The sequence below is a fragment of the Catellatospora sp. NPDC049133 genome (genome assembly GCF_040648455.1).
GTDB lineage: Bacteria > Actinomycetota > Actinomycetes > Mycobacteriales > Micromonosporaceae > Catellatospora > Catellatospora aurea.
In genome coordinates this window covers 57,218-167,628 of the sequence record NZ_JBEZDT010000018.1, presented here as the reverse complement: position 1 = coordinate 167,628, position 110,411 = coordinate 57,218, and the positions used below count along the sequence as shown (strand labels likewise).

114 protein-coding genes (2 of these 114 running past the window's edge) are annotated in these 110,411 nt (G+C 72.4%); 66 read left to right on the top strand and 48 right to left on the bottom strand.

From position 1 onward, the window contains the following. Positions 1-124: the 3' portion of a hypothetical protein gene (locus AB0B35_RS21780; RefSeq protein WP_361048307.1), read on the top strand. The gene continues 347 nt to the left of window position 1, outside the view; the window shows 124 of its 471 coding nt (coding positions 348-471); its start codon lies beyond the left edge, outside the window; the stop codon is at positions 122-124. A 67-nt stretch (positions 125-191) separates the two neighbouring features. After that, positions 192-626 carry a DNA-binding protein gene (locus AB0B35_RS21775; RefSeq protein WP_361048305.1) on the top strand — a complete coding sequence of 145 codons (435 nt, stop codon included), beginning with the start codon at positions 192-194 and terminating at the stop codon, positions 624-626. On the opposite strand, the gene AB0B35_RS21770 is transcribed toward AB0B35_RS21775, so the two are convergent. Next, complete coding sequence (locus AB0B35_RS21770; RefSeq protein WP_361048303.1) at positions 623-1,069, bottom strand: hypothetical protein; 447 nt, start codon at positions 1,067-1,069, stop codon at positions 623-625. The genes AB0B35_RS21775 and AB0B35_RS21770 overlap by 4 nt on opposite strands. A gap of 9 nt (positions 1,070-1,078) precedes the next feature. Continuing rightward, positions 1,079-1,552, bottom strand: a complete 474-nt coding sequence (locus AB0B35_RS21765; RefSeq protein ID WP_361048301.1) for a hypothetical protein — start codon at positions 1,550-1,552, stop codon at positions 1,079-1,081. A 404-nt stretch (positions 1,553-1,956) separates the two neighbouring features. Here AB0B35_RS21765 and AB0B35_RS21760 point away from each other — a divergent pair, with 404 nt between their 5' ends. The 6 genes from AB0B35_RS21760 (at position 1,957) to AB0B35_RS21735 (ending at position 9,044) form a co-directional block, all read left to right on the top strand. After that, entirely contained in the window at positions 1,957-5,415 is a 3,459-nt protein-coding gene (locus tag AB0B35_RS21760) for a lamin tail domain-containing protein (RefSeq protein WP_361048299.1), read from the top strand. A gap of 126 nt (positions 5,416-5,541) precedes the next feature. Further along, complete coding sequence (locus AB0B35_RS21755) at positions 5,542-6,135, top strand: hypothetical protein (RefSeq protein ID WP_361048297.1); 594 nt, start codon at positions 5,542-5,544, stop codon at positions 6,133-6,135. A 5-nt stretch (positions 6,136-6,140) separates the two neighbouring features. Next, on the top strand, positions 6,141-6,365 hold the full coding sequence (locus AB0B35_RS21750; protein WP_361048295.1) for a hypothetical protein: 225 nt from the start codon (positions 6,141-6,143) through the stop codon (positions 6,363-6,365). Between the two features lie 64 nt (positions 6,366-6,429). After that, the gene (locus AB0B35_RS21745) at positions 6,430-6,975 is read left to right on the top strand and encodes an RNA polymerase sigma factor (RefSeq protein ID WP_361048293.1); all 546 of its coding nucleotides are present in this window, start codon (positions 6,430-6,432) and stop codon (positions 6,973-6,975) included. Further along, positions 6,972-7,943: a CU044_5270 family protein gene (locus AB0B35_RS21740; RefSeq protein WP_361048291.1), complete on the top strand. Its 972-nt coding sequence runs from the start codon at positions 6,972-6,974 to the stop codon at positions 7,941-7,943. Before AB0B35_RS21745 ends, AB0B35_RS21740 begins: the two co-directional genes overlap by 4 nt. A 216-nt stretch (positions 7,944-8,159) precedes the next feature. Further along, positions 8,160-9,044 (top strand): hypothetical protein, encoded by an 885-nt coding sequence (locus AB0B35_RS21735; protein ID WP_361048289.1) that lies wholly within the window; start codon positions 8,160-8,162, stop codon positions 9,042-9,044. Positions 9,045-9,047: 3 nt separating this feature from the next. On the opposite strand, the gene AB0B35_RS21730 is transcribed toward AB0B35_RS21735, so the two are convergent. From AB0B35_RS21730 to AB0B35_RS21710, 5 genes are all read right to left on the bottom strand, one after another. After that, a complete protein-coding gene (locus AB0B35_RS21730) occupies positions 9,048-9,569 on the bottom strand; it encodes a hypothetical protein (protein WP_361048287.1) in 522 nt (173 codons plus the stop codon). 70 nt (positions 9,570-9,639) lie between these two features. Then, complete coding sequence (locus AB0B35_RS21725) at positions 9,640-10,308, bottom strand: lysophospholipid acyltransferase family protein (protein WP_361048285.1); 669 nt, start codon at positions 10,306-10,308, stop codon at positions 9,640-9,642. Positions 10,309-10,322: 14 nt separating this feature from the next. Beyond that, positions 10,323-10,898, bottom strand: a complete 576-nt coding sequence (locus AB0B35_RS21720) for a TetR/AcrR family transcriptional regulator (RefSeq protein ID WP_361048283.1) — start codon at positions 10,896-10,898, stop codon at positions 10,323-10,325. Positions 10,899-10,967: 69 nt separating this feature from the next. Further along, positions 10,968-12,206, bottom strand: coding sequence for a lipocalin-like domain-containing protein (locus AB0B35_RS21715; protein ID WP_361048281.1), 1,239 nt, complete (start codon positions 12,204-12,206; stop codon positions 10,968-10,970). Between the two features lie 272 nt (positions 12,207-12,478). Beyond that, positions 12,479-13,015 carry a dihydrofolate reductase family protein gene (locus AB0B35_RS21710; protein WP_361048279.1) on the bottom strand — a complete coding sequence of 179 codons (537 nt, stop codon included), beginning with the start codon at positions 13,013-13,015 and terminating at the stop codon, positions 12,479-12,481. 266 nt (positions 13,016-13,281) lie between these two features. On the opposite strand from AB0B35_RS21710, the gene AB0B35_RS21705 reads away from it, so the two are divergent. The 7 genes from AB0B35_RS21705 to AB0B35_RS21675 all read left to right on the top strand — a co-directional run bounded on the left by AB0B35_RS21705 (position 13,282) and on the right by AB0B35_RS21675 (position 20,713). Then, positions 13,282-14,727, top strand: coding sequence for a cellulase family glycosylhydrolase (locus AB0B35_RS21705; protein ID WP_361048277.1), 1,446 nt, complete (start codon positions 13,282-13,284; stop codon positions 14,725-14,727). Between the two features lie 101 nt (positions 14,728-14,828). Then, positions 14,829-15,827 carry an aldo/keto reductase gene (locus AB0B35_RS21700; protein ID WP_361048275.1) on the top strand — a complete coding sequence of 333 codons (999 nt, stop codon included), beginning with the start codon at positions 14,829-14,831 and terminating at the stop codon, positions 15,825-15,827. Between the two features lie 115 nt (positions 15,828-15,942). Next, the gene (locus tag AB0B35_RS21695; RefSeq protein WP_120319291.1) at positions 15,943-16,281 is read left to right on the top strand and encodes an RNA polymerase-binding protein RbpA; all 339 of its coding nucleotides are present in this window, start codon (positions 15,943-15,945) and stop codon (positions 16,279-16,281) included. 108 nt (positions 16,282-16,389) lie between these two features. Further along, complete coding sequence (locus AB0B35_RS21690) at positions 16,390-16,884, top strand: GNAT family N-acetyltransferase (RefSeq protein ID WP_361048273.1); 495 nt, start codon at positions 16,390-16,392, stop codon at positions 16,882-16,884. A gap of 169 nt (positions 16,885-17,053) precedes the next feature. Beyond that, positions 17,054-18,097: a hypothetical protein gene (locus AB0B35_RS21685; protein ID WP_361048271.1), complete on the top strand. Its 1,044-nt coding sequence runs from the start codon at positions 17,054-17,056 to the stop codon at positions 18,095-18,097. A 228-nt stretch (positions 18,098-18,325) separates the two neighbouring features. Continuing rightward, positions 18,326-19,762 (top strand): sigma-70 family RNA polymerase sigma factor, encoded by a 1,437-nt coding sequence (locus AB0B35_RS21680; protein ID WP_361048269.1) that lies wholly within the window; start codon positions 18,326-18,328, stop codon positions 19,760-19,762. Positions 19,763-19,948: 186 nt separating this feature from the next. Further along, a complete protein-coding gene (locus AB0B35_RS21675; protein ID WP_361048267.1) occupies positions 19,949-20,713 on the top strand; it encodes a sulfite exporter TauE/SafE family protein in 765 nt (254 codons plus the stop codon). Positions 20,714-20,716: 3 nt separating this feature from the next. Here AB0B35_RS21675 and AB0B35_RS21670 read toward each other — a convergent pair whose 3' ends face one another. After that, positions 20,717-21,262, bottom strand: coding sequence for a CGNR zinc finger domain-containing protein (locus AB0B35_RS21670; RefSeq protein WP_361048264.1), 546 nt, complete (start codon positions 21,260-21,262; stop codon positions 20,717-20,719). An 88-nt stretch (positions 21,263-21,350) separates the two neighbouring features. Here AB0B35_RS21670 and AB0B35_RS21665 point away from each other — a divergent pair, with 88 nt between their 5' ends. The 3 genes from AB0B35_RS21665 (at position 21,351) to AB0B35_RS21655 (ending at position 26,696) form a co-directional block, all read left to right on the top strand. Next, positions 21,351-22,319 carry a DMT family transporter gene (locus AB0B35_RS21665; RefSeq protein WP_361048261.1) on the top strand — a complete coding sequence of 323 codons (969 nt, stop codon included), beginning with the start codon at positions 21,351-21,353 and terminating at the stop codon, positions 22,317-22,319. A gap of 123 nt (positions 22,320-22,442) precedes the next feature. After that, on the top strand, positions 22,443-23,441 hold the full coding sequence (locus AB0B35_RS21660) for a GGDEF domain-containing protein (protein WP_361048258.1): 999 nt from the start codon (positions 22,443-22,445) through the stop codon (positions 23,439-23,441). A gap of 63 nt (positions 23,442-23,504) precedes the next feature. Then, entirely contained in the window at positions 23,505-26,696 is a 3,192-nt protein-coding gene (locus AB0B35_RS21655; RefSeq protein ID WP_361048255.1) for a hypothetical protein, read from the top strand. 193 nt (positions 26,697-26,889) lie between these two features. Here AB0B35_RS21655 and AB0B35_RS21650 read toward each other — a convergent pair whose 3' ends face one another. After that, a complete protein-coding gene (locus tag AB0B35_RS21650; RefSeq protein WP_361048252.1) occupies positions 26,890-28,080 on the bottom strand; it encodes a GNAT family N-acetyltransferase in 1,191 nt (396 codons plus the stop codon). Positions 28,081-28,489: 409 nt separating this feature from the next. Here AB0B35_RS21650 and AB0B35_RS21645 point away from each other — a divergent pair, with 409 nt between their 5' ends. Continuing rightward, complete coding sequence (locus AB0B35_RS21645) at positions 28,490-29,494, top strand: LacI family DNA-binding transcriptional regulator (protein WP_361048248.1); 1,005 nt, start codon at positions 28,490-28,492, stop codon at positions 29,492-29,494. An 8-nt stretch (positions 29,495-29,502) separates the two neighbouring features. Here the strand turns inward: AB0B35_RS21645 and AB0B35_RS21640 are convergent, their stop codons facing one another. After that, the gene (locus AB0B35_RS21640) at positions 29,503-30,327 is read right to left on the bottom strand and encodes an N-formylglutamate amidohydrolase (RefSeq protein WP_361048245.1); all 825 of its coding nucleotides are present in this window, start codon (positions 30,325-30,327) and stop codon (positions 29,503-29,505) included. Between the two features lie 65 nt (positions 30,328-30,392). Here AB0B35_RS21640 and AB0B35_RS21635 point away from each other — a divergent pair, with 65 nt between their 5' ends. Next, a complete protein-coding gene (locus AB0B35_RS21635) occupies positions 30,393-30,920 on the top strand; it encodes an NUDIX domain-containing protein (RefSeq protein ID WP_361048242.1) in 528 nt (175 codons plus the stop codon). Between the two features lie 6 nt (positions 30,921-30,926). On the opposite strand, the gene AB0B35_RS21630 is transcribed toward AB0B35_RS21635, so the two are convergent. Then, complete coding sequence (locus tag AB0B35_RS21630; RefSeq protein WP_361048239.1) at positions 30,927-32,291, bottom strand: sulfatase-like hydrolase/transferase; 1,365 nt, start codon at positions 32,289-32,291, stop codon at positions 30,927-30,929. Between the two features lie 112 nt (positions 32,292-32,403). On the opposite strand from AB0B35_RS21630, the gene AB0B35_RS21625 reads away from it, so the two are divergent. Next, positions 32,404-32,688, top strand: coding sequence for a hypothetical protein (locus AB0B35_RS21625; RefSeq protein ID WP_361048237.1), 285 nt, complete (start codon positions 32,404-32,406; stop codon positions 32,686-32,688). Between the two features lie 9 nt (positions 32,689-32,697). Here AB0B35_RS21625 and clpX read toward each other — a convergent pair whose 3' ends face one another. Next, positions 32,698-33,957, bottom strand: coding sequence for an ATP-dependent Clp protease ATP-binding subunit ClpX (gene clpX, locus AB0B35_RS21620; protein ID WP_361048235.1), 1,260 nt, complete (start codon positions 33,955-33,957; stop codon positions 32,698-32,700). Positions 33,958-34,059: 102 nt separating this feature from the next. On the opposite strand from clpX, the gene AB0B35_RS21615 reads away from it, so the two are divergent. The 4 genes from AB0B35_RS21615 (at position 34,060) to AB0B35_RS21600 (ending at position 40,102) form a co-directional block, all read left to right on the top strand. Beyond that, positions 34,060-35,196, top strand: coding sequence for a helix-turn-helix domain-containing protein (locus AB0B35_RS21615; RefSeq protein ID WP_361048232.1), 1,137 nt, complete (start codon positions 34,060-34,062; stop codon positions 35,194-35,196). 99 nt (positions 35,197-35,295) lie between these two features. After that, the gene (locus AB0B35_RS21610; RefSeq protein ID WP_361048341.1) at positions 35,296-37,020 is read left to right on the top strand and encodes a GTPase domain-containing protein; all 1,725 of its coding nucleotides are present in this window, start codon (positions 35,296-35,298) and stop codon (positions 37,018-37,020) included. Beyond that, complete coding sequence (locus AB0B35_RS21605) at positions 37,017-38,624, top strand: GTPase (protein ID WP_361048229.1); 1,608 nt, start codon at positions 37,017-37,019, stop codon at positions 38,622-38,624. The genes AB0B35_RS21610 and AB0B35_RS21605 overlap by 4 nt, the downstream gene beginning before the upstream one ends. Positions 38,625-38,770: 146 nt before the next feature. Beyond that, positions 38,771-40,102: a GAF domain-containing protein gene (locus tag AB0B35_RS21600; protein WP_361048226.1), complete on the top strand. Its 1,332-nt coding sequence runs from the start codon at positions 38,771-38,773 to the stop codon at positions 40,100-40,102. Between the two features lie 43 nt (positions 40,103-40,145). On the opposite strand, the gene AB0B35_RS21595 is transcribed toward AB0B35_RS21600, so the two are convergent. Then, positions 40,146-41,576: a glycerophosphodiester phosphodiesterase family protein gene (locus AB0B35_RS21595; protein WP_361048223.1), complete on the bottom strand. Its 1,431-nt coding sequence runs from the start codon at positions 41,574-41,576 to the stop codon at positions 40,146-40,148. Positions 41,577-41,797: 221 nt separating this feature from the next. Between AB0B35_RS21595 and AB0B35_RS21590 the strand changes: the two genes are divergently transcribed. Further along, complete coding sequence (locus AB0B35_RS21590) at positions 41,798-42,304, top strand: DinB family protein (protein WP_360535213.1); 507 nt, start codon at positions 41,798-41,800, stop codon at positions 42,302-42,304. A gap of 112 nt (positions 42,305-42,416) precedes the next feature. Next, positions 42,417-43,025, top strand: coding sequence for a hypothetical protein (locus AB0B35_RS21585; protein WP_361048220.1), 609 nt, complete (start codon positions 42,417-42,419; stop codon positions 43,023-43,025). A gap of 73 nt (positions 43,026-43,098) precedes the next feature. Here the strand turns inward: AB0B35_RS21585 and AB0B35_RS21580 are convergent, their stop codons facing one another. Continuing rightward, positions 43,099-44,349: a hypothetical protein gene (locus AB0B35_RS21580; RefSeq protein ID WP_360535210.1), complete on the bottom strand. Its 1,251-nt coding sequence runs from the start codon at positions 44,347-44,349 to the stop codon at positions 43,099-43,101. A 293-nt stretch (positions 44,350-44,642) separates the two neighbouring features. On the opposite strand from AB0B35_RS21580, the gene AB0B35_RS21575 reads away from it, so the two are divergent. Both AB0B35_RS21575 and AB0B35_RS21570 read left to right on the top strand, forming a co-directional pair. Continuing rightward, on the top strand, positions 44,643-45,203 hold the full coding sequence (locus tag AB0B35_RS21575) for a TetR-like C-terminal domain-containing protein (protein ID WP_361048218.1): 561 nt from the start codon (positions 44,643-44,645) through the stop codon (positions 45,201-45,203). Positions 45,204-45,213: 10 nt separating this feature from the next. Next, positions 45,214-45,861 carry a hypothetical protein gene (locus AB0B35_RS21570; protein WP_361048215.1) on the top strand — a complete coding sequence of 216 codons (648 nt, stop codon included), beginning with the start codon at positions 45,214-45,216 and terminating at the stop codon, positions 45,859-45,861. A gap of 66 nt (positions 45,862-45,927) precedes the next feature. On the opposite strand, the gene AB0B35_RS21565 is transcribed toward AB0B35_RS21570, so the two are convergent. Next, positions 45,928-46,185 carry a VOC family protein gene (locus AB0B35_RS21565; RefSeq protein ID WP_361048212.1) on the bottom strand — a complete coding sequence of 86 codons (258 nt, stop codon included), beginning with the start codon at positions 46,183-46,185 and terminating at the stop codon, positions 45,928-45,930. Positions 46,186-46,271: 86 nt separating this feature from the next. Here AB0B35_RS21565 and AB0B35_RS21560 point away from each other — a divergent pair, with 86 nt between their 5' ends. Further along, on the top strand, positions 46,272-46,637 hold the full coding sequence (locus AB0B35_RS21560; RefSeq protein ID WP_361048210.1) for a VOC family protein: 366 nt from the start codon (positions 46,272-46,274) through the stop codon (positions 46,635-46,637). Between the two features lie 16 nt (positions 46,638-46,653). On the opposite strand, the gene AB0B35_RS21555 is transcribed toward AB0B35_RS21560, so the two are convergent. From AB0B35_RS21555 to AB0B35_RS21545, 3 genes are all read right to left on the bottom strand, one after another. Then, positions 46,654-47,655: a hypothetical protein gene (locus tag AB0B35_RS21555; protein ID WP_361048207.1), complete on the bottom strand. Its 1,002-nt coding sequence runs from the start codon at positions 47,653-47,655 to the stop codon at positions 46,654-46,656. Then, a complete protein-coding gene (locus tag AB0B35_RS21550; RefSeq protein ID WP_361048205.1) occupies positions 47,652-48,587 on the bottom strand; it encodes a transporter substrate-binding domain-containing protein in 936 nt (311 codons plus the stop codon). Before AB0B35_RS21550 ends, AB0B35_RS21555 begins: the two co-directional genes overlap by 4 nt. 149 nt (positions 48,588-48,736) lie before the next feature. Further along, the gene (locus tag AB0B35_RS21545) at positions 48,737-49,876 is read right to left on the bottom strand and encodes a geranylgeranyl reductase family protein (RefSeq protein WP_361048202.1); all 1,140 of its coding nucleotides are present in this window, start codon (positions 49,874-49,876) and stop codon (positions 48,737-48,739) included. Positions 49,877-50,093: 217 nt separating this feature from the next. Between AB0B35_RS21545 and AB0B35_RS21540 the strand changes: the two genes are divergently transcribed. The 3 genes from AB0B35_RS21540 to AB0B35_RS21530 all read left to right on the top strand — a co-directional run bounded on the left by AB0B35_RS21540 (position 50,094) and on the right by AB0B35_RS21530 (position 52,813). Then, a complete protein-coding gene (locus AB0B35_RS21540; protein ID WP_360535196.1) occupies positions 50,094-50,939 on the top strand; it encodes a slipin family protein in 846 nt (281 codons plus the stop codon). A 234-nt stretch (positions 50,940-51,173) separates the two neighbouring features. Continuing rightward, on the top strand, positions 51,174-51,863 hold the full coding sequence (locus tag AB0B35_RS21535) for a hypothetical protein (protein WP_361048200.1): 690 nt from the start codon (positions 51,174-51,176) through the stop codon (positions 51,861-51,863). Between the two features lie 68 nt (positions 51,864-51,931). Further along, positions 51,932-52,813: a hypothetical protein gene (locus tag AB0B35_RS21530; RefSeq protein ID WP_361048197.1), complete on the top strand. Its 882-nt coding sequence runs from the start codon at positions 51,932-51,934 to the stop codon at positions 52,811-52,813. Positions 52,814-52,828: 15 nt separating this feature from the next. Here the strand turns inward: AB0B35_RS21530 and AB0B35_RS21525 are convergent, their stop codons facing one another. From AB0B35_RS21525 to AB0B35_RS21510, 4 genes are all read right to left on the bottom strand, one after another. Then, complete coding sequence (locus tag AB0B35_RS21525) at positions 52,829-53,443, bottom strand: hypothetical protein (protein ID WP_361048194.1); 615 nt, start codon at positions 53,441-53,443, stop codon at positions 52,829-52,831. 254 nt (positions 53,444-53,697) lie between these two features. Continuing rightward, the gene (locus AB0B35_RS21520; RefSeq protein WP_361048192.1) at positions 53,698-54,978 is read right to left on the bottom strand and encodes an Ig-like domain-containing protein; all 1,281 of its coding nucleotides are present in this window, start codon (positions 54,976-54,978) and stop codon (positions 53,698-53,700) included. 199 nt (positions 54,979-55,177) lie between these two features. After that, a complete protein-coding gene (locus AB0B35_RS21515) occupies positions 55,178-56,380 on the bottom strand; it encodes an aminoglycoside phosphotransferase family protein (protein ID WP_361048189.1) in 1,203 nt (400 codons plus the stop codon). Positions 56,381-56,857: 477 nt separating this feature from the next. After that, positions 56,858-57,388 carry a hypothetical protein gene (locus AB0B35_RS21510; RefSeq protein WP_361048186.1) on the bottom strand — a complete coding sequence of 177 codons (531 nt, stop codon included), beginning with the start codon at positions 57,386-57,388 and terminating at the stop codon, positions 56,858-56,860. A 50-nt stretch (positions 57,389-57,438) separates the two neighbouring features. Here AB0B35_RS21510 and AB0B35_RS21505 point away from each other — a divergent pair, with 50 nt between their 5' ends. Further along, positions 57,439-58,353 (top strand): bile acid:sodium symporter family protein, encoded by a 915-nt coding sequence (locus AB0B35_RS21505; RefSeq protein WP_361048183.1) that lies wholly within the window; start codon positions 57,439-57,441, stop codon positions 58,351-58,353. 40 nt (positions 58,354-58,393) lie between these two features. Here the strand turns inward: AB0B35_RS21505 and AB0B35_RS21500 are convergent, their stop codons facing one another. Continuing rightward, a complete protein-coding gene (locus AB0B35_RS21500; protein ID WP_361048180.1) occupies positions 58,394-58,660 on the bottom strand; it encodes a hypothetical protein in 267 nt (88 codons plus the stop codon). Between the two features lie 113 nt (positions 58,661-58,773). Beyond that, positions 58,774-59,283, bottom strand: coding sequence for a MarR family transcriptional regulator (locus tag AB0B35_RS21495; protein ID WP_361048177.1), 510 nt, complete (start codon positions 59,281-59,283; stop codon positions 58,774-58,776). A 43-nt stretch (positions 59,284-59,326) separates the two neighbouring features. Between AB0B35_RS21495 and pip the strand changes: the two genes are divergently transcribed. Continuing rightward, positions 59,327-60,277 carry a prolyl aminopeptidase gene (pip, locus tag AB0B35_RS21490; protein ID WP_361048174.1) on the top strand — a complete coding sequence of 317 codons (951 nt, stop codon included), beginning with the start codon at positions 59,327-59,329 and terminating at the stop codon, positions 60,275-60,277. 132 nt (positions 60,278-60,409) lie between these two features. Here the strand turns inward: pip and AB0B35_RS21485 are convergent, their stop codons facing one another. The 3 genes from AB0B35_RS21485 to AB0B35_RS21475 form a co-directional block, all read right to left on the bottom strand. Then, positions 60,410-61,267, bottom strand: a complete 858-nt coding sequence (locus tag AB0B35_RS21485; protein ID WP_361048171.1) for a hypothetical protein — start codon at positions 61,265-61,267, stop codon at positions 60,410-60,412. 5 nt (positions 61,268-61,272) lie between these two features. Further along, a complete protein-coding gene (locus AB0B35_RS21480; protein ID WP_361048168.1) occupies positions 61,273-61,794 on the bottom strand; it encodes a SigE family RNA polymerase sigma factor in 522 nt (173 codons plus the stop codon). Between the two features lie 77 nt (positions 61,795-61,871). Continuing rightward, a complete protein-coding gene (locus AB0B35_RS21475) occupies positions 61,872-63,005 on the bottom strand; it encodes a DUF4872 domain-containing protein (protein WP_361048165.1) in 1,134 nt (377 codons plus the stop codon). A gap of 261 nt (positions 63,006-63,266) precedes the next feature. On the opposite strand from AB0B35_RS21475, the gene AB0B35_RS21470 reads away from it, so the two are divergent. Beyond that, positions 63,267-63,854, top strand: coding sequence for a TetR/AcrR family transcriptional regulator (locus AB0B35_RS21470; RefSeq protein ID WP_361048162.1), 588 nt, complete (start codon positions 63,267-63,269; stop codon positions 63,852-63,854). Continuing rightward, positions 63,851-64,318, top strand: a complete 468-nt coding sequence (locus AB0B35_RS21465; protein WP_361048159.1) for a GNAT family N-acetyltransferase — start codon at positions 63,851-63,853, stop codon at positions 64,316-64,318. Before AB0B35_RS21470 ends, AB0B35_RS21465 begins: the two co-directional genes overlap by 4 nt. A gap of 75 nt (positions 64,319-64,393) precedes the next feature. Here AB0B35_RS21465 and AB0B35_RS21460 read toward each other — a convergent pair whose 3' ends face one another. Beyond that, positions 64,394-65,215 carry a hypothetical protein gene (locus AB0B35_RS21460; RefSeq protein WP_361048156.1) on the bottom strand — a complete coding sequence of 274 codons (822 nt, stop codon included), beginning with the start codon at positions 65,213-65,215 and terminating at the stop codon, positions 64,394-64,396. A gap of 205 nt (positions 65,216-65,420) precedes the next feature. On the opposite strand from AB0B35_RS21460, the gene AB0B35_RS21455 reads away from it, so the two are divergent. Genes AB0B35_RS21455 through AB0B35_RS21445 form a run of 3 tightly spaced genes read left to right on the top strand, consistent with a single transcriptional unit; the run spans position 65,421 to position 67,555 of the window. Continuing rightward, entirely contained in the window at positions 65,421-66,017 is a 597-nt protein-coding gene (locus AB0B35_RS21455) for a helix-turn-helix domain-containing protein (protein ID WP_361048153.1), read from the top strand. A 1-nt stretch (position 66,018) separates the two neighbouring features. Beyond that, the gene (locus AB0B35_RS21450; protein ID WP_361048150.1) at positions 66,019-66,750 is read left to right on the top strand and encodes an SRPBCC domain-containing protein; all 732 of its coding nucleotides are present in this window, start codon (positions 66,019-66,021) and stop codon (positions 66,748-66,750) included. Positions 66,751-66,763: 13 nt separating this feature from the next. Then, positions 66,764-67,555, top strand: coding sequence for an alpha/beta hydrolase (locus AB0B35_RS21445; protein ID WP_361048147.1), 792 nt, complete (start codon positions 66,764-66,766; stop codon positions 67,553-67,555). Here AB0B35_RS21445 and AB0B35_RS21440 read toward each other — a convergent pair. The 4 genes from AB0B35_RS21440 to AB0B35_RS21425 all read right to left on the bottom strand — a co-directional run bounded on the left by AB0B35_RS21440 (position 67,552) and on the right by AB0B35_RS21425 (position 70,900). Continuing rightward, a complete protein-coding gene (locus tag AB0B35_RS21440) occupies positions 67,552-68,082 on the bottom strand; it encodes a GNAT family N-acetyltransferase (RefSeq protein WP_361048144.1) in 531 nt (176 codons plus the stop codon). The genes AB0B35_RS21445 and AB0B35_RS21440 overlap by 4 nt on opposite strands. Before the next feature lie 85 nt (positions 68,083-68,167). Then, a complete protein-coding gene (locus AB0B35_RS21435) occupies positions 68,168-69,289 on the bottom strand; it encodes an LCP family protein (RefSeq protein ID WP_361048141.1) in 1,122 nt (373 codons plus the stop codon). A gap of 43 nt (positions 69,290-69,332) precedes the next feature. Beyond that, positions 69,333-69,959 carry an FMN-binding negative transcriptional regulator gene (locus AB0B35_RS21430; protein WP_361048138.1) on the bottom strand — a complete coding sequence of 209 codons (627 nt, stop codon included), beginning with the start codon at positions 69,957-69,959 and terminating at the stop codon, positions 69,333-69,335. A 2-nt stretch (positions 69,960-69,961) separates the two neighbouring features. Beyond that, positions 69,962-70,900 (bottom strand): DMT family transporter, encoded by a 939-nt coding sequence (locus AB0B35_RS21425; RefSeq protein WP_361048136.1) that lies wholly within the window; start codon positions 70,898-70,900, stop codon positions 69,962-69,964. Here AB0B35_RS21425 and AB0B35_RS21420 point away from each other — a divergent pair. Further along, on the top strand, positions 70,899-72,317 hold the full coding sequence (locus AB0B35_RS21420; protein ID WP_361048133.1) for a PLP-dependent aminotransferase family protein: 1,419 nt from the start codon (positions 70,899-70,901) through the stop codon (positions 72,315-72,317). The two genes, AB0B35_RS21425 and AB0B35_RS21420, sit on opposite strands and share 2 nt — an antisense overlap. 63 nt (positions 72,318-72,380) lie before the next feature. Here the strand turns inward: AB0B35_RS21420 and AB0B35_RS21415 are convergent, their stop codons facing one another. Next, entirely contained in the window at positions 72,381-72,851 is a 471-nt protein-coding gene (locus AB0B35_RS21415) for a YbaK/EbsC family protein (RefSeq protein WP_361048130.1), read from the bottom strand. Positions 72,852-72,995: 144 nt separating this feature from the next. Here AB0B35_RS21415 and AB0B35_RS21410 point away from each other — a divergent pair, with 144 nt between their 5' ends. Together AB0B35_RS21410 and AB0B35_RS21405 are read left to right on the top strand one after the other, a co-directional pair. Next, positions 72,996-73,793, top strand: a complete 798-nt coding sequence (locus AB0B35_RS21410; RefSeq protein ID WP_361048127.1) for an alpha/beta fold hydrolase — start codon at positions 72,996-72,998, stop codon at positions 73,791-73,793. A gap of 32 nt (positions 73,794-73,825) precedes the next feature. Further along, positions 73,826-74,407 (top strand): TetR/AcrR family transcriptional regulator, encoded by a 582-nt coding sequence (locus AB0B35_RS21405; RefSeq protein ID WP_361048339.1) that lies wholly within the window; start codon positions 73,826-73,828, stop codon positions 74,405-74,407. 27 nt (positions 74,408-74,434) lie between these two features. Here the strand turns inward: AB0B35_RS21405 and AB0B35_RS21400 are convergent, their stop codons facing one another. Next, positions 74,435-74,980 carry a hypothetical protein gene (locus tag AB0B35_RS21400; RefSeq protein WP_361048125.1) on the bottom strand — a complete coding sequence of 182 codons (546 nt, stop codon included), beginning with the start codon at positions 74,978-74,980 and terminating at the stop codon, positions 74,435-74,437. Positions 74,981-75,070: 90 nt separating this feature from the next. Here AB0B35_RS21400 and AB0B35_RS21395 point away from each other — a divergent pair, with 90 nt between their 5' ends. Together AB0B35_RS21395 and AB0B35_RS21390 are read left to right on the top strand one after the other, a co-directional pair. After that, the gene (locus AB0B35_RS21395) at positions 75,071-75,877 is read left to right on the top strand and encodes a GNAT family N-acetyltransferase (RefSeq protein ID WP_361048122.1); all 807 of its coding nucleotides are present in this window, start codon (positions 75,071-75,073) and stop codon (positions 75,875-75,877) included. Between the two features lie 172 nt (positions 75,878-76,049). Continuing rightward, positions 76,050-76,511, top strand: a complete 462-nt coding sequence (locus AB0B35_RS21390) for a hypothetical protein (protein WP_361048120.1) — start codon at positions 76,050-76,052, stop codon at positions 76,509-76,511. Between the two features lie 7 nt (positions 76,512-76,518). Here the strand turns inward: AB0B35_RS21390 and AB0B35_RS21385 are convergent, their stop codons facing one another. Both AB0B35_RS21385 and AB0B35_RS21380 read right to left on the bottom strand, forming a co-directional pair. Continuing rightward, entirely contained in the window at positions 76,519-77,202 is a 684-nt protein-coding gene (locus AB0B35_RS21385; RefSeq protein WP_361048118.1) for an SDR family NAD(P)-dependent oxidoreductase, read from the bottom strand. A 163-nt stretch (positions 77,203-77,365) separates the two neighbouring features. Further along, positions 77,366-77,827: a MarR family winged helix-turn-helix transcriptional regulator gene (locus AB0B35_RS21380; RefSeq protein WP_361048116.1), complete on the bottom strand. Its 462-nt coding sequence runs from the start codon at positions 77,825-77,827 to the stop codon at positions 77,366-77,368. A 188-nt stretch (positions 77,828-78,015) separates the two neighbouring features. Between AB0B35_RS21380 and AB0B35_RS21375 the strand changes: the two genes are divergently transcribed. Continuing rightward, complete coding sequence (locus tag AB0B35_RS21375) at positions 78,016-78,435, top strand: PPOX class F420-dependent oxidoreductase (protein WP_361048114.1); 420 nt, start codon at positions 78,016-78,018, stop codon at positions 78,433-78,435. 55 nt (positions 78,436-78,490) lie between these two features. Beyond that, complete coding sequence (locus AB0B35_RS21370) at positions 78,491-78,736, top strand: DUF2630 family protein (protein ID WP_361048111.1); 246 nt, start codon at positions 78,491-78,493, stop codon at positions 78,734-78,736. Between the two features lie 89 nt (positions 78,737-78,825). Here the strand turns inward: AB0B35_RS21370 and mctP are convergent, their stop codons facing one another. Together mctP and AB0B35_RS21360 are read right to left on the bottom strand one after the other, a co-directional pair. Next, entirely contained in the window at positions 78,826-80,469 is a 1,644-nt protein-coding gene (gene mctP / locus AB0B35_RS21365) for a monocarboxylate uptake permease MctP (RefSeq protein ID WP_361048109.1), read from the bottom strand. Positions 80,470-80,472: 3 nt separating this feature from the next. After that, positions 80,473-80,715: a DUF3311 domain-containing protein gene (locus tag AB0B35_RS21360; protein WP_361048106.1), complete on the bottom strand. Its 243-nt coding sequence runs from the start codon at positions 80,713-80,715 to the stop codon at positions 80,473-80,475. 220 nt (positions 80,716-80,935) lie between these two features. Between AB0B35_RS21360 and AB0B35_RS21355 the strand changes: the two genes are divergently transcribed. After that, positions 80,936-82,861 carry a serine/threonine-protein kinase gene (locus tag AB0B35_RS21355; protein ID WP_361048104.1) on the top strand — a complete coding sequence of 642 codons (1,926 nt, stop codon included), beginning with the start codon at positions 80,936-80,938 and terminating at the stop codon, positions 82,859-82,861. A 44-nt stretch (positions 82,862-82,905) separates the two neighbouring features. After that, positions 82,906-83,625 (top strand): GNAT family N-acetyltransferase, encoded by a 720-nt coding sequence (locus tag AB0B35_RS21350; RefSeq protein ID WP_361048101.1) that lies wholly within the window; start codon positions 82,906-82,908, stop codon positions 83,623-83,625. 129 nt (positions 83,626-83,754) lie between these two features. Here the strand turns inward: AB0B35_RS21350 and AB0B35_RS21345 are convergent, their stop codons facing one another. Then, on the bottom strand, positions 83,755-84,090 hold the full coding sequence (locus tag AB0B35_RS21345) for a hypothetical protein (RefSeq protein ID WP_361048098.1): 336 nt from the start codon (positions 84,088-84,090) through the stop codon (positions 83,755-83,757). Positions 84,091-84,235: 145 nt separating this feature from the next. Further along, on the bottom strand, positions 84,236-85,477 hold the full coding sequence (locus AB0B35_RS21340; protein WP_361048095.1) for a helix-turn-helix domain-containing protein: 1,242 nt from the start codon (positions 85,475-85,477) through the stop codon (positions 84,236-84,238). Between the two features lie 442 nt (positions 85,478-85,919). Here AB0B35_RS21340 and AB0B35_RS21335 point away from each other — a divergent pair, with 442 nt between their 5' ends. From AB0B35_RS21335 to AB0B35_RS21325, 3 genes are all read left to right on the top strand, one after another. Then, positions 85,920-86,504: a hypothetical protein gene (locus AB0B35_RS21335; protein WP_361048092.1), complete on the top strand. Its 585-nt coding sequence runs from the start codon at positions 85,920-85,922 to the stop codon at positions 86,502-86,504. A gap of 9 nt (positions 86,505-86,513) precedes the next feature. Next, on the top strand, positions 86,514-86,639 hold the full coding sequence (locus AB0B35_RS21330; protein WP_361048089.1) for a hypothetical protein: 126 nt from the start codon (positions 86,514-86,516) through the stop codon (positions 86,637-86,639). Positions 86,640-86,741: 102 nt separating this feature from the next. After that, positions 86,742-88,469: a lamin tail domain-containing protein gene (locus tag AB0B35_RS21325; protein ID WP_361048086.1), complete on the top strand. Its 1,728-nt coding sequence runs from the start codon at positions 86,742-86,744 to the stop codon at positions 88,467-88,469. 58 nt (positions 88,470-88,527) lie between these two features. On the opposite strand, the gene AB0B35_RS21320 is transcribed toward AB0B35_RS21325, so the two are convergent. Both AB0B35_RS21320 and shbA read right to left on the bottom strand, forming a co-directional pair. Beyond that, on the bottom strand, positions 88,528-89,433 hold the full coding sequence (locus AB0B35_RS21320; RefSeq protein ID WP_361048082.1) for a hypothetical protein: 906 nt from the start codon (positions 89,431-89,433) through the stop codon (positions 88,528-88,530). Between the two features lie 58 nt (positions 89,434-89,491). Next, positions 89,492-90,109, bottom strand: coding sequence for an RNA polymerase sigma factor ShbA (gene shbA, locus AB0B35_RS21315; protein WP_361048080.1), 618 nt, complete (start codon positions 90,107-90,109; stop codon positions 89,492-89,494). 174 nt (positions 90,110-90,283) lie between these two features. Between shbA and AB0B35_RS21310 the strand changes: the two genes are divergently transcribed. The 12 genes from AB0B35_RS21310 to AB0B35_RS21255 all read left to right on the top strand — a co-directional run bounded on the left by AB0B35_RS21310 (position 90,284) and on the right by AB0B35_RS21255 (position 101,730). Continuing rightward, the gene (locus AB0B35_RS21310) at positions 90,284-91,240 is read left to right on the top strand and encodes an ABC transporter ATP-binding protein (protein WP_361048077.1); all 957 of its coding nucleotides are present in this window, start codon (positions 90,284-90,286) and stop codon (positions 91,238-91,240) included. 49 nt (positions 91,241-91,289) lie between these two features. Next, the gene (locus AB0B35_RS21305; protein ID WP_361048074.1) at positions 91,290-92,048 is read left to right on the top strand and encodes an ABC transporter permease; all 759 of its coding nucleotides are present in this window, start codon (positions 91,290-91,292) and stop codon (positions 92,046-92,048) included. Between the two features lies 1 nt (position 92,049). Beyond that, positions 92,050-92,847, top strand: a complete 798-nt coding sequence (locus AB0B35_RS21300; RefSeq protein WP_361048071.1) for an ABC transporter permease — start codon at positions 92,050-92,052, stop codon at positions 92,845-92,847. Positions 92,848-92,852: 5 nt separating this feature from the next. Beyond that, on the top strand, positions 92,853-94,094 hold the full coding sequence (locus tag AB0B35_RS21295) for an MCE family protein (protein ID WP_361048337.1): 1,242 nt from the start codon (positions 92,853-92,855) through the stop codon (positions 94,092-94,094). Continuing rightward, positions 94,091-95,119 carry an MlaD family protein gene (locus AB0B35_RS21290; RefSeq protein ID WP_361048068.1) on the top strand — a complete coding sequence of 343 codons (1,029 nt, stop codon included), beginning with the start codon at positions 94,091-94,093 and terminating at the stop codon, positions 95,117-95,119. Before AB0B35_RS21295 ends, AB0B35_RS21290 begins: the two co-directional genes overlap by 4 nt. Next, entirely contained in the window at positions 95,116-96,186 is a 1,071-nt protein-coding gene (locus tag AB0B35_RS21285; protein ID WP_361048065.1) for an MlaD family protein, read from the top strand. Before AB0B35_RS21290 ends, AB0B35_RS21285 begins: the two co-directional genes overlap by 4 nt. Next, the gene (locus AB0B35_RS21280) at positions 96,183-97,289 is read left to right on the top strand and encodes an MCE family protein (protein ID WP_361048063.1); all 1,107 of its coding nucleotides are present in this window, start codon (positions 96,183-96,185) and stop codon (positions 97,287-97,289) included. The genes AB0B35_RS21285 and AB0B35_RS21280 overlap by 4 nt, the downstream gene beginning before the upstream one ends. After that, entirely contained in the window at positions 97,286-98,635 is a 1,350-nt protein-coding gene (locus AB0B35_RS21275) for an MCE family protein (protein WP_361048060.1), read from the top strand. The genes AB0B35_RS21280 and AB0B35_RS21275 overlap by 4 nt, the downstream gene beginning before the upstream one ends. Further along, positions 98,632-99,927, top strand: coding sequence for an MCE family protein (locus tag AB0B35_RS21270; RefSeq protein ID WP_361048057.1), 1,296 nt, complete (start codon positions 98,632-98,634; stop codon positions 99,925-99,927). Before AB0B35_RS21275 ends, AB0B35_RS21270 begins: the two co-directional genes overlap by 4 nt. 22 nt (positions 99,928-99,949) lie before the next feature. Continuing rightward, entirely contained in the window at positions 99,950-100,432 is a 483-nt protein-coding gene (locus tag AB0B35_RS21265) for a hypothetical protein (RefSeq protein WP_360535080.1), read from the top strand. Positions 100,433-100,442: 10 nt separating this feature from the next. Continuing rightward, the gene (locus AB0B35_RS21260) at positions 100,443-100,994 is read left to right on the top strand and encodes a hypothetical protein (protein WP_360535078.1); all 552 of its coding nucleotides are present in this window, start codon (positions 100,443-100,445) and stop codon (positions 100,992-100,994) included. Between the two features lie 61 nt (positions 100,995-101,055). Continuing rightward, complete coding sequence (locus tag AB0B35_RS21255) at positions 101,056-101,730, top strand: GAP family protein (protein WP_361048054.1); 675 nt, start codon at positions 101,056-101,058, stop codon at positions 101,728-101,730. Positions 101,731-101,735: 5 nt separating this feature from the next. Here the strand turns inward: AB0B35_RS21255 and AB0B35_RS21250 are convergent, their stop codons facing one another. The 3 genes from AB0B35_RS21250 to metG all read right to left on the bottom strand — a co-directional run bounded on the left by AB0B35_RS21250 (position 101,736) and on the right by metG (position 105,435). Next, entirely contained in the window at positions 101,736-102,551 is an 816-nt protein-coding gene (locus AB0B35_RS21250) for a glycosyltransferase family 8 protein (protein WP_361048051.1), read from the bottom strand. A gap of 93 nt (positions 102,552-102,644) precedes the next feature. Further along, positions 102,645-103,517, bottom strand: a complete 873-nt coding sequence (locus AB0B35_RS21245; RefSeq protein ID WP_361048335.1) for a DUF72 domain-containing protein — start codon at positions 103,515-103,517, stop codon at positions 102,645-102,647. A 406-nt stretch (positions 103,518-103,923) separates the two neighbouring features. Next, a complete protein-coding gene (gene metG / locus AB0B35_RS21240) occupies positions 103,924-105,435 on the bottom strand; it encodes a methionine--tRNA ligase (protein WP_361048047.1) in 1,512 nt (503 codons plus the stop codon). A gap of 298 nt (positions 105,436-105,733) precedes the next feature. Here metG and AB0B35_RS21235 point away from each other — a divergent pair, with 298 nt between their 5' ends. After that, entirely contained in the window at positions 105,734-107,053 is a 1,320-nt protein-coding gene (locus tag AB0B35_RS21235) for a glycosyltransferase family 2 protein (protein WP_361048044.1), read from the top strand. Next, on the top strand, positions 107,013-107,456 hold the full coding sequence (locus AB0B35_RS21230) for a nitroreductase/quinone reductase family protein (RefSeq protein ID WP_361048333.1): 444 nt from the start codon (positions 107,013-107,015) through the stop codon (positions 107,454-107,456). The genes AB0B35_RS21235 and AB0B35_RS21230 overlap by 41 nt, the downstream gene beginning before the upstream one ends. A 50-nt stretch (positions 107,457-107,506) precedes the next feature. Here AB0B35_RS21230 and AB0B35_RS21225 read toward each other — a convergent pair whose 3' ends face one another. The 3 genes from AB0B35_RS21225 to AB0B35_RS21215 all read right to left on the bottom strand — a co-directional run. Next, entirely contained in the window at positions 107,507-108,397 is an 891-nt protein-coding gene (locus tag AB0B35_RS21225; protein WP_361048041.1) for a hypothetical protein, read from the bottom strand. Between the two features lie 173 nt (positions 108,398-108,570). Next, positions 108,571-109,131: a hypothetical protein gene (locus AB0B35_RS21220; protein ID WP_361048038.1), complete on the bottom strand. Its 561-nt coding sequence runs from the start codon at positions 109,129-109,131 to the stop codon at positions 108,571-108,573. A 175-nt stretch (positions 109,132-109,306) separates the two neighbouring features. Then, positions 109,307-110,411 carry the 3' portion of a glycosyl hydrolase gene (locus tag AB0B35_RS21215; protein WP_361048035.1) on the bottom strand. The gene runs 2,255 nt beyond the window's last position, so only the last 1,105 of its 3,360 coding nucleotides appear in the window; the start codon falls outside the window, past its right edge — the gene reads right to left on this strand; it ends in the stop codon at positions 109,307-109,309.

The following is a 110,411-nucleotide window of genomic DNA, read 5'->3' as shown; positions in this document are numbered from 1 at the left end:
GATCGGCGACGCGCTGGCCAGCCTCGGGTATGTGCTCATCCCTGAAGAGCCGTTGTGGCAGCGCTACGACGGTGCGTGGCCTCGGGTGCAGAGCTGGTGGGACCGGTTCTTCGACTACCTTTGAACGCGGTTGAACATGACGTGTTCAACATTATGTTTACAACGGGCCGTTTATCTGGTTGGCTGTGCCCATGGCTGACATCCACGATGAGGACCCGTTCGTTCCGCCGGACGCCGGGCGGGCCCGTGCACACCGCGACTTCGCCGCCCTGACCCGGCTCGCCGAGCGCCACGGCGCGACCGCGAGCAGGCGCGACCGCTGGCGGCATCCGTACGTGCTGGACCCGTACGAGGCGGTCGCTCTGTCGGTGTCCCTCGCGGCGGGTTCGGCCCAGCCCGAGGCCGCCGAGGAGCCGTTCGACGAGACCGACTTGACCGCCGCGCTCACCCTCATCCCGCGGGTGCGGGCCGACCTCGACGCCCTGGAGGCGGGCCTGCTCGACCTGGCCCGCGCACGGGGCCTGACCTGGCAGGCGATCGCCTTCGGGCTCGGCCTCGGCTCCGCGCAGGCGGCCCGGCAGCGCCACGAGCGCCTGACCGGCCGTACCAATGCGGCGACGAGCTAGCCCGCCCGGCCCTCGCCACGCCGGGTGCGGCGGATCCGGATCGCCCGGTCGGCGAGCTCGTCGACGGCCGCGCCGATCTCCGGCGGCAGCCCGCCGTCGCCGCAGCAGGGCGGCTTGGTACGCGGGTCCGTCGGCGGCTTGACCCCGGCGAGTTCGTACAGCGCCGCGTACACGTCGGCACCCGGGTCGGCCTCGTCGTGCCGTCCGATCAGGAGCACGCATGCCTGCCTGCCGGACCGGAACGCGACCACGATGCGCAGGTCGCCGACGTGCTTCACGCACAGGTGGTCGAGCGGGGCCCCGCCGGTGAGGCGGTAGCCGAGCGCCGCGCAGCCCTCCGCTTCGAGGTGGCGCAGGAACTGTGCGACCTGCTGCTGCTGGCGGCTGCGCAGGCCGTCGAACTGCTGCTCGGCGCGGGGGGTCCAGTCGAGGGTGACGGGCACGTGACCTGCCTAGGCCGGGCTCTGCCGCGTACGCGCGAGCAGCTCGTGGACGTCGATGGCCTTGCCCTCGCCGCGCTGCATCTGCGCGAGGCTCTCCCGGAGGTCGTCGCGTTCCAGCAGCGCGGTGTCCTCCAGGTAGCGCCATACGGCGTCGAGCAGCCCTCGGGTCTGCCCGGCCCGGCGCAGGTCTTTGACCAGGTGCCATACCTCATGGAAGCGGCGCGGTTCCAGTCGCGGCTGCCCGTTGACCTGCACGATCGCGAAGACGCCGACGCGGGCCCATTCCCGTACCGTCGGCTCGCTCAGATCAAGCAGCTCGGCCGCTATCACCGGCCGGATCGGTTCGCAGGTGGCCAGCCACTGCCGGGCGACGCGGAGCAGCCGCGCGCGCCGGTCGTCGTCGAGCGTGCGGGCGATGTCCTCCAGCTCTTCCACGCAGGAGAGCAGCTCGGCGATCTTCTCTCGGTCGGACGCGACAGTCACGGCTGGCTCCTGCCCCTCGCTGCGAGCCGGTGCTTACGAGTATGACCCAAGAATCCACAAGCCGCCCCTGCCGACCGCGTCTGCGACGGGTGACGGCGTCCCCCGCCGCCCTTGATCGTTCGACTTGCCTGGCACCTGTGCGTATCTTGACCCGCCATACGCCCGGTTGCCAGGCAAGTCGAACGACCTTGGTGCGGGATCCGCCCGCACTGACGCGGGGACCGTCCGCCGAACGGAGGGCGCGGATCGGCCGGAGGGCCGGATCAAGGTTGACTGCCCGGCAATCCTGCCTGGGTCGGCGCTGGTGTTCGCCGCGTGTTCAACTGGCGGTCGCCGGTGTGCCGGAGGCTGCGGCGAGGAGCGCTGCTCCCCGTCCCTCACCGCCTCCGCGACAAGGACCCATCGTGCGTACACCTCGGCAAACAAGAACGCGGCTGGCCTTCGCCGCGCTCTGCGCCGCCGCTCTGCTGATCCCCGGTACGCCGGTGTCGGCGCAGGAAGCGGCGTCGGTGCGGATCAACGAGATCGAGTCCAACGGCGGCTCGCCCGGCGACTGGGTGGAGCTGGTCAACACCGGTTCCGCCGACGTCGACGTGTCCGGCTGGACGGTCAAGGACAACGACGACACGCACGCCTTCGTCCTGCCCGCGGGCACGGTGCTCGCCGCGGGCGGCTACCTGGCCGTCGACGTGGACCCGGTGTTCGGTCTGGGCACCGCCGACTCGGCCCGCCTGTTCGCGGCGGACGGCACCGTCGTCGACAGTCACTCCTGGACGAGCCACGCGAGCACGACCTACGGCCGCTGCCCGGACGGCAGCGGCGCGTTCGCCACGACGACGTCCTCGACGCGCGGCGCGGCCAACGACTGCTCGGCTCCGAACGCGACCGTCGTGAAGATCAATGAGGTGGAGTCGAACGGCGGCACCCCGGGTGACTGGGTGGAGCTGGTCAACACCGGTTCCGCCGCCGTGGACGTGTCCGGCTGGGTGGTGAAGGACAGCGACGACACGCACGCGTACGCGATCCCGGCCGGCACCGTCATCGCCGGTCGCGGGTTCGTGGCCGTGGACGTCGAGGTGTCCTTCGGGCTCGGCGGCGCGGACTCGGCGCGCCTGTTCCAGGCCGACGGGTCCACGCTGATCGACTCCTACACCTGGACAGCGCACGCCGCGACGACATACGGGCGCTGCCCCGACGGCAGCGGCGCGTTCGTCGCGACCAACACCTCGACCAGGGGCGCGGCCAACGACTGCGGGACCGCCGCGGCGGCGGTGCGGATCAACGAGGTCGAGTCCAACGGCGGCACCCCCGGCGACTGGGTGGAGCTGGTGAACACCGGTACGACGGCCGTGGACGTGTCCGGCTGGGTGTTCCGCGACAACGACGACACCCACACGGTGACTATCGCGACGGGCACCACCCTCGCCCCGGGCGCGTTCCTGGCCCTGGACACCGAGCCCGCTTTCGGCCTGGGCAGCGCGGACTCGGCACGGCTCTACCTGTCCGACGGCACGACGCTGGTGGACACCTACAGCTGGACCGCGCACGCGGCGACCACATACGGCCGGTGCCCGAACGGCACCGGGGCGTTCACGACCACCACGTCCTCGACGCGCGGCGCGGCCAACGACTGCGGCGCGCCGGTGCGGATCAACGAGGTGGAGTCGAACGGCGGCACGCCCGGTGACTGGGTGGAAATCGTCAACCACGGCGTGAGCAGCGTGGACGTGTCGGGTTGGCTGGTCAAGGACAACGACGACACGCATGTGTACGCGATCCCGGCCGGCACGACCGTGGCCTCGGGCGCGTTCCTGGTCCTCGACGTCGAGACGGCGTTCGGGCTGGGCGGCGCGGACTCGGCGCGGCTGTTCCAGGCTGACGGGGCGACGCTCGTCGACTCGTACACCTGGACCGCGCACGCGGCGACCACGTACGGCCGCTGCCCGGACGGCACCGGTGACTTCGCGGCGACGACCGCGCCGACCAAGGGCACGGGCAACGCCTGCCCCGGGCAGGTCCCCGCGGCCGTGTGGCCCGGTGGGGCCGAGGTGACCACGGCCGACGCGGCGAACCTGTTCGGCGGCAACATGAGCGGGCTGGCGTACCAGGACCAGGGTGTGCTGTGGGCCGTCAAGAACGGGCCGGGCACGCTCTACCGGCTGGTGCGCGACGGCGCGGCCTGGACCCCGGACCCGGCCGGCGGCTGGGCCGCGGGCAAGGCGCTGCACTACGCCGACGGCACCGGTGACCTCGACGCCGAGGGCGTCACGCTGACCTCGGCCGGGCCGTCCGGTGGCGTGTTCGTGTCGACCGAGCGTGACAACGCCGACAGCGGCGTCAGCCGCCCGCGCATCGTGCGCTTCGACCCGGCGGCCGCCGGGACGGCGCTGAACGCCACGATGGCCTGGGACCTCACGGCAGACCTGCCGCCGGTCGCCGCGAACAGCGGCATCGAGGGCATCACCTGGATCCCGGACGCCTACCTGACCGCGCACGGCTTCGCCGACGAGCGCACCGGCAAGGCCTACGACCCGGCCGCCTACCCCGGCCACGGCGACGGCCTGTTCCTGGTGGGCCTGGAGGCCAATGGCCAGGTCTACGCCTACGCCCTGGACCAGGGCAGCGGCGCGTACACCCGGGTCTCGGCCTTCGCGAGCGGCTTCCCGGCGGTGATGGACCTGGTGTTCGAGCCGGAGACCGGGCACCTGTGGGCGGTCTGCGACGACACCTGCCGGGGCCGCACCGCGACCCTCGGCGTCGACGCGTCCGGCCGGTTCGCGGTCGGCGCGGTGTACGAGCGCCCGGCCGGGATGCCGAACTTCAACAACGAGGGCTTCGCCATCGCCCCGCAGACCGCGTGTGTCGCCGGCCGCAAGCCGGTGTACTGGTCCGACGACAGCAACGACGCGGGCCACGCGCTGCGCGGGGGCACCCTGCCCTGCACCGACCTCGACGCCGACGACGACGGCATCGCCGACGACGCCGACCCGCTGCCCGCCGACCCGGGCAACGGGACGTTCTCCGACGACGACGGCACCTCCGGCCGGATCCTGGACCGGGCGGGGCGGTCCGTGTCGATCGCGGACACGGCGGGCGGTGTGCTGGTGACCGTCGGCGCGGGCACCGCCCCGGCCCGGGTCGCGCTCGACGGGGGCACCGCGGCGATCGCGCTCGGCGAGGGTGCGTACGTGCTCGGCGGCACCGGCTCCGTCACAGTCCTCGGCGGTGAGCCGGCGGTCGCGACGGTGGCCGTGCAGGGAACAGCGGTCACGGTGACGGTCGCGGCCGGCGGCTGGGTCTCCTATCCGGAGGTCACGGTCAAGTCGGGGCTGGCGGCCCTGCTCGGCATCCGGTCGACCGGCGGCGTCACCGTCGCCGCGGCGGGCGTGCCGCAGGACCTGTGCGCCGCCGTGCAGAACGTGCTCGTCGGCTCCGCCCGCAACGAGACGATCAGCGGCACCGAGGGCGCCGACCTGATCCTCGGCAAGGGCGGCAACGACGTCGTGAACGGCAACGGCGGCGGCGACTGCGTCGTCACCGGCAGCGGCAACGACGTGGTCACCACCACGGGCGGCGACGACCGGGTCGACGCCGGCGGCGGCAACAACGTGGTCGGCACGGGTGAGGGCGGCGACGTCGTACGCACCGGTTCGGGCAACGACGTCGTCAACACCGCGGGCGGCGACGACCGGGTCGAGGCGGGCGACGGCAACAACACCGTCAACAGCGCGGCCGGGGACGACACCGTGACCACCGGCAGCGGCAACGACGTCGTGGACTGCGGCGCGGGCACGGACACCGCCCGCGCGGGACGCGGCAACAATGTCGACTCCGGCGCGCGCTGCGAGGCCTTCGGCGTCTGAGCGTGTCGGCGGCTCCGCCCACGCTGTTCCGGCAGCGGGGGCGGAGCCGCTTTCGCATACCCCCCAGCTGCGCGGATGGCGATGCCGTGCCGCCGGCGGGTGGCGCGGGTTGCTACCTTGTCCGGCGTGAATCTTGGTCGGGGTCCCAGCGTGGCGATGGTCCGCGGTCCCGGCGACGATCCGTTCGCCGAACTGCCGGGAGCCGTCGCCCGCCGTCGCCGCAACGGCCGCAAGTACCTGTTCCTGCTGCTTGCCGCGGTCCTGCTGGGACAGGGCGGTTGGACCGCGCTGCACGTCACCTACACCCCGGAACCGGGCCCGCAGGCCGTCTGCCCCATGCTGCGGCCGGAACTGCTGGACATCGCCCTGCCTTCCCGTGACGTGGTCCAGGACGGCAACGAGCGGACCGGGTCGGGCTTCCTCGCCGCGACCTGCGCCGTGCGTGGCGCGTCGGGCGAGTTGTGGATCGGCGTGACCCGGGTGGGCCGGGCCGGCGGCGACAGCCCTTCGGCGAACCTGGAACTGCTGCACGGGTGGATCGGCGACGTGCGGCAGGTGCCGCTCGGCGACGAGGCCCTGCTGGTCGACGACCGGCTCCTGCAGATCCGGCACGGCTCGTACGCCGTGTGGATCCGGTACACCCCGAACGGAGACGTCGCGCCCGAGGCCGCGGGGCAGGTCGTCGTCGCGATCGGGCAGGAGGTGCTCTCGCAGCTGTGAAGACGATGTCTGCTTGGTGGGAGTGGCAGCGCGGCTGGAAACTGGCCGCCCAGCTCGCGGCGGTGGCGGTTCTGGCCGGCACCGCCCATGTCGTGGCCGGGTACGCCGGCTGGCTGGTGGGCCAGGGGCAGGCCCGGGTCGAGGTGGCGATCCTCGACAACGGCATGCGGCGGCCGCCGCGGCCCGAGCTGCCGCCGAACCCGTTCAGAACTCCGCCGCCGCCGCGGTAAGAATCGGGCTCCTGGGCGCACTACCTGGTGACGGAACACCTTCACGGCGAAGGAGAAGGAGCCAGTGACCCATGACGATCCGAGCAGGCGGTTCACCGCCATCTACCACCGACATCATCGCCAGGTGTACGCGTACGCGGTGAGCCGCGCCGGACGCACCCTGGCCGACGACGTCGTCGCCGACACCTTCCTGGTGGCCTGGCGCAGGCTGGACGCCGTGCCCGAGGGGCCGCTGCCGTGGCTGCTGGGCGTGGCCCGCAACGTGGTCCGGGAACGCTTCCGCGACGACGTACGCCAAGCGAGCCTGGCCATGGAGCTACGTGCCTGGGTCGTGGAGGCCGATGCCGACGTGGCCGACGGCGTCGCCGACCGCGCGGCGATGCTGGCCGCGCTCGCGGGACTGGGCGAGGACGACCGGGAGGCGCTGACGCTGACCGCCTGGCAGGGTCTGTCCGCCAGGGACGCCGCCCGGGTCGTCGGCTGTTCGGCCGCGACCTTCTTCGTCCGCCTGCACCGGGCCCGCCGACGCCTGGAACAGGCCATCTCCGACACCGCGCCGGTGGACCGCCGCCGCCCTGTCCGCCTCACCGCCCAGGAGTACTCCCGATGAGCCACCGCGACACGCTGCGGGCCCTGACCACGGCCCGCCCGAACAGCCTCGACCCGACCACACCACCCGCCGACCCGATGACGATCATGTCGTACCCCCAGGAGGACACCGTGTCCCGCACCGCCCGCCGGCCGGTCGGTCGCCTCGTGCTCGCCGCGGGCCTGCCCGCCGTCGCGCTGGCCGTGACCGGCGCGATCCTGCTGAACAACTCGTCCGGGACGGTCCCGGCGGTCACCCAGCAGCCCACCGGCGCCCCGGCCGCCGGCGCCTCCGCCGAGCCGCCCACCGACGCGGGCGGTGTGCTGCTGGCCGCCGCCCTGGTCAGTGAAACCGTGGCCGCCTCCGACGGTGACTACTGGGTGCTGCGCGCCGAGCACGGTGAGGGCTCCCGGCGCAGCCAGGACCAGATGTGGCTGGCCGCGGTGGAGGGCCTGCCGTCGAGCGCCTACATGCGCCGCGCCGACGGGTCCTGGGCTCCCCGCCCGATGCAGGGCCACACGGCGGCGAACAACTTCCTGCTTGCCGGAATGCCCCGTTCGGTGCGGGAACTGGCCGCGCTGCCGACCGACCCGGCGCAGCTCAAGCGAGAACTCCTCCGCTGGCACGACGTCAACGACGGGGAGGCGGAAAGCGCCCAGGAGTTCCTCTTCTACGCCGGTTTGGGGCTCGTCATCGACCTGCCCGTCAGCCCGCGGGTGCGCGGGGCGGCGTACCGGATGCTGGCGGCGCTGCCCGGGGTGACCTCGCTCGGCCGGGTCACCGACCAGCACGGGCGCACCGGCGTCGCGATCGCGGTGACCCGCCAGGGCGACTTCACCAAGGCGCAGACCCGCCTGATCGTCGACCCGCAGTCCGGCAAGGCCCTGGGCAGCGAAACCTGGGTCCGCGGCCGACTGTCGAGCTGGATGGTCCTGCTCGACGCCCACTGGGCCGACGCCCCGCTCCCCGACGCCTCGACCCTGAGCTGATCCGCCCGCAAGATCGTCGCGATCTTGGCGGTTCCGGGGCGATCTCGCGCGCGAGTTGAGCGGTGCGACCTGGATTCGGGTCGCGCCGCTCGTGCGCGGTGGGCCAGTGTCGGTCGATCGGCCGGGCAACACTGGCCGTGGCGGCGCTGCGACCGGGTGCGGACATTCAGTAGCGTCTTCGTCCGGTACTGCCTCCACACCGGACTGGGGAACGACGTGACGCTGCCACTCGATCCTTCCCAACGGCCCGCGCCGGTCGCGGCCGCCCGCCCGGCCATGGGCTGGTGGCGGCGGCACCGGGTGCTGCGCAACTGGCTCGGCGGCGTCGCCTCGGCGGTGGTCGTGTCGGTGATCAGCGGCGTGGCGCTGGCGTACCTCACCCCGAGCGCGGACACTCCCGGTGGCACCCCGCCGACCGCGGCCGCCGCCGACGAGCTGCCGTTCAGCCTCGACGTGCTCTCCCGCGGCGACTACTGCCGGCCGTACGTGGTGAACGCCGATCCGGGCGAGCTGTCCAGCCCGCACCGGGTGATGGATCCCGAGTCGCGCCGGCCGCCGGCCGATGACGAGGTCGCCGAGTGGATGCAGCGGGTCGAGGCGATCCCCTCCGAGGGGCGCATCCTGCTCACGCTGCAGGGCAGCACGTCCAAGACCGTGGTGCTGCAGGACCTGACCATCGAGGTGGTCGAGCGCGGCCCGGCCATCGAGGCGACGCGGCTGTACTACCCCGACTCCGGCTGTGGTGCCAACGAGTCTCCCCGGCTCTTCAAGGTGGGTCTCGACGACGCCAACCCGCGGCCGGTCCCGGTGCCGGGGACGGACGCGGCGGGCAAGGAGATCCCCGCGGTGGCGTTCCCGTTCAGCGTCTCCGAGTCCGACCCGGAGATCTTCGTCATCACCGCCGAGCCCGGCCGCTGCGACTGCACCTGGCGGCTGCGCCTGCGCTGGACGAGCGCGGGACGCAGCGGAACCCTGGTCATCGACGACCATGGCCGGCCCTTCCGCACCGCGGCCGTCGTCGACACGAACGCGCGCAAGTACGTGGCGCACTCGTTGAAGGGATGCCCGGGCGGACTCGCCTGGTGCGAGGAGGGCGCCTGAGCGTCAGGCGGCGGTGCGGCGGGAACGCCCACCGTAGAGGTGCACCCGGCGGTCGGCGACCAGCTGAGGGGCGGGGTCGAGGAACAGGTTCGGACGGCTGGGAGCGTTGGCCACGCGTACCGTCCAGTCCTCGTACCACCACGACGCCGAGCAGGAGCACGATCCGCAGAACCGGAAGTTGGCCCGGTAGAGCCCGACCTCGCCGGGTGCCAGCGTGAACAGGCGGACCGGCCGGTCCTGCCGTGGATACGCCGCCGAGACGCCGAGCGCGTGCACCGTCACGTCGTGCCCGGTCAGGGTCAGCTGCAGTGCCGTCGACTTGGCCGCGTCGGGGCCGGACAGAACCTGCTCGGAGAGTCGGTAGCCGGTCGCATGGTCGGCGAAGACGTCGTGCACTGCCGCCGGCACTGCGGGTACGGATTCGGGCAGGTGGCGCGCGTCGGACAGCCCGCGGCGAAGATTGGCCTCGCCGGCCCCGCGCGCGTCCGTGGACCACCGCACCCTGATCCGCTGAATCACCACCACGCCGCCGAGCATGCCCGCCCCACGGCCACCGGCGCGACCCGGTTTCCCGGCGTCCGCGTCACGGGCGTGCCTACGGGGTCAGCGACAGGTCGTTGAAGTCGTCGGCGGTCTTCTGGCCGGACAGGGCCTGGATGGCGGCCATGATGTCGTCGGTGGCCTGGCGGCGGGCGCGGCCGACGCTGATGCCGGGCTGCGGGGTGAAGCGCAGCGGCGCGCCGAAGCGGATGGTGACCCGGCCGGGCCGGGGGAGTTTCGCCCCGACCGGCTGGATGCGGTCGGTGCCGAGCACCGCGACCGGCACCACCGGCGCGCCCGAGGCCAGCGCGAGCCAGGCCACGCCGGTGCGGCCGCGGTAGAGGCGGCCGTCGCGTGAGCGGCTGCCCTCGGGGTGGATGCCGAACGCGCCGCCGCGTTCGAGCACGCCGAGCGCCAGTTCCAGGGACTCCTGGGCGGCCCGGTGCCCGCCGCGCTGCACCGGGATGGCTTCCAGCCCGGTCATCAGCTCGCGGACGAGGCGGCCCTTGAACCCGGTGCCGGTGAAATATTCCGCCTTGGCCAGGAACGCGACCGGACGCGGTGTCATCAGCGGGATGATGAAGCTGTCCAGGAACGACAGATGGTTCGCGGCCAGGATGACCGGGCCGTCCAGCGGTACGTGTTCGCGGCCTTCGACGCTCGGCCGGAACGCCACCTGCGACAGCGGCGTGAGGATCATCCTGGTGATGGACTGGATCGACAAGTGTCCTCCGGTGGTCAGGCCGGGCCCAGGTGGGCGTCCAGCGCGGCGCGCAGCAGCGGGTCGACGTCGTCGGTCTGCACCGTCATCTGCAGGCTGCCCCACAGCCACAGCTGGGCGATGCCGTGCAGGTTGGCCCACAGCGCCCCGGCGACGACGACGGGGTCGGGTCCGGTCAGGCCGTGCCGGGCGCGGGTGACCAGGTCGACGAGCACGCCGAACAGCTGGCGGCTGGCGTCGCGCAGCCCGATCTGGTTGCCGCGCAGCAGCTCGTGGCGGAACATCAGCTCGAACATGCCGCGCTGGGTGCGGGCGAAGTCGAGGTAGGCGCGGCCCAGGTCGAGCAGGCCGGCGCGGGGGTCGGCGTGCTCGCGCAGCCCGGCGATGCGCCCGCCGAGATCGTGGTAGCCGACTTGGGCGATGGCGGACAGCAGGGACAGGTGGCTGGGGAAGTGGCGGCGCGGCGCGCCGTGCGAGACCCCGGCCCGCCGGGCGATCTCGCGCAGCGTCAGCGAGCCCGGCCCCTCGCGGGTGAGCAGGTCCACGCCCACCTCGACCAGGCGGGCGCGCAGGGTGGTGTCCGGGTCGGGCATAGACACTGTCTACCAGAAGGCGTAGACAGTGTCTACCGGCGGGTGTTCAGCGTCGCCGATCGGCGTTCGTCAGGACGGCTTCGGCTTCGGGGTCTGCTGCTGGCCCGACAGAAGCCCGAACTGGGCGTTGTCGAGGGTGCCCTTGCCGGTGACCCGGTAGCCGGGGCCCATCGTGCCCAGGCTCAGCGCGACCTCGGCCTCGTTGCGGATGTACCAGCGCTTGCGCGGGGCCTTCTCCCGGGAGGCGGGCAGCACCGAGCCGGTCTGGTTGACGTACGGCCGTCCGGGCACCATCCGGTCCGTCGCCGACATCGTCACGATCGCCGAGTTCTCGCCGGTGTAGTTCCACTGCACCTCGGCGAAGTCGTCGTCCTCGCCGGTCTGCATCTCGGTGGCGTTGAGCGTGTCGTCGTTGTACGCCGCCACCAGCCTCTTGCCCGCCTCGGTGTCGTCGATGAGCAGCACGGTCAGGTCCGTCGAGTCGTACTTGCCGCGCAGGTGGATGTCGCGGGCGAGCACGGAGTAGCGGTCCGCGACGCCCATGCCGATGCGCCACCGGTCCACGAACTGCGGCAGCGGCAGATTGCCCCAGGTGTGGTCGTGGTAGCCGGTGCCGATGAACTCGCGCTTCTCGTTGTAGAAGACGATGTGGCCCTGCGCCTTGCCCGACGGCACCGCGGCGAACCACGCCTGGTACTGGTCGGGCCCGCCCAGGTAGACGTGGCCGGTGCCGGGCCGGAACGGGGCCGCGGTGCTGGTCAGGTCGAGGTTGAGGGTGATGTCGTTGGCGGTGCCGCGCAGCTGGTAGCTCTTGAGGTCGCCGGTGAGCGTGAACGGGCCGACCTTGACGTTGCAGCGGTCCTTGGCGCTGGCGAACTCGTCCCAGCTGTACGTCTGGAACACGCTGAACTCGTTGCCCCACGGCGTGGTGATCAGCAGGTTGACCGCGGGACGCCGGTCGGACTCGGCGGTCAGGCCGTCGCCAGGGCGGGTCTTCAGCGTGAACGAGACCACGATGCCGTCGTCGCCGGTCAGCTCGGTGTGCCACCACTCGTACGTCCGGGGGTCGGTGTTGGTGTCCGCGGTGCGGAAGCCGTCCTCCCAGGCGTAGAACGTGTCGGGCTTGAGGTTGAGCAGCGCGTAGTCGTTCGGCGCGGTGCCGTAGCGGTTGAGCGTCGGGCCGGCGGCGGGCGGAGCCGGCGGCGCGGACCGGCTGCACGCGGACAGCCCCGGCAACGCGACGAACGACCCTGCTGCCAGCGCCCGCAGCGCCGTGCGGCGGGAGAACCTTCCGGAAGCCTCACTCATCTTGCTCGCCGTCCCATCACGCCGCAGCGCCGGCCCTTCAGGTGGTTCACCCTATTGCCCTGGTTTGCGTAATGTAGCTCGTGTTCGCCCTGCTCGTGGGCGAGATGGCGAAGGTGGTGCCGGCGCTCGCGGCACGGCGCGGCGCGTGGGAGTGAGCCGGGCGCCGGACGCACCAAGGTCGTTCGACTTGCCTGGCACTCGGGCGAAAGCGGGCTCAAGATACGTACAGGTGCCTGGCAAGTCGGATGATCAAGGGCTGGGCGCGGGAGGGGTCAGTGGGGGACGCGGAGCCAGATGTTGGCGCAGACCGGGGTGTGGGTGACGCTGATCTGCTCCAGGCGGGTGCCGTCGCCGCCGGGCCGGTCGAACAGCGGGGTGCCGTCGCCGAGCAGGGTCGGGACCACGTGGATGAGGACCTCGTCCAGCAGGCCTGCATCCAGGCAGCGGCGGGCGGTGGCCGCGCCGAGCACCACCGCGTATCCGTCGCCCGCGGCGGCCTTCGCCGAGGCGGCGGCCTCCATGAGGTCGTCGACGAAGATGAAGCCGGGGTCGGGGTCCTCCGGGATGTCGCGGGTGTGGACCAGCTGGGGTCCGGTCCAGGCGCCGCCGTACACCCGGCCCTCGGCGGTGGCGGGGCTGTGCGGGCCGAAATAGGTCCGGTGGCCGATCAGGACCGCACCGATGCGCGAGAGGACCTCGTCGACGGCGGGATTGGGCCCGCCGTATCCGGCCAGCCAGGACATGTCGCCACCCGGCCCGGCGATGAAGCCGTCGAGCGACATCGTGACGTGCCACAGCATCCTGCCCATGGTTGCCCTCCCCGTGGTCTGCCGCGCCGGGTTCGCGGCGGCGAAGGTACATCCGATCACGACAGGGCGACTTTATGAAAGTTTCAGTCGCTCTGCGCCGGTATGAGGCTTCGATCGATGGAGATGTTGCGAAGGGGTTTCCGGGGCCTTAAGCTTCCGTCGATGGGAGCGCTCCCGGTCTCTGGCCAGGGCGTTTGCAGCCTCCTCATTGCCCGATGAGGGTCCGGCCGGCGCGCCCCCACCCCGATCCCGACGAAAGGCTCGTCATGAGACTCCTCCCGCGCGCGTCCCGGCGCGCCCTGATCGCGGCCGGCGCGATCGGCGCCCTCGCCCTGGGCGTGACGATCGCGCTGCCCGCGGTCAACGCCATGGCCGCCAGCGGCTGCGCCGTCACGTACACCACCAACCAGTGGCAGGGCGGCTTCACCGCGAACATCACCATCAAGAACCTCGGCGACCCGATCGGCAACTGGACGCTGGGCTTCACCTTCCCGAACGGCCAGCAGGTGACCCAGGGCTGGTCGGCCACCTACACCCAGAGCGGCGCGGCGGTCACCGCCAGGAGCATGGACTACAACGGCTCGCTGGCCACCAACGCCTCCACCGGCATCGGCTTCAACGGCAGCTGGACCACCGCCAACGGGACGCCGACCTCGTTCACCCTGAACGGCACCGTCTGCACGGGCTCCACGACTCCCAGCTCGCCGGCCCCGAGCAACTCGGCGTCGCCCCGGCCGTCGGTGTCGCCCTCGCCGAGCCCGTCGCAGCCGACCGGGACCCCCGTCTCGATCAACGGGCAGCTGCACGTCTGCGGTGTGAACCTGTGCAACCGGTTCAACCGCCCGATCCAGCTGCGCGGCATGAGCACGCACGGCATCCAGTGGTTCGCCAACTGCTACAACGACAACTCGCTGAACGCGCTGGCGAGCGACTGGCAGGCCGACCTGCTGCGGGTGTCGATGTACGTGCAGGAGCAGGGCTACGAGACCAACCCGGCCGGGTTCACCAACCAGGTGAACAACCTCGTCGAGGAGGCCACCGAACGCGGCCTGTACGCGATGATCGACTTCCACACGCTGACCCCGGGTGACCCGATGTACAACCTGGACCGGGCGAAGACCTTCTTCGCCGCGGTGTCGGCGCGCCACGCGGCCAAGAACAACGTGATCTACGAGATCACCAACGAGCCCAACGGCGTGAGCTGGTCGACCATCAAGAACTACGCCGAGCAGGTCATCCCGGTGATCCGGGCGAACGACCCGGACGCGGTGGTCATCGTCGGCACCCGCGGCTGGTCGTCGCTGGGTGTCTCGGAGGGCGGCAACTCCACCGAGATCATCAACAACAAGGTCAACGCGACGAACATCATGTACGCGTTCCACTTCTACGCCGCCTCGCACAAGGACAACTACCGGGCCGAGGTGGAGCGGGCGGCGGCCGCGCTGCCGATCTTCGTCACCGAGTTCGGCACGGTCACCTACACCGGCGGCGGTGCGGTAGACCAGTCCAGCAGCACCGCCTGGCTGGACATGCTCGACCGTCTCAAGATCGGGTACGCGAACTGGACGTACTCCGACGCGAACGAGGGCAGCGCCGCGTTCAAGCCGGGCACCTGCAACGGCGGCCAGTACGCGGGCACCTCGGTGCTGACCGAGTCCGGCAACTTCATGCGCAACCGCATCCGCACCGCGGACAACTTCCCGACCAGCTGACCCGCCCCGATCAGCGGCGCGGCCCCCTCGTGCCCGGCGAGGGGGCCGCGCCGTGTCTTTCCGCTTGACCTGGAGCGCGCTCCAGCTTCTAGCGTGAAGGAATGAAAACGGTAGAACTCGGGCGCACCGGCGAGCAGGTCAGCCAGCTCGCTCTCGGTGCCATGATCATGGGAACCAGCACCGACGAGCCCACCTCCGTCGAGATGCTCGACCGGTTCCTCGACGCCGGCGGCAACTTCATCGACACCGCCAACTGCTACTGCTGGTGGGCGGGGGAGGGCAGCCCCGGCGGGGAGAGCGAGGAACTGCTCGGACGATGGCTGCCTGGCCGCCGGGACCGGGTCTTCCTCGCCACCAAGGGCAGCGCCATGGTCCCGGACCAGGACGGCCTGTGGCGCGACGGGCAGCCCGACTGGCCGCTGGCCCGCACCAGGTTCGAAGGAGCCGGAGCGGCCACCCTGACCAAGGCCGTCGACGACAGCCTGCGGAGGCTGCGCACCGACCACGTCGACCTCTACTACGTGCACGTCGACGACCGGGCCACGCCGCTGGAAGAGACCCTGGAGGCACTGGCCGGCATCGTCGCCGCGGGCAAGACTCGGTACATCGGCTGGTCGAACGTGCGCACCTGGCGGCTGGAGCGCATCCGGCAACTGTGCGCGGCCAACGGCTGGCCCGCGCCGGTCGCCCTGCAGCAGCAGCACACCTACCTGCGCCCGAAGGCGGGGCTGGACTCCGCCTCCATCGTGGACGACGAGCAGCTCGACTACCTGCGCGAGCACGACGACCTGTCGCTGGTGGCCTACTCGCCGATCCTGAAGGGCGTCTACGACTCGGCGGCCAAGCGGGACGGGCACTGGGCCATGGCGAACTACGAGGGCCCCGACGCCCAGGCGCGGCTGGCCGCGGTCGCCGAGGTCGCCGCGGAGCTGGGCGCCACCCCGAACCAGGTGGTGCTGGCCTGGCTGCTGCGGGCCTCGCCCACCACGATTCCACTGGTGGGTCCGCGCACCTTGGCGCAGTATGAGACGGCGCACGCCGCACTCGACGTGGTGCTGTCGGACGAGCAGGCCGCGCGCCTGGACGCCGCCGGGGCCTGACGTGTCGGGTTGTCGCGCTGGTGCCGGACGCGTACTGTCGTCTGCCGCTGGGGAAACACGACGGGTGTGCGCGTCGTTGCGTCACCAGAGGCCATTTCAACTGTGAGGAGCTGGTATGGGCGAGCGCGTGCTGCGGGGAAGCCGACTTGGCGCCGTCAGCTACGAGTCTGACCGCAACACCGAGTTCGCGCCCCGGCAGACCCGTGAGTTCTCGTGCGTCAACGGGCACCGGTTCGAGGTGCCGTTCGCCGTGGACGCCGAGGTGCCCTCGACGTGGGAGTGCAAGTTCGACGGGGCCGTGGCGCGGCTGGTCGACGGCACCGAGCCGGAGCAGAAGAAGGTCAAGCCCCCGCGCACCCACTGGGACATGCTGCTGGAGCGCCGCTCGATCGAGGAGCTCGAGGAGATCCTGAACGAGCGGCTCGCCGAGGTCCGCACCAAGCGCGGTCGCTGATCCGACATCGCCGATGCCGGCGCCGGTCCCCGAGACCGGCGCCGGCATTCGTGTGTCCGCGGATAACCCGAGGCGAGGCTGCGGGCCGCTCGGGTAGCGTCCCGGCGCATGGGTGAACTGCAGCGCCTGACGGCCGCGCACGCTCCGGCCCTGCTGGCGTTCGAGACCGCCAACCGGGCCTGGTTCGCCCGGAGCATCGCCGACCGGGGCGACGACTACTTCGCGCACTTCGCGCAGCGGCACGCCGCGATCCTCGCCGAGCAGGCCGCCGGGCTGCACCACTTCCACGTCGTGGTCGACGCGTCCGGGGCGATCGTGGGCCGGGTCAACCTGGTCGACGTCGCCGACGGCCGGGCCGAGCTGGGGTATCGGATCGCCGCGAGCGCCGCCGGAAAGGGCCTGGCCACGGCGATGGTGGCGCAGGTCTGCGCGCTGGCCGCCGGTGCGTACGCGCTGAGCGGGCTCACCGCCGTGACGACCCTCGACAACCCCGCCTCGGCCGCGGTGCTCCGGCGCAACGACTTCATTGTCGACGGGCCGATCACTCTCGGTGACCGTCCCGGCATGCGTTACTCCCGTGACCTGGAGATCCAGCGGGATTGACGTCTTCTGCGGGCGTCTCCGTCACGTACCGCGACCTCGGAGACTTTCCCGCGCCGTCGTGGCGCGGTAATCTGCCTGGCGGCCGCGCCCGTACAGAGTTCCCCTCACCCCTGGCGGCCGCCGCCGCGTGCCCGTGTCCGGCGCGGCGGACGACGGAAGGATTCCGCACGTGCCCACCCCGGTGCGCCGCCCCCGCCCCGCATCCCTGTTCGCCCTGCTCGTGGCCGCTGTGTTGCTGGTCACCACGTTCGGGACGCCCGCTCACGCCGAGCCCAACGAGATCCCGTCGACCAAGGTCGCTCAGGCGCGCCAGAACCTGGAGAGCGCCGCCGGGCAGTACCTGGAGGCCGAGGCGGCGCTGGCCAAGGCGAAAAAAGAGCAGACGTCCATGAACCAGACGCTGCTCACCGCGGAGAACAAGTACACGCGCGTCCGTGCCGGTGTCGCCAAGTACGCCGCCGAGGCCTACAAGTCCGGGCGGCTCGGCGTCATCGGCGTCATGCTGAACGCGAACTCGCCCGACCAGTTCCTGGCCCGCTCCGCGGCGTTCGAGAAGCTGACCGCCCGCGACGAGGCCCGCATCAGCGAACTGGTCGAGGTGCGCACTGAGATCAACAATGCCAAGGCGGCCGTCGACGCCTCCGTGCGGGAGCAGGCCAAGCACCTCGCCGAGATGGCGAAACTGCGCAAGGCGGCCGACAAGGCGCTCAGCGCGCTCGGTGGCGAGGCCACCCGTGGCTGGGTCGACCCGGACTCGCCGCTGGCCATCCCGGCCAAGCGCAACGCCGACGGCACCTGGCCCAAGGAGGTCTGCAGCATCAACGACCCCACCCGGCCCTCGTCGAGCGCCTGCATCACGCCCCGCACGCTGCACGCTTACGAGCAGGCGCGCGAGGACGGGTTCAAGCGGTACACGTCATGCTGGCGCCCGGGCGACATGTACGAGCACCCCAAGGGCCGTGCCTGCGACTTCTCGGCCGCGGCGGGCGGCTTCGGCGGCACGGCCTCCGGCGGCGACCGCACCTACGGCAACAAGCTGGCCGCGTACTTCGTGAAGAACGCCAGCGCGCTCGGGGTCATGTACGTCATCTGGTTCTGCCAGGTCTGGACCGCCACCGGCGGCGGCTGGCACAGATACTCGCCGACCGGCGCGAGCTGCGGCGACTCCCCCTCCGCCGACCACACCGACCACGTCCACCTCTCGGTCTACTGAAAGGAAGGGCACCTGCACATCGCCATGCGTGGTGGAGGGTGCCCTTCTTGACGCGCCGCAGGTCCGCCGCTCGGTGCGGCCGTCCGGTCACGGGACGCGACCGGGCGGGCTCGATTTCCGTCACGCGAGCGGGCTCGCCGCTCGCGTGGACAGAAATTCTCGCGTTGGGTGTAATGGCGCGACCGGTAGCGGGACTTATCAGTGACACCGCTACCTCGGGAGGCAGTCATGCGGTCAGACACGTCCCTCGCCAGGGCCGCCGCGGCAGGCGACCGCGAGGCCTTCGACCGGCTCTACCGGCTGTACCGGCCGGGCCTGCTCGGTTTCGTGTCCCGGCAGGTCGGCGACCGGCACACCGCCGAGGACGTGGTGCAGGAGACGTTCCTGGTCGCCTGGCGTGACCTGGCCAAGCTGCGCGACCCGGAGGCGATCCGGACCTGGCTGTTCTCCATCGCGTACAAGCGGGCGATGTCGGCCGCGGCCCGGGTCGCGCCCGCGCCGCTGCCCGATCCGGCGCTGCTGGTCGACGACACCCCGGGCCGCCACCCCGAGCAGGCGGCTGAGCAGCGGGAGGCGTACGAGCTGGTCTGGGCCGCCGCACACGGGCTCGAACCGCGCCAGCGCGCGGTGCTGGAACTCAACGTGCGCTGGGAGCTGTCCAGCCGCGAGATCGGCGAAGTCCTCGGCGTCGGCACCGCCCACGCCGCCGTGCTGGTGCACCGCTCGCGCGCCGCGCTGGGCAGCGCGGTGCGCACCGTGCTCATCGCCCGCCGCCACGGCCGCTGCGCCGGGCTCGACGCCATCGTGCACGGCCGCAGACGGTTGACCTCCCGCGAACGCTCCCAGGTCGACCGGCACGTGCGCGGCTGCGACCGGTGCCGCCGCCTGTCGGCCCGCAACGGCGCGTACGCCGTGCTCGCCGCGCTGCTCGCGCTCACCGACGGGCCGGTGCCGGGCGGTTCGACGCCGACCAGTCCGGCCGCCGCGATCGCCGCCGCGGGTGCCCGGGGGCTGCGGCTGCCCGGCAAGCTGGCGCTCGGCTCGGCGGCCACCGTGCTGGCCGCGACCGGGGTGTACGCGCTGGTTCCGCTGGCCCTGGAGGTCCCGGCGGCCGACCGGGCCGGGACCGCCGCTGCCGCCGCCGCGGCGGGCGCGGCCCCCGGCTCCGCGTCGCCCTCGATCTCGGCCTCCGGGTCGGCGTCGCCGTCAGCGGCCGCCAGCCCGTCGGTCTCGCCCTCGGCTGCCGCGTCGGTGCGGCCCAGCCCCACCAAGGCCGCCGCCCCGTCGACGCTGGAGGGGCAGATGCTGGCGCTGGTCAACCAGGCCCGCAAGAGCGCCGGCTGCGGTGCCCTGCGCGCCGAGCCGAAGCTGGACAAGGCCGCCCGGCTGCACAGCGCCGACATGGTCAAGCGCAACTACTTCTCGCACACCACCCCGGACGGGGTCAGCCCCTGGGACCGGGCCAAGGCGGCAGGCTACGACCAGCCGTCGGCGGAGAACATCGCCGCGGGCAACGCCACCGCCAAGGCGACCATGCAGCAGTGGATGAACTCGCCCGGCCACAAGGCGAACATCCTGAACTGCTCCTACAAGGCCATGGGCGTGGGCCGGGCGACCGGCGGCACCTACCGCTACTACTGGACCCAGATGTTCGGCTTCCGCTGAGCTGTAATGGGGCGTCCTGACCGTGCGCGCGGTCCCGCCTTCCGGCCGGCGACATCGACGCGGTGACCTTCGCCGCATCGTGGCGGAAGCCGCCACCGGGCCGCCTAGGCTCGCGTCATCGGATCATGAGTATCCGGGTGGCGGCGACCTGTCGGCGTCGACCGGCCCGGGGAAGGCGCGGCAAGGATGCAGACGACGCTGACCGTCGCCGAGGGCGCGGCGGTGCTGCTGGCCGGGATGGCCGCGGGCGGGATCAACGCGGTGGTGGGCTCCGGCACGCTGGTGACCTTCCCGGTGCTGCTGGCCCTGGGTTACCCGCCGGTCGTCGCGAACGTCTCCAACACGGTCGGCCTGGTGCCCGGCTCGCTGTCCGGGGCGTACGCCTACCGCAGGGAGCTGGCCGGGCACGGCCCGCTGCTGCTGCGCCTGGGCACCGCCTCGACACTGGGCGCGCTGCTCGGCGCGGTGCTGCTGCTGTGGCTGCCGCCCGGCGCGTTCAAAGCCATCGTGCCGGTGCTGATCGGCCTGGCCCTGGTGCTGGTGATCCTGCAGCCGCGGCTGGCCCGGTCGCTGGCGACCCGCCGGCCCGACCGGGACCGGCGGGTGGGCCCGCTGCTGCTGCTCGGCGTGTTCGGCGCGGGCGTGTACGGCGGCTACTTCGGCGCGGCCCAGGGCGTGCTGCTGCTGGGCCTGCTCGGGGTGCTGCTCTCCACCGACCTGCAATGGGTCAACGGCATCAAGAACCTGCTGGCCGCGCTGGTCAACGGCGTCGCCGCGGTGCTCTTCATCGCGCTGGGCATGGTCGCCTGGCAGCCCGCCCTGCTGATCGCGGCGGGCTCGGTCGTCGGCGGCCTCATCGGCGGCCGCTGGGGGCGCCGACTTCCCCCGACCGCCCTGCGCGCCCTCATCGTCGTGATCGGACTGATCGCGATGTTCCAGCTTCTCACCTGAGGTTCAGGCGCGGGCGGCGGCCTTGCGGGCGCGGTACGCGGTGACCGCGGCGCGGTTGCCGCACCCGGCGTCGCAGAAGCGCTTGGACCGGTTCTTGGACAGGTCGACGACGACGTCCCCGCAGTCGGGGTGCTCGCAGATGCGCAGCCGGCTGAGTTCACCGCCGCGGACGACGTCGACGAGCGCCATCGCCGCCTCGACCGCCATCCGGGTGGCCAGCGGCGCGTCGGCGGGCGTGGCGTGCAGGTGGTAGTCCCACTCGTCGTGCTTCACCAGCTGGGGGAGCGCGTTCGACTCGCGCAGCAGCGCGTTCACGATCTCGACGACCTCGTCCTCGTCGGCCTCCCAGATGCGGCGCAGCCGCGGGCGCAGGGCCCGCACCGCGCGCAGCTCGGCCTCGGTGTGCTCGCGGCCGCCGGTCCAGCCGTACGCCCGGAAGAAGTCGTCGAGCGCGGCCAGGTCGGGCAGCTTCTCGCCGTCCGAGCCGGTGGTGTTGACCAGCGCGGCGGCGGCCACCAGCGCGACTTCGGTGTCATGGGCAAAAAGCATCTTGACTCCTGTCATCCCACCGGTCTACTGTCATCAGCATAAACCTGTTTTACTCATGACGTTCAAGGCAGTCTCCGAGGTGAGTTCCATGCAGACCCAACGCTCCGCCGGTGTCGGCCTCGGTCTGGCCCTGCTGTCGGCCGCGACGTTCGGCACCTCCGGCACCTTCGCCCGGTCCCTGATCGAGGCGGGCTGGTCGGCCGAGGCCGCGGTCGCCGCCCGGGTGGGCATCGCCGCCCTGATCCTGGCCGTGCCGACCGTTCTCGCGCTGCGCGGCAAGTGGCACGTGCTCCGCGCCAATCTCGGCTCGATCGGCGTCTTCGGGCTGCTCGCCGTCGCCGGGGCGCAGGTCGGTTTCTTCAACGCCGTCCGCTACCTGCCCATCGGTGTCGCGCTGCTCCTGGAATACCTGGGCATCATCCTCGTCGTGTTCTGGATGTGGGCGCGCCACGGCCAGCGGCCGCGTGCGCTGACCCTGGCGGGGTCGGCCGCGGCGATGCTGGGGCTGTTCTTCGTGCTCGACCTGACCGGTGACGGCGGCTTCGACCCGGTGGGCGTGCTGTGGGGCCTGGGCGCGGCGGTCGGCCTGGCGGCGTACTTCGTGCTCAGCGCGCGGGTCGACGAGCGGCTGCCGTCGGTGGCCATGGCCAGCAGCGGCATGGCGATCGGCGCGGTGGTGCTGCTGGCGCTGGGCGCGCTGGGCGCGCTGCCGCTGCGGGCGACCTTCGGTGACGTCACCTTCGCCGGTGAGCGGATGAGCTGGCTGGTGCCGATCGTGGGGCTGTCGCTGGTGGCCGCGGTCATCTCGTACGTCTCCGGCATCGGCGCGGCCCGGATCCTCGGCGCGCGGCTGTCGTCGTTCGTCGGGCTGACCGAGGTGCTGTTCGCGGTCCTCATCGCCTGGCTGTTCCTGGGCGAACTGCCGGTGCCGGTGCAGCTGCTCGGCGGCGCATTGATCATCGGTGGCGTGGTGCTGGTCCGCATCGACGAGCTGCGGCCCGCGCCGGCCCCGGCGGACGACGTCGCGGCCGTCCAGCAGCGGGTGCTGGTGGGCTAGGGAGAGTAAGGAAGGCCGGGGCGGGTCCTGCTCTACCGGCAGCCGTCGCAACTGCAGCACTATGTCAGCGGCGTCAATCGGGACGGCAACCGCGATCTGGAGATCGTCGGGCTGAACCGGCGGGTGCTCGCCGACGCCATCCCGGCCAACCAGGGCAAGCTGTTCGCCGAGGACCGTGGTGGCGAGGTCGCCGCAACCATGCGCGACGGCACGCCGCGCGCGTTCAGCGAGCTGAACGCCGACTTCCCGGCCGGGATCGAGCTGGTGGCAGTGCCCATGCGGGCCGCGCAGAACAAGATCGTCGGGGCGGTGCTGCTGGAGTACACCCCGCTCTACCGGCAGTTGCTCGCCGCCGGGGGCGAGACGCGCCAGCTCATCGTCACCGCGAGTCTGACCGGCATGGCGGCCGCGCTGGCGCTCGGCTTCCTGCTGTCACACGGCCTGGTCCGGGACCTGCGGCGGCTGACCCGGGCCGCGGACCTGCTGGCCGCCGGGGACGGCAGCGCGCGGGCCACCGTCGGCAGCCGCGGGGAGCTGGGCGAGCTGGCCGGTGCCTTCAACGCGATGGCCGACCGCATCGCCGTGCAGAAGGCCACGCTCACCGAGCTCGCCGGCCGCGACCCGCTGACCGGCCTGCACAACCGGCGCTCCTTCGCCGAGCGGCTGACCGGCGCGCTGGCGTACGCCGACCGCACCGGCACCCCGGTGGCGCTGCTCATGCTGGACCTGGACCACTTCAAGTCGGTCAACGACCGGTACGGCCACCCCGCGGGCGACCAGGTGCTGCGCGCCGTGGCGGCGCTACTGGTGCGGGAGCTGCGGGCGGTGGACGTGGCGGCGCGCCTCGGCGGCGAGGAGTTCGGCGTGCTGCTGCCCGGCATCGGCCACCGGGACGCGACTGCGGTCGCCGGTCGGCTGCGGGCCGCGATCGCGCGCTGCCCGGTCGTGCACGCGACGGCCACCGTCCTGGTGACCGCGAGCATCGGCGTCGTCTGCTACCCCTGGCACGCCCGGACCGGCGAAGAGCTGTTCGAACGTGCCGACGACGCGCTCTACCACGCCAAGCGGGCCGGGCGTGACCGCGTCAGCGGGCCGCCCCCGCCGCAACCAGCCGGCCGGTGACGGGGCGGTTCCGTTGGAAAATCGTGATCAAAGCAGGGGCAGGACAGCCACTACGATGCGAGCGTGTTTCATGTTCCCCGCGCCCGGAAACCGTATCCGCTGCTCGCCGCAGCGGTCGTCCTGCTGCTGCTCGGCGCGGGCGTGGCCTGGGGCGTCGGGGACGCGCTCGGCCTGAGCCACACCCCCGCCGCCGTCCCGCGCGAGGACGCGGCCGCAGCACCGCTGCGCGAGGCCGTGCCCGCGCCGCCGCTGGCCGCCATCGTCGTGCCCGACGTGCTGCGCCTCACCAAGGCAGCCGACGCGGTCGCCGACGCCCTCGCCTCTCGCGGCCTGCCCCGCCCGGCGATCACCAGGATGTCTGCGCTGCCCGGCACGCCGGCGCTCGCCGCGACCGGGAACGCGACAACCGCGACCGGGACAACCACGAACGGGGCGACTTCCGGGGCGACCCCCGCGACCGCGACACCAGCGACGGGGGCACCCGCGGGAGGCGCGCCCGCGACAGCCCGGGCGACCACGTTGCGTGCCGGGGTGCTGGCGACCCTCGCGCCCGCTGCCGACTCCTACCGGCTCACCGCGCGCGGCGCGGAGCTCGCCGTCGACGGCTCCGACGTCGCCGGGACGGCGGACGGCCTCTACCGGGTCGCCGACCGTATCCGCTCGGGCATCGCCGTCATACCCGCCGGGGACGACGGCCGGGTGATCACGCCGCGCCTCGGGCTGCGGCTGACCGACGCAGGTTCGGTCGGGCGCGAGCCCGACGCCGCCGCGTTCGCCGCGGGCGACGACTACAACCTCAACACCGACGTGGTCGGCGAGGCCCTGCTGCCGGAGGCCCCGTGGGTCGACGCGGCGGCGGTGGCGCGGATCGGCGACCAGTTCCGGCAGTTCGTGGACCACTCCGCGGGCCAGGGCTACAACGGCGTGGTCGTGCCGGGCTTCCTGGAGTACGTCACGTTCGCCAAGGTCGGCGACGGCCGGGCTGTGTATCCGGCGGGTGACACGCACGTCGACCGGGCCAGGGCGCTGGTCGCCGCGTTCGGGCCGGTCTTCCGGTACGCCGAGGACATGGGCATGAAGGTCTTCCTGCTCACGGACATGCTCGCGGTGTCGCCGCCGCTGGAGGCGTACCTGCAGCGCACCGTGGGTGGGCTGGACGTCGCCGACCCCCGGCTGTGGGCCGTCTACCAGGCGGGCCTGGCCGAGCTGTTCGAGAGCCTGCCGTTCGTGGACGGGCTGATGGTGCGCATCGGCGAGGGCGGCGAGGTGTACGCCCAGAACGGCTGGGACTACTCGTCGCGGCTGGCGGTCACCACCGACGACGCGGTGCGCGCGATGCTGCGGGCGCTGCTGGACACCGCGGGCAGGGCCGACCGGGAGGTCATCTTCCGGACCTGGACCGTCGGCGTCGGCGCGGTCGGCGACCTGCACACCAATCCCGACTCGTACCGGCAGGTGCTGGGCGGGTTCGACGACCCGCACCTGATCGTGTCGACCAAGTACACCCTCGGCGACTTCTACAGCCACCTGCCGCTCAACTCGACGCTGCTGGCGGGCGAACATCGCCGGATCGTGGAGTTCCAGGCCCGGCGGGAGTTCGAGGGCTTCGGCTCGCTGCCCAACGACCTCGGCGTGCTGCACCGGCAGGCGCTGCGCGAGTTCCTGGCCGCGAACCCGAAGGTCGAGGGCGTCTGGAACTGGACGCAGGACGGCGGCCCGCTGCGCGCCGGCCCGATGTCGCTCTACCTGCGCGCGGGCTTCTGGCAGCTGTACGACCTCAACACGTACGCCGTCGCGCGGCTGGCCTGGGACCCCGACGCCGATCCGGCACAGCTGACGGCCGACTGGGCGTACCGCACGTTCTCCGGCGATCAGGCCACGGTCGCGGCGATCGGGCAGGCCATGGCGCTGTCCCGGGAGGCGCTGACCAAGGGGCTGTACATCGGGCCGTACGCGGACCGCACGGTCAAGGCGCTGGGCCTGGAGCCGCCGCCGATGATGTGGATCTTCGAGTGGGACATCGCGACCGGCGACTCGGCCGCCCTCGACAGCATCTACGCCGTGACCGGCGGCCGGGTCGACCAGGCGATCGCCGAGGGTGAGCAGGCCGCCGTGCTGGCCCGGCGCATGCGCGACCTGGTGGCCGTGACCGACCCGGCGACCTGGCGTGATCCGCGGCTGCGCACGTCGTTCACGCGCACCCTCGACTACCAGGTCAACCTGTTCGAGACGCTGGGCGCGTACCGCGCCATGGTGCTGCGCCACGCGCAGTGGCTGGACACCGGCGACCAGGCCGCCTACGACGGCTGGCGCGACGCCGAGATCGTCTACCGCGGCGCCCGCGACGTGCACACCCAGCGCTACGGCAGTGACCTGGACCTGCCCGCCTACAACTTCACCGCAGCCGACCTCGGTGCGGTGCGGGCCGACCGCGACCCGGCGATGGCCTGGGCCGCTCGCGGGCTGCTGGTGCTGATCCTGGTCGTGTTCCTGCTCGGCCTGCGGGGACGCGGCCGGGGCGGCCGGGCCGCGCGGGCGCTGCTGCTCGGCGCGGTGCGCCCGTGGCGGGTCGCCGGCCTGGAGTCGCCGCCGTCCCGCCTGGACCGGGTGCTGGTCTGGCTGGTGCCCGCGTTCGTGCTGGTGGCGAGCCGGGCGGTGTACACCTGGTTCGCGGCCCCGGCGCACCTGCTGGTGACGCTGGGCGGCTGGCTGCTGTTCGCGGCCGTGGCCCGGCTGGTCGTCGGCCGGCGCGACCCGTTCCACCTGTGGGCCGTCATCGGCGGTGTCGCCCTGCTGCGTTGCGTGCTGCTGCTGGCGGCGCTGGCCGGGCGCGGGCCGGGTAGGTACTGGTTCGCCTTCTGGACCTCGCCCGCGCAACGCTCGGTCTACGTCACGGTGGCGTTCGCCGCGTTCTGCTGGCTGTTCGTGGCCACCGCCGTCGTCCTGCGCGACCGGTACGGCCTGCTGCGCCGCCGCGCCGTCGGCCTCACCCTGGCCGCGATGGGCGTGCCGCTGGGCCTGATCGGCGGCCTGATCGCCGCCATCGGCCTGGAACGCGCCCTCACCGTCTGGAACGACCAGCTGGCACTGCTCCCCTGGGGCCTGTCCCGCATCCTCGGCATCACCGTCTACCTCGGCATCCCCGCCGACCTGCCCACCTACGCCGCCTACGCCGGCCTGTCCCTCACCACCTGCGGCCTCCTCCTGTCCCTGGCCCGCCGCCACCCCGAGGCAGACGGCACCCACCCCGCGTGAAGGAAGGGCACCTTCACATCGCTGAGCGATGTAGAAGGTGCCCTTCCCCTCGCGATGGCGGGCGCACGCTGGACCTCTGCCGCGTGCACGCGGCGTTCGGCGTGGCGGCTCCTGCTGTCGCCGGCCCAGAAGCACGTGGCGGCATCCTGCTGCCGCCGGTCGAGTAGCACGTGCGGCAGCCTGCTGGCGCCGGTCAGAAGTAGTCGTGCAGCGTCGGCGGCGGACCCGCGGTCGCGGTACGCAGCAGCTCGTCGGTGTCCGGGTCGCCGCCGGTCAGGAAGCCGGTGCGGCGCAACTGCTCCGGCGTGGCGGCACCGGCGTACCAGGCGGCCAGGCCACGCGGGGTGAGCCGCACCGTGCCCGCGCCACCGGGCTCCAGCCGGCCCTCACCGCCGGACAGGGAAAGCCGCCACCGGCCCTGCTGCCACGGGCACACGTCGTCGACCAGGTCCAGGTGAACCTCGCCGGTCAGGTGCCGCGGCCAGCCGCGCGCCGCGACCGCCCCGGCCGCGTCGACGACCCGCACCATCCAGGGCTGCGCCGTGTGCACCTTGGCGTCGATCCGGGCGATCAGCGACCAGGCCGGGTCGGTCGCGCCGAGCCGGAGCAGCGTGGTCGGCGCGACGCTGGCCCAGCCGCCGAACATCGCCAGCAGCGTGCGGGTCGCCTCCGGGGTCAGCCCGATCAGGTCGTCGACGGTGAGCCGGCCGCTCGCGTCGTAGCCGGGACCGCGATCCCAGCTCGCATAACCCACGATGGTCCCGGTGTCGTCCACGGCGACGGTGAAGCCGTGGTAGTCGGCCAGCAGCTGGGCCGGGGTCGCGCCGAACGCCGGGCCGGAGCGCTCCATCAGGCCGGCGCCCGCGCGGGCGACCTGGCGGTAGATCTCGTGCACGGCCGGGATGTCGTCCTCGGTCGCGGGCCGCAGCGTGGTCTTCGGGTCGGGGCGGATCGCGCCGAGCACCCGGGTGGACACCGTCCAGTAGACCAGCGCGCCGACCTCCTCCCAGCCCAGCGCCCGGTACGGCAGCGGGGTGGTGTCGAACAGGGTGCTGATCACCGCACCGCGCTCGCGCGCCCCCTCCAGCAGCCGGGACAGCACCAGCCGTCCGAGCCCGCGCCCGCGCAGCTCGGGTGCGGTGGCGACGCCCGCGACGCCGCTGGTCGGCACGACCCGCCCGCCGAACCACTGGCCCTGCTCGCGGTCCACGGCCTTGGCGACCATCCGCCCGGCCGGGTCGAACACCCCGAGCGTGCGGCGACCGGGCGAGTTCGAGTTCCAGTTCTCGGGCATGGGCTGCTCGTGGTAGCCGAAGGCGAGACTGCCCAGGTCCCAAGCCAGCTTGTTGTCATCCGGCCCCAACGGGCGCACCTCGTACGTCACCCGGCCATCCTGCCAGCCGCCCCACCGCCCGTCCTGCGGTTATCTCCCGACGCGTAGTCGCGCGGGAAATCGACATGGCTGGAAGCGGTTCCAGTCGGCTGAAAATTACATGCGGCAGGTGCCTACCACTGTTCGGTTGTTGCTGGCGAGAGTTTCGGACACTTGTCTTGACGTCTTAACGCGACACTCCTATCTTGCAACTGGAAGCGCTCCCGGTTTTCCCCGGCTTCCGGGCAAGCCGGTGTGCTGGGCATGAGCCGTCGCAGCACGGGATTCGGTGACATCAGCCGTGTGTCCTGTGCGCCGCTCCCTGTCCCGGTGGGAAAGTAGGGCCCGGGAGCGCTTCCAATAACCCTGCGGTGACGCGTACGCTCTTGCCACCGTCTCCGCAGAGGGGTGTCACGGCTCCATGGGTCCCAAGCGTCAGCCGACGCTCGACGAGGTCGCGGCACGGGCGGGTGTGTCGCGCTCCGCCGCCTCCCGCGTCATCAACAACGCCCGGCACGTCAGCCAGGCCAAGCGCGACGCCGTCGAGCGGGCCGTCGCCGAGCTGGGTTTCGTGCCGAACCCCACCGCGCGGGCGCTGGCCACCCAGCAGGTCGGCGCGGTGGTGCTCGCGCTGTCCCACCACGACCCGGCCCAGTTCACCGATCCGTTCTTCGCGCAGATCATCCTGGGCGTCAACGCGGAGCTGGAGAAGACCGACCTCGAACTGCTGCTGGTGCTGGCCAACACGACCCAGGGGCAGGCCCGGCTGCAGCGCATCCTCAAGTCCCGGCGCGCCGACGGCGTCATGCTCATGGCGCTGCGCGGCGACGATCCGCTGGCGGCGCTCGCCGACCAGCACGACGTCCCGGTCGTCTTCGGCGGCCGCCCGCTGCACGGCGAGCCCCGCTGGTACGTCGACGCCGACAACCGGGGCGGCTCCCGGCTGGCCACCGAGCACCTCATCGGCCTCGGCCGGCGGCACATCGCCGTCATCACCGGCCAGCTGGACACCGACGCGGGCGCGTCCCGGCACCGCGGCTACCTCGACGCGATGGCGGTGGCCGGGTTGAGCCCGTCCCGGGTCGAGCACGGCGACTTCACCGAACCCGCCGGCGCCGCCGCGATGACCCGGCTGCTGGCGGCGTATCCGGAGGTGGACGGGGTGGTCGCCGGGTCGGACGCGATGGCCGCGGGCGCGCTGCGCGCGCTGAAGGCACACGGGCGCTCGGTGCCCGGCGACGTCGCCGTGGTCGGGTTCGACGACCTGCTGACCGCGCTACACACCGACCCGCAGCTGACCACTGTCCACCAGCCCGTCCACGGGCTCGGCCGGGAGATGGCGAAGATGCTGCTCAGCCTGATCGCGGGCGAGGAACCCCACCCGCTGATCCTGCCCACCCGCCTGGTCCGCCGCGCCTCGGCCTGACCCGCGCGTCAGGCCTTCTCCAGGGCGTCGACCAGCGTGGCCAGCGACGCCGCCAGGCGGTCCAGGCCGGAGTGCGGGTCGCCGCCGGGCTCGGACTGGTACAGGTCGCGGCGGATCTCGACCATCAGCGCCGACACCCGCTCGTCGGTGCCGTAGTGCTTGAGCGGCACGTAGCAGCCGGCGAACGGGGTGTCGAAGGCGACCTCGTAACCCGCGAAGGCCTTCGCGGCGGCGTCGCGCAGCCACGGCGGGGTGTGGGCGAGGTCCGTGCCGAGGCAGATCTGCGGGCGCGGGCCGTCGCCGTGCAGCTCGTACGGCAGCGCGAGCGCGGGGTAGGAGTGCACGTCGACGACGATCGCGCGGCCGGTCGCGGCGAGCCGCTCGTCGACCAGGTCGGTCATGCCCTGGGCGTACGGGTGGAAGTGCGCGTCGAGCAGCCGCTGGGCGAAGGCGGGGTCGTCGGGGCGCAGCCGCTGCCCGTGCGAGGTGTGCGTGTACACCGCGCCCATGCCGACGGCGGCCATCTCCTCGCGCTCGTCGGGGAATCGCTCCGGGTCCACCACCAGCCGTGACCACTCGTTGACGAACGTCCAGGGCCGGACTCGGGCCGCCCCGGCCGCCCGAGCCGCGATCAGGTCGGTGTGCGCGTCGGTCATGTGGTCGAGTTCGGTGAGCAGCGCGGCGTCGTCGAGCGCGATCGAGGCCCGCGCGGGCCCGCTGATCTGCCGCGACGCGTGCGGCACGTGCAGGACCACCGGCGACGAGGCGTCTCCCTGGCCGACCTGGAACACCGGAACCGACATGCTGGCCACCCGCTCTCTGAAGATCAGCATGACGGTATCGGGCGGGTACGACAGGCCCGCGCACCCTTGGCCCGCGTACGTGTTGAATGGGCGGCATGGGTGAGCAGGAGCCGCGGTCGGCGGGGGAGTTGCTGGACATCGTCGACGCGCAGGACCGGGTGGTGGGGCAGGCGACCCGGGCGGAGGCGTACGCCCGGCGGCTCACCCACCGCTGCGTGTTCGTGCTGGCCCGCACCGGCGACGGGCGGCTGTTCGTGCACCGGCGCACCGCGCAGAAGCTGGTCTTCCCGTCCTGCTACGACATGTTCGTGGGCGGGGTGGTCGGCGCCGGGGAGACCTACGACGACGCCGCGCTGCGCGAGGCCGAGGAGGAACTCGGCGTCACCGGCCTGCCCGCGCCGCGGCCGCTGTTCACCTTCCTCTACGAGACCCCCGAGCACTCCTGGTTCTCGGCCCTGTACGAGGTCCGCTGCGACGGGCCGGTGGACCCGCAGGTCGAGGAGGTCGCCTGGCACGCCTTCCTGACCGAGGACGAGCTCGCCGCCCGGCTCGGCGAGTGGGACTGGGTGCCCGACGGGCTCCAGGCCTGGCACCGCTACCAGGCCTGGCGCGCCCGGGGCTGACGCCGGTCAGGGGCAGGTCGCGCCCGCGCACTGCTGCCAGGCGGCCAGGGTCGCGGCGTCGGCGCCGACGTCGGGGTCGTTGCCCCGGTCGGCGTCGCCGAGCAGGTTCACCAGCTCCCACGGGTCGGCCGCGAGGTCGTAGTACTCCTGCGAGATCGGGTTGCCGGCGAGGTCGGTGTACCGGGTGAACTGGCGGTCGCCGAGTGCGACGCGGGAGGCCCAGGTCGGGAAGCCGCCGTTGTGCGAGTCCTGCCAGTACTCCAGCAGCGTCGCGTCCCGCCGTACCCCGCCACGCAGGTCGCGTCCGTCGAGCGGGTAGCCGGCGGTGAGCCCGGCCGCGGCGAGCACCGTCGGGGTGACGTCGACGGTCGAGGCGAGGCGCTCGTCGGACCCGCGCGGGATGTGCCCGGGCCAGGACAGGTACAGCGGCACCCGGTAACCGGCCGCGTACGGCATGAACTTCTCGTCGAGGCCGTGCTCGCCCCAGAACTTGGCGTTGTCCGAGACCAGCACGACGAGCGTGTCCCGCAGTTCGCCGAGGCGGTCCAGGCGCTCGCGGACCCGGGCCAGCGTGTCGTCGACGGAGAGCAGGGTGCGCAGCTGGCCGAGGCGGATGACGTCGCCCTCGGCGCGGGTCGCGCGGTGGCGGCGCACGTACGCCGGCTTGTCGGAGCGGTCGGCCTCGCCGACGGCGGGGCTGGGCTGCCAGTCGAAAGCGCGCTTGGCGTACTGCGGCTCGGGGGTCCACGGGGCGTGCGGGGCGGTGAAGCCCGCGTACACGAACCACGGCTTGGCGTCGTCGGCCTCGAATCCGTCGAGGTAGGTGTTGACCTGCTGGCCGATGAACGTCGTCGAGTACGGCACGCGCCGCTGCCTGCCGTCGACGACGAACCGGGCGTCGGTGTACCCGCCGCCGACCAGCGCCGAGCTGTCGAAGCCGGGCGGCGTCTCGTCCAGCGCCCAGTTGTTCGTGAACTTGCCGACGGCGGCGGTGGCGTAGCCGGCGTCGTGCAGCGTGTGCTGGAGCGTGCGGGTGTGGTCGAGAATGCCGACGTCCGCCTGGTGCAGCACTCCGTGGTTGTGCGCGTACTGGCCGGTCAACAGAGTGGCCCGGCTGGGGCCGCAGCTCGGTGTGGCCGCCACGGTGTTCGGGTACGCGGTGCCGTCGGCGAGCCACGCCATGGTCTGCGGCAGCGCGGCCATGCCCTCGGGCCGGGCGTCGTCGAGCACCACCATCAGCACGTTCGGCCGGGTCTGCCGCTCGCGGTCGGGGTCGGCGTGGACCGGGCCGCCGCCCAGGACGGCGGCGGTGGCCAGGGCCGCCGTCAGGATCGCGGCCAACCGCCGCCCGCGGCGCATCACGTATCGCATCAGGACAACCTTTCACCCAAGGTCATCCGCAGGTCGGCTGAAACGCCAGTTCACGACGTGATCAGTTTGTTAACGACCATCGCGTCGGGCCGCGCGGACCAGCGTTCCAGACGTGACCGTGTTGCTGACCCGATCCGACGTCGAGCGTGCGGTCGACGTGGACGAGGTGCTGGAGGTGCTCGGCGAGGGCTTCCGCGCGCCCGCTCCGGTGCAGCCGCCGCTGCGGGTGCGCACCGAGCTGCCCGGACCGGGGACCGCGACCTGCCTCATGCCGGGGCTGCTGCCGGGCGTGCCCGCGTACACGGTGAAGGTCAATGCCAAGTTCCCGGACGCCTCGCCCGCGCTGCGCGGCGTGGTCTGCCTGCACGACCTGGAAACGGGCGAGCTGCTGGGCTGAGCGCGCCGGTCAGGCCGTGTCGGCGCGGCGGGCGCGGCGACGGGCGGGATGGTCGCGGGGGACCAGGGTCGGGTTGACGTTGTCCAGCACCGTCGCCCGGTCGATCACGACGCGGGCGACGTCGTCGCGGCTGGGCACCTCGTACATCACGTTGAGCAGGATCTCCTCCAGGATGGCCCGGGTCGCGCGGGCGCCGGTGCGGCGCAGCAGCGCCTGCTCGGCGATGGCCGCGACCGCGTCGGTGGTCACCTCCAGCTCCACCCCGTCCAGCTCGAACAGCAGCTGGTACTGCTTGATCAGCGCGTTGCGCGGCTCGGTGAGGATGCGCATCAGGGTGGCCCGGTCGAACGGGCGCACCGTGGTCACGATGGGCAGCCGCCCGACGAACTCGGGGATCATCCCGAAGGTGACCAGGTCGGCGGGCATGACCTCGTCGAGGCTGGGTTCGGCGGCCTGGATGCTGGCCCCGAAGCCGATGCCGCGCCGCTGCGAGCGCCGCTCGATGATCTCCTCCAGGCCGGCGAAGGCCCCGCCGAGGATGAACAGCACGTCGGTGGTGTCGATCTGCAGGAACTCCTCGGCGGGCTGCTTGCGCGAGTTCGGCTGCGGCACCCGCACCGTGGTGCCTTCGAGCATCTTGAGCAGGGCCTGCTGGACGCCCTCGCCGGAGACGTCGCGCACGGCGGTGCGGTCCGCGCCGCCGCGGGCGATCTTGTCGATCTCGTCGATGTACACGATGCCGGTCTCGGCCCGGCGCAGGTCGCCGTCGGCGGCCTGGATCAGCTTGACCAGGATGCTGTCGACGTCCTCGCCGACGTATCCGGCCTGTGTGAGTGCGGTCGCGTCGGCGATCGCGAACGGCACGCCCAGGGTGCGGGCCAGGGTCTGCGCCAGGTAGGTCTTGCCGCAGCCGGTCGGCCCGATCAGCAGGATGTTGGACTTGCCCAGCTCGACCGGCTGCTCGCCGGCGACGGCCGGGCCGCGGGCGGCGACCCGCTTGTAGTGGTTGTAGACCGCCACCGACAGCGCCGTCTTCGCGGTCTCCTGGCCGACGACGTACTGCTCCAGCGCGGCGTGGATGTCGCGCGGGGTGGGCGGGCGCAGCAGCGTGGCCGCCGCCTGCTCGGTGGCCTCTTCCTCGATCAGCTCGTTGCACAGACCGACGCACTCGTCGCAGATGCAGACCTGCCCGGGGCCGGAGATGAGCTTGCGCACCTGCCGCTGGGTCTTGGCGCAGAAGGAGCAGGCCAGCACGTCGCTGCGGGTCACGGGCGCTCCTCGGGGGTCGTCGACCCTCAGATGATACCGCCAGATGATGACAACATTCGAGTGCCGCGTTATCTTGCTAACCGGACGGACACGGGAGCAGGGATGAGCCGCCTCACCAGGGCTGAGACGCAGCAGCGCAACCGCGCCGGCGTGCTGTCGGCCGCCCGCGCCGAGTTCGCCGCCCGCGGCTACCGGGAAGCCACCGTCGACGGCATCGCCGAGCGGGCCGGGCTGACCCGGGGCGCGGTCTACTCCAACTTCCCCGGCAAGCGGGCCCTCTACTTCGCTGTTTTGGCCGATGACGCCGAACGCGCACCCGAGCCGCCGCCGGCACTGGCCCGCACGGCGGGGCAGGCGCTGGGGGCGTACGCCCGGGCGGCACTGGCCCGCCTGCCGGTGGCCACCCGCGCGCCCGGCGCACCGTCCCCGCTGGACCTGGTGCCCGAGGTGCTCGACGACGACCGGGTCCGGCGGCCCCACGCGCAGCTGCTCAAGCTCCAGGCGATCCTGCTCGGGCTGGCCCTGGAGCGGCTCACCGCCGAACGCGCGCCGGGTCCGGCGCAGCGGCGGGTGCGGGTGTCCGAGGCCGCTCTGACCACACTGCAGGGCGCGAGCGTGCTGGCGCAGACCTCGCCCGGTTTCGTCGAGCCGTTCCACGTCGTCGCCACCTGCGAGCACCTCGGCGAACTCGACCTGCACGACCGCTGGCAGCCGCTGTACGCCGACTACGTCGCCCCGCCGCGCCCGGCCGACGAGCCGTGGCCCGCCGCCGGTGGCGAGGAGTCCGCGCCCCTCGACGCGGTCCACGGCGAGCCCGTGGACCTGCGCGCCGACGGGGTGGTGGCCGTGCTCGGCCTGCACCGGCTGGCCGCGATCGAGGACGCGGTGCGCACCGCGCCGCCCGGCGCCCAGGTCACCGCGGTCCTCGTCAGCGGCGCGCCGGGAGAGCTGATGCCGCTGGCGCGGCTGATGCTCGCCGAGTTCCGCCGCTGCCTGTCCGCGGCGTTCCCGCGCCGTGCGTGGCCGGGCCTGCGCATCGTGTACGACGAGAGCGGCGCGCTCGCCGCGGCGGCCGGTGTGGACGCCGTCAGTGACGCGACCGAGTCCGCGGTGCGCGTCGTGTCCGGACGGATCACCGCCCGCGCCGAGGGCTACGGCGCGTGCCTGGCCGCCGCCAGGGCGGCCGCCGCGTTCACGGCATCGGCGGCGGGCGGTGGCCGGGGCGGGTCCGTCGTTTGAGGCTGCCCGGCGGGGCGCGGGAACGGCGCGCGATGATCGTGTTTCCGGCACAGGCCCGTCGCGGGGCATAGTTTCCGCCATGCTGGATATGTGGTGGCAATGACGGACGCGGGGCTGGGCGGGGCACTGACGCGGCTGCGCGACGCGCTCACCGGGGTGCGCTACCCGCTGGCCCTGCCGGGCGCGGCCGCCGCCACCAGCCTGGCCAAGGCCACCGCCGGGCAGCTCGACGACTACCTCATCCCGCGACTGGCCCGGCTGGACGCGCCGCTGCTGGCCGTCGCGGGCGGCTCCACGGGCGCGGGCAAGTCCACTCTGGTCAACAGCCTGGTGCGGGCCCCGGTCAGCGTCGCGGGCGCGCGCCGGCCCACCACGCGGGCGCCGGTGCTGGTCTGCCATCCTTCCGACGCTGCCTGGTTCAGCGAGGCCAACCTGCTGCCGCGGCTGGGCCGCACCGGCAGTGCCGACAGCGGCGGCATCGGACTGCTGGTCATGCCGGTCGCGGTGCTCAGCCCCGGGGTCGCGCTGCTCGACTCGCCCGACATCGACTCCGTCGAGGAGGACAACCGGGCGCTCGCCGAGCAGCTGCTGGCCGCCGCGGACCTGTGGCTGTTCGTCACCACCGCGGTCCGCTACGCCGACGCGGTGCCGTGGGAGCTGCTGCACGCCGCCCGTGACCGGGGCACCGCAGTGTCGATCATCCTGAACCGCGTGCCACCCGGAGCCGACGCCGAGGTGACGCCGCACCTGACCGAGATGCTGGCCGAGCACGGCCTCGGCGGGGTGCGCATGTTCGTGCTCGACGAGCAGCGCCTGGACCAGCACGGGCTGCTGTCCGAACAGGCCGTCGCCCCGCTGCGCGAATGGCTGGACGAACTGGCCCGCTCCGCCGCGGCCCGCGCGGCCGTGGTGCGCCAGACCGTCGACGGGGCCGTCGCTGCGCTGACCCCGGCCACCGCCCGGCTCGCCGCCGAGGCCGACGCCCAGGCCGAGGCCGTCACGGCGCTCGGCGCGTCGGTCGACAACGCCTACCGCGAGGCCGCCAACGCCGTCGACCAGGGCATCCGCGACGGCACCATGTTCCGCGGCGAGGTGCTCGCCCGCTGGCAGGAGCTGGTCGGCACGGGCGAGTTCATGCGTAGTCTGCAGGCTCGGGTCGGGCGGCTGCGTGACCAGCTCGTCAGCGCGATCACCGGCCGGCCCCGCCCTGCCGACGAACTGATCACGGCGATCGAGTCGCAACTGGTCGTCTTCGTGCACGGCGCGGCCGCCGACGCCGCCGAGCACGCGGCCGCCGCCTGGCGGGCCCACCCCGCAGGCGGTGAGCTGCTCGCCGCGAACCCGGGCCTGGCCCGGGTCGGCCCCGACATCGACGCCCGCGCCGACCGGGTCGTGCGCGACTGGCAGCGCGGGGTGCTCGACCTGGTCCGCGACGAGTCCGGCGGCAAGCTGTTCGCCGCGAAGTTCAGCGCGTACGCCGTCAACGCGCTCGGGCTGTGCCTGATGATCCTGGTGTTCGCGGCCACCGCGTTCATCCCGACCGGTGCGGAGATCGCCGTCGGGGCCGGGGCCACCGTCGCGGCGCAGAAGGTCCTCGAAGCCATCTTCGGCGACGACGCCGTGCGCCGCCTGGCCGAACGGGCCCGGCAGGACTTCCTGGCCAAGGTGGACGGGCTGCTCCAGCAGGAGGCGGCCCGCTTCCACGCCGTACTCGACGGCACGGGGGTGTCCACGCAGGACGGTGACCGCCTGCGCGCCGCCGCCGCTGCCGTCGACACCGCCCGCCGGGCCGACCCGATCTCCCAGGACGGGGCCGCCGGGTGAGCGCGCCGACGGTGGTCGAGCGCATGGCCGCGCTCGAACGGTTCACCGCCGCGACCGCCGACCGGCTGCCCGAACGCGACCTGGCCCCGGCCCGCGCGCTGATCGGGCGCGCCGGGGAGCGGCTGGCCCTGTCGCAGCTGCACACGGTGGTGGCGCTGGCCGGGGCGACCGGCACCGGCAAGTCCAGCATCTTCAACGCGCTGGCCGGGGTGCCGCTGTCGCAGACCGGCGTACGCCGCCCCACCACCGGCGAGGCGCACGCCTGCGTATGGGGATCCGACAGCGCCGACCCGCTGCTCGACTGGCTCGGCGTCGACCGCCGCTACACCCGCGACGGCGGCACCGAGCCCGACCTGTCCGGCCTGGTGCTGCTCGACCTGCCCGACTACGACTCGGTGCAGGCCGCGCACCGCGCCGAGGCCGACCGGCTGCTGTCCGTGGTGGACCTCATCGTCTGGGTGCTGCATCCGCAGAAGTACGCCGACAAGATCGTGCACAGCGGCTACCTGGCCCGGTTCCACCGCCACCGCGAGATCACCGTCGTCGCGCTCAACGCCGCCGACCTGCTGTCCGCCGCCGACCTGGAGGACTGCACGGCGGACCTGCGCCGCCTGCTGGCCGCCGACGGCCTCGACGGGCTGCCCGTGCTGACCACCTCCACGGTCGGCCCGCCCGGCCTGGACCCGCTGGTCAAGGCGATCCGGCAGGCGGTGGTCGCCCGCCAGGCCGCGGTGCGGCGGCTGGCCGCCGACCTCGACGAGGTCACCGCCGCGCTTGCCCCGGCCGTCGCCGCCGACCCGCCGAAGACCGCCCTGGACGCCGAGGCGAGCAAGGCGCTGACCGCCGCCCTGTCCCAGGCCGCCGCGGTGCCGACGGTGGCCGCCGCGGTCGAGAACGCCTACGTGCACCGGGCCCGCAAGATGACCGGCTGGCCGCTGCTGCGCTGGATCCGCCGGACCCGGCCCGATCCGCTGGAGCGCCTGCACCTCGGCGACCACCGGGCCGCCGTGCCGGCCGCGACCTCGCTGGCCCCGGCCTCACCCGCCGCCACGGCCGCGGTCTCCAAAGCGCTGCGCGAGGCCGCCGACCGGGCGAGCGCGCCGCTGCCCGCGCCGTGGCAGGACGCCATGCTCGCGGCGGTGCGCTCGCATCGCGACGAGCTGCCCGACGCGCTCGACCGCGCCGTCGCGCAGACCGACCTCGGCGTCGCCCGCAAACGCTGGTGGTGGCGCGCGGTCGGGCTGCTGCAATGGCTGGTCACCGCAGTGGCGCTGGTCGGGCTGCTGTGGCTCGGCGTACGGCTGGGCATGCAGGCGCTGGCGCTGCCGCCGCTGCGTACGCCCATGGTGGACGGCTGGCTGCCGATGCCGACGGCCCTGCTGGCAGGTGGCCTGCTGGCCGGGTTCCTGATCGCGGTGCTGGTGCGCCCGGTGGTCCGGCTGGCCGCCCGCGCCCGCCGCCGCCGCGCCGCCAAGCGGTTGCGCGCGTCGGTGCAGGGTGTGGTCAGGCAACTGGTCGAGGCCCCGGCGACCGCGGTTCTCGCCGACTACACCGCCGCCCGTGCCGCCCTGCGTGAGGCCGCCGGCGCGGGGGGCCGGCGCTGACCCGAGGTCCAGCCGAGCCGCCGTCAACCGACGCAACGCCTTGAACAGGGAATATGCTTCTTGAAGGGCCTCCGCCAGGGCTTCGGACATGCCTCCGTTCAGGAAGGCTGTGAAGTATGGCCGGTGGTGAGCCGTTCGCGGTGAATATGATCGGATCGAGAGACCTGGCAGAGGGCAGCCTCGGCTCGGCGGTTCGGTATACGCACGCGGGCAGACTGGAACTCGACCTCGCCTTGCAACGGCTGATCGAGCGGGCTCGTGCGCTCGGCGCGGGCGAGGAGCGCATCCGCGCGCTGCTGCGGGCGAACCTGGAGATGGCCCACGGGGTGGACCTGGCCCAGGTGCTGCACCGGCTCGTGGTGACCGCACGGCACCTGGTGCGCGCCAGGTATGCGGCGCTCGGCGTGGTCGAGGACGGCCGCATCACCGAGTTCGTCTTCGACGGCATGGACGCGGCGACCGCCGACCGCATGGGGCACCTGCCTGAGGGGCGTGGACTGCTCGGGCTGCTGCTGGCCGAACCGCGTCCGGTCCGGGTGGCCGAGATCTCGGGTCATCCGTGTTCGGTGGGCTTCCCGGAGCACCATCCGCCGATGAAGTCGTTCCTCGGGGTGCCGGTCCTGGCCTCGGGCGGCCGCCTGCTGGGCAACTTCTACCTGACCGAGAAGGTGGGGGCGGCCGAGTTCAGCGCCGCCGACGAGGAACTGATCACCGACTTCGCCCGGATCGCCGCGGCCGCGATCGGCAACGCCGGCATCTTCACCGAGGCCTGCCGCCGCCACGCCTGGCAGGAGGCCATGATCACGATCACCGAGCGGGTGCTCGGCGGGGTGGGCGTCGACGCGCTGATGGCCGAGCTCATCAGCCAGGCGGAGAAGGCCGACCGGGCGGACGGGGCCTGCGTCGCGCTGGTCTCGCCCGACGGCCTCAAGGTGACCGCGGTGCAGGCGATGGGCACGCTGAAACAGCTCATCGACGCCCCCGACGCGCTGCTGTCGGTGTGCACCCTGGCCAGGTGCGAGCGCCGGGTGCTGGTCGTCGAACCGGGTGCCGATCCGCGCCTGCGGGACCTGCTCGGCACCGCTCACCCCTCGCAGATCATGATCGCGCCACTGACCGGGCAGGAGGCCGCGCTCGGGGCGATCCTGCTGTCGAAGAAGCCCGGCGAGTCGTGCTTCGACGCCGTCGACGTCGAGATGGCCTCGGTATTCGGGGGCCAGGCGAGCCTGGCGCTCGAACTCGCCGGGGCGGCTGCCCTGAACACCGACAGCGAGATCACCGATCGGCACCTGGCGTTCGCCGAAGACCTGCGCGAGCGCTTCCTCAACCGGATGTCGCGCATCAGCTTCTCGCTGCGCTCGGTGGTCGACCACAGCATGGACATCGAGCTGCGCGAAGAGGCCGGATACAAACTCGCCGAGATGGAGGCGCTGATCGACCACCTGAGGTCGATGACGTTTCTGCGCACCGACCGCTGAGCGGGGCTCGCCTGCCGGCTTCGCCAGGCGAGCCCCGACCGGGTCAGCCTGCCGAGATCCACCCGGCCAGTTCCGCCGGGCGGTTGGTGATGATGCCGTCCACGCCGAGCTGGTCCAGCGAGCGCCACTGGGCAGCGGAGTCGATGGTCCAGGCCATCACCGCCACGCCGGCCTGGTGCAGGTCGGCGACCAGGGCCGGGCGGGCCAGCAGCGCCGAGCCCGCCGGGTTGTACGCGGTCAGGTGCAGCTGTGCGGCCAGGGCGACCGGGTCGGCGTCCAGCGTGCTGCGCAGCAGGCCGATGGGCAGTTCCGGGGCCAGCTCGTGGCTGTACTGCAGCGACGCCACGTCGAAGCTCTGGATGAACACGCGGCCGGTCATCTGCTGTTCGCGGATCACCTGCACGATCTTCGCGACCTGGTCGCGGGTGTGCGCACCCTTGATCTCCAGCAGCAGGTTGCCGCCGCGGGTGCGCAGGTCGGCCAGCTGTTCGGCCAGCGTCGGCATCCGCACGCCCGTGTAGTGCGGCGCGAACCAGGAACCGGCGTCAAGAGCCTTGAGCTGAGCGGACGTCATGCCGCGGATCGCGCCGGTCCCGTCGGTGGTCCGGTCGACGGTGCTGTCGTGCAGGATGAACGGCACCCCGTCGGACGACGGCTGCACGTCGTTCTCGATCCAGTCAGCGCCCGCCCGCCGGGCGATCTCCTGGGCCACCAGCGTGTTCTCCGGGGCGGCCGACGACGCGCCGCGGTGGGCGATGACGGCGACCGGGGCGCCGGGCCCGCGCAGGTAGGCGTTGGCCGGGGCCAGCTCGGTCACCCGTACGTCGTCGAACGACACCGTGGCGCCGTTGACGAACAGCGCCTGCCCGCCGCCGGTCGAGCGCTGCAGGCTCGTGGTCCGCAGCACCTCGACCCCGTCGAACAGCCAGCGGGCCTGGCTGCCGTGCACTTCCGCGGCGATGCGCACGTCCCGGCCGGTCCCCGCCGCGTACGGGGCGGCGGCGGTGTTCGTGACGTTCCACGCGCCGGCCGCGGTGCGCTGTGCGAACTCGACGCCGTTGCTCGCGGTCGTGCCGCTGCGCATCGTCGCGATCCACCACGGCGTCGCGCCGTCGGCGGGCACGTCCAGGCCGAGCGCGGCCCAGCGGGTGCTCGCCGTGACGGATTCGAACCGGGCCGTGGCCTCGAACCGGAAGTGGGCGAGGTTCCGCCCAAAAGTGATCTTGTTGTTGGCGGACGAGCTGGTAGCCGTGCCGTGGAGGCGGCCGTTCTGCACGGTCCACGTGCCGTCCACGGCCCGCCATCCGGCGGGCAGCGTGCCGGAGGAGAAGTCCGCCGACACGACGACGTCGCCGGGTGCGGCGACGGCCGGCGAGGTCGCGGCGGCCAGTGCGGTGCCGCACAGGGCGAGGGCGGCCAGCGCCGCCGTGGTCCGGCTACGCCACGAGGGGGTACGCAGTGAGGTGGTGGCCATGCCCCGGACCGTACGAAAACGGGCGCAACGCGCCACGAAGACGCGGTGTCCACCCCGCTAACGGTGGCTGTCCGTCGTGGACCGGGTGGCCGGCAAGATCGCTGTTTGCGGCCATGATCTGTGTTCTGACCACGCCTACTGACCCGAAACGGCGATCTTGCCGGCCGCGTGAACCCGCACGGCCTGGTACAAAGGTGGCTTCCGACGGAAGGATCTTCGTGATGGCCACCGAGCGCCCCGATGTGCCGCTGATCGCCGGTGAGCGGGAGATGCTGCGGCAGTTCCTCGACTACCACCGGGCCACGCTGGCCTGGAAGTGCGACGGGCTGACCGACGAGCAGCTGCGTGAGCGGTCCATGCCGCCGTCGACGCTGAGCCTGCTCGGCCTGGTCCGGCACATGTGCGAGGTCGAGCGCACCTGGTTCCGCAAGGTCATCGCCGGGGAGGACATCACGCTGGTCTGGTCGCCGGACAACGACTACCAGGTGGCGTACGACCCGACCGGCGCGACCCGGGCGGACGCGTTCGCCGCGTGGCAGGCCGAGGTCGAGCATGCGCGGCGCATCGAACGCGAGGCCGAGTCGCTGGACGTGGTCGCCCACAACCCCCGCTGGGGACAGGACGTCTCGCTGCGGTTCGTGATGCTGCACCTGATCCACGAGTACGCCCGCCACAACGGCCACGCCGACTTCCTCCGTGAGGGCGTCGACGGCGTCACCGGCGCCTGACCCGCGTTTGCTCCACCTGCGACGAGCGGCCGAATCGTGACCCGACGGGGCCACGCGCGGCCGGGCGGATCGCGCACACTGTGCGACGCCGTCGTCATCGGAGGGAAGAAGCATGGTCAGCAATGAGGTCCGGCCGCGTACCGTCACCGTGGCGAGCGCCGCGCTGGCGGCGTTCGTCGCCGTCGGCGTGGCCGACGTGGTCGTGTCGCTGGTCTCGCTGGTCCGGTTCGCCGACGCGGCTGACGCGTTCCTGTCCTCGGCGCGCGCCGCGCAGGTGGCCGACCCGGCGGACGTCGTCGACGTCGTGCGGGAGTCGCTGTGGTTCGACCTCGGGGTCGCGGCCCTGGCAGTGGTGGCCTTCGCGGTCCTGGCGGTCGCGATCCGGCGGCCGTGGCAGGCCGGGCGGGTCCTGACGTGGGTCGCGGCCGTGCCGTTCGTCGTCGTGCTCGTCTGCGGCATCGCGGTGGGCCTGGAGTACGCGCCGCCGTCGGACGTCAGCATGCCGGTGTACACCCTGGCGGACCTGGGGCTGCTGCCGGGCTGGCATTCGACGGCCCGCAGTGTGCTGACCACGCTGGAGGTGGTGCTGCTGGCCGTGGCCTGCTTCCAGCTGACGCGGGAGGACTCGACGGACTTCTACCGCAACCAGATCCTCGGCTCGAACCTGGGCCAGGTGGCCGCCGAGCAGCAGCGTCGGCGGGAGTCCGAGCCGGCCGGCTGAGCCGCTGCCCGTCCCGGCAACGCGGACGCGGCCCGTGCCAGGTGGCGCGGGCCGCGTCGCTCTAAGCCGGGTGTTACGGGGCCAGGGCGATCAGCGAGGTCTTGTCGTTGATGTCGCCGCCGACGTACAGGTGGTCGCTCTTGACGAACAGCCGGCAGGTGCCCAGGTTCTGGCCGGAGTCGTTGTCGCAGAGCACGGCACGGCCCGCGCCGGGCACGCGCAGCGAGCTGACCCCGTCGTTGCCGACCGGGGCGAGGTCCGCGGCCGTGTAGATGCCGGGCCCGAAGGTGGCAGTGGCGCCCTTGAAGTCGCGGTCGGCGTACACGTTCAGCAGGCTGCCCGAGGCCGGGCCGGCCTGCACGACGAGGGTGGAGATGCCGTCGTTGAGCGCGCTGCCGCCCAGGTTGGTCTCGCCGGCGCCGAACATCCGGCACAGGCCGAGGTCGCCCTGCCCGCTCGGGCCGGTGCTGTCGTTGCGGCAGCCGACCACGCGCCAGCCGTCGCCGACGCGCAGCGAGCTGATCTTGTCGTTGCCGACCGTGGCCAGTTCGTTGGCGAGCCCGGTGTACACGCCCGGGTTGAAGGACTGGCGCAGGCCGCCCAGGTCGGCGTCGGCGGCGGCGATCAGCGGGGGTGTGCCCACGGCGATCAGGGAGATCTTCGTCTCCATGTCGCCGCCGACGGTGGCGTGCTCGCCGCCGCGGAACAGCCGGCACTTGCCGAGGTCGAGGGTGGCGGTGCCAGGCTTGGCGTCGTTGTCGCAGGCGACGACGCGGTATCCGTCGGTGACCTTCAGCGACTTGACCGAGTCGGCCAGCGTGGACAGGTTGCCGGCGACCTGGCCGAAGCCGCCCGAGCCCAGCGGCAGCGAGGTGCCGGTGAACTTGGTGTTCTGGAACGCGGTGACGGCGGTGCCCTTGACCGGCTTGCCCATGACGGCCAGCAGCGAGATCTTGTCGTTGAGGCCGTCGCCGACGAACTGGTGCAGCCCGGCGTCGAAGTAGCGGCAGGCACCCAGCGAGCCCTTGTTCACGTTGCCCTCGGACCCGCCGTTGTCGCAGGCCAGGGCCCGATATCCGGAGGCGACGTAGAGCGAGGTGATGGCGTCGTTGCCGACGACGCCGAGTTCCTTCTTGGCGGCGTCGAACACGCCCGTCCCGTAGGACTGCTTGGCGCCGGTGAAGTTGCGGTCGGCGTACGCGACGAGCGGCGCGGAGCCGACGCCGGGGATCACCGCCGCCTGCGCGGGCGTGGCGCTCAGCAGCGACGGCAGAAGAGCGGTGGCCACCGCCGCGCCTGCCGCCAGGGACCTTCGAAACGACATGCCAGCCTCCGAACCCGAATCGACCGAGCCGACTCGTAGACCATGGACATTGCTGCTGGAGGCGTAGCGGCAGGCACAGGTGTCAGGGGGAGCCGTCGCCGGCACACCTGGAGCGCATCCCCGCCACGCGCTCGATCAGGTATGCCCTTTGTATCGGATTTAGTCCTTAATGTCCATAATTGCCCGCTTATCCGCCGTGCCTGACCGCTCCGCGCAGCATCGCTTGACGCCATCTGGCTAATGGTAGTAGCTTTAAAGCTACGAAGGCTAGCATCGTGGAAGGAGGTGGCAACATGCCCAGGGCCGGACTGTCCACTCAGGCCGTCGTCCAGGCGGCCGTCGAGGTCATCGACGAGCACGGGGTCGCCGCGCTGACCCTCGCCGCCGTCGCGGCGCGCTGCGGTGTCGCCGCTCCCTCGCTCTACAAACACGTCGGCGGTCTCGCCGAACTGAAGACCCAGGTCGGCGTGCGCGTGCTCAACGAACTCGGAGACCGGTTCGCCGCCGCGGCGATGGGCCGCAGCGGCGCGGACGCGATCATCGCGCTGATGCACGCCTACCGCGCGTACGTGGTGGCCCACCCCGCCCGCTACGCCGCGATGCCTGTCGACCCGCTGCACCACCCCGAACTCGCCTCGGCCGGCATCCGCCAGCTCGAAGTCATCCAGGCCGCGCTGCGGCCGTGGCGGCTCGACCCGGCCGAGCAGGTCCACACCATCCGCAAGCTGCGCGTCATCGCGCACGGCTTCGCCTCGCTGGAGTCCGCCGGCGGCTTCGGCCTGCCCGAAGACCTCGAAGAGACCTACCAGCAGCTCATCGCCACCTTCCTCGGCTCCCTGCCGGCCCACCCCTGAGGAGAAGACAGTGTCCGCACCCCTCACCCGGATCCGCCTGGCCGCCGCCGCGCTGGCCGTGGCCGGAATCCTGTTCGCGCTGTATCCGGGCCTGCGCCCGTGGCGGGACGAGACCACCCTGCGGGGCGCGCAGGAAGCCATGTCCTCGCCCTGGTGGGTCGCCACCCACCTGTTCGCGATGATCGGGTTCATCCTCGTGCCGCTCGCCCTGCTGGCGGTGCGCCGCGTCGTCGACGGCACCCGCGCCGAGCCGCTCGCGCTCACCGCCGCGGTCACCGCCTGGATCGGCGTCGGCCTGACCCTGCCGTTCTACGGCGCGGAGGACTTCGCCCTGCACGTGCTGGCCGCCGAGAGCACCGGCGGCGCCCCGCTCGACCTGCTCGGCCTGGCCGAAGGCGTGCGCTACCTGCCCGCAGCGGTGACCACCTTCGGCATCGGACTGATCCTGCTCGCCGTCGGCGCGGTCCTCGCCGCCGTCGCGATCGCCCGCTCCGGCGTCCTGCCGCGCCTGTCCGGCGTCCTCTTCGCCGTGGGCTTCGCGACGTTCCTGCCGCAGTTCTTCACCCCGGCCGCCGTCCGCGTGGGCCACGGCGTGCTCGTCGCCGCCGGCTGCCTCTGGCTCGCGTACGCCCTCTGGCGCACCCCCACCCGCTCTTGAGAGGAAAGGAAGGGCACCTTCACAACGCTCCGCGTTGTAGCAGGTGCCCTTCCCATCACCGCAGGCTCAGGACCTGCCGTCGTACGCGTCGCGCAGGCCCTGGATGTCGATCTTCGTCATGCCGAGCGTGGCGTGCATGACCCGGCTCGCCTTCTGCGGATCGGGATCGCCCATCAGCTCGGCCAGCACCTTCGGCACGATCCGCCAGGACACGCCGTAGCGGTCCTTGAGCCGGCCGCACTGGCCCTCCTCACCGCCCTCGGACAGCCGCGCCCACATCTCGTCGAACGACGATGGGGAGCGGTACGTCCGCTCCCCATCCAACGCCCGTCGCCGGACATCCGCCCGCGGCCGGCCGTGCGCTCCGTATTTCACGGAATCGGTCGGACCCGTGCGACATGATGGTCGCCGTGATCGGACGCTGGCACGGCCTCATCATCGACTGCCCGGACCCGAGCGCGCTGGCCGGGTTCTACCAGGAGCTGCTCGGCATGGAGCGGGTGTACGAGGAGGGCGACTGGGTCGTCATCGGCGACGCGCCCGACCGGCCGGGCGTGGCGTTCCAGCGGATCGCCGACTTCACTCCGCCGCGCTGGCCCGACCCGGCCCACCCCCAGCAGATGCACGTCGACGTGCGCGTCGACGACATCGAGCAGGCCGAGCCGCAGGTGCTCGCGCTGGGCGCGACCCCGCTGCCCGGCGGCGGCAAGACCTTCCGGGTGTATGCGGACCCGATCGGCCACCCGTTCTGCCTCGTCTGGCAGGTGGCGGGCTGACCGCACCGCGGCCCGCTCAGGTCGGGATGCGGCAGACCGCGCTGACCGGGGCCATCGGGCGCACCCGGCGTCCCAGCGCGCCGAGCAGCGAGTCCTCGACGTGGAACTCGCGCACCCACAACCGGTAGCGCACCAGCTCCTCCGCCGTCGGGCAGAGCACCCGCGCCGCGATGTCGTCGTTGTCGATGTACCGCACACCCCCGCGCTCCTGCAGGATCACCGTGTTGACGTCATCGGTGCTGATCACGTGGCCGCGCACCTCCTCGGGCACCCCGGCCGGGGTGGCCACGGTGGTGACCGTCATCGGCAGCACCGGCGTCATCACCACGGGCACGGCCGCGATCAGCAGCACCACCGCGATGCCGGGCTGCGCCAGCGCCGCCGCCGGCAGCACCAGCCACCGGGGCAGCGGCCCGCTCACCCCCAGCGCCAGCAGCGGCGGCACGACCAGCAGCGCCATCGCGAACAACTCCCCGGTCCGCCACGCCTGCAGCACCGTCGGCGCGACCAGCCAGCCGTATCCGGCCAGCGCCACCGCCACGGTCGCCGCCCACCGCCAGCGCGGCCAGGCCAGGGCGGCCAGCTCCCGCTGGAACACCGCCACGGCGGCGACCACCAGCAGCGGCAGGTAGATGATCTGCCAGGTGGTCAGCGCGATCGCGAACAGCCCCGCCAGGAACCACGGCGGGGCGATCGCGTACCACCGCGCGAACAGCGGCCGCCGCCGCGGCCAGCCCTCCGTGCTCACGGCCAGCACCGAGCCCAGCGCGAACACCGCGACCAGCCCCGTGGTCACCAGCCGGGTGGCCGTGGTGAACAGCGCCGCCAGGAGGTTGACCGGCCCGACGTTGGCGACCAGCAGCAGCGTCGTCTGCAGCTCCCCGCCGGCCTCGATCCACAGCCGCATCACCGAGAAGACGGCGGGCACACCGACGGCCACCGTCCAGAAGCCCTGTCCGGCGCGCCACGCGGAACGCTTGCGGAGCGGCGGCGGCCCCGGCTCGCCGGACCCGGTCATGGCTTGCGGGCCTTCTCGTCGTAGTCCACCAGGTCGGGGGCGTCGATGGGCGGCTGGGTGGTGTCGTCGCCGAGCCACGGCCCCAGCGTGCGCCGGTACGCCGCCAGCCACGGGCTGGTGCCCGTCGACCGGCCCGCGTCGTAGCTCTTGCGCAGGAAGAACGCCACCAGGTCGCGCAGCTCCGGGTCCTGCTTGGACACCCCGACGCCGAGCCGCTCGTTCGCGCCGATCGGCACGTCGACGATGAACAGGTCCTTCGGGTGCTCGGACAGGTATCCGGCGAGGATCGTCTCGTCGGTGGAGTAGGCGTGCGACTTGCCCGACATCAGCCGCTCCAGGCACTCGCGGTTGGTCGCCGCCGGGTACACCTTCAGCCCCCGGTCGGTGAACTGGCGCTCGCCGGTGGAGCCGCCCACCACGCAGGTCTCCCGTCCCGGCTGGGCCAGGTCGTTGAGGTTGCGGATCTTGTCGCGGTCCGCGGTGCGGATCAGCAGCTCCTGCTTGGTGGCGAAGTACGGCCCGGCGAAGTCGATCTCCTTCTCCCGGTCCGGGGTCATCGAATAGCTGGCCACCACCAGGTGCACCTGGCCCGACACGAGCGCGTTCTCGCGGTCCTCGGTCTGCAGCGGCACCCACTCGATGCGGCTGTCGCCCTGGAAGCCCAGCGATTCGGCCAGGTAGCGCGCGATCTCGATGTCGAAGCCCTCGAAGCGCCCGTTCACGATCTTTCCCATGAGCGGCTGGTCCTCGGCCACGCCGATCTTGATCCTCGGCTGGCCGTACACATCGGTCTTCCGGAACAGGTCGTCCACGGTCGTCGGCGCGTTGTCCTTGGGCCCGCAGGCCGCAGCGCCCGCCAACAGCATCGTCAGCGTCACCGCGGTCGCGGTCAGCAGCGGCCGCAACCGCGGCCGAGCAGGGGTCTCAGTCATCGGCGGTCCTCACGTAGTTGGACGGCGCCGGTCCAATGTAGTCTTCCGCCTCCATACCGTGACCCCCGCCAATACAACGTTTGGATGAAGCACCCCACCTGGCGCCTCTGCACGCCGCTCGGCGGTTCGTCCCGCAGCGACGGGGCGGGTCAGGGGCGATGGACGGCGGCGGTGGCCACTGCCGCGAGCAGGCGGGGGGTGAGGAGGCCGTCGCCGAGGCCGAGGCCGACGAAGCCGTCGAAGACGCGCTGGTCGCGGGCGGCGGCGCGCATCCCGGCGTCGACCACCCACGGTCGTGCGGTCAGTCGGGCGACCAGGCTGGTATGCCGCAGGTGGCGGGCCAGCCGGCGGCGCAGCGAGACCGTGTAGGCGCGGCCCGCGGACGTTCCGCCCGGCGAGACGGCGGCCTGCCCGGCCAGCGCGCCGGACAGCACTGCGTAGAAGATGCCCTCGCCGGTGAACGGGTTGATCAGCGACAGCGCGTCCCCGGCCAGCAGCAGCCGCCCGTGCCCGGACGGGGGCCGCCAGGTGGACAGCGGCAGGTGATGCGCCCGCGCGTCGGACAACCCGGCCGGGCCGGTGTCACCGAGCAGGTCGTGCATCCGTTCCAGCAGATGCGTCCGGCTGAGCGGGCCGCTCGACGCCAGCTCGCCGTAGCCGACGTTGCGCCGCCCGTCGCCGATCGGGAACGACCAGGCGTAGGCGGGCCACCGCTGCCCGGTCATCACGATGCGCTGCTCCGGCCGCGGCGCGGGGTCGGGGGCGTAGGCGCGGATGGCGACGGCCAGCCGGTCCGGCGGGTTGCGGGGCAGGCCCAGGGCGCGCCGCACGGTGGAGTTCGCGCCGTCCGCCCCGATCACGACCCGTGCGGCCAGACCGCCGCCGAGTTCGACGCCGTCCGGGCGCACCGTGACGCCGCGTACCGTGTGCTGCCGGAACGTGGCTCCGGCCCGCACCGCCGCGGCGACCAGGCGGGCATCGAAAACCGCGCGCGGGATGACGTACGCGGGCTCGGGCAGCTCCCGCGCCGCCTGCGCGCCGCCGGGCCCGGTCAGGCCCAGCGAGCGGATCGGCGGGTAGCCGTCGGTCAGCCCGGTGACCCCGAGCCCGGCCAGCACAGCGAGGCCCTGCTGGGCGATGCCGTCGCCGCAGGCCTTGTCACGGGGGAACACGTCGCGGTCCAGCAGCAGCACCTTCGCCCCGGCCCGCGCGGCGGCGAGCGCGGCGGCCGACCCGGCCGGCCCGGCCCCGACGATCGCGACGTCGTACACGCCTCCAGCATCGGCCATGGCCGCGCACGCCGCCATGGGAGCTCGAAAATCCGTTGCCGGGCAACGGGGTCCGTGATGAAGTGATCTCGCCCCGGCGGGCTCATAGCGGGTGTCTGCCAGACAAAGTGCACTGGAATCGTCATTCCATGCTGACAGGCCTCTTTCGCCTGATACCCGTCCTAGCCATCGGACCCGCTCCGGGGCGACCCTCTTCCCTTCACCATGAGGAATCGCCATGGGCGCCACCACCGAGATCATCATCAAGAACACCCACCGCGGCCTGCGGTACGAGGACGGCCGGCTGACCGGCGTGCTGGAGGCCGGCCGCTACGAGCTGCCCGCCGCGAGCGGCCGGTTCGGCAAGCGCGGCCCGGTCGTCGAGGTGACCCTGGTGGACATGCGCGAGCGCGAGCTGACCCTGAAGGGCCAGGAGATCCTGACCTCGGACAAGGTCGCGCTGCGGGTGAGCATCCTGACCCACTTCAAGGTGGTCGACCCGGTCGCCGCCGTCGAGCGGGTGGACAGCTACACCGACCGCGTGTACAGCGACGTGCAGCTGGCGGCCCGCCGGTCGCTGGCGTCGATGACGCTGGAGGACATCCTCACCAACCGCAACCAGCTGTCCGAGGACATCCTGCGCGACGTGCAGGGCGCCGCCGCCGGGTACGGCGTGGAGATCCTGCGCGCCGACGTGAAGGACCTCGTGTTCCCCGGCAACCTGCAGGAGGTCATGAACCGGGTGCTGGCCGCGCAGCGGCTCGCCGAGGCGCAGCTGGTCGACGCGCGCACCAAGGCGGAGAAGGATGTGCTGGAGGCGCGGGCCCGCGCGGAGGCCGACCAGGTCACCGCCGCCGGCAAGCGCGAGGCGACCCGGCTGGCCGCCGAGGCCGACGCCGCCGCCCAGCGCATCCGGGTCGAGGCGGAGGTCGACGCGCTGCGCCGGCTCGCCGAGGCCGCGGCCGTGTACGCCGAGCACCCGGCGCTGCTGCGGCTGCGTGAGCTGGAGACGATGACCGCGCTCGGCGGCAACGCCGAGGCCCGCCTGTACATCGGCTTCGACAAGCACAGCACCCCGAACTGAGACCGATCGTCCGGGCGGGTCCACCGGGACCCGCCCGGACGCTGTCCGGCGGCCGACCCGGGCAGGCCGACTCGATCCGAAGCCGACGAACCGCGTCCCACGGTGCCCGGCGATGCGCGGCGGCCCGTCGTGTGCCACGCTCGGCAACGACGCCGCGGATCCGCCGAGCCGGCCGCGGCCCGGATCATCCGGCGGGCAGGGGGCGAGATGTCGCGCAGTGGCGCGGAAACGGTCGTGACAGTGCCGGCGGGGGAGCGGGCGCTGATCGCCTGGGGTTTCCCGAGCGCGGGTATGGCCCTCGGCTGGCTGCTCAAGGCCGCCGCGGGCTGGATCGCCGGATTGTCCTGGGCGCCGTTCCAGGGTCCGTTCAAGCTGGTCGCGGAGATCCCCGAGCCGTGGGCCACGATCGGTGCGCTCGTGCTGGGCCTGGTCGCCGGGTTGCTGCTGGTGCTGACCGCGATCGGTGAGCGGCTCACGGTGACGGTGACCGACGGGACGGCGGTGCTGGCCCGCGTCGACGGCCCGTCGCGTACGGTCGCCCGCGCCGACGTGGCCGCGGTGTTCGTCGACGGCAAGCAGTTGGTGCTGCAGGGCGCGGACGGCTGGGAGCACGCCCGTGAGGCCTCCGACCTGCGTGCCGCCGACCTGCGGGCGGCGTTCGCGGCGCACGGTTACCCGTGGCGCGACGAGGGCGACCCGCACGGCGCGCTGTTCCGGCTCTGGGTGCCCGATCTGCCGGGCCTGCCCGCGGGCGCGGGCGCGCTGCTGACGGCCCGCGCGAAGGCGCTGTCCAAACGCGAGGAGACCGAGTCGGCGGTGCTGCGCGAGGAGCTGCGTCGGCTGGGTGTGCTGGTGCGCGACGAGCAGCGCCGGCAGTACTGGCGGGTGGCCACCCCGCCCGGCTCGGGAGATCATGTCGGCTAAGGCGGCAACCGGGACCCACCACGATGCGTCGATGAAATGACATGCACCGCCGAACCGGGGGAGCGCTCATGAACCGCCCATCGATCCATCTCGCCGCGGGTCCACTCGCCGCGCTGCTCGTGCTCGCCGGGTGCGCGCCCGTGCCGTCGCCCGAACCCGCCGGCACGGTGCCGCTCGTCGGCGCGGCGTCCCCGGCGGCCGACGCCGCGGCACAGCTCGCCAGGTTCGCCGGCTTTCCGGTGGACCGCAGACCGCGGCCGATCCTGCTGCTCGGCGGCCGGGTACGGGAGTACGGCTACACCACCGGTGACGCGAAGATCGCCGTGTCGCAGGGGCGGCTGAAGCTGCAGGCGCAGCTGCCCGACGGCCCGGCGACGGTCAGCGCAGTGCTGTCCGACGGTGCCTTCGAGCTGCCCGCGATCAGCTCCCGGCAGGCGTACGACCTGCTCACCGCCGTCGGTGACCCCGCGTCGGCGCCCGATGTCAGCCCGCCGCCGCTGCTGATCACGAAGGTGGCGCTCGGCACGGCCGAGTTCGGCACCGACCGCGGCACGCGGATGCTGCCCGCGTGGCTGTTCACCGCGCCGGAGTCGATCCAGCCGTTGGCCGTCGCCGCTGTGGCCGACACCGCGTTCTGGCCGGTGGAGCACGCGGACGGGGTGCTGAACCCGGCAGGGCTCGCCGCGGACGGAGTGACGCTGACCCTGCGCCTGCCTGCCCCCGGCCCGCCCTGCCCCGGGCAGCCGGTGCAGGAGTACACGGCAGAGGTGGTGGAGTCGGCGCAGGCCGCCGTCGTGCGGCTGCGGATCGCCGCCAAGTCCCCCGCCGCCACCGCGGGCGGTGAGGGCTGCGTACGGGACGCGATGCTGCGTACCGCGCTGTACACCGTGCGGCTGGCGCAGCCGCTGGGCAACCGGGTGCTGCTGGGGGCGTCCGGCGACGTGCCCTGACCGGCCCGCTGACCGTCACGGAAGCAGGCGACGGCGGCGGTAGAGCGGGAAGGCCAGCACGACGACCAGCGAGAGCAGCGGCGCGGGTGAGCCGAACAGCGCCCGCCAGAGCACGAAGTCGAGGACCGGGACCGCGACCGCGGCCCAGTACAGCCAGGTCGGGAAGGTCGGCGTGCGCCACCGCGGGTCGGCCCACGGGGTGTGCCGCCAGGGTTTGGCGACCGACAGCCAGGCCTGCCCGGCGATCGCCGAGGCCATCAGCGCCGACGCGGCGATCAGTGGACCAGCGTCGGCGGTCGCGCCGCCCGCCAGCGCGTCCAGGCGCGGGCTGAGCACGGCGATGCCCACGTACAGCTGGGTCAGGGTGACGGCGAACTTGGCCAGCACCCACCAGTAGCGCAGGTAACCCCAGGCCGTCAGGGCCGACAACATCAGGCCGGTGAACGCCGACGAGGTCGCCAGGTGCGCCAGCAGTTGCTTGTCGAGGACGCGGGCAGCCTCGTGACCGGCCGGGGTTCCGGTGATCAGCAGCACGCACAGGCACAGCGCCAGGGTCATCCAGCCGATCGAGGTGACGGCGTGCAGCCATACCAGCGTCTGCCGCCCCCACTGCCCACTTCTGCGTGCCATGCGGCCCAGCCTCGCCCTTGCCGCCGGGGGCCCGCATCAGGGACGCGACCCTGACCGGACCCGGAGACGGGGCCGCCCTCGGTGCCGGAGGCGACCCGAGGGCGGGGGCGGGGACGGGTGGTTCTGGGTGGCCCCGGTTCACCGCGCCGTTGAGGCGAACCCGGGCCGACGTGTTCCAGTGTGCGTAAAAGCAGGTCCCGACCGCAGCTGGCGTCGGTCGGGACCTGCGTATGACGAAAGTCAGGTGGCCCGGGTCACGCCGTCGGGGACACGCTCGGCGACGGCTGCGCCGACGCGGACGGGTCGGGGGAGCCGAGCGCGGCCAGCTCCGGCGGGATCGGCAGGGCGCTGCCCTTCATGTAGTCCTCCCAGCCCACGGACCACGCCGTCCAGCCGTTGGCGGGCTTGATCTTGCGCTCGGTGCCCTTCACGGTGACCGGCGTGCCGATGCTGGTCAGGTTGAACAGGTAGACGGCGTTGGCCGTGGACACGTTCACGCAGCCGTGCGACACGTTGCGTACGCCCTGGTGCTGCACCGACCACGGCGCGGCGTGGATGTACTCGCCACCCCAGGTCAGGCGCTGGGCGTACTCGATGTTGACGACGTAGCGGTCGACGTTGCCCGGGTCGTCGGTGGTGTCGAAGACCGTCTTGCGCTGCTTGTCCATGATCACCATGGTTCCGGACGACGACGGCGTCTTCGTCTTGCCCAGGCTGACCGGGATCGTCTTGACCACCACGTCGTTCTTGAACACCTGCATGCGCTTGTTCGCGTTGTCGACGATCAGCTCGATCTTCTCCTTGGCGATGTTGCCGACGCCGGAGCGGTCGGCGTCGCCGTAGCGGCCGTCGCCCATCGGCACGCCCTCCAGCGCCGCCCGCACGGTGATCTTCGTGCCGGTCTGCCAGTACTGCGGGCCGCGGTACATCACCTGCAGCGAGCTCGACCAGTGCCAGATGCCCGGCTGCGGCGGCTCGACCTTGACGAACAGGCGGCGCTCCACGGCGGCCCGCGCCGACACCGGCACCGGCTTGGTGAACTCGATGACCACCGGCATCGCCACGCCGTAGGTGCGGTCGGAGAACAGGTAGAGCCCCGCGCCGGTCGTCTTGCCCGGCTTGCCCATCGTCGTGAACGACGTCTTCTTCTCCATGGTCGTGCCGTCCGGGCCGACCGCGACGACCGTCGCCGAGTACTTCTTGCCGTACTTGAGCGGCTTGCTCGGCACCCATGACGAGCCGTCGGCGCGCATGCTGCCCGCCACCTTGGCGCCGACCGAGTCGGTCATCGTCACGGACTTCACCTCGCCGCCGCTGACCTTGGTGCCGATCTCGGCGCTCACCGGCTGGTTCTTGGCCGCTTCGGCGGGCGTGACCGCCAGCGCCAGCGGTTCCGTGCTCGCGGGCGCGGGCACCGGGGCCGACTGCGTGGGTGCCACGAAGGACGGCGTCTCGCCGCCGTCCTTCGTACACGCGGTCAGGGCCAGCGGTGCGACCACCGCCAGCACCAGTGCCATCGCGCTCCTGCGCGCCATCGTGCTCAGGCTCATCGCCGCCTACCCCGCTCCCCAGATCCACACATCGCGGAACATCCTGCCGCATCGCCCAAACGTTCCGTGAGCCCTGTTCGGTTCCTTCGGGACCAGCCGGATGGGGTAGAGATCGCCCACCATCTCGGATCATGACATCGGCCCGCGCCGTGCGCGGCACGTTCGGCGGCTCAGGCGGCGGCGCTCAGGCAGCGGCCTGCGCCAGCCAATACGGCACGTCGTCGGCGTGGTACGGCCATTCCGACGGTTCGATGGCGTCGAGGAACCCGGCGTACGCGGCGGCGTTGCGCAGCGCGACCAGCGGCTCCATCAACTCGACCGCCCGTTCGGGGTCGCAGCCGGGCACGGCCGCCCGCCAGGCCCGGCTCCACGCCTGCCGCAGCGGCCCCGGGTCGGCGACCCGCTCGCACATGCGCAGCAGGTCGATCGCCGGGTGGCCGATCACGGCGTCACCCCAGTCGATGACGTGCAACCGTTCGTCGGTGCCGCGCACGTTGCCGGGGTGGAAGTCGCCGTGCGCCAGCGTGTCCGGCAGCCCGCAGGCGGCGAGCGCGGCCAGCCGCTCGTCCAGCCCGTCCAGCAGCGCGGCCAGCCGAAAACGAGGGTCGGCCGCCGTTGTGGGCGGCTCGGTCGATGTCGAGGCCGGGCCCGCTCCGTCGCGGGCGACGACCGCGCGCAGGCGTTCGGCCAGCAGGGGCGAGCGCTGGTCGGGCACGCCGAGGGCGAGCAGTTCGGCGACCCGCGCCGTCGCCGTGACCTGGACGGGGTGCAGCAGGGACAGCATGGTGAGCCGCTCGCCGGTGGGCGCGCTGTAGCGGTCGGTGCCGGGCAAGTCGTCGAGCAGGACCCGGCCGCTGTCGGCGGCGAGGGGGGCGGGTGCGGTGCCGGGGCAGTGTTCGGCCAGCCAGCCCAGCACGGCGGCTTCGTGGGCGAAGAAGACGGGGACCTGCTTGAGCCATACCGGCGTGGTGTCGGTCTCCAGCCGCCAGATCGCGGACAGGTTCCAGGTGCGCTGCTGGGCGACTCCGGTCAGCGTCCGCCCGCGGGCGGCCAGGGCGTCGGCGGCCCAGGCGAGGCTGGCGGCGGGGCCGCCGATCTCGGCGTACGGCGCGCGGCGCGGGTGCGGCACGAGCGCGGCGGCCGCCGGGCGCACCGGGCCGGGATCACCGGCGACCTCGGCCAGGTAGGTGACCTTGCCGCCGGGCGGGGCGGGCTGGTCGGCGTGGAGCAGGCGCAGCACGGTCACGTCGACGCCGTGGTGGTCGCGTGCCCCGCCGACGACGCCGGAGACCTCCTGCCACCAGGGCACTTCCACCGCGTACGGCGGCAGTGCCCCCAGCACCGTTCCGGCCGGGTCCACCAGCACCAGCGTCACGATTCGTCCCACGCCGCGGACCCTACCGCCGCCCGTCTGCCCCGTCGCCGGGTTTTCGTCGCACCTCCCCAGGTCGCGCCCTGGCTTTCCACAGGTCGTGAAGTGGGCCTCTACCGCCGGGAGAGCGAGGAGACGGTCGGGCATGTGATCGGGTGGGGCGCTACCGCACGCCCGAGCGGTGTTGTCCAATAGAGACGGCGACGCTGCTGTCGCGGCTGCCGAGACGGCGGTCGCAGGCCTGGTCGGCATCCGCGAGACCGTCGACTCGCCCGGCTTCGGGATCGGAGTCCGCGAGGAGCGGCCTCACCCAGGACAAGGCCGTCGAACGCACTCGCGAGCAGCACCTGGCCATCCTCGACGCGATCACCGCCCGTCGCCCGGAGCTGGCCCAGTCCTGGGCCCTCATCCACGTCGCCGGTGTCGAGGAGTGGCTTCGCCGAGCCCTCTGGCCTGCCCTGGCCTGCCGGTCGCCCGGTCGGCCACCACAGATCAGAGCGTGAAGGCGTAGACCAGTGCGGCCAGGGCGCAGGCCAGCAGTGAGATGCCGGCGCCGGCGCCGGTGGTCGCGCTCGGCGGGATGCCGCGCCTGCGGGCCAGCGGGGTGGCTCCGGCGGCGACCAGGGTCATCGCCACCGCCAGCGGGAACAGGATCGGGCTCTGCAGCGGCCCGGCCAGCGGGATGAAGTGCACGCCGACCACGAGGCAGACCCACGGGGCGATCAGCTCGCGCTTGCCGCGCAGGCCGAGCACGAGCGCACCGCCCGCCGCGGCGACGAGTTCGATCCCGACGATGATGCCGTACCGGCGCATCGCGCCCGGCTCGCTCAGCGCGGACCCGTCGGACCAGTGCTGCCAGGCCAGGATGCCGCCGATAACCGAGACCAGGATGCTTACGCCGCCGGCGAGGCCGAGCCGCTTCTTCCAGGCCTGCGGCGGGGCCTCCTGCGCCCAGCCGAACCAGGCCGAGGCGAAGAAACCGAAGATCAGGGCGGTCATCGCGGCGTCGCGTACGTGGTTCATCGCCGGCTCCCCATGGGCGAGGAGTCTGCCACGTCGGCTGTCCGGCTGATGTGTCGCCGGTCACAGGCCATGAAGAATCCTCGGCTATGGATTCAGTGCTGACCCAGGTGTTCCTGCCCGTCGCCCTCGGCATCGTGATGCTCGGCCTCGGCCTCGGGCTCACCGTCGCCGACTTCAAGCGGATCGTGGTGTTCCCGAAAGCGGTGCTGGTGGCGCTGGTGTGCCAGGTGCTGCTGCTGCCCGCCGTGTGTTTCGGGCTGGTCCTGCTGCTCGACCTGGATCCGACCCTGGCCGCGGGCATGATGCTGCTGGCCGCGTCGCCCGGCGGCACCACCGCGAACCTGTACAGCCACCTGTTCGGCGGCAACGTGGCGCTCAACGTCACGCTGACGGCGGTGAACTCCGTGCTGGCGATCTTCACGTTGCCGCTGGTGGTGAACTTCGCGCTGAACCACTTCCTGTCCGGCACCGACCAGATCGGGCTGCAGTTCGGCAAGTCGCTGCAGGTGTTCGCGATCGTGCTGATCCCGGTCGCGATCGGCATGTTCATCCGCAGCCGCTCGGTCGACTTCGCCGACCGGATGCACCGCCCGGTGCGTTTGCTGTCCGTGGTGGTGCTGGTGCTGGTCATCATCGGCACGCTGGTGTCCGAGCGGGACAACATCGCCGACTACTTCGCCGACGCGGGCCTGGTCGCGCTGCTGTTCAACGTGATCAGCCTGGGTGTCGGCTACTTCCTGCCGCGCCTGGCCGGGCTCGACCGCGCGGACTCGGTCGCCGCCGCGATGGAGATCGGCATCCACAACGGCACGCTGGCCATCTTCATCGCCACGACGCTGCTGGCGAGCACGGCGCTGGCGGTGCCGGCCGCGGTGTACAGCATCATCATGTTCTTCACCGCGGCCGCCTTCGGCTACCTGGTCCGGCCCACCCGGGTGACAGCCGAACCGGCCCTGGAGAGCTGATGCCGTACGCCGGCGTCCTGCCTCGGGAGGGCGCCGGCGGTCAGGTGGCCGTGGCCGGGTATCCGCCGGAGACGGTCCAGAACTCGACGGCCTTGCCGACGAACTCGTGCACGTAGCCGCAGGCCATGCAGATCACGCCGAGCGACGAGCGGTTGGCCCACGCCAGGTCGAACAACTCCAGGCCGGGTGTGTTGAGCAGGATCTCTCGGCTGGTGAATTCGCGCTGCCCGCAGACCAGGCAGGTGAACCGGCGGCCGGCCACGGTCACCAGCGCGCTGCGATGCCTCTTGCCTTTGCTCGTCCCCATGCCGCGAAGGGTAAGGACACCTGGCAACAGGCCATGCCAGCCCTCGCCCCGCCTCGACGATCCTGCGTGACCTGTGGGTGCGACCCGCACTTTCCGCTCGAATGGGCAACAGTTCACGCAAGATCGTCGCGATCCTGGGGCGGGGGTGGGGTGGGGAGGCCTGCGTCGGCGATGCGTTGGCGGAAGGGGCGGCGGGTGAGGGCGGTGGTGAGTTCGGTGAGGAGGTCCACCAGGGGCATGGAGAGTTCGGTGTCCAAAGTGCGCATCGCCGCGGTGGTGGCCGACCACTCGGCGGTCACCAGGGGCAGCAGTTCGTGGGCCTTGGTGGTGAGGCTGACGAGGCGTTGGCGGGCGTCGGTGCCGGGGGTCAGGTCGACCAGGCCCGCGCGGTTCATCTGGGCCACCGTCTGGCTGGCCGCGGAGTGGGTGACGCCGACGGTCCGGGCCAGGTCGCGGATCGGCATCGGCCCCTGTGTCTGCAGCGCGCGGACCACGGGGGAGTAGCGCGGGCGGTAGTCGGCCAGGTCGCGTTCGGCGTAGACCTTCGCCACGTCGCCGTCGAGCAGTTCCAGCACGTGCCGCAGCAGGGTGCCGACCGCTTCGCGTTCCGGGAGAGGAGCCATGCTAGAAACATAACAGCACTGTTGTATTTTCTGGGAGGTGGCTATGCACCCGCAGACCGAGCCGTACGACAGCGGCCTGCTCGACGTCGGCGACGGCAACCTCGTCCACTGGGAGGTCTGCGGCAACCCCGACGGCAAACCCGCGGTCGTGCTGCACGGCGGCCCCGGCTCCGGGGCGACCCCGGGCTGGCTGCGCTACTTCGACCCGGCCGCCTACCGGGTGGTGCTCGCCGACCAGCGCGGCTGCGGCCGCAGCACGCCCAGCGCCGGCGACCCGGCCACGGACCTGAGCGTCAACACCACCCACCACCTGATCCGCGACCTCGAACAGCTGCGCGTCCACCTGGGCATCGAGCGCTGGCTGGTGCTCGGCGCGTCCTGGGGCTGCACCCTCGCGCTGGCCTACGCGCAGCGCCACCCGACGTCCGTGTCCGAACTGGTGCTGTTCAGCCTCACCAACACGACCCACCGGGAGGTCGACTGGGTGACCCGGCAGATGGGGCGCATCCTGCCGGAGGAGTGGGCCCGGTTCCGGGACGGTGTGCCCGAGGCCGACCGCGACGGCAACCTCGCCGCGGCGTACGCCCGGCTGCTGGCCGACCCGGACCCGGCCGTGCGTGACAAGGCGTCGCGGGACTGGTGCACCTGGGAGGACCAGCACGTCGCCATCGCCACCGGCTTCGAGGCCGACCCGCGTTTCGAGGACCCCGGGTTCCGGATGACCTTCGCCCGGCTGGTCACCCACTACTGGGCCAACGCGGCGTTCCTGGCCGACGGCGAGCTGCAGGCCAACGCGGGCAAGTTGGCGGGCATCCCGGGGGTGCTGGTGCACGGGCGCCTGGACATCAGCGGCCCGGCCGACATCGCCTGGAACCTCGCCCAGGCCTGGCCCGACGCCGAGCTGACCCTGGTCGACCGGGCTGGGCACGGCTCCCGGGGCGGTATCGGCGACGTCGTGCTCGCCGCCGTGGCCCGCTTCGCGACCCGCCGCTGAGCGCACCTGCCGCCGCGCACGCTGCGCCGCCGAGCGCACCCCGCAAGATCGACGGACTTGCCTGGCACGTGGGCGAAAGCGTGCTCAAGATACGCCCAGGTGCCAGGCAAGTCAGTCGATCTTGCGGGCGGGTCAGTCGACCGTGGGTTCCGCCACGGTCACGGGGGTGCCGTAGGCGCTGAACTCGACGACCACGTGCGTGCCGGCGGGCCCCGGCTGACCGCCGGGCTTCTGCCAGACGGCGTTGCGGTCGTAGACGACGCCGGAGATGCGGCCGTCGGCGTCGAGCGTCACGTCTCCGTTGACGGTCTCGCTGACCTGGAGGGGCTGGAGCTGCTGCGCGGTGTACTCGAAGTGCAGCAGGTTCGGCCCGGTCTGGGTGACGACCGCACCGGCCTGGGTCAGCGCCGCCAGCAGTTCCGCGGGGTCGGTGGTGCTGCCCAGCGGGCCGTCCAGCAGCGGTCGGCCGCCGAGGTTGTCGTGCGTGCCCGGCCGTCGGGTCCAGTGCCAGATGCCGTCGACTCCGCTCTCTCCGACGTACTGGACGCCGTTGACCAACCGCTCCTCGCCGGCACCGGCACCTCCGCCCAAGGGTGTGCGCAGGTAGCCGGTCCGGGCCGCCGGGTCGAACGCCCCGGTGGAGACCACGGCGGCGGCCTCTGGCGTGGTGGTCGAAGTGAGCGTGATCTTCAGCTGATAGCTGGTGCTCTGGCTCGCCGTGATCGCCGCCACCAGCCGCGTGCCCGGGTCGGCCGCGGCCACCGAGGCGGGCGGGCTCTCGGCGATCACGCCCCCACCGGAGGGCTGGTTCACGGCGGCGACGGCGGCCACCGCACCCACGGCCAGGACGGCCAGTGACGCGCCGGTCAGCGCCGTACGCCGGTGGCGGGCCCGCCGCCCGCGGCTCAGCAGCCGCTGCGTCGGCGGTGCCGAGGCGGCCTGGCCGGCCAGTTCGTGCAGGCTCCCGGAGAGCCTGTCGAGATCGTTCATCTGCCTCACCTCATGCTCGGGATTGCCGGTTCGGACATCGAGTGCCTGAGCTTGGCCAAGGCCTTGGCGTGCTGGCTCTTGACGGTGCCCGGCGAGCAGCCGAGCACCCGGGCGATCTCACGTTCGGGCAGGTCCTCGTAGTGCCGCAGCACCACGACCGCGCGCTGCCTGGGTGGCAGCGCCCGCAGGGCCTCGCGCACCACCAGAGCCTGCGTGCTGACGACGTTCCCGACCGGACCGGGCCGGTCGGGAACGTCGGAGACGAGGCTCTCCCGGCGCCGGCGGCGCCAGATCGAGGTGTGGTTGTTCACCACCACCTTGCGCAGGTACGCGTGCAGTTCGTCGCTTCGCGACAGCCGGTGCCAGCGTTCGTAGATCTTGACCAGGCTGTCCTGGAGGAGTTCCTCCGCCTGCCACCGGTCACCGGTCAGCAGGAGGGCCAGCCGAAGGTGCCGTTGCCAGGCGAGCTCGACGAAGGCCGCAAACGCCTGGTCGCCCTTGCTGAGGGCCTTGGTTCGTTCGGTCACGGTCCTTCCACGGTCCGGACTCCTGCCCGGTTGCCCGGTCTGGGCTGCTTTCTCGCCGGATCGCGCCCGTCCTGCCGTCAGCCCGTGGTCAGATGCCCGATCGCGGCACGTTCGGCGGACAGCGCGGTGTCGACGAGGGCGGCGGCGTGGTCGCACCAGGCGCGCAGGTCGTCAGCGGACGCTGTGCCCGCGGCGTGGGCGGCGAGCGCCGACCAGGTCTGCCCGGATTCGCGGAAAAGTGCCGCGGCAGCGGTGAGAGCCGGGGCGGCGAGCAACTCCGCGGCCTCGTCGAGGAAGTCGGCGTAGAGCGGGCGGGTCGCGCCGGGGGCGGTGTAGTCCCGTTCCATGCAGTCGGCCAGCCGCCGCATGGCGTGTGCGTGTCCGGCCGGGTCGCCGAAGCGCCTGGCCCATCCCTTGCGGGTACGGGTGTCGCGCAGTTCGGCGGCGAGCTTGGCCATGCCGGAGAAGCCGAAGTTGACGTCGAAACTGTTGCCCAGCACCGGCCCGGTGAGGTGCGCGACCGTGGTGCGCAGCGCATCGTGGACGGCGGGCCGCAGGTCCGGGCCGGATGCTGGGGCGACACCGCGTCCGGGTTCGGCCGAGATGGAGAGGAGCTGGTGGCGGCCCTGGCGGTGGGACGTCCAGGCGGCGGCGAAGTCCGCCAGGGACAGGTTCCGCGTGCCGTGGGGCGGGTCGAGCACGGTGAGCGTGTCGACGGTGAGCGCCGTGACCGCGACGGTGTACGGCTCCGCCGCGCTGAACGGCGCCGGCTGCTGCCACGGCAGTCGGCCCCGGTCGACCAGGCACGACGCGGGCTGCCCGGTGTCGAGCGCGGTCCGGAGCCGGTCCACGGCGGCCTTCGCCGAGGTCCCGTTGGTCTGCCGGTAGGCCACGCCGAGCCGGTCGAGCACGGCGGGCGCCCAGGGCTGCGGGTGGTGCTGGGCGACGATGGTGAGCAGCGGGTGGGGCACGGTGTCGTACTCGAAGACGGCGTACATGAAGCCGATGCCGCCGCCCAGCCCGCACACCATGGCCTCGGACAGCGGCCGCCCGGCGGCGGCGAGCAGGTGCCCGACCAGCACGGACTCGCGATGCTGTCCGGCGGCGGTGACGACGGGGCCGGCAAGCCGGCGGGCCGCGGTGGTGAAGCTCTCGCCGGTGCGATCCATGCGCTCCCGGACGAGCTTCTTGAAGTTCCTGCGTGCAGTCATGACGACGTCCTCCGCGACGACGCTGCGCCCCGCCCACGCCGGTGACGCGTCCGTCGCTGAAAGAGGGTTTCCAGCTGCACAGGCGGTCCCGCCCGCGATGAGATCGTCACCTTCGCCCCCGCGTCGCCGGCGCGCGTGGGGCACCGGTCAGGAGGTATGGCGTACGGGCACGCCGTGCGCATCGTAACCCCTGGACAGGCGGGAGGCGAGCTTGATAACGTAACGGCTGTTACGTAACGGCCGTGATGAAACGGAGCGGGTGTGCCGCGACAGGTCGACCACGACGAGCGCCGCGAGCAGCTTTCCGCCGCCGTGTGGCAGGTGGTCAGCGAACACGGGCTCGACGGGCTGACCCTGCGCGCGGTCGGCGACGCCGCCGGCTGCACCACGGGCCGCGTGGCGCACTACTTCCGCGACAAGAACGCGCTGCTCACCCACGCCCGCGACGTCATGCACCGGCGCATGGCCGCGCGCATCGACGCCCTTGGCGACTTCGGCAGCCCCCGGGAGCGGCTGCGAGCGGTGCTACGGGAAGGGGTGCCGCTCGACGAGGAGCGGCGGCTGAACTCGACCATCTGGGCCTACTTCCTGATGGCGGCGCGCACCGATCCGGTGCTGCTGGCCGAACACGTGGTCCGGCACGAGTCATGGATCAGGCGGCTGACCGGGCTGCTGCGCGACGCGTACGCCGTACCCCCGGATGATCTGGAACTTCGGGCGCGCAACCTGGTCGCGCTGCTGGAGGGGCTGGCGCTGTGCGGGGTGGCCACGCCCGACCTCTACCCGCCGGACCTGCTGGTCAGGGCCGTCGATAACCACCTCGACCTGCTGCTGGGAGCCAAGGAATGAGCACGGAGACCGCGACCATGGAGATCATCGAGGTGTCGCCGGACGACGCGCGGCTGGCGCCGTTGGTCGGCGCGATGCGTGTCGAGCTGGACGCGCTCTACCCCGAGGAGATCGACTTCGACCACCCGACCGTCAAGGAAGCGGCCCGATTCCTGCTGGTGCTCGCCGACGGAGCGGCGATCGGGTGCTGCGCGGTGCAGCCGCTCGGCGGGGGCGAGGCGGAGCTCAAGCGCATGTACGTCGATCCGGCCTGGCGCGGGCGCGGCATCGCCCGGCGGCTGATGACCGAGGCCGAGGCGCTCGCGGTCCGGGTCGGCGCGCACCGGTTCAAGCTGGAGACCGGTGTACGCCAGCCGGAGGCGATCGCCGTGTACGAGCGCGCCGGTTTCACCCGCATCCCCAACTACCCGCCGTACGACCGCTGGGAGATGAGCGTCTGCTACGCCAAGCCGCTCCTGCCCTGATCAGTGGGCGGTAGGCGTTAACAAGGGCACCTTCTACAACGCGGAGCGTTGAGAAGGTGCCCTTCCTTCACACCCCTAGGCGGGGCAGGGTTCGAGGTCGTGGCCGGCGGAGCGTTCCTGTGCGGGCAGGCCGATGTGGGCGGCGACGACGCGTTCGGGCACGCCGTCGGCGAGGCTGTCGGCGAGCGCGCGTTCGCGTACCGCCAGCAGGCGCTCCGTGTTGTGCTCCAGGACGCGGTCGAGCAGGGTCAGTTGGGCCAGCAGGCCGCTGTCGGCATCGGACGGCGGGCTCGCCTCCGCGGCGGCCAGGGCCGCGGCGACCTCGTCCGTGGTCACCCCGCCCAGCTCGGCGACGTCGGTCAGCGGCCAGCCGTGGTGGTGGGTCAGGATCGCGGCGAACAGGATGCGCGAGGCCTCGTTGGCGGCCCGGTAGCCGTCCACGAAACGCAGCCAGTGAGCGCAGTACGCGAGCCGCTCGGTGGGGTCGTCGGGCAGGTTCAGGTCCACCGGGGCGGCCGGGAGCAAGCGCAGCGCCTTGTCGTAGGCCAGCGACAGCAGCTCACGCAGCTGCACCGCGACCTGTTGGCGTTCGGCCAGGTCGCGGGCGGTGGCGCCGTCGGTGGTCAGCCCGGTCCACTCTAGAATGACCGCGGCGCGCGGGCCGCAGGCGCGGTGGCCGCAGATGACCTCGGCGATGTCGGCCGCGGTCCAGTTCTCGTGGCGCACCAGGGACAGGGCGGCCTGGTCGCGGGCGACGAGGGCGCGGCGGTACTTGTGGCGTAGGTCCATGGTGAGGGTGCAGACGTCCAGCGCGCCCCGGGCGATCTCCTGACGCTCCAGCAGCGCGATCTGCCGGCTGAGTTCCGGCACGCTGATATCGGCGATCGGGTTCGTCATGCCCTCGACGCTAACGCTCAGTAGCGGAGACCTCTACGATCTGGTGATCATTTGTGGGGTTTCTGACTCCCGTCAGGTCCGCACTCACCCCGAAGGTCACCTCTGCCCGGTTCGCCCCTCCAGCAACTCTTGAAGACTTGCGGCAAGGGGAGGCGGGGCAGGTCCAGGCTTGACAAAAAAATTTGTCGGTAGCAGGATACGGGACATGTTCGATGTTGCGGTGATCGATGATGCGGCGGCGGCCGAGGCGTCGCTGGATCCGATCCGGGCCAAGTTGCTGGCTGCCCTGGTGGAGCCGGGTTCGGCCACCTCGCTGGCGGCCAAGGTCGGCCAGCCCCGGCAGAAGGTCAACTACCACCTGCGCGAGCTGGAGCGGCACGGGCTGGTCGAGCTGGTCGAGGAGCGGCGCAAGGGCAACGTCACCGAGCGCGTGCTGCAGGCCACCGCCGCGTCCTATGTGATCTCGCCGATCGCGCTGTCGGCGGTGCAACCCGACCCGGGCCGCGCGCCCGACCGGCTGTCCGCCCGCTGGCTGTTGGCGCTGGCCGCGCGGCTGGTGCGCGACATCGGCGAGCTGCTGACCGGCGCGGCCAAGGCGAACAAGCGGCTGGCCACGTTCGCGATGGACGGCACGGTGCGATTCGCGAGCCCGGCGCAGCGGTCCGCGTTCGCCGAGGAGCTGGCCGGCGCGGTCGCGGCGCTGGTCAGCAAGTACCACGACGAGCAGGCCGAGGGCGGGCGCGAGCACCGGATCATCGTCGCGGTGCATCCCAGCGTGACCCGCCCGGCCGAGGAGGACTGACATGGGCAAGGACTTCGAGATCACCGAGGAGTTGCCGGTCGACGCGACGCCGGAGCAGGTCTGGGACGCCATCGCGACCGGTCCGGGCATCGACTCGTGGTTCATGGGCCGCAACGACGTGGCACCGGGTCCCGGTGGCACGGTGAGCACGGCGTTCGGGGCGTACACCCCGACGCTGCCGATCACCGCGTGGGAGCCCGGACACCGCCTGGCGTACGGAGAGACGCCCGACCCCGACGGCCGCTTCGTGGCGTACGAGTTCCTGATCGAGGGCCGGGCCGGTGGCAGTGCCGTCGTGCGTACGGTGACCAGCGGCTTCCTGCCCGGCGACGACTGGGCCGACGAGTTCGAGGCGATGGGCCTGGGCGGGGCGCTGTTCCACCGCACCCTCGTCGAATACCTGACCTGGTTCCTCGGCCGCACCGCCCGCCCGGTCACCGTGTTCGGCCCGCCGGTCGGCGACTGGCCGCACGCCTGGCGGCTGCTGCACGGCGCGCTCGGCCTGCCGGACGCGCCGAAACCCGGCGACCCGGCCGTGTTCACGATCGACGGCGTCCCGCGCGACGGCACCGTCTACCAGGTCAGTGCCCAGACCCTGGCCGTACGCACCCCGGACGCGATGTACCGCTTCGTGCGCGGCTTCACCGGCTCGATGGTCGCCATGCACCACGTCTTCACCCCCACCGACGAATCCGCCGCCTGGCAGTCCTGGCTGGACGAGTTGTATGCCTGAGAAGGAGCACCCCGTGAACACCGTCGTCTCGGCGGACGGCACCGCCATCGCGTACAGCAGGGCCGGGCAGGGCCCGGCGGTGATCCTGGTCGACGGGGCCATGTGCCACCGGGCCATGGGCCCGGCCGAGCCGCTGGCGAAACTGCTGGCCGACTCCTACACCGTCTACACCTACGACCGGCGCGGCCGGGGCGACAGCGGTGACACCGCGCCGTACTGCGTCGAGCGGGAGGTCGAGGACCTCGACGCCCTGATCAAGGAGGCCGGGGGCAGCGCCTACGTGTACGGCATATCGTCCGGTGCGGTGCTGGCCTGCGACGCCGCCGCGCGGCTGGGCGGCGTCCGCAAGCTCGCCGTGTACGAGCCGCCGTTCGTCGTCGACGGCACGCACGAGGCCCGGCCCGACGACTACCTGGACAAGATGGACACGATGATCGCGCAGGACCGTCGCGGCGACGCCGTCACCACGTTCATGAAGACGGTCGGGGTGCCCGGGTTCGTGGTCGCGATCATGAAGCTGACCCCGAACTTCAAGAAGCTCAAGGCGGTGGCGCACACGCTGCCGTACGACTTCCGGGTGCTCGGCGACACCGGCCGCGGCAGGCCGCTGGACGCGTCGCGCTGGGCCGGTGCGCAGCTTCCGGCGCTGGTCATGGACGGCGGCAAGAGCCCGGCGTACATGCGCAACGGGGCCAAGGCCCTGTCGCAGGCGCTGCCGAGCGCCGGTTACCGCACCCTGCCGGGGCAGACCCACCTGCTCAAGCCGGAGGCGGTCGCACCGGTGCTCAAGGAGTTCTTCGTCTAGAGCTTCTTGGCGAGCAGTTCGAACTCGAGGTCGTCGCGCTGCGGCAGGCCGAAGCGCTCGTCGCCGTACGGGAAGGGGCTCGTCTGCCCGGTGCGCGTGTAACCACGGCGTTCGTACCAGGCGATGAGCTCCTCCCGCACCGAGATGACGGTCATGTGCATCTCGGGCACACCCCACTCGTCGGCGGCGAAACGCTCCGCCTCGGCGATCACGGTCTTGCCCAGGCCGCCGCCCTGCAACAGCGGGCGCACCGCGAACATGCCGAAGTAGGCGTAGCCGTCGTGGCGTTCCAGGTGGCAGCAGGCCAGCAGGTCCCCGCCGCGCTCGGCCAGCAGCACCACGCTGTCCGGGTCGGCCACGTGGGCGGCCACGGCCGCGGCGTCGGTGCGCTGCCCCTGCAGGATGTCGGCTTCGGTGGTCCACCCGGCCCGGCTGCTGTCCCCGCGGTACGCCGACTCCACCAGCGCCACGATCGCCGGCACATCCTGCGCGCGCGCCGCGCGCACGGCCACCGCCTGCTCCACCATGCCCCGATCCTTGCAGACCGCGCACCGGGCGATGGGAAGGGCACCTTCTACAACGCGGAGCGTTGTGCAGGTGCCCTTCCTTGCCTCAGCGGAGGTTGACGAGTTTAGGGTGGGATTTGGTCCAGGCGTCGAGTTTGTCGGCGCGCAGGGCGGCGAAGTAGGTGGACTGGACCGCGTCGAGGCGTTCGCCGCGGTAGGCGCCGCCGCTGAAGACGCCGCTGCCGGGCAGGCCGACCAGGGTCAGGTTCGCGGGGCGGATGTTGCGCAGGGCGTACGCGAACTCGCTGGGTTTGCGGCCGCGGCCGTCGAAGGTGAACGTCTCGCCGAGCGCGCCGAGCACGTCGTCCAGCTTGGTGGGGTCGGTGAGCAGGTCACCGCTGAGGACCTTGGTCAGCATGGCCTTGATGAGCTGGCGCTGGTGGCGCTGGCGCGCGTAGTCGCTGCCGGTGATGTAACGCTGCCGCGCGTAGTCCAGGGCCATCCAGCCGTTCATGTGCCGGGTGCCGACGTTGTAGGTCATGCGCGGGCCGGAGTAGCCGTGCGCGCAGCCGCGGCAGGTCGCGCGGTGCACGCCGTCGGGGCGGCGGTGGATCGAGACGACCTTCTGGTCGACGTAGATGTCGACGCCGCCGATGGCGTTGATCAGCCGGACGTAGCCGCCGAACGAGATGATCGCGCCCGCGTCGAACCGGGCGATCCCGGTGTACTTGCTCACCGTCTTGGCCAGCAGCTGGAAACCCTGCGCGAGGTTCCACTTCGAGCCGCTGCCGGGCACCCGGGCGCCGTAGGTCAGGGCGTGGGTGAGCTTGCTGCGCTCCCCGCCGAAACGCGACGGCGTGAACGCCGGGATGTCGACGACCAGGTCCCGTGGCAGCGAGGTGAGGTACGCGCTGGTCAGGTCCTTGTCGACGTGCAGGATCATCACGACGTCGCCGTGCGGCGGCGAGCCCTTCTGCTCCTCGCGCGTGTCGCGGCCGAGGATGAGCATGTTGAGCGGGCCCTTGATGTCCGCCCCGGCCGGGGGAGTGGGGCTGGCGCTCGGGCTCGGCGACGGCGAGGGCTCCTCGCTCGGGCCGAACAGGTCGACCTGCGGGATCGCCTCGTTCACCCGGTCCTTGGTGACCTGGACGGCCGCGTACGCCCCACCGCCCAGCAGCGCCAGCGCCAGTCCGAGGATGATGAACAGCCGAGTCGACCTCGTCGTCATGGGGTGCGCTCCGGGGGTGTGGCGCTGTCGGGGGCCTCGAACTTTAGTCCCTGCGCCGGGCGTGGTCCACGGCGTCGGCGGCGGCAAACGCGCCGTCGGCGCGCAGCCCGGCGACGACGCCGTCCACATCGGCCGCTGAGCGGTTCTGGCTCAGTTTCCACTTGGCCTCGATGCGGCTGATGCGCAGCTCGACGCCGACGATCGCGCGCAGCTGGCCGGTGACGAACGCCGCCGGGGCGTCGTCGACCGACCACGGTGCGGGGCGGCCGCCCTCGTGCTTGTCGCTCAGCCGACGCACGAGCGCCCCGGTCCAGTCCGGATCGTCGTGCACGATCAGCTCGCCGTACGCGTGTACGACGGTGTAATTCCAGGTCGGCACGACCCGGCCGTGCTCGGCCTTGGCCGCGTACCAACTCGGCGAGACGTAGGCGTCGGGGCCGCGCACGATGGCCAGAGCCTCGCCGAGCGCGGGGCGGCGCCACTGGTCGTTGTTGCGGGCCAGGTGGCCGAGCAGCGCGCCGTGCGGGCCGGTGTCCGGGTCGTACACGAACGGCAGCGTGGTCGCGACCAGGCCGTCCGCGGTCGCGGTGACCAGGTCGGCGGCGCCGTGGTGCGTCAGCAGCTCGCGGACGGCGGCCTCGTCGGCGGCGAAGTGGGCGGGTGTGTACATGGTCAGACCTTTCCGACGGCGGGCGCGGGCGCGCTCGCACGGGTGCGCTGGATGAGCACGACGCAGGCGAGCACCACCAGCGCGGCCCCGATCGAGGCGGGTGTCACGGTCTCACCCAGCAGCAGCGCCGACCAGCCCAGGGTGAGCACGGGCTGGGTGAGCTGGACCTGGCCGACCTGGGCGATGCCGCCCCGGGCCAGGCCCGCGTACCAGGCGAAGAAGCCGAGGAACATGGAGATCACGGTGAGGTAGCCGAACGCGGTCCAGCCGGTGGTGTCGGCGCGCGGGGGTTGGGCCACCGCGGCGGCGATCGTCACCGGCACGGTGACCGGCAGCGCCACCAGCAGCGCCCAGCAGATGGTGCGCGCGCCGCCGAGCTCGCGCGACAGCGCGCCGCCCTCGGCGTACCCGAGCCCGCACAGCACCACCGCGACCAGCAGGAACAGGTCCGCGATGGTGAGCGCGCCCTGGACCGCGCCGCTGGTGACCAGGAAGGTCAGCACGGCGAGCAGCCCGGCCGCGCCGGCGGCCCAGAAGGCGGGCGGCGGGCGCTCGCCGGCCCGCAGCACCGCGAAGATCGCGGTCATGGCGGGCAGCACGGTGTTCACGACGGCCCCGTGCGCGGACGTCTGCGTGGTCAGCGCCAGCGACGTGAACAGCGGGAACCCGACCACCACACCGAGGGCGACGACGGCCAGCCGCCGCCACTGGGCGCGGCTGGGCCGGGGCGCGCCGGTGAACCGCAGGTAGGCCAGGGCGAGCAGGGCCGCGCCGACCGCCCGGCCGAAGGCGACGAACCAGGGGTCGAGCTGCTGCACGGCGATCCGGGTCATGGGCAGCGACATGCTGAACGCCAGGACCCCGACCGCGCCCAGGGCCAGTCCGGTGACCCGGTCCGCTGTTACCGTTTCCGGGACAGTAGCGCTACTCTTGTCCGTCATGAGTAACGGTAACGCAGTGGCCCGCGTTATCCAAGATCTGCGCGGGCTCGCCGCCGCCGCGGGCCCGGGGACCCGGCTGCCGTCGGTACGCGAGCTGACCGCCCGCCACCAGGCGTCACCGGTCACCGTCGCCGAGGCGATCCGGCAGCTGGTGGCGCAGAACGTGATCGAGGCCCGGCCCGGCAAGGGCACCTTCGTGGCCGTGCCGCCCGACGAGCCCGCCGTGCCCGACCTGTCCTGGCAGACCGTCGCGCTCGGCGTACGCCCGCCGGGCGACGAGGAGCTGCAGGCGTTACTGGCGTTACCGCCCGCCGGGGCGATCCCGCTGGTCGGCGGCTACCTCGACGCCGACCTGCAGCCCGCCGCCGCACTGGGCGCGGCGCTGACCCGGGCCGCCCGCCAGCCCGCGGCGTGGCAGCGCGGCCCCGTCGAGGGGCGCGCGGACCTGCGGGCCTGGTTCGCCCGCGAGGTCGGGGCCGGGCTGCGCGCCGACGACATGGTGATCTGCGCCGGCGGCCAGGCCGGGCTGTCCACCGCGCTGCGCGCGCTCACCAGCCCCGGCGACACGGTGCTCGTCGAGTCGCCGACCTACCTCGGCGCGCTGGCCGCGGCGCGGGCCGCCGGGCTGCGGGTGGTGCCGGTCCCGGCCGACGCCGACGGCGTACGCCCCGACCAGCTTGCCGCCGCCTTCGCCCGCACCGGCGCGCGGCTGTTCTACTGCCAGCCGCTGTACGCCAACCCGCACGGCGCGACCCTGGCCGGGCACCGCCGTGCCGAGGTCGCCGCCGCCGTACGCGCCGCCGGCGCGTTCCTCATCGAGGACGACTACGCCCGCGACCTCACCATCGACGGCGAGGCCCCACCGCCGCTGGCCGCCGACGACCCCGACGGCCACGTCGTCTACCTGCGCTCGCTGACCAAGGCGACCGCTCCCGGCCTGCGCGTCGCGGCCATCGGCGCCCGCGGCCCGGCCGGCGCGCGCCTGCGGGCGGCGCGCCTCCTCGACGACTTCTACGTGGCCGGCCCACTCCAGCAGGCCGCCCTGGAGTTCGTCACCTCCCCGGCCTGGACCCGGCACCGCCGCACCCTGCGCTCGTCCCTGCGCGAGCGCCGCGACGCCCTCCTGTCCGCGCTCCGCCGCCACCTGCCCGACCTGGTCCCACCGACCGTCCCCTGCGGCGGCCTGCACCTGTGGACCCCGCTGCCCGAAGGCACCGACGACGTCGCCCTCGCCACCGCGGCAGCCACCGAAGGCGTCATCGTCTTCCCCGGCCGCCCCTGGTACGCCGCCGAACCCCCGGCCCCCCACCTGCGCCTCACCTACGCCGCCGCCCCACCCGCCCACCACGACGAAGCCGTCACCCGACTCGCCCACGCCCTGGCGAAAGGAAGGGCACCTTCACATCGCTCCGTGTAGAGGAAGGGCACCTTCTTAACCCGACATCGCGCCTGAGCTGCGGTCGGCTGCTGCGTTTCGCGCTTACTTCACCGGTTCCGGGTCGGTGACGTCGGCGTACGTGCCGCCGAGTCCGTTCACCGCCGCGTCGGCGTCGACCGCGACGGCGACCCCGTGCTCGCCCGCGCCGAGCGTGATCTCCCGCCCGCGTAGCCGCTCGTCGGCGATCACCGGCCACGGCTTGAGCGACCCGTACGGCGTGATCGTCCCGCGCTCGTACCCGGTGGCGTTCTTCGCCTCGCCCGCGTCCGGCATGGACAGCCGGGACACCCCGAGCAGCGCACGCAGCTTCGGCCACGAGATCACCCGATCGCCCGGGACCAGCACGAACAGGAAGTCGTCGTCCCCGCGCCGCACCACGATCGTCTTCACCACATCGGGTATCTCCACACCCCGCGCCGCCGCCGCCTCGGCGAGGCTGCGCACCGGCCCGTGCCGGATCACGCGATGGTCGAGGCCTGCGGAGGTGAGCGCGTCGAGCGCCGAACCGGTCATGCCTCGCACCCTATCCCGCGCGCCGCCACCGTGACCCAGGTCATAGAACGAGCGTTCTCCCTCCCTTGAACTCGCGCCACCGCCGAGCGTAGATTCGGATACAGACAGAACGTTCTGTCTACTATGACGAGGAGTTGACCGGCCATGACCGCCCCCGACACGATCGTGCTGATCCACGGCCTGTGGATGACCCCGCTGAGCTGGGAGCACTGGATCGAGCGCTACACCGAGCAGGGCTTCCGGGTGCTCGCCCCGTCCTGGCCCGGCCTGGAGGGCGGCGTCGAGGCGCTGCGCCGGGACCCGTCGCCGCTGGCCGGCCTGGGCGTCGGCGAGGTCGCCGACCACTACGAGCGGATCATCGCCGACCTCGACGCCCGGCCGATCATCATGGGCCACTCGTTCGGCGGCGCCCTGACGCAGATCCTGCTCGGCCGCGGCCTGGGCGCGGCCGGTGTCGCCATCAACTCCGGCCAGATCCGCGGCGTCCACCGGCTCCCGGTCAGCCAGCTCAAGGCCGCCTCACCGGTGCTCGGCAACCCGGCCAACCGCAAGAAGGCCGTGCCGCTCACCCCCGAGCAGTTCCACTACGCGTTCACCAACACGCTCACCGCCGAGCAGTCGCGGCAGGTGTACGACCGCTACCACGTCCCGGCCGCCGCACGGGCCCTGTTCCAGGGCGCTTTCGCCAACCTGGACCCGAACTCGCCGCTGAAGGTCGACGTGCGCCGTGACGACCGCGCGCCGCTGCTGTTCGTCGCGGGCGGCGCCGACCACATCGTGCCCGCCTCGGTGAACCGATCCAACCACCGCCTCTACCGGCACTCGTCGGCGCTCACCGAATACCGCGAGTACCCCGGCCGCAGCCACTACACCGTCGGGCAGGACGGCTGGCAGGACGTGGCCGATCAGTCCCTGGCCTGGGCCGTGCGCAACGCGCGCTGAGCCCCGGTCCCTACCCTGGTCAGGTGACCGAGATGACCGTACGGCCTTCCGCGGCCCGCGAGCGCCTGCTCGCGGGCGCGGCACAGGTCTTCTACGCCGAGGGCATCCACGCGGTCGGCGTGGACCGGGTGATCGAGCAGGCGCGGGTCACCCGCGCCACCTTCTACCGCTACTTCCCCGGCAAGGACGATCTGGTCCGCGCGTACATCGAGCATGCCGACGCGGCGATCCGGGCCCGGCTGGCGCAGGCGCTCGCGCTCACGTCCGACCCGTACATGCTGATGGGTCTGCTCGTGGACGGCATCGGCGCGGACATCTGCGCTCCCGGGTTCCGGGGCTGCCCGTTCATCAACGCTGCGGCCGAGTTCCCGGACCCGGCCCACCCCGTGCACCAGGCCGTCGTGGCTCACCGCGGGTGGTTCCGCGCGGCGCTGGTCGACCTGCTGACCACCATGGGGTACGCGGACCCGCGCCAGGGCGCCGACACCCTGGTCATGCTGCGCGACGGGGCGATGGTCGCGGGTTACCTCGGCGCGCCCGAGGCGGCCCGCGACAACCTGCGCGCCGCCGTCGCCACGCTCATCGGCCCGTTCCCGGATCACGCCACCCCGTGACGGCGTGATCCAGGAACGGGCCGCGGCTCAGGCGGCCCGCAGGTGCTGGAGGTCGGTGCGGGTGCGCAAGGTCGCCGCGGCCAGACCCGCGATCAGCGCCACCAGCCCGATGCCCGCAGCGCTGACCAGGGCGACCTCGGCCCAGTCGGCAAACCACGTCTCGTACCGGTACGAGACGTCCCCGGTGATGCAGTCCCCGACCGTGCAGCCGGGAATCATGCGCGCCGTGAACACCGTGCCGTACATCTCGGGCAGGATCTGGTGGACCATGCCCGCGCCCAGTACGACGGCGGCGGGCATCAGCACCGCGACCGGCAGCACCGCCTGCCAGAGCAGGGCCTGCGCCAGCACGCGCCGCCGCACGCCGGTGGCCGTGAGCGCCGCGAAGGCCCGCCGCCGCGCCGCGACGGCCTCCAGCAGTGCCGTCAGCACGCCGATCGCGGCGGCGACCCCGACCGCCAGGCTGATCCGCTTGAGCCCGCTGGCGAAGAAGGGATCGATCGGCTCGCCCTGCCGCACCCGGTCGACCAGCTCCGGCGGCGGCTCATGGCGGAGCACTGAGTGAATAGGCACCGTCAAGGGGCATCCGTCGATCCCGCGCCCGGTCGCGGTGGATGGCGCGGCGGAGCCCGCTGCCGGGCGTCGGCGTCTAGGCTGCGCAGCGTGTACTCCGTGCGGCAGGCGAGCGCGGCCGACCTGGCCGGCGTACGCGCCGTCGCGAACCGCTTCGGCAACCTGGGCGGCTGGGCGCAGCGCCCCGACTACCTGGACCGCGAACTGGCCAACGGCCGCCTGTACGCCGGGCTCGCGGGGGACACCGTGGTCGGCTTCGGGGCGACGTTCGCCCGGGGTGGCCTGCTGCACCTGGCCGACCTGTTCGTGCTGCCGGAACACCAGTCCTCGGGCCTGGGCCGGTCGCTGCTGGAGTCGCTGCTGCCCCGCGACGCGCCACGGGTCACCTTCGCCTCGTCGGACCCGCGAGCGCTCGCGCTCTACGTGCGGCAGGGCATGCGCCCGGTGAGCCCGCTGCTGTACCTGCGCGGCCCGGTGGCGGCCCTGCCCGATCGCGGGCTGCGACCGGTTGCCGCGACCCCGGCGGAGATCGCCGACCTCGACGCCGACGCGTCAGGCGGCCGCCGTGACGCCGACCTGGCCTGGTACTGCGCGCTGCCCGGGGTGAGCGTTTACCGGCTCGGTGACGGCTACGCGATGGTGCGCGAGTCGGGCGGGGCGCTGCTCGTCGGGCCGGCGGGCGGGCGTACCACCCGGGCCTGCGCGGACGCGTTGCTGGCCGTGCTGGCCCGGCACCGCGCGGTGGGCACGGCCAAGCTGTGCGTGCTCGGCCCGAACCCGCTGCTGCCGCTGCTGCTGGAGGCCCGGTTCACCATCGCCGACATGGACCAGTTCCTTTCCGGTGGCGGCGACCCGATGGCCCTGGACCGCTACCTGCCGCACCCCGACCTCGGCTGAGCAAGCCCCCGGACCGGGCCGGGGCGGGGACCTGCGCCGTGGTGTCGGCCACCGCCTTGAGCAGGCGTCCTTTTGGTCGGTGGCAGATGGGATGCTGTCCGCGGCGGGCACCGTCCACTTGACACTGACTCATCGTATTGGGAACGTTACAGCGGGTCCTGGGGAGGAAGTCATGCTGTTCCTGGTGTTCGGCACCGTGCTCGTCGTCTGGGGCCTGTCGATCGACAACGGCACGCTGACCACGGTGGGCTGGATCGCCTGGGCGCTCGGCGTCATCGTGGTGTGGATGCGCTCGGCCGGCCGGTTCGGGCTGCGCGCGATCATGACCCGGCGCATGCTGCGGGACATGGACCTCATGCGGGCCGCCGCGGAGAAGGGCGACCCGGTCGCGATGCGGGCACTGGGCAGCATGCTCAAGGTGACCGGCGACTGGGACGGGGCCGAGCACTGGCTGAGCAAGTCCGCCTGGGCCGGTGACCGCGAGGCGATGTTCGACATGGGCCGCCTGGCCGAGCAGCGCAGCGGGCTCGAAGCCGCCGAGCAGTGGTTCCGGATGGCCTCGGAGTCGGGCCACCCGGTGGCCAGGATGATGTTCGTCGAGGGCGGCCTCTACAACCGCGACGGCGACTCCTGACGACGCCTCAGACGTTGATCTGGGAGTTGCGGACGGCCCGGGAGGCGGCGGAGCACAGGTAGGCGACCGTGTCGGCGATGTCGGCGGGGGCGGTCCAGCCCTTGCGGTCGGCGTCGGGCATGTCCGCGCGGTTGGCGGGGGTGTCGATGACCCCGGGCAGGATCGTGTTGACGCGTACGCCGTCCTTGCCGTACTCGGCGTGCAGCGCGCCGGCCAGGCCCAGCACCGCGGTCTTCGCGGTCAGGTAACCGGCCGCGCCGCTGAACGGCTTGCGCACCGCCTGGCTGGACACCAGCACCACGGACCCGCCGCCCGCCCCGACCAGGTGCGGCAGCGTCGCCTGGCAGACCAGGTACGCGGGGCGGAGGTTCAGCCGAAGCTGCGCCTCGAACTGCTCGACGGGCGTCTCGTGCACCCGCCCGCCCATCGCGAACCCGCCGACGAGATTCACCACGGCCCGCAACGGCCGGTCGGCGTCGGCGGCCGCGCGCGCCACGCACGCGCCCACCGAGGCGGCGTCGGTCAGGTCGGCCTGCACCAGCACGAGCCCGTCCGCCCCCGTGGGCAGCCGCGACAGCTCCGCCTCCGCGTACCACGGCACCACCACCCGCCAGCCCCGGTCCAGCAGCGCCGCCGTCACCGCCGACCCCAACCCGCCCGTGCCGCCAGTGACCAGCGCCGTCCCGCTCATAGCCGCCCTCTCGCCACCCCGGCGCCTCGCGCAGCCGGAGCCCGGCGTCCAGGTTAGACGACCCCAGCCGAAGGAAGGGCACCTTCTTATCGCTATTCGTAGAGGAAGGGCACCTTCCCATCCTCGCGAAGCGGGTGGGCTGGGGGGTTTGGCGGCGGCGGGGTCAGGTGGGGGTGGTGAGGCGGGTGATGACGCGGTGGCTGAGGGCGTCGAGGGCGGCGATCTCGTCGTCGGTGAGCAGGTCGATCATGTGGCGGCGAACCGAGGCGACGTGGTGCGGAGCCGCCTCCTCGATGGCGCGGAGCCCGGCCTCGGTGAGCACGATGATCGAGCCGCGCGCGTCTCCGGCGCACTCCTCCCGGTCCACCAGGCCGCGCTGCTGCATCCGGGTGAGGTGGTGTGACAGGCGGCTCTTGGACCAGAGCATGGTGCCGGCCAGCTCGGTGAGCCGCAGCCGGTGCGGTGAGGTCTCCGAGAGGTTGGACAGCACGTCGTAGTCGGCGTCGGACAGCCCGCTGTCGTTTGCCAGGTCGCGGGTGATCTGCAGGTCGAGCAGGGCGCGCATGCGCCGGTAGCCGCGCCAGGCGCGAGCCTGCTTATCGTCGAGCCAGCGGGGTTCGGTCACCGGGTCACCATACCCGTTGTTGACATGTCACCAACCGCCCCCTAGGTTGGTGACATGTCAACAGAACTTGCGTCGCCCCGCCTCGACGTGCCGGGGCATGCTGGACGAGTTGCGGCTGATGGCCGAGCTGATGTCGGCCGCTCGGGTCGCGGCGTGCAGCGCCGGGGCCGCGTGGGAAGGATGCGGCGATGAGCGAGCAGGACCGGTTGTGGCAGGTCATCGGGCGTACCGGCCGGGGCGTGCTGGCCACGGTCAAGCGTGACGGGCGGCCGCAGCTGTCCAACGTCGACTACCTCGCCGGCGACGGGGTGATCCGGTTCTCCAGCACGGCCGACCGGGCCAAGGTGCGCAACCTGCGCCGCGACCCCCGGGCCAGCTTCTACGTGACCACGCCCGGCGGCGGGGCGTATGCGGTCGCGGAAGGGCTCGCCGAGCTGTCGGCCACCGCCGCGGACCCGTTCGACGCCGCAGTGGAGGAGCTGGTGGCGCTGTATCGGGACATCCGCGGCGAGCACCCCGACTGGGCCGAGTACCGGGCCGCGATGGTCGCCGACGGCCGCCTGGCAGTCCGCATCCACGTCGACCGCCTCTACGGCTGGCTCGGCTGACCCCGCCCGGCCGGATCGGCGGGCAGGCGGGCGCGGGGCATGTCAGGCTGGAGACATGGACGAGAAGCAGATCTTCGAGCGGATCGACTCGCTGGTCGCCGAGGAGCACGACCTGCGGACCAAGCGCGTGCAGGGCGCGATCGACCCCGAGACCGAGTCCGCCCGGCTGCGGTCGCTGGAGGAGACCCTCGACCAGTGCTGGGACCTGCTGCGGCGCCGCCGTGCGCTCAAGGACGCGGGGGAGAACCCCGACGACGCGAAGGCCGGCGACGTCAGGCAGGTCGAGGGCTACCTGCAGTAGAGACGGGAAAAGGGTGGGCGCGGGGGACCTCCGCGCCCACCCTCGGCCGTGCCCGCCGCCGCGTCCGATGCCCGCGGCGGCCGCACGGCTCAGGCGACGGCCACCGGCTCCCCTTCGGAGTCGATGCCGCGCCGGGGCGAGTCCTCGTCGACGAAGTAGTCGTCGTGTTCGGTGGCGTCGGGCCCGTCGGTGACCTTCCCGGCCCGTAGCACCAGCGTCGCCAGTACCGCGAAAATGATGTTCACCAGCACCGCGACGAAGCCGACGTAGATCGTCGCCTTGGTGTCGAAGCCGAACTTCTCCAGCGGGAACGCCGAGCCGGCGAAGTGCATCCGTCCGGTCGCCGGGTTGGCGATCTGGTACAGCATCCACATGCCCAGGCCCATGCCCGCGACCCAGCCGGTGATCAGCGCGCCCCTGTGGAACCAGCGCGTGAACAGGCCCAGCGCCACCGACGGCAGCGTCTGCAGGATGATCACACCGCCGATGAGCTGCAGGTCGATGGAGAACTGCGGGTCGAGCAGCACGATGCACAGCAGTGCGCCGACCTTGACCACCAGCGAGGCGACCTTGCTGACCTTGGCCTCCTGGGCGGGGCTGGCCTCGCGGTTGAGGTACTCCTTGTAGATGTTGCGGGTGAACAGGTTCGCCGCGGCGATCGACATGATCGCGGCGGGGACCAGCGCGCCGATGCCGATGGCGGCGAACGCGACGCCCGCGAACCAGTCCGGGAACTGCTTGTCGAACAGCACCGGCACGATGGTGTTGGTGTCCACCGAGCCAGGGTTCGCGCCGGGCAGCGGCTTGACCCCGGCGGCGATCGCGGCGAAGCCGAGCATCGCGAGCAGGCCCAGCAGCAGGGAGTACGCGGGCAGCGCGGACATGTTCCGCTTGATCACGTCGCGGTTGCGGGAGGCGAGCACCCCGGTGACGGAGTGCGGGTAGAGGAACAGCGCCAGGGCCGAGCCGAACGCCAGCGTGATGTACTGCAGCTGGTTGTTGGCGTTGAGCAGCAGCCCGTCACCGGCTGCGGGACTGGCGTCGTACTTCGCCTGCGCCGCGCCGAAGATCGCGCCCCAGCCGCCGAGCTGCGACGGCAGCCAGAACACCGCGACCAGGATCACGATGTAGATCAGCGTGTCCTTGACGAACGCGATGAGGGCGGGGGCGCGCAGCCCGGACTGGTAGGTGTACGCGGCGAGGATGGCGAACGCGATGATGATCGGCGCGTGCCTGGCCAGGGTGGACTCGCCGGTGACGCCCATCGTCTTGAGCACCGCTTCGATGCCGACGAGCTGCAGCGCGATGTAGGGCATGGTGGCGACGATGCCGGTGATCGCGACGAGCAGCGCCAGCGTCGGGGAGCCGAACCGGGCGCGCACGAAATCGGCCGGGGTGACCAGGCCGTGCCGGTGCGACACCGACCACAATCGCACCAGGACCAGGAAGAACAGCGGGTAGATGATGACGGTGTACGGCACCGCGAAGAAGCCCATCGCCCCGGCGCCGAAGACCAGCGCGGGCACGGCGACGAAGGTGTACGCGGTGTAGAGGTCGCCGCCGACCAGGAACCAGGTGATCCACGAGCCGAAGTTGCGCCCGCCCAGGCCCCACTCGTCGAGGTGCTCCATGGTGTCCGGCCGCCGCCACCGGGAGGCGACGAAGCCCAGCACGCTGACGCCGAAGAACAGCACCGCGAACACGATGATCTCGGTGAGATGGTCACGCCACACGGCTCAGCCCTCCCCGTCGCGACGCCTGGTCAGCTTGGTCATCCGGTACACCAGCGTCGTGGTGGCGACGCCGACCAGGATGTACGACAGCTGCTGCCAGTAGAAACGCGGGAAGCCGAGCAGGTCCGGACTGGACGCGTTGTAGAAGGTCGTGATCAGCGGCAGGACGATCGGGACGATCAGCAGCCAGTTCCACGGACTGTGATCGCGATCGCCGGGTCGCCGGTCGGGTGCGGGTTCACCCATGGCACGTGCCTCCTCGCACGAAGGGGACGGATCAACGGTGCGAGGGAGGATATGCAGCTCGGGCCGTCGGACTTGCCGTTCGTCGTCCTGACACGCGCCGAACGGTGGCTCCGGTGCGCCGAACGGTTGGCATCATACGGCCGAAGGTCTTGTCAGATCTGGATCACACTCGGGTTCCCTGCGTGGTGTAGGGCTTCACCCGTTTGGGTAGGGTCCTCGAATGCCCGCTGTGCCACCTCGTGTCCTCGCAGACCGGTACCGGTTGCTCGAACCCCTCGGCCAGGGCGGGATGGGCATGGTCTGGCTGGCCCGCGACGAGACCCTGCACCGCGACGTCGCGGTCAAGGAAGTCGTCCCCCCGGCCGGCCTCACCGAGGACGAGCGCGCCGAGATGAACGCCCGCTCGCTGCGCGAGGCCCGCGCGATCGCCCGGCTCAGCCATCCCAACGTGGTACGCATCTTCGACGTCGTCACCGTCGACGGTCGTCCTTGGATCGTCATGGAGTACCTGTCGGGCAAGTCCCTCGCGGCGCTGATGAGCGAGCAGGGGCGGCTGGCCCCGGTCAAGGTCGCCGACATCGGCCTCGGTGTGCTGGCCGCACTGCGGGCCGCGCACGGCGCGGGCATGCTGCACCGCGACGTCAAGCCCGGCAACGTCATGCTCGGCGACGACGGCCGCGTCGTGCTCACCGACTTCGGCCTGGCCACCCTGCCCGGCGACCCCGCCGTGACCCGGACCGGCCTGATCCTCGGCTCACCGTCCTACATCTCCCCGGAACGCGTCGAAGGCGGCGAGGTCGGGCCCGCCGCCGACCTGTGGTCGCTGGGCGCGACGCTCTACGCCGCCGTCGAGGGCCAGTCCCCGTACGCCCGGCCGAACGCGATGGCGACGCTCGCCGCGCTCGCCACCGAGGAGCCCGCCCCGCCGCGCCTGGCCGGGCCGCTCAAGCCGCTGCTCACGGGCCTGCTGCGCAAGGACCCGCGCCTGCGCATGACCGCGGCCGAGGCCGAGCAGGTGTTGCTGCGGGTGGCCGTCGGCCGCCGTGGGGGCGGGGGATTCCTTTCGGGCGTACGCCCCGGTGCGGTCCCCGGCCAGCGGCGGACCTCCCCGCCGCTGGCGCTGCCCGCACGGGCCGCCGACGCACCCGCCGCGCCCGAAGCCGAGCGACCGGCCCGGACGCTGCCCGACCCGCAGCGGCCCGCTGAGCCGCAGACACCCGCCGAGCCCGCTGCCCCCGCCAAGGCGAAGGCACCTGCCAAGGCGAAGGCACCTGCCAAGGCCAAGACGCCGGCCGAGCCGAAGCCACCTGTCATCGGAGGTTCGGCCGCCGCTGTTCCCGGAACCGCGCCGGCCGCCACCGCAGCGGGAGCCGAGGCTGCCGCGAAGCCGAAAGCCGCTGCCGCGGCGGCCGTGCCCGGTCAGCGGGCCGGGTCGGGGGTGGCCGATCGTGCGGTGGGTGCGGCCGAGGTGCCGGGTCCGCCCGAGGGTGCGCTCGTGGCGCGCCCCCGGAAGAACCGCTTGCTGATGATCGCCGGGGCGGCGGCCGTGGTGCTGGCCGTGATCGCGGTCGTGGTCGTGCCGCGCCTGGGCGGCAAGCCGCGCGGCGACGCCGCCGGCGGCAGGTCGCCCTCGGCGGCCGCGAGCCCGTCCGCGGTGGCCTCGCCGAGCCCCTCACCCTCACCGTCGCCGAGCGGGCTGGTGCTGCCCGAGGGCTGGTACATGTACAAGGACCGCACCGGTTTCGCGGTGGCCGTGCCGCGCTCGTGGAAGGTCACCCGCGACCGCACCATCGTGCGGTTCAAGGAGCCCGACGGCGGCCGCCTGCTGCTGATCGACCAGTCCGACAGCCCGAAGAAGGACCCGGTCGCCGACTGGACCCGCCAGGAGGGCAACCGAGTGCGCGCGGGCCACTGGAACGACTACCGCCGGGTGCGCATCGTCAAGGTCGACTACTTCATCGCCTGCGCGGACTGGGAGTTCACCTACCAGGGCACCTCCGGGCGGGTCCATGTGATCAACCGCGGTTTCGTCACCGGGCCGAAGCAGGCGCATGCCATCTACTGGTCCACGCCGGAGTCCCAGTGGAAGGACAACCTCGACGAGTTCGCCCTGATCACGGCCAGCTTCCAGCCCAACCCGGTGTGAGATCCGGGTTGCCCGACGATGATCGGGACGGGGATACTCCGCGGGTGACCGACGCATACACGTCCGCGCTGCTGGTGGTGGGGGACAAGGACGAGGAACTCGCCGCGCTGCTGGACCGGGAGCTGACCGCGTTCAACAACGCCGCGGTGGGCGTACACGAGGAACGGTCCCTGTCCGTGCGGGTCACCGGCCCGGACGGCGCGGTGATCGCCGGGCTGACCGGCTGGACCTGGGGTGCCAGTGCCGGGATCTCGATGGTGTGGGTGCGCGCCGACCACCGCCGCGACGGCTGGGGCGGCCGCCTGCTGGCCGCCGCCGAGGACGAGGCCCGGGCCCGTGGCTGCGACCGGATCAGCGTCTCGTCGTTCACGTTCCAGGCCCCCGAGTTCTACCGCCGCCACGGTTACGTCGCGACCGGCCGCACCGAGGGGTATCCCGGGGACGTGTCCGACGTGCACTTCTGGAAGCGCCTCGACGGGCCGGCCGTCGCACCGCGGCTGCGGCTGGTGGCCGTCGTGGACTACCCGGCCGGCCATGAGCAGACCGTGCAGCGGTACGAGGACGACGTGCTGGCGCTGCTGCCGCGCCACGGCGGCCTGCTGGAGCAGCGGCTGCGCGGCCCGGAGGCCGAGGTGCACGTGATCTCGTTCGCCTCGCGCACCGGACTCGACGACTACCTGGCCGACCCGGACCGGGCCAAGCTACGTGCCGAGATCGGCGACCTCGCCCCGAACGCCCGTGTGCTGACGGTCACCGAGGTCTGAGCGAGGATGCAGGATCGGGGAGGCCCTGGGGTGCGAGTCCAGGACCTCCCCCTCGACCGTCCTGGGAGAGAGGACGGGAGACTGCCGACGCGTCGACGCCGAGAGAGGCGGTGAGTCGACGCGGTTCGTTCACCTCCGGTCGAGGAGTCGGCGCAGCAATTTCCGCAGCGTTCGGTGGGCGGTGTCTGAGGTGGTCGGTGGGGTGCGAGAGGTGATGACGGGCAGTTCGACCGTCTTGTCCAGCAACGCAATCCTGCCGTGGTAGTGCTCGGCGACGGCGGACAGCGACTCCTGCTGCGGGCACGGCCACGGCCTGCCGCACCCGCACCCGCCGGGTGCCAGGTAGTGCCCAGCCAGCAGTGTCGTCGCCGTAGCGATGCGGGTACGGGCGTACGTGATGAACTGGTCTCGGTCCAGGACACGACCGCCTCGCGCGTTGTCGTTAGACGCCGCTCCGCGCGACATGCTCGTCTCCCTCACCGATGGCTGACATCTGCCGATTGACCGTAGGCAGGCAGCTCGGCGGCCGTGAGGACCTCTTGCCCTACTTAGACGATGATGTGGTGCAGCGGGTAGGACCACGTGTCCTACCCGCTGCCGGCAGCGCTGGTCAGCTGCTCGGTATGCCCATGCGTGCGGCGAGGGACACCAGTCCCGGGAGGCGCTGCCGAGAGCGGCGGGGTAGTAGTTCGGTGACGATCGTCCGCGCTACCGTCTGGTGGGCGAGCATCTCCGGAGCCAACTTCTCCGCGCGGAGCAGCGTGTTGACCGATTCCGCCGAATGGAACTCGGCCATCTGCGCCCAGGCGACAGTGAGCAGGTGCCTCGACCGCATTGAAGGGGAGATGGAATCGAACGCCGGGACCAGCGCCTCCAGGCGGAGAGCTTCTCGGTAGCGGTCGTCGGCCGCAGCTACCGTCACCGCGGTGATGCCCGCCAGCGTCGCGCCGAAGCCGAGCCCTGCCAGCGGCGCGGTGCCCTTCTTGTCCTCGACGCGCGCCTGCCACGGACGCGACGGGCGTTCGGCCTCGATGCGAGCGGCGGCGCCCGCCAGCCGTGGCAGTAGCTCACGGGCTTCGGCATGGCGTCCGCCCCGGGCCAGAGCCACACAGCCGTAGCGAAGGTTCTCACCCCAGATCGCGACCTGATCGACGTTCGCGGTGCCCATGCGCGGCTCGACCTCGCGAGCGGTGGCCATGGCGAGGTTCTCGGCCTCCGCGGTCAATCCCTGTCGGGAGAGCAGCCACACTCGGCTGGCGGACAGCCCTGCGGCCACCAGCGGATTGTCACTCGCGTACGCGGCCGCCAGCGCCTGGTGCATGGCGAGCGCGGCCAGGTCGTCGTGAGCCAGATGGGCCAGCAGGGACGCGGTCAGGTGGAGGAAGTCGGCCAGCACCTCTTGTGCGCGGATGGTCTCCGCGCCCGGGCGCGCGGCGCGCACGCACGCCCGTGCGGCGGTGATCCCGTCAGGCAGCGCCCGGGCCAGTGGCGCATAGCGTCCGGCCCAGTAGAGCCGCCAGTTCTCGCCCAGTTCGGCACGGAGCACGGAGGAGGCTGGAGGCTCCGTTTCGGCGGGAATGACGTCGAGCACGGCGCGTCGCAGGCGGTACACCTCGGCGTCCTGGCCGCCGACCACGAGCCCCTTGGGTTTGCCGACGAGGTCGGCCACGGTCTGGTCGAGCGCAGCGGCAATCCGGATCAGGGTGTCCATCCGCGCGGTGTGCCGCCTGCCCTGTTCCAGCTTGCGGATTACGTCGACCGAAACGCCGGCCTGCGCGGCCAGCTCGGCCTGCGCGAAACCGCGCCGCCGCCGCGCCTGCCTGATGCGCTGACCCAGCTGGTCATCGGACATGTCAGCTCCCATCCGAAAGCATCGCACCCGGCCCGTCCACGCCGCCTGCGCAGCATCTCGACGGATGTCACCAATGTAGGCAGTCCTGCGATGTCCGCGCAGGTCTCGGTGTGCAGTAGGCCTGACGGTTTCGGTGATCTAACGCCGCTCGCGAGTCGCTTTACTGGCGCGGTGCTTGTCGAGGCGGTGTCGGGCCGTGGCGCGCCCCTCATCCGTGATAGCTAGGTCGCCGATGTAGCCGAACGCGGCAAGCTCTTGGCGGACCTGATCACGATGGAGCTCGGCGGACTTGCGATCAATCGGCGAACCTGGCTGCGTCGATGAGTCCTCCACGAATACAAGATAGGCCTTCGTTGACCGAACGCGGCGGCACTCGTCGCTCATGATGTCGGACCTGCCGCGCATCATGCTGTCACGGTCGCGTCGTCGAGGGGGAGGCGTCATGCACGTGCACGTGGCGAGCAGGCGGCGTGCTGCCGCCTCGATCGAGGCGGCGTACCCGGGAGCCGCGGTGGTCGATGTGACCTCGCGTGGACCGCAGCCGTGGGTGCGGCTGAGCCCGTTCTATCCGCACGGCGGCATCCCGGTGCCGTTCACGCCCGGCGTGACCAGTCAGTCCGCCGAGGGCATCTGGCAGGCGCTCAAGGTGTTCATGCACGCCGATGTGGACCCGGGCAAGCTGGCCGTCACCGCGATGCGCGGCCTCAAGCGCACCGCGGCCGCGTTCGGCCCGCCGCTGGGTCACCGCCGCGGCCTGCACGGGACGGTCCTGCTCGGCTACGAGCACGCACGCCGCGAGATCTACCTGCCGACATACCGGCACGTGCTGGAAGGCGCTGCCGCCGCCGAGGTGTCGCGGCTGTGTGAGCTGGCCGAGCGCGGCCCGTTGGTGCTGCTGGACTACACGCTCAACGGCGACCCCGCCGACCTGCGTACCCCGTTGTCGCACGCGGCGCTGCTGCGCCGCCACCTGCTCGGCGACTGGCCGTCGGAAATCCACGTGGAGCCCGCCACCGCCGCGGGTTAGCGTGCGGCGGTGTCTAGGTTCTTCCAGGACTGCATGCGGCAGATGCTCTGGGCCGTCTCCGGCTTGCGCGAGCTGGACACCAGGGCCGCGCGCCGCGAGCTGTGGCAGGCGCGCTGCAACGGCATCATCGACTGAACGTTAAGTAGTCAGAGCGTTGCAATAAGTAACCAACTTGAACCTCCCCAGTTGATCGGACAGGAGCAGCAGGTCCCCGGTCCGGGGCTCGAGGAGGTACGCATGCGTCAGTGGGTCCGCAGGGCGGCGTCGGCCGCCGTGGTCAGCCTGTCGGCGGGGGTCGCGGGACTGTCCCTGCCCACGCCCGCGCTGGCGGTCTCGCCCGACATCGTCATCAGCCAGGTGTACGGCGGCGGCGGCAACACCGGCGCGACCTACACCAACGACTTCATCGAGTTGTACAACCGCGGCGCCGCCGAGGTCGACGTGACCGGATGGACGGTCCAGTACGCCAGCGCGGCGGGCAACACGTGGCAGACCACCCCGCTTAGCGGCGAGATCCTTCCCGGGACGTACTACCTCGTCCAGGAAGCCCAGGGTTCCGGCGGCACGACGCCGCTGCCGGCCCCGAACGCCGTCGGCGACATCGCGATGAGCCTCAGCTCCGGCAAGGTCGCCCTGGTCACCAACCAGACGGCACTCACCTGTGCGACGGGCTGCTCCACTCTCGCGGGAGTGCGCGACTTCGTCGGCTACGGCACCTCCGCGTCCTCCGCCGAGGCCGGCCCCGCGCCGACGCTGACCAACACCACCGCCGCGCTGCGCGACGATGCCGGGCAGGTCGACACCGACAACAACAGCCTCGACTTCTCGGCCGGCGCGCCCAACCCCCGCAACAGCCCGCCCGCCGCCGAGGAGGCGGACCTGCAGGTGACCAAGATCGACGACGTGGACCCGGTGACGGCGGGGCAGAACCTCACCTACACGATCACCGTGGCCAACGCCGGTCCCGGCGCGGCGCAGTCGGTGGAGCTGACCGATACCCTGCCCGCCGGCACCACGTTCGTGTCGGCCACCGCGCCGGGCGGCTGGACGCTCGACACGCCCGCCGTGGGCAGCGGCGGCACGGTGACCGCGAGCGCGTCGACGCTTGCCGCCGACGCGGCCGGAGCCGTGATCACCATCGTCGTGAACGTCGGCACGGGTGTGACCGGCACGCTCAGCAACACCGCGGCCGTCAGCAGCGCCACGACCGACCCCGACGCGACGAACGACAGCGCCACGGCGACGACCACGGTGCGGCAACCGTCGGCGGACCTGGCCATCACGAAGATCGACGCGCCGGACCCGGTGACCGCGGGCTCGGACCTGACCTACACCATCGCCGTGCGCAACGCCGGGCCCAACACGGCCCAGTCGGTCGTGCTGCGCGACGGGATCCCGGCGGGCACCACCTTCGTCTCGTTCGCGACGCCGTCCGCCGGCTGGACCCTGGCCACGCCACCGGTGGGCGGCACCGGTGAGGTGACGGCCACCCGGGCGAGCCTGGGCTCCAGCGACACGGCTGAGTTCACGCTGGTGGTGAGGGTTGACCCGGCCGCGAGCGGAAGGATCCGGAACAGCGGCGGCGTCACCAGCGCCACCCCGGACCAGGACACCACGAACAACGCCGACACCGAGTTCACCACCGTCGGCCCGGTCGTGCCGGGGTGCACCATCACCGGCACCGCGGGGACCGACATCATCAACGGCACCCTCGGCGACGACGTCATCTGCGGCCTCGGCGGCAACGACATCATCAACGGCAAGGGCGGCAACGACGTCATCTACGGCGGCCCCGGGCGCGACCTGCTCAGCGGTGGCAAGGGCGACGACATGGTGTACGGCGAGGAAGGCACCGACTTCATCAAGATCGATGACGGGGTGTCTGGCAACGACAACGCCGACGGCGGGCCGGGCTTCGACCTGTGCAGCTCCGACCCGCTCGACGCGGTCCTGAGCTGCCCCTGATCCCGGCGCTCGTCATACCGGAGCTCCGCCCGTGCCGCACGGGTGGAGCTCCGGCGTTTCACAGCAGCGGCAGGTCCGGCAGCAGCGACGGCAGGATCGGCGGCAGCGAGGGCAGCAGACCCGGCAGGAGGCCGCCGGAGCCCGGGGTGGGGCTGGGCGACGGCGAGTCGGTCCGGCCCGGGGCCGGTGTGGTGGTCCCGGCGGACGGTGCGGGAGAGCCTGACGGGGTCGGCGTCGGCAGCGGGGCGGCGGTCGGCGTGGTGTCCGCGGCGAACATGGTCAGCAGGCGCATCAGCTCGGTCCGCAGCCGCTCGTGGTCCGACTTCTCGCGCACCTCGCCCAACCGGTCCCAGGCCTGGCGGAGCAGCGTCTCGGCGTCGCCGTGCCGCTGCTCCCGTAGGGCTCGCTCGGCCCGCGCCAGCAGCTCCGCCGTGTCCTGCGCGGCGACGCGGGAGTCGGCGCGCTCGGCGTAGACGAGCTGCGTGACCGGCCACAGCGGGGTGCCGGGCTGCCCGGCCCCGGCACCGAGCACGACCCCGCCACCGAAGACGGCGACGAGCAGCGCAGCCGCCAGCAGCATCCGTCCTGGACGCAGGCGCGCACCCCGCACCGGTCGGGTCGGCCCGGTGCGGCGACCGGGCGGGCGTGACGATCCCGCCGGGCCCGTGGACGCGGGCGCTCCCGCGGCGACCACATGGCTCGCGGCGGTCGAGGCGTCCGGGTGTCCCGAGGCGGCGGGCCGGAGCAGGGTGGCCGGCGGTTCGTCGTCGTCCGAGTCCAGGTCGATCGGGTCGGCCAGGGCGGCCTGCTCGGCGATGTCCAGGTCGAGGCTCGGCGCGAACGGCGGCTCGGCGAGGTCGTCCCGCCAGGCGGCCAGCATCCCGGCGAGTGGATCGTCGGCGTGGGCGGCCCCACCGAGACCGAGCCCGTCCAGCAGCGCGTCATCACGGTCCAGCGTGCTCATGCCACCTCCTGCCGTCGCTCATCGCCGTCGCGCCCGGAAGCCGGGCAGGCTTGGTCGCTCATGCCGGCCTCCTTTCCAGCGCGGGCTGCTGCGTGACGTCCTCGCGCAGGTCGTCGGCGAGCGCGCGCAGGCGGGCCAGGGCCCGGGACTGGGCGACGCGGACGGCTCCGGCCGACATGTTGAGCCAGACGCCGACCTCGTCGGCGGTGAGGCCGACGGCGACCCGCAGCACGATGATCTCCCGCTGCGGGTCGGGGAGCAGGTTGAGCAGGCGGGCCAGGCGGCGGGCCTGGTCGTTCTCCAGGGCCTGCTGCTCCGGGCCGGGGGTGTCGTCGGGCTGGTCGAGCGGGTCGGCCTCGGTGCGCGGCGACGGCACGGCGGCGGACAGGTGGCGCATCGCGGCGCGCTGCGCGTCGGCGACCTTGCGGGCCGAGATGCCGTACACGAAGGCGGAGAAGGGCACGCCCTGCTGCCGGTAGCGGGGCAGCGCCTGCAGCAGCGCGATGCAGACGTCCTGGGCGACGTCGTCGGCGGTGGTGTACGCGCCGCCGACCGGCCCGAGCCGGGCCCGGCAGTAGCGGATCACGCCGGGGCGCACGTCGGCCAGCAGGGTCGCGGTGGCGTCGGCCTCGCCGCGGGTGGCGCGTGCCACGAGTTCGGTCTCCGACCAGGTCAAGGCGACGACACCTCCTCCCCGGGCCCCCGACCGCCGCGTCGCACGTACGGGTACGTGCACCTTATCGGCCTGCGGCCGGGCGCTGAAACCCGAGCCGAGCGATCGCGCGAAATTCTCGTGTAACACCGCGCGGCCCCGCAGCGATATGTGAGGGCGGACTACGGAGGGAGCGCGGTGGGCGTCGAAGTGCGGGTCGAGGGGCTGACCAAGTCGTTCGGGCGTACGCCCGTGTGGTCGGACGTGAGCCTGACGCTGCCCGCCGGCGAGATCTCGGTGCTGCTCGGACCCTCCGGGACTGGCAAGTCGGTGTTCCTGAAGACCTTGGTCGGGCTGCTGCGCCCGGACCGCGGCTCGATCTGGATCGAGGGCCGGGACCTGCCCGCGCTGCCCGAGCGGGAGCTCTACGAGGTGCGCAAGCTGTTCGGGGTGCTGTTCCAGGACGGCGCGCTGTTCGGCTCGATGGACATCTACGACAACGTGGCGTTCCCGCTGCGCGAGCACACCCGCATGACCGAGGCGCAGATCCGCGTGATCGTCGGCGAGAAGCTGGAGATGGTCGGCCTGACCGGCGCGGAGCGCAAGCTGCCCGGCGAGATCTCCGGGGGCATGCGCAAACGGGCGGGCCTGGCCCGCGCGCTGGTGCTCGACCCGCAGATCGTGCTGTTCGACGAACCCGACTCGGGCCTCGACCCGGTGCGCACCGCGTACCTGAACCAGCTGATCGTGGATCTGAACCAGCAGCTCGACGCGACGTTCCTGATCGTCACGCACGACATCAACACCGCCCGCACGGTGCCCGACAACATCGGACTGATCTACCACGGGCGCCTGGCCATGTTCGGGCCTCGGGAGATGCTGCTGTCGAGCACGGAGCCGGTGGTGCGGCAGTTCCTCAACGCGCAGCGGGTCGGCCCGATCGGGATGTCCGAGGAGAAGGACGCCGACGAGCTGGCCGCAGAGGCCGCCTCCGGTCGCCGCCTGGCCGCCCTGCCGCCGATCCCGATGCAGCTGCGCCCGTCCGACGGCGGCCCGCGCCGGGCCGAGCGGCCGCCGGGCCGGTGGTGCGCCGCTCACGGGGTGAACCCGCCGCCGGGTTCCTTCGAGCTGCCGACGTACGAGGACCGGGCATGAGCGCGCGCAGCGAGCGACACGGCATGAGCGAGCGCGCCGAGGACAGGGCATGAGGGCGCTGGTCGCCGTCGGCGACTTCCTGATCTTCTGCGGTAGTGCGCTGCGGGCGGTGTTCCGCAGGCCGTGGCAGGTGCGCGAGTTCGTGCAGCAGGCGTGGTTCCTGTCGTCGGTGTCGATCCTGCCGGCGGCGCTGGTGTCGATCCCGTTCGGCGCGGTGATCGCGCTGCAGCTGGGGTCGCTGGTGCGCCAGCTCGGCGCGCAGTCGTTCACCGGCGCGGCGTCCGTGCTGGCGGTGGTGCGTGAGGCGGGCCCGATCGTCACCGCGCTGATCATCGCGGGGGCGGGCGGTTCGGCGATCTGCGCGGACCTCGGCGCTCGCAAGATCCGCGAGGAGCTGGACGCGATGCGGGTGTTGGGCATCGACCCGGTGCACCGCCTCGTCGTGCCGCGGGTGCTCGCGTCGATGCTGGTCGCGGTGCTGCTCAACGGAGTGGTCAGCGTCGTCGGGGTGTCCGGCGGCTACTTCTTCAACGTGATCATGCAGGGCGGCACGCCGGGGTCGTACCTGGCCAGCTTCCAGGCGCTCGGGCAGCTGCCCGACCTGATCTCCGGGGAGCTGAAGGCGCTGGTCTTCGGTCTGGTCGCCGCGCTGGTCGCGACCTACCTGGGAATTAACGCCAAGGGCGGCCCGAAGGGTGTCGGCGACGCCGTCAACCAGTCCGTGGTGATCACCTTCATGCTGCTGTTCGCGCTGAACTTCGTGCTGACCGCGGTGTACTTCCAGGTCGTCCCGCAGAAGGGGTCCTGACATGTGGCGGCTGTTGGACGGCCTCGGCGGCCAGCTCGCCTTCTACCTGAAGGCGGCGGCGTGGACGCCGCGCACGCTGCGCCGGTACAAGCGCGAGGTGGCCCGCCTGCTTGCCGAGATCAGCTTCGGCACCGGCGGGCTGGCCGTGGTCGGCGGCACCATCGGCGTCATCTGCTTCCTGACCTTCTTCACCGGCACCGAGGTCGGGCTGCAGGGCTACCAGGCGCTCAACCAGCTCGGCAGCAGCGCCTTCACCGGTTTCATCTCCGCCTACTTCAACACCCGGGAGATCTCTCCCCTGGTCGCGGCGCTGGCCCTGTCGGCGACGGTGGGCTGCGGGTTCACCGCGCAGCTCGGCGCGATGCGGATCTCCGAGGAGGTCGACGCGCTGGAGGTGATGGCGATCCCGTCGGTGCCGTTCCTGGTCACCACCCGGATGATCGCCGGTTTCGTCGCAGTGATCCCGCTGTACGTGCTCGGCCTGCTGGCCAGCTATATCGCCACCCGCGGCATCGCCACCGTGTACTTCGGGCAGTCGCCGGGCACCTACGACTACTACTTCGACCTGTTCCTGCCGCCGGGCGACGTGCTCTGGTCGTTCGGCAAGGTGCTGGTGTTCAGCGTGCTGGTGGTGCTGATCCACTGCTACTACGGGTTCACCGCGAGCGGCGGCCCGGCGGGCGTCGGCATGGCGGTCGGGGGCGCGGTGCGCACCGCCATCGTCGCGGTCAACGTCGTCGACTTCTTCCTCTCCCTGGCCATCTGGGGCGCGGGGACGACCGTGCGGATCGCGGGGTGACGGCGATGCATCAGCGGCTGCTCGGGGCCGGGTTCGTGCTGGGGCTGGTGAGCGCGCTGGCGCTGTCGGTGCTGGTGTACCAGCGGGCGTTCACGCCGGTGGAGTGGGTGACGCTGCGCACCGGCCACGCCGGCATGCAGCTGTCGGAGGGCGCGGACGTGAAGCTGCGCGGCGTCGTCATCGGCGACGTACGCGAGATCAGCGCCGACGGTGACGCGGCCACCCTGCGGCTGGCCCTGGACCCGGCGCTGATCGGCCTGGTCCCGGCCGAGGTCACGGCGCGGCTGCTGCCCAAGACGCTGTTCGGCGAGCGCTACGTGGAACTCGTCCCGCCGGCCGTCCCCGCCGGGCCGCGGCTGCGCCCCGGCGCGGTCATCGATCAGGACCGGTCGGCGAGCGCCGTCGAGCTGGAGCAGGTGCTCGACCGGGCGCTGCCCGTGCTCCAGTCGATCAAACCGGACAAGCTCGCCGCGACGCTCGGCGCGCTCGCGTACGCCCTGGAGGGCCGCGGGGACCAGCTCGGCCGGAACCTGACCACCGCCAACGCCTACCTGGCCGCGCTCAACGAGCAGATGCCGGTCATCGCGACCGACGTCAAGCGGCTGGCGCAGGTGCTCGACGTCTACCACGGGGCGCTGCCGGACCTGCTGGCGCTGCTGCGCGACGTCACCGTCACCGCGCGGACCGTCGTCGACCAGCGCGCGGAGCTGAGCCGCTTCCTCGCCGACACCACCGATCTGGCCGGGCGCGGGCGGGAGTTCCTGGACCGGCACGACGCGCGCATCGTCCAGGTCGGGCAGGTCAGCCGCCCGGTGCTGGAGCTGCTGGCGGCGTACGCCCCGGAGTATCCGTGCCTGCTGCGCGGCCTGGTCGCACTGCAGCCCCGGGTGGAGAAGGTGTTCAGCACCGGGCGCATGCACATCACCCTCGAAGTGGGCCGCGACAACGGCAAGTACACCGCCGCCGACCGGCCGGTCTACGGCGCCGACGACGGACCCCAGTGCCGCGGCCTGCCCGACCCGAAGGTCCCGGCGGCCCAGCACCCCATCGACGACGGCTACGCCTACGGTGCGAACCGCTCGCCGCTGCCGTACGCCGACATGGGCTCGGCCGGCACCGCGCAGGAGCAGGCGCTGCTCAAGCCCCTGCTCGGGTTGGCCCAGGGGGCCGGGCCCGAGCAGGTCCCCGATGTCGCGGTCCTGCTGTGGGGCCCGCTGCTGCGTGGAACGGTGGTGAACGCGTCATGACGGGCGTGCGGGGTCCGCTGCTCAAACTGCTGGCGTTCGCCGCGGTCACGCTGATGCTGACCGGCGCGCTGGCGCAGACGCTGGGCTCGTTCGGGTTCGGCGGCGGGCACACCTACCGCGCCCGGTTCACCGACGTGACCGGGCTGCTGGTCGGCGACGACGTGCGCGTCGCGGGCGTGAAGGTCGGCGAGGTGACGGAGATCCGGCTGGTCGACCGCACGGTCGCGGAGCTGGAGTTCACGGTGGACGAGCAGGTCGTGGTCGCCGCGGGCGTACGCGCGAAGATCCGCTACCGGGACCTGGTCGGCCAGCGCTACCTGGCCCTGGCCGAGGGGCCCGGCGGCACCGCCCCGCTGCCCGAGGGCGGGCTGATCCCGCTCGCGCAGACCACGCCCGCGCTGGACCTGACCGTCGTGTTCAACGGCTTCCGGCCGCTGTTCGCCGGGCTGTCGCCGGACGAGGTCAACGGCTTCGCGTACGAGATCATCAAGATGCTGCAGGGCGAGGGCGGCACCGTGGCCGACCTGCTGCGCCGCACCGCGTCGCTGACCGGCACGCTCGCCGACCGCGACGAGGTCATCGGCCGGGTCATCACCAACCTGAACACGGTGCTCGGCACGCTCGACGAACGCGACGCCCGCCTGTCGGAGACCGTCAAGCAGCTGCAACTGCTGGTGTCCGGGCTGGCCGGGGACCGCGAGGCGGTCGGCGACGCGCTGACCAACCTCAGCGGCCTGGCCGACGCGACGTCGTCGCTGCTGCGCGACGCCCGGCCCAGCGTCGCCGCCGACATCGCCGCGCTGAACAAGCTGGCCGGCACGCTGATCGACAACACGGCGGTGATCGAGCAGACCCTGGCCACCGCGCCCGGCCGGCTCGACGCGCTCACCCGCACCGCCTCGTACGGGTCCTGGTTCAACTTCTACCTGTGCGACTTCGACGGCCGCGTCGTCGCCGCCGGGCAGACCCTCAACCCGGCGACGCTCAACGGCACGTCCGCCAAGTGCTCCGGGGGTGGGCGGTGAAGCGCATCCTGCCGACCCGGCCGCTGACACGCCTGCGGGCGGTGGCCGCCCGCGCGATCGGCGGGGGTCTGCGGCGCACCGGCAGGCCGCGGCGCAGGCCTCGGCCCGCGCTGGTCGGCGCGGTCGGCCTCGCCGTCGCGGCGGGACTGCTGCTGGCCGCGTTCCGGATCGACGACCTGCCGCTGATCGGCGGCGGGGACACGTACCACGCGGCGTTCCGGGACGCGTCCGGGCTGGCCGAGGGCAACGAGGTGCGCATCGCCGGGGTCAAGGTAGGCAAGGTCACGAAGGTGGCGCTGGCCCGCGGTGACTCCGGGCCGTACGTGCGGGTCACCTTCCGGATCCGCGACGCCGAACTCGGCGCCGACACCGGCGCGACCATCCGGATCAAGACGGTGCTCGGGCAGAAGTACCTGGCGCTCGCACCGCAGGGCGACGGACGGCTGGCCGAGGACGCCGAGATCCCGCTGACCCGCACCTCGTCGCCGTTCGACGTCATGCAGGCGGTGGAGGGGCTGGCCGGCACCCTGCAGCAGGTCGACACCGGGCAGCTCGCGCAGGCGTTCACGGTGCTGTCGGAGACGTTCGCCGACACCCCGGCCAGCGTGCGGGCGTCGCTGTCCGGCCTGTCCCGGCTCTCGCAGACCGTCGCCTCCCGCGACCAGCAGCTGCGCGAGCTGCTGTCGCACACCCGCGGCGTCACCAAGGTGCTGGCCGACCGCGACGAGGAGTTCCGCAAACTGCTCGGCGACGCGAACCTGCTGCTGGCCGAGGTGCAGCGCCGCCGCGACGCCATCCACACCCTGCTGGAGGCGACCGTCGAGCTGTCGAAGCAGCTGTCCGGGCTGGTCGCGGACAACCGCGACACGCTCGGCCCCGCGCTGCGCAACCTGCGCACCGTCGTCGGGGTGCTGCAGCGCAACCGGACCCGGCTGGAGGCGACGCTGACCAGCCTCGCCCCGTTCGTCACCGCGTTCGCGAACGTGACGGGCAACGGCCGGTGGTTCGACTCGTACGTGGACGGGCTCGTGCAGGGCTTCACCCCGACGACGGGAGGTCGCCGATGAACCGGCGAGGACGGCGGGTCGCGGGCGCGGCCGTGCTGGCGGTGGCCGTGGCGGCGGCGGCGCTGGTGGTCCGGCAGGAGCCGGACCGGCTGCGGCTGACCGTGCACTTCCCGGCCGCGGTCGGCATCCACGCCGGATCCGAGGTGCGGGTGCTGGGGGTCGAGGTCGGCGAGGTCGTCGCGGTCACCCCGCAGGGCAAGGGGGTCCGGGTCGAGCTGCGCTACGACCCCGACTGGCCGGTGCCCGCCGACGCCACCGCGCTGATCGTCCCGCCGAGCGTGGTCAGCGACCGGTACGTGCAGCTCGCACCGGCCTACACCGGCGGACCGAAGCTGCCCGACGGGGCCGAGCTGCCGATGGAGCGCGCCTCGGTGCCGATCGAGCTGGACGAGGTCTACCGGTCCCTCGACGAGCTGAGCACCGCCCTCGGGCCGCAGGGCGCCAACGCCGACGGCGCGCTGCGCGACCTGGTCCGCACCGGCGCGGCGAACCTGCGCGGCAACGGCGACGAGCTGCACCAGACCCTGTCCGGGCTGTCGCAGGCGATGTCGACGCTGTCGGCCGGGCGCGACGACCTGTTCGGCTCCGTCGCCGACCTGCAGCGGTTCACCACGATGCTGGCCGCGAGCGACGCCACGGTGCGCCAGTTCAACGACCGGCTGGCCGACGTCTCCGAGCAGCTCGCCGCCGAGCGCGAGGACCTCGCCGCCGCGGTGCGGGCGCTGTCGCTGGCGCTGGCCGACGTGTCTGCGTTCGTGCACGCCAACCGCGCCGAACTCAAGGCCAACGTCGCGGCGCTGGCCGACCTGACCGGGGTGCTGGCCCGCCAGCAGAAGGCGCTGGCCCAGGTGCTCGATGTGGCCCCGCTGGCGCTGTCGAACCTGAACCTGGCCTACAACCCGCGCTCGGGCACCATCGACACCCGCGACAACGCGCTCGGGCCGTACGAGCCGGCGAGCTTCGTCTGCTCGCTGCTGGTCAGCAGCGTCCCGGTGGCGCAGGTGCCCGCCGCCTGCACGGACCTGGCCAAGGCGCTGCAGACCGCGAAGCTGCCGCTCACCGCCGAACTGCAGCGGCTGCTCACGGCGGTGGTGAAGAAGTGAAGCGGCCTGAGGCAGCGGCTGTCCCGCCCAAGCCCGGCGCGGGCGTCATCGCGGTGCGGCGGCGCAGAGCCCACCGGGCTGTGCCCGCGCTGGTCCTGGCGTCGGCGCTGCTGGCGGGCTGCGACGTGGGCCTGCCCGGCGGAGGGCCGGCCGGGCCGTCCTACCAAGTGACCGTCGAGTTCGCCGACGTGCTCGACCTGGTGCCGCAGGCCGCGGTGAAGGTCAACGACGTGACGGTCGGCAGCGTCGTCGGCATCGAGCTGCGCGGCTGGACCGCGGTGGTCCGGCTGGACGTCGCCGACACGATCGCGCTGCCCGACAACGCGACGGCGGCGATCCGGCAGTCGAGCCTGCTCGGCGAGAAGTTCGTGGCGCTGGCCGGCCCGCAGGGCGAGGCGGCCCAAGGCACGCTGTCCGACGGGGACACCATCCCGCTGGCCCGCACCCGGCGCGGGGCCGAGGTCGAGGAGGTGCTGGGCGCGCTGGGCCTGCTGCTCAACGGCGGCGGGCTCGGGCAGCTCAAGACGATCAACGCGGAGGTCGCCAAGGCGCTGTCCGGCAGGGAGGGCGACGCCAAGGGCGCGCTGCGGGAACTGGACCGGTTCGTGGCCGGGCTGGACGCGCAGAAGGACGACATCGTCCGGGCCATCGAGGCGCTGGACCGGTTCTCGGCGCGGCTGGCCGAGCAGACCGGGACGCTGGCCGGCGCCGTCGACGCGCTGGAGCCGGGCCTGACCGTGCTGGCCGAGCAGCGCCCGCAGCTCACCGCGATGCTGACCGCGCTGCGCGACCTCGGCGCGGTCGGCGAGCGCGTCATCGCCGACAGCCGCGACGACACGTTGCGCTCGCTGCGCGCCCTGCAACCGCTGCTGGAACAGCTCGTCAAGGCCGGTGACGCGCTGCCGCGCGGGCTGGACTTCGCGCTGTCCTACCCGTTCCCGCCGAACGCGGGCAAGGCGATCGCGGGCGACTTCGTACGCCTGCACGCCACGCTCGACCTCGACGCCGCCTCGATCCTGGCCAACGCTCTTGCCGCGGGCCCGTCCACGCCGGGCACACCGACGAAGCCCGGCCTGCCGCTGCCGGAGCTGCCTCTGCCGCTGCCCAGCCTGCCCGCACTGCCGCTGCCGTCGCTGCCGCTCCCGCTGCCCAGCGGCATCCTGCCCAGCGGCATCCTGCCGGGCCTGCCCGGACTGCCGCTCGGCCTGGCCGCGAGCCGTGACGGCCGCTGGGACCCGGCGACCGGCGAGGTGGTCCGCGTGAGCGGTGGCCTCCACGAACTGCTGACCGCCGCCGGGGAGTTCCCGACGGCCGGCGGCCCGGCCACCGGCGGAGGTCAGGCATGATCCTCACTCGGCTCGCGCGGTTGCAGCTGCTGGTGTTCGCGCTCGTCGCGGTGCTCGGCGTCGGCTACGTCGCGGTCCGCTACGTGGGCGTCGGCGACGGGCTGACCGGCAAGTACACCGTGCACGCCGATTTCGCGGTGGCGGGCGGGATATTCGAGAACGCCTCGGTCGCCTACCGGGGGGTGCCGGTGGGCCGGGTCGACGCGGTGCGGCTGCACGGCGACGGGGTGCGCGTGGACCTGCGCCTGGACGGCGGCACGCGGGTGCCGGCCGACCTGCGCGCGGTGGTGGCGCACCGCTCCGCTGTCGGCGAGCAGTACGTCGACCTGCGCCCGAACACCGACGCCGGGCCGTACCTGGCCGGCGGGGACGTCATCCCGGCCGACCGGACCGGGGTGCCGCTGCCGGTGGAGACGCTGCTGTCGAACCTGGACGCGCTCGTCGCCTCCGTGGACCCCGAGCAGCTCGGGGTACTGGTCGACGAGCTGGGCACGGCGTTCGCGGGCAACGAGAGCGCGCTGCGCACCCTGCTCGACTCCGGCGATGCCCTGCTCACCGACGCGAACACGTACCTGCCGCAGACCCTCGCGCTGATCCGCGACTCGGCCACCGTGCTGGAGACCCAGGCGCGCTCCGCCGACGCGATCCGCCGGTTCGCCGAGGCGCTCGCACAGCTGTCGGCGACGGTGCGCGCCGCCGACCCGGACCTGCGCCGCCTGCTGGCCAACGGCCCGCCTGCCTCAGCGGAGCTGCTGGCGCTGCTGCGCGACGTGGACCCGTCGCTCGGTCCGCTGCTCGGCAACCTGATCACGGTCAACGGGGTGGCCGTGCGGCGGCTGAACGGCATCGAGCAGATCCTGGTCACGTACCCGCTGGTCGTCGCCGGCGGGTTCACCGTCGCGCCCGGCGACGGCACGGCCCACCTGGGCCTGGTGCTCAACGTGGGGGATCCGCCCGCGTGCAACTACACGAAGTCCGGACAGTCCCTGCGGTGCACCAACGCCGAGCTGGGACGCGGTTCGGGCGTACGCAGCTCCACTCAAGCCCCGCGGGGTGGTGCCCCTCCGTCCCCCGCGCCTCTGGGCGCGGGTGCGGCGCCCGCGGGCCCGGGCGCCGGCGCGAGCCCCATCGCGCCGGCGCCCGGCACCACCGTCGCCGGGTACGACCCGGTGACCGGGCTGGTGATCGGGCCGGACGGGCTGCCGCTGCAGTTCGGCGGCACCGGCGGGCAGGCCGCGACGGCCGGCGGGCAGTCCTGGAAGTTGCTGTTGCTCAACGGGCTCGCGCCCTGACCGGCCGATGGAGGAGACGACGATGAGGCACAGGTTGACCACGGTGCTGGTGGCGCTGCTGGTGGTGGCGCTCGGCGCGGCCGGCTGGCTCGGCTGGCGCCGGTACGAGGCGCAGCAGCAGGAGCGGGTGCGCGAGCAGGCGGTGGCCGCGGCCCGGCAGTTCGTCGTGGACTTCGTGTCGGTCAGCGCAGCCACCATCGACCAGGACCTCGCCCGGGTCGCGGTCGCCGCGACCGGCGAGTTCGGCGAGCAGTTCCAGCAGGGCATGCCCGCGGTACGCGCGGCGGTGCTGGAGAACAAGGTCGAGTCCACCGGTTCGGCGCTGCGGGCGGGGCTGGTGTCCGCCGACGCCGACTCGGCCGTGGTGCTGGTCGCCGCCGACGCGACCGTGAAGAACGTGAAGGCGCCCGAGGGCCGGGTGGCCCACTACCGCATCCAGCTCGACCTGGCCCGCGACGCGGGCAGCGGCACGTGGCTGGTCGCCAAGCTGCAGTTCGTGGGATAGGGGAGAGACGGTGACCATGGACATGGCCGTGACGGACGTGCACCTCGACGACGTGCCGGGCGACGAGTCCCGCGACGAGCCGGCGCGCCGCCCGCGGCGGGCGGTGCTCGCGCTGTCCCTGGCGATCGCGGTCGTCGTGGGCGTCGGCTGGTTCCTCTGGTTCGATCAGCGGCGGGCGGACGAGGCGGAGGCGGCCGCGCGGGAGTGCGCGGCCGTGGCCCCGGCGGCGGCGGTGGCGCTGTTCTCGTACGACTACCGCACCTTCGACGAGAGCGCGGCGAGCGGGCGCTCGTTCGCGGCGGGCACGTTCGCCGACGAGTACGCCCGCACCACCGCCTCGCTCAAGGAGGCCGCGGTCAAGGAGCAGGCCGTGGTGACCGCGCAGGTCACCGGGGTCAGCGTGGTGACCGCCGCCCCCGACCGCGTCGAGCTGCTGCTGTTCGTCAATCAGTACCGCCGCAACGTGAACATCACCGGTGAGAAGGTCGACCAGAACCGCGTCGTGCTGACTCTCGTCCGCACCGGCGGCACCTGGAAGGTCACCGCCGTCTCCGCCCTCTGACCTGCAAGATCGTCAGAGGGAACCGCCTGCGGCCAGGGCGGAGTCCCTCCAGGATGGTGGTGTGGGCGGGGCGGTCGCGGGGGTGGTGCCGTACGCGCTGGGGGTGGCGGCGAGCCCGCTGCCGATCATCGCGGTGATCCTCGTGCTGTTCTCCGACCGGGCCCGGATCGCCGGGCCCGCCTTCCTGGCCGGGGCGCTGGCCGGGGTGATCGCGGTCGGCGCGGCCGTCTACATCCTCACCGGCTACGGCTACCTGGAGGGCGAACACCAGGGTGGCACCGTCTCGCAGGTCGTGCGCATCGGGCTGGGACTGGTCCTGCTGTTCGCCGCATACCTGCACGTCGTCCGGCATCGCCGCAGCAACGGGCAGCACGCCATGCCGAAGTGGATGGCGAGCGCCGACCGCTGGTCACCGGTGAAGGCGGCGGTCCTGGCGCTGCTGATGTACGGCGTCGACCCGAAGAACTTCGCTTTGTGCGTGGCCGCCGCCAAGAGCCTGGCCGCGTCGTCGACGGTCGCCGCGATGGTGGCGCTGAGCGTCTTCGCGGTGGTGGCGTGCCTGCCGGTGGCGGTGCCGGTGGTCCTCTACCTGGCCGGCGGCGACCGCGCCGCGCGGCAGCTGGGCCGGCTCAAGAACTGGCTGTCCAAGCACCACCTGCTGGTCATGGCCGGGCTGCTGGTGGTCTTCGGGGCCCTGCTGATCAGCCACGGCGTGCGCGGCATCCTCGGCCACTGAGCGCGCTACGCGTAGCCGGCCACCCTGGCGGACAGCGCGCGGTGGCGTTGCTGGCGGAAGCCGGGCCGGAAGCCGTCGGTCCACGGTTTGCGGGGGCCCGCGAAGTGCATGATGCGCACGTCCGCGTCGGCCGGCTGCGGGGACTGTTCGAGCAGGAAGCTGCGCATGTTGTTCCAGCGGTGCGGCAGGCGCAGCCAGCGGCCGTACGCCACGAGGTTGAGCGCGTCCTGGTCCGGGAAGCGCAATCGGCCGGCGTACGCGGCCAGGTAGTCCATGCAGTGCGCCGACACCTGCTCGCGCCGCCACACGGGCAGGTTCATCAGCAGCACACCGGAGTTGAAGTAGGGCGCGTCCGGGTCGTGCTCCGGGCCGGACCCGGGCACGCCGCCGTGCGTGGCGAACGTGGCGGTGAACGCGTCGCGTACGGCTGCCAGCGGCGCGTCGCCGAGGTCGATCTCCCACAGTGGTGACAGGTCTCCGCAGACGTGCACGTCGGCGTCGAGGTAGAGCAGCCGCCGCGCCTGGTCGCCGATCAGGTCGGGCAGGAGCAGGCGCAGGTACATGCCGGTGCTGACATAGGCGAGCCAGTCTTCGTCGACCACGGGCAGGTCGCGGAAGTCGTCGCCGGTGGTGAGCAGCCGCAGCCTGCCGCGCCCGGCGAGCTGCCGGCGCAGCGCGGGCTCCCGCTCCTTCGCGACGTCGGCCGTGGTGAGCAGCCAGAACGTGAGATCGTCGCGCCCGGGGTGACAGTCGAGCACGGATTCGACGGCGACCTGGGCGTGGTCGGCGTATGCCTCGTCGAAGGCGAAGGCAATGTCCATAGGACATTGTCTATCATAGATCTAAGGATTTTACACTGTGCACATTCCGTTCTTAACCGACATTCGTCAACTCCTTGCATTGCGCCCCTGCGGTCACTTCGCCCCGAGCAGGTCGATGAGCTGGGACGCGTTGCGCTGGGCGTAGTCGGAATAGCAGTTGTTCATGAGCACGTGGGTCTGCTCGGCCTCGCCGGCCAGCTCGCGCAACTTCGGCGCCCAGTCCTTCAGCTCGCGCGGCGAATACAGGTAGCCGAACTTCTCGTGGATGTCCCTGCTGGTCCACTTGTCGCTGTGACCGTGGAAACGGACCGCGGCCAGGTCGGCCGTGGCGGCCAGCACGGGCGGCACCGAGTTCTTGTGCCCCTGCGGCATGTCCACGCAGACGTAGGGCAGCCGGTGCTCGCGCAGGAAGGCCAGCGTCTCGGCGGCGTTGTCGTCCTTGAACCACGACTCGTGGCGCAATTCGATGCCCACCCGCAGCGGCGCGCAGCGCTTGGCGACCTCGATCAGGTACTGCTTGTTGTCGCGCCGGATGGTGAACCACGGCGGGAACTGGAACAGCACCATGCCGAGCTTGCCCGCCTCGACCAGCGGATCCAGCGCGGACAGAAACCGGCTCCAGACTTCTTCGTAGGCCTGCGGCCGCAGCCCGTCCGGGTACACGTTGGGCTTGTCGGTCTCCGGGCGCAGATCCTTCGGCAGCGCGCTCACCTTGGTCGGATGCCCCGTGAGCATGCTGAACGCCTTGATGTTGAACACGAAGTCCTTCGGCGTACGCGCCGCCCACAGCTCGACCGTGCTCTCCGCCGGCACCGCGTAATAGGTCGCATCCACCTCCACCAGCGGAAACTTGCGCGCGTAGTACCGCAGCCGCTCCTCCGGCGTCTTGGCCGTCTCGGGATACCACCCCGACGCCAGCAAGGTGCTGTCCGTCCACGAAGCGGTCCCCACCCGGATCTCGCCCATGCCCGCCGCATACCCCGCCCAGCCCCGACCCATGCCCCCCGCGTTGATCATGAACTTATGGCACGGCTCGGCGGCGTGTCGTGCCCACAACTTCATGATCGATCTGCGCGTTGTTCGGCGGCCGGGCGGAGATCGCTGTTTCCGGTCAAGATCTGTGGTCTTACTGAAGGTTCTGACCGGAAACAGCGATCTCCGTGACCCGCCCGTCGATTTCAGCGCCTTCCCCCGCCTGGCCGACCGGTCGGTCACTTCCTGACCGGCCCGCTCCACGCCCCACCCTTTCCGCGGGCACCGGACCGGTGGATCGATCATGAAGCTGTGGACAGGACTCGCCGTCGAGCCGTGCCATAAGTTCATGATCAACGCGGTGGGGCGTGGGTGGGGAGTGGGTGGGGCCGGGGTGGGGTCAGGGGGACTCCAGCCGGGGGAAGAGGGGGGTGACCGGGGGTAGGGGGCCGTCGGGGGTGGCGGTGCACTGGGCGGTGATCAGCGCGGATGCGCCGGGCAGGAACGGGGCCAGGAGGTCGGCGAAGGTGAGGCAGGCGCCGAGTAGAACCGACAGGGCGGCGTCGAGCTGTGCCGTGGCGGCGGGGTCGCCGCCGCGTTCGGCCTTGGCCAGGTCCCAGGGGCGTACCCGGTCGATGTGGCGGTTGGCCTCCTCGACGACGGCCCAGGCGGCGGCCGTGGCGCGGCGGAAGTCGAAGTCCTCCAGGGCTGCCGCGATCAGCGCGGGCGCGTCCGCACACGCGGCGACCAGGTCCTTCGCGTCCGCCGCGGCGGGGACGGTGAGGTCGACGCGGCCGGCGCGGAAGCGGTGGGCCATGGTGACGATCCGGTTGACCAGGTTGCCCGCGCCGCCCGCGAGGTCCTCGTTGGCGCGGGCCACCAGCCGGGAGACGGTGAAGTCGGCGTCGCCGACCCGGGGCACCTCGCGCAGCAGCCAGCACCGCAGCGCATCGGTGCCGTAGGTCTCGGCGAGCGCCACGGGGTCGACGGTCGCCCCGGAAGATTTGCTGATCTTGCGGCCGTCGGCGGTGAGGTAGTCGTGCACCAGGATGTCGGTGGGCAGCGGCAGCCCGGCGGACAGCAGCATCGCCGGCCAGTACACGGCGTGGAAGCGCAGCACGCCCTTGCCGATCACGTGCACCCGCCGGTCCGCGCCCTCCCACCAGGCGCGGTACGCCTCCCCGTCGCCGCCGTAGTCGAGGCTGGTCAGGTAGTTGCCCAGCGCGTCCCACCAGACGTAGATCACCTGGTCGGGGTCGCCGGGCACGGTGATGCCCCAGCCGCGGGCCCGCTGCTGCGACCGCGAGATCGAGAAGTCCCGCAGTCCGGCGTCGATGAACGCGAGCACCTCGTTGCGCCGCGACTCCGGCTCGATGCGCAGCCGGCCGCTGGCGATCGCCTCCCGCAGCGGCGTGGCGTACCTCGACAACCGGAAGAACCAGTTCCGCTCCTCGATGCGCTGCGGCGGCACCCCGTGCTCGGGGCAGTGCCCCGCCCCGTCGAGTTCGTCGGGGGTCAGGTAGTGCTCGCAGCCCACGCAGTACAGGCCGGTATAGGTGTCGCGGTAGAGGTCGTGCGCGCAGGCCCGCCAGAACCGTTCGACGCCCGGCCGGTGGCGTGGGTCGCGGCTGGTCCGGATGAAGTCGTCGTACGACAGCCCGAGCGGCTCGCGCAGCCCGGCGAACGCGGCCGCGTTGGCGTCGACGAACTCCTGCACGCCCACGCCCGCCTGCTCGGCGGCGAGCACGTTCTTCAGCGAGTTGTCGTCGGTGCCGGTGAGCAGCCTGACGTCGTCGCCGAGGGTGTGCCGGTGCCGGGCGAGCACGTCGGCCTGCACCGCCTCCAGGGCGAAGCCGAGGTGCGGGGCGGCGTTGACGTACGGGATGGTGGTGGTGAGGTAGAAGCGGGTCATCGTTTCCTCCTGGCTTGAGATGAAGCCGGAGCGTCGACCCGTGCCGAGGCCCCGGACTCGGGCCTCGCGGTCGTGAACGCGCGTGTCAGCAGCCCCGGAAGCGGGGCATCATCACCTGGCACGACGAGTAGATCACGGCGTCAAGGTAGCACCGGGCGGTCCTGCGGGCGAAACGGTTTTCGATGTCGACCTATCGACATGTTCCACTGGATGAGTAGTTGTTGAAGCGCTCTCCCGAAACCTTCAGGATCGGACGGTAAGCCCCGTGAGAGCGCGGCCCCGCCGCCGAAGGAGTGACATGTCCGGCGGAGATCCGCGGCTGAGTGTGCTCATCCCGACGTTCGGCGACGCGCACACGCTGGCGCTGACCCTGTCCACGCTGCGCACGCAGACCCTGGACCCCGGCCTGTTCGAGGTCGTCGTGGTCAACGACGGTTCCGATCCGCTGCCGTATGCCGAACTCGCCGCCGCGGCGTACCCCTTCCGGTTCCGGTTCGACAGCCTGCCCGCGAACCTGGGGCGGGCGGCGGCGCGCAACCAGGCGGTCCGGCTGGCCGCCGGTGAGCTGCTCTGCTTCCTCGACAGCGACGTGCTGGCCGAGCCGCACCTGCTGGCCAGGCACCTGGCCTTCCACGACGGGCGCGACGGACCCTCCGTGCTGATCGGCAAGCGCTACGAGGGTGACTGGGCGGTGCTCGCGGCCGCGCAGGCGGGTGAGCCGCTCACGCTCGACCTGGTGCGGCCGGTGCACGAGGACTTCCGGTTCCGGGTCCCCGGCCGCGACAGCGAGCCGGAGCAGTGGCTGGCCGGTGCGCCGTGGGTGTTCGCGCTGACCAACAACGTGTCCATGCCCCGGCGCACGGTCCTCGACGCGGGCCTGTTCGACGAGGCGTACGGGGCGCGCTGGGGGTTCGAGGACACCGACCTGGCGTATCGCATCCACCACGTGCTCGGCGACGCCGGGTTCGGCTACGACGGCCTGGCCGCGGGGTTCCACGTGCCCGCGGTGCGCGACCTGACCAACCTGGCGGGCGACTACCAGGAGAACCTGGAACTGTTCCGGCGCAAGCACCGCAGCCTCGCCGCGGAGCTGGTGGACATGCCCGCGCCGGGCGACGTAACCCGCAAGATCCGGCACTACCGCCGGGCGCTGGCGTGCTGCGCCGAGTTGGGGCTCGGCCGGCTGCCGGAAGTGTCGCCGCTGCTGGACGCCGAGCTGGCCGGGGCAGTGCTGTGCCAGGCGTTCGGCACCGGGGAGGTGGCGCTCGGCGAGGGCTCGGTGACCTACGACCACGGGCGGCCGGAGTCGGAGACCAACCTGCACCTGCTCGGGGTGTGGTCGCCGTACCCGGACGGCACGTTCGACGCGGTGGTGAGCGTGGACGTGTGGCGGTTCCTGGAGCAGCGGGAGCTGTCGCGTTTCCTGCGGCTGGCGCTGCGCCAGGCGCGCGAGGTGGTGCTGGTCTACACCGGCGGGCCGGCGGAGAAGGCGTTCACGGCGGACGTGCCCGCGCTGACCAGCCCGGACTTCTTCGGGTCGCTGCTGCGGCGTCGTTACCCACAGGCGCGCACCGACCATTTCGGAGACGTGGTGTTGTTCCGCGTCACAGCGCCTTGACCTCAAGCGTGCTTCACCTTGCAAGATCGGATGCATGGCTGAGAGCAGTGAATACGGCTACCTGAGCACCGTCGGCCGCAACACCGGCCAGTGGCACACGGTCGAGATCTGGTACGCGGCCCGGGGCGGGGTGATCTATCTGCTGTCCGGCGACCGCGAGCGGGCCGGCTGGGTGCGCGACATCCTCGCGAACCCGCAGGTCTTATGGCGGGTCGGCGGTCCACGCGAGCTGACGCCCGACGGCGCGGTGCCCGCCGAGGCCCGCCCCGTCGCCGAGGACCCGTACGCCGAGGCGGAGGCCCGCCGCCTGCTCACCGCCCGTTACCAGGGCTGGCAGGAGGGCGACGAGCTGTCCGGCTGGGCGAGCACCGCGCTGGTCGTGGCCGTACACCCGTCGTACTGACCGCGGACCGTGCCGCCGCCGGGCAGGCGAGCGCCCGGCGGCGGCGCGGCTCAGGGTGCGCAGATGGCGTAGACGGTCGTCGTCCAGGTGCCTGCGTAGCCGGTCTGGTCCTCGTGGGCGGCCACGTCGACCCCGGCGAGCGCGCCGGCTCCGAACAGGCCGATCCGGTTGAGATGCAGTTGGCGCAGGACGGTGCCGTCACCGCCGGGTCCGCCGCCGACCTTGGCTCCCGCTCCGTGCACCTTCGTGCCCGCCGGACAGGTCACACTCAAACCCTTGTTGATCGACGAGGAGACGCTCTCGGCCCAGACGGTCTGCTGCCCGATCGGGTTCGCGCAGATCGCATACGACCAGACCCCGTAGCCGCCGGTGACGTTCTCGTCAGGGGCGACACCGGCCGAGGCCACCTGAGGGCTGCCGCCGGGGAGGATGTAGATCAGCTTGTAGCGGTACCCGCCGACCACTGCGCCGCCGAGGCCGACCACCTGCTTGTCGCCCGGGCAGAACGCCACGGAGTGGGCATAGGAGTTGCCGGGTGTCGTCGCGGACGTATAGTCGGAAACCACTTCCCAGCCGGCGATCGGGAAGCCGCAGATCGCCCAGGTGTACAGCGTCCAGTCGGCGGCGTAGGAGCCGTCCTCCATCGCGGCCGCGTAGTAGGAGTGGGTGGGCAGGCCGGGTGCGGCCGGGATCATCGCGGTCAGGCGGACCTCGTTGCCGCCGCCGACGATGTCGGCCCCGCCGCCCAGGATGACCTTGCCGGCGGGGCAGACGGCGTTGGCGGTCTTGGTCGACTCCGAGCCGGTCAGGCTGCTCCAGCCGATGGTCACGATGATGCCGGAGACGGCCTGGGCGGGTGCGGCGGCCGTCAGCGAGACGGCCGTGCCGAGCGTGACGGCGGCGAGAGCGGTGAGGAGCTTCGAACCACGGAACGAGCGCATGTGGCACCTCGCGGACTCATCGGCCCCGACGGCCGCCGGGGCCTGCGCGGTTCACAGTAGGAACCGGCCGGGACGCCCGCATCCGTGCAGCGCCAACCCGACACAGCCGCGCCGCGCACGGCAGCGGGGCAGCTTCGCACCGGCGAAGCCGCCCCGGATTCCTGCCGCGACGGTCAGCTCCAGCGGTGCGAGCTGGTGCGGTTGTCCATCGCGCCGCCGATGTACGACCTGGTCGACTCGTAGCCGACCGACGCGCCGCCGAAGCCGGTGTTCTCGTAGTGCTTGTCCCAGCAGTTGGCGTAGGTCTTGAACGACGTGATCAGGTTGTCCCAGCCGGCGGGCATGCTGCTGGCGAAGTAGTCGACGTTGCCGGTCGGCGTGCTGCAGTTGCCGGACGTGCCGGTCCAGATCAGATCCGAGCCGGTGTGGTTGCTGCCGCTGTACTCGATGCTGATCACCGTGTTGACGACGTTGACGCCGAACTTGGCGTTCAGGGCGTCGACCTTCGCCGAGACGCTGCTGCCCTTGGGCAGGTCGTAGAGCACGCCGCCGCTGGCGAACTGCAGCGCCTTGTCGAAGGTGTCGAAGCAGATCGCCTGCGGCTCGGCCACGTTGGCGCGGGCGACGCAGTGTTTGTCGACCGGCTCCGCAGCGGCGGCCGGTGCGGCCGGGGCGGTGAGGCCGACGACCGCGAACGCTGCGATCACCATTGCGGCCCGGTGGAGCTTTCGCATGATTCCTCCTGTGTCGATGGAGCGGTGACAACAGGTTCGGCCCGGGGCGTCACGGTGCCCTCAGCGTCGCATCATCGCGGGCAAGCCCAGCCGCGTCGCGGTAGGCGTCAAGAAGGGCACCTTCTTATACGCGGAGCGATAAGAAGGTGCCCTTCCTTGCAATTCACTTCAGCGGTCAGGGGGCGTATACCTCGAATTCGAAGAGGGAGTAGCCCCAGGCGGTGGCGCGGGTGGTGGCGTTGACGCGGACGTAGCGGCCGGAGCCGGTCAGGCCGGTGAGGTCGTCGACGCCGCCGTCACCGCCGGTGACGGACCGGATGGTGGTCCAGGTGCTGCCGTCGGGCGAGGTCTGGATCTGGTATGCCGACCCGTAGGCGGCCTCCCAGACCAGGCGCACCCGGCTGATGGAGTACGTCTGGCCCAGGTCGACGCGGATCGTCTGCGGGTCCGAGAACGCGCTGGACCAGCGGGTGGTGGTGGCGTTGCCGTCCACCGCCGCCGAGCCCGGGAACGTGGCGTTCTCGGTGCTGGAGACCAGCGTCGGCTTGTTCAGAGCCACGTTGACCGAGGGCTGGCTCGTGGTGCCGGTGTAGGGCAGCACGACCCGGGACTGGTTGCCGATGCCGAGGGTGGTCGCCCCGTTGCCGATGGCGCTCCAGATCTCGACCCGCACCGAGCCGTTGGCCAGCGCGGCGAACGAGCCGGTGCTGGTCTTCACCCCGAACGCCTGGGTGTAGTGCTCGTAGCCGGCGACCGGGTCGGTGGGGAAGTAGTTGTACGTCTCCAGCCGGTCCCAGCTGCCGTTGCCGGTGAAGTCGTACGACACCCGGACCTGGGTGGCGTTGCCGACCCCTGCGCCCGCGTCGACGTACATGTCGAAGTTGGTGGCGCCGCCGTTGTGCGTGGCGTTGAGGCCGGTGGCGGTGAACACCTGCGGGTTGGTGGGCACGCCGTCCCAGTTGCCGTTGGCCGCGACCACGGTGGCCGTGCCCGCGCCGCCCGCGGTGCCGGGCAGCCCGCCGCCGGAGACCAGGTAACGCGTGGCGGCGAAGGTGCCGGGCGGGTTCGGCGAGGTGGACGGGCTCGGCGACGGCGGAGCCGACGGCGACGGGCTCGGCGAGGCGGGCGGCGACGACGGCGGGTTCGACGGCGACGGGTTGCCGCCGCCGCAGGCGTTGCCGCCGGTCCAGGTGAACGCGCCCGAGGTGACCGTCTTGCAGGCGGGCACGTTCAGCGTGGTGCCGTTGGAGAAGGTCACCGTGATCGCCGTGTTGGCGATG

Bases quoted from the DNA above. Each gene is read 5' to 3' on its own strand.
- AB0B35_RS21775 (WP_361048305.1), top strand. From the start codon at position 192: ATGGCTGACATCCACGATGAGGACCCGTTCGTTCCGCCGGACGCCGGG.
- AB0B35_RS21750 (WP_361048295.1), top strand. From the start codon at position 6,141: ATGTCTGCTTGGTGGGAGTGGCAGCGCGGCTGGAAACTGGCCGCCCAG.
- AB0B35_RS21740 (WP_361048291.1), top strand. From the start codon at position 6,972: ATGAGCCACCGCGACACGCTGCGGGCCCTGACCACGGCCCGCCCGAAC.
- AB0B35_RS21720 (WP_361048283.1), bottom strand. From the start codon at position 10,898: ATGCCCGACCCGGACACCACCCTGCGCGCCCGCCTGGTCGAGGTGGGC.
- AB0B35_RS21715 (WP_361048281.1), bottom strand. From the start codon at position 12,206: ATGAGTGAGGCTTCCGGAAGGTTCTCCCGCCGCACGGCGCTGCGGGCG.
- AB0B35_RS21710 (WP_361048279.1), bottom strand. From the start codon at position 13,015: ATGGGCAGGATGCTGTGGCACGTCACGATGTCGCTCGACGGCTTCATC.
- AB0B35_RS21705 (WP_361048277.1), top strand. From the start codon at position 13,282: ATGAGACTCCTCCCGCGCGCGTCCCGGCGCGCCCTGATCGCGGCCGGC.
- AB0B35_RS21700 (WP_361048275.1), top strand. From the start codon at position 14,829: ATGAAAACGGTAGAACTCGGGCGCACCGGCGAGCAGGTCAGCCAGCTC.
- AB0B35_RS21695 (WP_120319291.1), top strand. From the start codon at position 15,943: ATGGGCGAGCGCGTGCTGCGGGGAAGCCGACTTGGCGCCGTCAGCTAC.
- AB0B35_RS21690 (WP_361048273.1), top strand. From the start codon at position 16,390: ATGGGTGAACTGCAGCGCCTGACGGCCGCGCACGCTCCGGCCCTGCTG.
- AB0B35_RS21680 (WP_361048269.1), top strand. From the start codon at position 18,326: ATGCGGTCAGACACGTCCCTCGCCAGGGCCGCCGCGGCAGGCGACCGC.
- AB0B35_RS21675 (WP_361048267.1), top strand. From the start codon at position 19,949: ATGCAGACGACGCTGACCGTCGCCGAGGGCGCGGCGGTGCTGCTGGCC.
- AB0B35_RS21670 (WP_361048264.1), bottom strand. From the start codon at position 21,262: ATGCTTTTTGCCCATGACACCGAAGTCGCGCTGGTGGCCGCCGCCGCG.
- AB0B35_RS21665 (WP_361048261.1), top strand. From the start codon at position 21,351: ATGCAGACCCAACGCTCCGCCGGTGTCGGCCTCGGTCTGGCCCTGCTG.
- AB0B35_RS21645 (WP_361048248.1), top strand. From the start codon at position 28,490: ATGGGTCCCAAGCGTCAGCCGACGCTCGACGAGGTCGCGGCACGGGCG.
- AB0B35_RS21640 (WP_361048245.1), bottom strand. From the start codon at position 30,327: ATGCTGATCTTCAGAGAGCGGGTGGCCAGCATGTCGGTTCCGGTGTTC.
- AB0B35_RS21635 (WP_361048242.1), top strand. From the start codon at position 30,393: ATGGGTGAGCAGGAGCCGCGGTCGGCGGGGGAGTTGCTGGACATCGTC.
- AB0B35_RS21630 (WP_361048239.1), bottom strand. From the start codon at position 32,291: ATGCGATACGTGATGCGCCGCGGGCGGCGGTTGGCCGCGATCCTGACG.
- AB0B35_RS21615 (WP_361048232.1), top strand. From the start codon at position 34,060: ATGAGCCGCCTCACCAGGGCTGAGACGCAGCAGCGCAACCGCGCCGGC.
- AB0B35_RS21610 (WP_361048341.1), top strand. From the start codon at position 35,296: ATGACGGACGCGGGGCTGGGCGGGGCACTGACGCGGCTGCGCGACGCG.
- AB0B35_RS21600 (WP_361048226.1), top strand. From the start codon at position 38,771: ATGATCGGATCGAGAGACCTGGCAGAGGGCAGCCTCGGCTCGGCGGTT.
- AB0B35_RS21595 (WP_361048223.1), bottom strand. From the start codon at position 41,576: ATGGCCACCACCTCACTGCGTACCCCCTCGTGGCGTAGCCGGACCACG.
- AB0B35_RS21590 (WP_360535213.1), top strand. From the start codon at position 41,798: ATGGCCACCGAGCGCCCCGATGTGCCGCTGATCGCCGGTGAGCGGGAG.
- AB0B35_RS21585 (WP_361048220.1), top strand. From the start codon at position 42,417: ATGGTCAGCAATGAGGTCCGGCCGCGTACCGTCACCGTGGCGAGCGCC.
- AB0B35_RS21580 (WP_360535210.1), bottom strand. From the start codon at position 44,349: ATGTCGTTTCGAAGGTCCCTGGCGGCAGGCGCGGCGGTGGCCACCGCT.
- AB0B35_RS21575 (WP_361048218.1), top strand. From the start codon at position 44,643: ATGCCCAGGGCCGGACTGTCCACTCAGGCCGTCGTCCAGGCGGCCGTC.
- AB0B35_RS21555 (WP_361048207.1), bottom strand. From the start codon at position 47,655: ATGACCGGGTCCGGCGAGCCGGGGCCGCCGCCGCTCCGCAAGCGTTCC.
- AB0B35_RS21550 (WP_361048205.1), bottom strand. From the start codon at position 48,587: ATGACTGAGACCCCTGCTCGGCCGCGGTTGCGGCCGCTGCTGACCGCG.
- AB0B35_RS21545 (WP_361048202.1), bottom strand. From the start codon at position 49,876: ATGGCCGATGCTGGAGGCGTGTACGACGTCGCGATCGTCGGGGCCGGG.
- AB0B35_RS21540 (WP_360535196.1), top strand. From the start codon at position 50,094: ATGGGCGCCACCACCGAGATCATCATCAAGAACACCCACCGCGGCCTG.
- AB0B35_RS21530 (WP_361048197.1), top strand. From the start codon at position 51,932: ATGAACCGCCCATCGATCCATCTCGCCGCGGGTCCACTCGCCGCGCTG.
- AB0B35_RS21525 (WP_361048194.1), bottom strand. From the start codon at position 53,443: ATGGCACGCAGAAGTGGGCAGTGGGGGCGGCAGACGCTGGTATGGCTG.
- AB0B35_RS21520 (WP_361048192.1), bottom strand. From the start codon at position 54,978: ATGGCGCGCAGGAGCGCGATGGCACTGGTGCTGGCGGTGGTCGCACCG.
- AB0B35_RS21510 (WP_361048186.1), bottom strand. From the start codon at position 57,388: ATGAACCACGTACGCGACGCCGCGATGACCGCCCTGATCTTCGGTTTC.
- AB0B35_RS21500 (WP_361048180.1), bottom strand. From the start codon at position 58,660: ATGGGGACGAGCAAAGGCAAGAGGCATCGCAGCGCGCTGGTGACCGTG.
- AB0B35_RS21495 (WP_361048177.1), bottom strand. From the start codon at position 59,283: ATGGCTCCTCTCCCGGAACGCGAAGCGGTCGGCACCCTGCTGCGGCAC.
- pip (WP_361048174.1), top strand. From the start codon at position 59,327: ATGCACCCGCAGACCGAGCCGTACGACAGCGGCCTGCTCGACGTCGGC.
- AB0B35_RS21485 (WP_361048171.1), bottom strand. From the start codon at position 61,267: ATGAACGATCTCGACAGGCTCTCCGGGAGCCTGCACGAACTGGCCGGC.
- AB0B35_RS21475 (WP_361048165.1), bottom strand. From the start codon at position 63,005: ATGACTGCACGCAGGAACTTCAAGAAGCTCGTCCGGGAGCGCATGGAT.
- AB0B35_RS21465 (WP_361048159.1), top strand. From the start codon at position 63,851: ATGAGCACGGAGACCGCGACCATGGAGATCATCGAGGTGTCGCCGGAC.
- AB0B35_RS21460 (WP_361048156.1), bottom strand. From the start codon at position 65,215: ATGACGAACCCGATCGCCGATATCAGCGTGCCGGAACTCAGCCGGCAG.
- AB0B35_RS21455 (WP_361048153.1), top strand. From the start codon at position 65,421: ATGTTCGATGTTGCGGTGATCGATGATGCGGCGGCGGCCGAGGCGTCG.
- AB0B35_RS21450 (WP_361048150.1), top strand. From the start codon at position 66,019: ATGGGCAAGGACTTCGAGATCACCGAGGAGTTGCCGGTCGACGCGACG.
- AB0B35_RS21440 (WP_361048144.1), bottom strand. From the start codon at position 68,082: ATGGTGGAGCAGGCGGTGGCCGTGCGCGCGGCGCGCGCGCAGGATGTG.
- AB0B35_RS21435 (WP_361048141.1), bottom strand. From the start codon at position 69,289: ATGACGACGAGGTCGACTCGGCTGTTCATCATCCTCGGACTGGCGCTG.
- AB0B35_RS21430 (WP_361048138.1), bottom strand. From the start codon at position 69,959: ATGTACACACCCGCCCACTTCGCCGCCGACGAGGCCGCCGTCCGCGAG.
- AB0B35_RS21420 (WP_361048133.1), top strand. From the start codon at position 70,899: ATGAGTAACGGTAACGCAGTGGCCCGCGTTATCCAAGATCTGCGCGGG.
- AB0B35_RS21425 (WP_361048136.1), bottom strand. From the start codon at position 70,900: ATGACGGACAAGAGTAGCGCTACTGTCCCGGAAACGGTAACAGCGGAC.
- AB0B35_RS21415 (WP_361048130.1), bottom strand. From the start codon at position 72,851: ATGACCGGTTCGGCGCTCGACGCGCTCACCTCCGCAGGCCTCGACCAT.
- AB0B35_RS21410 (WP_361048127.1), top strand. From the start codon at position 72,996: ATGACCGCCCCCGACACGATCGTGCTGATCCACGGCCTGTGGATGACC.
- AB0B35_RS21405 (WP_361048339.1), top strand. From the start codon at position 73,826: ATGACCGTACGGCCTTCCGCGGCCCGCGAGCGCCTGCTCGCGGGCGCG.
- AB0B35_RS21390 (WP_361048120.1), top strand. From the start codon at position 76,050: ATGCTGTTCCTGGTGTTCGGCACCGTGCTCGTCGTCTGGGGCCTGTCG.
- AB0B35_RS21385 (WP_361048118.1), bottom strand. From the start codon at position 77,202: ATGAGCGGGACGGCGCTGGTCACTGGCGGCACGGGCGGGTTGGGGTCG.
- AB0B35_RS21375 (WP_361048114.1), top strand. From the start codon at position 78,016: ATGAGCGAGCAGGACCGGTTGTGGCAGGTCATCGGGCGTACCGGCCGG.
- AB0B35_RS21370 (WP_361048111.1), top strand. From the start codon at position 78,491: ATGGACGAGAAGCAGATCTTCGAGCGGATCGACTCGCTGGTCGCCGAG.
- AB0B35_RS21360 (WP_361048106.1), bottom strand. From the start codon at position 80,715: ATGGGTGAACCCGCACCCGACCGGCGACCCGGCGATCGCGATCACAGT.
- AB0B35_RS21355 (WP_361048104.1), top strand. From the start codon at position 80,936: ATGCCCGCTGTGCCACCTCGTGTCCTCGCAGACCGGTACCGGTTGCTC.
- AB0B35_RS21345 (WP_361048098.1), bottom strand. From the start codon at position 84,090: ATGTCGCGCGGAGCGGCGTCTAACGACAACGCGCGAGGCGGTCGTGTC.
- AB0B35_RS21340 (WP_361048095.1), bottom strand. From the start codon at position 85,477: ATGTCCGATGACCAGCTGGGTCAGCGCATCAGGCAGGCGCGGCGGCGG.
- AB0B35_RS21335 (WP_361048092.1), top strand. From the start codon at position 85,920: ATGCACGTGCACGTGGCGAGCAGGCGGCGTGCTGCCGCCTCGATCGAG.
- AB0B35_RS21325 (WP_361048086.1), top strand. From the start codon at position 86,742: ATGCGTCAGTGGGTCCGCAGGGCGGCGTCGGCCGCCGTGGTCAGCCTG.
- AB0B35_RS21320 (WP_361048082.1), bottom strand. From the start codon at position 89,433: ATGAGCACGCTGGACCGTGATGACGCGCTGCTGGACGGGCTCGGTCTC.
- AB0B35_RS21305 (WP_361048074.1), top strand. From the start codon at position 91,290: ATGAGGGCGCTGGTCGCCGTCGGCGACTTCCTGATCTTCTGCGGTAGT.
- AB0B35_RS21300 (WP_361048071.1), top strand. From the start codon at position 92,050: ATGTGGCGGCTGTTGGACGGCCTCGGCGGCCAGCTCGCCTTCTACCTG.
- AB0B35_RS21295 (WP_361048337.1), top strand. From the start codon at position 92,853: ATGCATCAGCGGCTGCTCGGGGCCGGGTTCGTGCTGGGGCTGGTGAGC.
- AB0B35_RS21290 (WP_361048068.1), top strand. From the start codon at position 94,091: ATGACGGGCGTGCGGGGTCCGCTGCTCAAACTGCTGGCGTTCGCCGCG.
- AB0B35_RS21280 (WP_361048063.1), top strand. From the start codon at position 96,183: ATGAACCGGCGAGGACGGCGGGTCGCGGGCGCGGCCGTGCTGGCGGTG.
- AB0B35_RS21270 (WP_361048057.1), top strand. From the start codon at position 98,632: ATGATCCTCACTCGGCTCGCGCGGTTGCAGCTGCTGGTGTTCGCGCTC.
- AB0B35_RS21265 (WP_360535080.1), top strand. From the start codon at position 99,950: ATGAGGCACAGGTTGACCACGGTGCTGGTGGCGCTGCTGGTGGTGGCG.
- AB0B35_RS21250 (WP_361048051.1), bottom strand. From the start codon at position 102,551: ATGGACATTGCCTTCGCCTTCGACGAGGCATACGCCGACCACGCCCAG.
- AB0B35_RS21245 (WP_361048335.1), bottom strand. From the start codon at position 103,517: ATGGGCGAGATCCGGGTGGGGACCGCTTCGTGGACGGACAGCACCTTG.
- metG (WP_361048047.1), bottom strand. From the start codon at position 105,435: ATGACCCGCTTCTACCTCACCACCACCATCCCGTACGTCAACGCCGCC.
- AB0B35_RS21235 (WP_361048044.1), top strand. From the start codon at position 105,734: ATGTCCGGCGGAGATCCGCGGCTGAGTGTGCTCATCCCGACGTTCGGC.
- AB0B35_RS21225 (WP_361048041.1), bottom strand. From the start codon at position 108,397: ATGCGCTCGTTCCGTGGTTCGAAGCTCCTCACCGCTCTCGCCGCCGTC.
- AB0B35_RS21220 (WP_361048038.1), bottom strand. From the start codon at position 109,131: ATGCGAAAGCTCCACCGGGCCGCAATGGTGATCGCAGCGTTCGCGGTC.